Origin of the sequence: Bradyrhizobium ottawaense, assembly GCF_900099825.1 — a bacterium.
Lineage (GTDB): Bacteria > Pseudomonadota > Alphaproteobacteria > Rhizobiales > Xanthobacteraceae > Bradyrhizobium > Bradyrhizobium ottawaense_A.
On record NZ_LT629693.1, the window covers coordinates 6,625,907 to 6,734,372 of the forward strand.

Below are 108,466 nucleotides of genomic sequence, written 5' to 3' on the forward strand. Positions count from 1 at the left end.
GGGCCGTTAGGTTTTCGTTAACCACGCTTATTTACTGTTAGTTGAGGATTGCGGCGTGCGTCCGCCGCTCGGAGCCGTTGATGACCGATCAAGTTCACCTGGTGGTAGCCACGCCCTGCTTCGGCGGACAGGTTTCCAGCATCTATGCCAGTTCGATCTTCCAGTTGCAGCGGGTGCTGCGTTCGAAAACCAACATCGATCTCAAGGTCCTGCTGCGCGATGGCGATGCGCTGATCACGCGCGCGCGGGCCAACCTGATGACGATGTTCCTCGACGACCCCGCCGCCACCCATTTCCTGTTCGTGGATGCTGATATCGGGTTTACGCCCGACCAGGTGTTCCGGCTGATCGAATCCGGCGCCGACGTGGTGGCCGGCCTCTACCCCATCAAGCGCATCAACTGGGACAAAGCGAAGCGCATGCTGGAGTCGAACCGGCCGAACGTGGCTTCGTCGGCGCTCGACTATGTGCTGGAGATCGACGATCCCGAACAGGTCGTCGTCGTCAACGGCTTCACGCGCGTGCGTTACGCCGGGACGGGCTTCCTGATGATCAGGCGCCATGTGTTCGAAAGGATGTGCGAGCATCCGGCCTACGCGCCGCTGCAGTTCTTCCGCGAACACTCGGTCGATGCGCTGGCGGGAAGTCCCAACCGCTTCGCGCTGTTCGAATGCATGATAGATCCGGCGACCGGGACATACCTCAGCGAGGATTTCGCCTTCTGCAAACGCTGGACCGACATCGGCGGCGAGATCTGGGCAGATCTGGAGAGCCGCCTCGATCACGTCGGTCCATCGGTATTCCGCGGCGATGTCTCCTCGCAATTTGCCGAGCCCGCGAGCGAGGCGGATGCGGCGTGAAAACATGTCGACGCTGAGCGCCTCGCTTCGGTTGCAGGCGGTCGAGGCGCCGATCTCTCAGGATCGATCCCGTTCGGCTGCCGCTATGGCCGAGCTGTTCGGGCCGCTGGACGGTCTGCTTCGCGGCGGCGGCGATCCGCGGCTCGACATCGACCCGACGAGCGGCGCCAACGAATATGGCTGCCAGCCGTTTCCTTGTCCGGGCACGCTGAGCTTTGCCTCAAGCACGGCGACTTCGATATCGGCGCGAGCCTATGCGCGTGCGGCGGACGCGCGGGACTCCCTGATGCGGTCGGCGATCGCCATCGGTATCGACGGAGCATTCGAAGCCCGCATCGAAGCCATGCGCGACGAATTGAAAGCTCATCTCGGAATATCCGGAACGCGGGCCGACGTCATTTTCGCGCCCTCGGGCACCGACGCCCAGCTTCATGCGCTGTTTCTGACCCGGGCGCTGCGCGGTCCTGCGCTAACGACCGTCATCGTGGCTGCCGATCAAACCGGAAGCGGAACCGCAGACACCGCGCGCGGCCATCATTTCAGGACCGCGACTGCGAACGGAGTTCGGGTTCGAAAGGGAGAGCCCATTGCCGGATTGGCTCATTCGGTCGCAAGCGTCGCACTGCCGCTGTTCGATGATGGCGGTGATTTCCGCCCGCAGACCGAGACCGATTCACGCGTTCTCTCTGCGATCGAAAAGTTGGTTGCGAGCGGCAGCAACGTTCTTTTTCAAGTCATGGATTCATCGAAGCTGGGCTGGCGCGCTCCAAGCGAGGCGTGCCTCGAGGAGATATCGGTACGCTGGCCCCAACAGGTCCAGGTCGTCGTCGATGCCTGCCAAATGCGTCTCGGTCGTCCGCGGCTGCGAAAATATCTCGATCGTGGTTATCTGGTGATCGTTACCGGCTCAAAGTTTTTCGCCGGCCCTCCCTTTAGCGGTGCACTGCTGGTACCTGCGGTCCTCTCGAAAGCGCTCGATGCGGTTCCCGCGATTGCATCGGGGCTCCGTGAATATAGCAGCCGCAGCGACTGGCCGATGCAGTGGTCGGCCCTGCGCGCGCGCTTTCCGGTCCGTATCAATTTCGGCCAATGGCTTCGCTGGGAGGCGGCACTCGAGGAAATCCGCGCATACTACAGCGTGCCCGACGAATTTCGCCTGCTGGCTCTCACGACGTTTCGCACAGGCGTGGAGCGGATCATCGCGTCGTCGCCATTGCTTCGCCCGTTGCCGCCGCAGCAAAAGCCGGAAGGCGCCGGCGCTGACGACGAGGAACTGGCTCAGACGACGATCTTTCCGTTTGCGATCAGGCGTGGCGATCGGCTTTTGTCGCCGTCTGATTGCAGGAAGATATATCGTGGGCTTGCACGCGATGCGCTGGATGCGGTCTCGGCGAGCGGGCGCGGATGTGCGCCGGAAATCGCAGCGAAGCCTTGTCTTATCGGCCAACCCGTCGCCTTGAACGAGGTCGAGCAGGGTCCGGTCGCGGCGCTTCGCATCTCGGCAAGCGCACGCCTCGTCACCGAGACGTGGTCGCTCGACCTGGATACGGCTCATGACAATTTGCAGCGCGAACTCGGCCATGTCGGCGCAATCGTTTCAAAGATCGAGTGGCTGCTTGCGCATCTGGACGGCTTGAACGTGATGGAGACTCCGCATGCATCCTGATTTTTACGAACCGCTCGCCGTCGCCGAACCGGAATGCGCGGACAGGATCGGCATGGCCAGGCTGGCCAAGCTGGCATTCGACGGCGGGGACTTGCGCCCGATGTGGCGCGACCTGATCGCCAGGCTCATTGACGGCACGGCCGATGCGGGCGAGGGGCTTGACCTGTCGCTGATCGCGCAACTGCTCGGCGACAAGCAGACGGGCCTTGCGATCCAGCAGGACGTGCTCAAGTCCCAACGGCTGTTTCGCTCGCCGTGCGTGGCAAAGCAGCCCCGATTGAGGGTTCTTGCGCTCGCTGCAGCCACCGACATGGGCAGCAACACGCCGATCGAATTCCTGCTTGAACAGTCCGGCATCGATCTCATGATCCTGTATGTGATCCCGGAATTCGAACTGCCGGTACCGTTGCCCGATCATGACGTCGCGATTGTGATCGCCTCGGACTCGGAGGATTGCCGGGCCGCGCTCGACCAGATCGATCGGGCCGCGGTGCGCTGGCCGCGGCCGTTGCTCAATATCCCGCGGCAGGTCTGCAATCTGGACCGGGACAAGCTTTACCGTCTGCTTGCCGATATCGAAGGGCTGGTCATCCCGGCAACGATCGCCGTCGCTCGTGGGCAGCTGCAGGAGGTGTCGCGCTCGGCCGGGGTGCTCGCGGGGATCGCAACCGAACTCGCCTTTCCGATCGTCGTCAGGCCGCGTGGCTCGCATGCCGGGGTCGGGCTTGCCAAGATCGACGATGGCGCCGCGTTGGAACGCTACCTTTCGGAGAGGCAGGAGCAGGAATTCTTCATCTCGCGCTTTGTCGATTACTCCGACGAGGATGGCCTGTTTCGGAAATACCGGGTCGTGTTCGTCGATGGTCGCGCTTACGCCTGCCACATGGCGATCGCCGAGCGATGGGACATCTGGTATCTCAACGCGGGAATGACCGCGAGTGCAAGCAAGCGTCTCGAGGAAGAGACATTCATGCACACGTTCGATATCGGATTCGCCCGTCGTCACCAGACGGTACTTGCAGCGCTCGTCGAACGCGTCGGTCTCGAATATTTTATGATCGATTGTGCGGAGACCGCCGATGGATCGCTGCTGATCTTCGAAGCCGACAACACGGCCGTCGTGCACAACATGGATCCGCCAAGCGTCTTTCCGTACAAGTCGCCTCAGATGCACAAGATATTCGATGCATTCGCGGCGATGCTGGAGCGCCGCGCGCGATGTGGCCGGGAGCGGGCGGCGTGACCAAGACGTTGCGCGGTCGCAGCCTGCAGTCCGAATCGAGCGAGACGCTCGATCCGAAAAATTGGGACGAGATCCGCGCGCAGGGTCATCGCATGCTCGATGACATGATCGACTATGCCGCCAATATTCGCGCGCGGCCGGTCTGGCAGCCGATACCGGATGAGGCTCGCGCTCGGTTTCGCGCCGAGCTTCCGCGCGAATCTTCCGATCTCGGTGACGTCTATCGGGAGTTTGTCGATTTCGTACTTCCCTACACGACGGGCAACGTCCATCCGGGCTTCATGGGGTGGGTGCATGGCGGCGGATCGGCAGTCGGAATGCTGGCGGAGATGCTGGCGGCCGGCTTGAATGCCAATCTTGGCGGGCGCGATCACATCCCGATTGCCGTGGAGCGCCAGATTGTCGAGTGGACGCGGGAGATGTTCGGTTTTCCGGCGGAGGCGAGCGGAGTCTTTGTAACCGGCACGTCGATGGCGAATTTGATGGCGGTGCTGGTGGCGCGAACGGCGACGTTGGGTTCGTCCGTGCGGCAACGGGGGATCGAGGATGACGGCGCGTCGCTGGTTGCCTATACGTCCGTGGCCGCGCACGGCTGCATCAGTCAGGCGATGGATCTGGCGGGATTTGGCACTGACGCGTTGCGATGTGTTGAAGTCGACAGCGCGCACCGCATCGATGTGGCCGCGTTGCGCATCCGGATCGCGTCGGATCGCGCGGCCGGCCTGAAACCCTTTCTCGTCGTCGGCTCTGCCGGCACGGTCGATATCGGCGCGATCGACGATTTGGCCGCGCTCAGCGCGTTGTGCCGCGAGGAGGGGCTTTGGTTTCACGTGGATGGCGCCTATGGCGCGCTCGGGATTCTCTCATCGACGCTGGCGCCGCGGCTGGCCGGGCTCGAATGCGCCGATTCGATCGCGTTTGATTTCCACAAATGGGGACAGGTGCCCTATGACGCGGGCTTCCTGATTGTGCGCGACGGCGAGCAGCATCGGCAGACGTTCGCCGCTCCGGCGGCGTATCTGCGGCGCGAGACGCGCGGGCTCGCGGCCAACTCGATCTGGCCTTGCGACCTTGGCCCGGATCTGTCGCGGGGCTTCAGGGCCCTCAAGACATGGTTCACCCTGAAGACCTACGGCACGGAGAAACTTGGAGCCGTCATCACCCGGACCTGCGCGCTTGCGGGGTATCTGGAAACCCGAATCCTGGCGGAGCCGCGGCTCGAGTTGCTTGCCCCGGTGCAGCTCAATATCGTCTGCTTCCGCTATCGATGTGCCGACGCCAGTCGCGTCAATGGCGATATCGTCATGGACATTCAGGAGTCCGGCATCGCGGCTCCGTCGACGACGCTGCTGAACGGAGAGCTCGCAATACGTGCGGCGATCGTCAACCATCGCACCGATACCTGCGACATCGACGCCCTGATCCAGGCCGTACTCGAATATGGCGCGAGGCGAACGTCTGGCGGAGACGAGCCGGTGCTCGACATCGTGCCGTCGCCGCCGTTGGCGCTATAGGCGATCGGGAGCCTGGACGGTTGCGCTAGAGCCCCGTTCCAATAGAATTGGAACGGCGCTCTAGATTTTGATTTGACGCGTTTTCTTGACGCGAACCGGTTCCCACTTCGCTGGAAAACGCTCTCTTCTGTCAGACGGGCGCGTTAGGCGGCGTCGCCAGCCTGCAGGCGCTTCGCACGGTCGATGAGTGCCTCTTCGTGGACTATCAGTTTCTTCGCTTCTTTCAGCGCGTGATAGAGATCGCCGTTGAGAATGTAATTATTGATGCCCTCGATGAAGGGCCATGCACTCGGCATTGCGGTCAGGATGTCGCGCACCAGGCTGAAATAGGTCGGGTGGTGGTTCATCGGGTCAGGCGACAGATACATCAACTGCACGGCGAGATAGACCAGCTTGGCCGGGGTGTCGGCGGTTTCCGGCGTCAGGATATCCTTTTCGCGCAAAATCGGAATCCGGTCGCCGTCGATCAGGAGCCTGGCCCGCTGGTCGGTGTTGGTGACCACGCAGGCGCCGATAATGATTCGCTCATGCGGCTTGAGCTCGACTTTCAAGGCCATGCCTGTTCTCCGTTTGAGGGCTTTTCGCGCGATTGGTCGATGCCCGCCGGCAGAATCGCATCCTTTATGATGATGGTTAACCAATGGTGAATGCACGATTAGTGCTTGTACGGCGCGGCTTGGTCGCATTGGCACCGTAGGAATACGGAGGATGCGGCCGTTCCGCGCATTAATTGCAAATTCATTCTCTTTCTGAGCGGCTTAATCGCTCGCATTCATTTTTTCTTAGAGACTTGGTTCCAGAGTTAGGCGTCGCCCGATCGAGAGATTGGGATAGTGGCTCGTCCTTAATTTCACACCAGAAAGGTATGAAACATGTCTGGTATTGTTCTCTCGGCTTCGGTTCGTCAGAACCTTCTCTCTCTACAGTCGACCGCCGACTTGTTGGCGACCACGCAGAACCGTCTCTCCACCGGCAAGAAGGTCAACACGGCTCTCGATAACCCGACCAACTTCTTCACCGCGGCGAAGCTCGATAGCCGCGCCAGCGACATCAACAACCTGCTCGATGGTATCGGCAACGGCGTGCAGGTGCTGCAGGCCGCCAACACCGGCATCACCTCGCTGCAGAAGCTGGTCGACAGCGCCAAGTCCGTCGCCAACCAGGCATTGCAGACGCAGGTCGGCTATTCGAGCAAGTCGAGCTTCTCGGTTTCGCTCGGCGCGGGTGCAACCGCCACCAACCTGTTCGGCGGCAACTCCTACACCTCCGCGACCCTGACCGGCGTGGCAGCGACCGACGCGAACGCCGCCGCTTTGGCCTCTACCGGCTCGCTGACCTTCACCGCTGCCTCTACCTCGATTTCAGCGACGATCGCCAACGGCGACACGTTGACGGTCGATGGCCACACCATCACCTTCAAGACCGGTGCGCCTCCGCTCCCTGCCGGTGTCACCGCTGGCTCCGGCGTCAGCGGCAACGTCGTCACCGACGGTTTCGGCAACTCGTCGGTCTATCTCAATGCGGGTGCGGGCAAGGTCAGCGACCTCCTTACCGCGGTTGACCTTGCCACCGGCGTGCAGACGGCTACGATCTCGGCGGGCTCGGCCACCATCGCCGCCTCCGTCCCCGCCACCGGCACCGCCGCCACGGTCACCGCCGGCAAGCTCGTGATCTCGACCGGTACCGCCGCCGACCTTGCGATCAGCTCGAGCAATGCGAACCTGCTGGCGTCGCTCGGCATCGGCACCGGCGGCGCGACCACGACCCTGGCGCGCACGCCGTCGTCGAATTCGAACCTCGCCATCGGAGCGGTTCTCGACATCGCGGCTGTCGGCACCGGCACGGCAACGTCGATCACGTTCGGCACCGGCGCCGGCCAGGTCAAGGACCTCAACGGTCTGAACGCCGTACTGGCCACCAACAACCTGCAGGCCACGGTGGATGCCGCCGGTACGCTGACGATCCAGGCGAACAACGACAACGCTTCGCTTCAGATTGGCTCTCTCACCGGCAGCACCGGTCTGTTTGCCGGCAAGTCGGCCTCGGCTCCCGTGCAAGATCCGGCTGCTCAAGCCACCCGCGCCAATCTGGTTGGTCAGTTCAATAATATCCTGTCGCAGATCACCACGACCTCGAAGGATGCGTCGTTCAATGGCGTCAACCTCCTGAATGGCGACTCGCTCAAGCTGGTGTTCAACGAGACCGGCAAGTCGACGCTGAACATCACGGGCACGACCTTTGACGCGGCGGGTCTTGGCCTTGCCAACCTGACGGTCGGTACAGATTTCATTGACAGCAACGTCACGAACAAGATTTTGAGCCAGCTCAGCAGCGCTTCGGACACGCTCCGATCCGAAGCGTCCTCGCTGGGTTCGAACCTGTCGATCGTGCAGATCCGTCAGGACTTCTCGAAGAACCTGATCAACGTGCTGCAGACCGGCTCGTCGAACCTGACGCTGGCCGACACCAACGAGGAAGCGGCGAACAGCCAGGCGCTGTCGACCCGTCAGTCGATCGCGGTGTCCGCGCTGGCGCTGGCCAACCAGTCGCAGCAGAGCGTACTGCAGCTGCTCCGCTGAGCCCGGCTACGACTTCATCGATCACGGCGGTGGGGGAACCCCCGCCGTTTTTCTTTTCACGCGCGGAATGAAGCCCTCCGCGTGAAGAAACCGCATCATGCGAAGAATTTGCGTCGCGATCTTAATTCCCCGAGAACCGATGGCGGGCATGGTGATTGAAATATGGATTTCTGCCGGCTTGTCGACACAATTGGTAACCGGCGCTAACCATATTTAAAGGCACGATCTGTATGAAAGTTGAGCAGCTTCAACGCCCATGGTCCGCGGACCGTCCCATCGAGGTTAGTGAATGTCCAACGCAGCCCAAGCCTACGCGCGTACGTCCCAGACGACGTCGTCTCCCCGAGAAATCGAAGCGCAGGCGTTGCTGAAGGCCGCACGACAGCTCCAGGAAGTCCAAACCAACTGGGCCGGTCCCGGCAAGGCTCTCGACACCGCGCTGCTGTTCAATCGCCGCCTGTGGTCGATTTTCATGAGCGCGGCGCAGACCGACGAGAATCCGCAGCCGATCGAGGTGCGCCAGAACATCGCCAATATCGGCGTGTTCGTGATGAAGCAGACGGTCGATATGCAAATGAATCCGGACCCGGCAAAATTGAAGCCGCTGATCGCCATCAACTGCAATCTCGCGGCAGGCCTTTCCGGCCGCGGCTGATGGCTAGTTGGCGGTGAAGGAGCAATAGCTCATGGCCGATCTGTTCGCCACCATCGCGGCCAACTACAAGACGGTCGGACTGACCGTACCGTCCAAGACCGCCTATGTGGCGGTCGATCCGGCGCTTTATTCGGGCGGCTGGACCGGAACATACGCCAACAAAAAGACGTTCAAGATCACGGTCTCGAACGTCACGGGCTTTCGCGCCAAGGTGCACTATCAGAGCGAGGGCACCAGCAAATATCAGGACGTGCTGATCAAGGACGGTGGGTTCCGCGTCGGCGATACCAAGTTTACACTCACGGGAAGCAAGAAGGCGCTGATCAAGAACGTCGTCACCGACCCGTCCAGCGGACAGACCTTTCTCGACCAGGCCTACGCAGCGCTTACGTCCTGAGCGGATCGTCGGGCGAACTCGCCCGCGCGCGCCTGGCAACGTTTCTATTTGGATTTTCAGTTCGAAGACCGGCCGGCTCAGGCCCTGCGGTCAGTCGCGCGAAGCCGCGTCGGCGCGTCCTTGGTCAGGTCGAGCGTGTGGAAATAGGCGCGGCGGCGCAGCACCGCTTCGTCGGGAAACTGCTCTACCACTTGACTCGTCCTGACATCGACGACCTGGTAGACGACGGTAGCGGCATCGCGATCGATCACCACCTGGTTCGTCACCGAAGCAGCCGCAGCATTCGACGCCGCAGCGTTCGAAATCGATACCTGCACGGCATCGGATTCGTTGCCCGTGCGCGAGCTGGCGTCGACCGCCGCGACGCTCTGGCTCGCCGGCAGTACGGTCGCAACCGCATTTTGCGCCGCACCGCTCACGGGCTGAGCGATCGGCGCTGCAACCGGTGCCCCCACCGGTCTGATGTTGAAATCTGTACTCATGGCAGCCTCCTGGCTTGCTGCGAGTCAAATCCCAACCCCTCGTCATCCGCAATATATCTCGTCACCTCTCAACATGGAGTTAGGGAACGCGCTGAATGAGGTTCTGATGCGAATGCGCTGATTTATTGAAAAATTGATGCATTCCCGGCGCGTTGCGCCGGGGCCGCGCGCGCCCGCAACGTTCAGAGCGAGCGGCTGACCGAGAGCGGCGTGTGGTTGCGCGGGCCCGGCGAGGTGCGCTGTCCGGAAGCCGTATAGGTGTTCGGCATGCTGCGGCGCTGAATCTCGGTGCTGACGCCGCGCACGATTCCTTCGGAAACCGCATGCGCGGTCGCGAGCACGGTGAGATTGATCTGCAGCATCGCGCGGAAGGTGTCGTGATGGCGCCGCAGCGTGGTCAGCAATTCCGGCGATACCTGCGACAGATAGGCCTGCGAGTTCTTCAGGTGCTCGACCGCGAGCGTATAACGGCGAGACTGCTCGTTCTTCTGCGCTTCGAGCTGCATGGCTTCGTGCAGCTTGCCGGCGCGGACCAGTTCGGTCTCGCGCTCGATGACGCCGAGCAGCGCGCTCATCACTTCCATCAGGTTTTCAGCGAGCTTGCGGGCTTCGACCGGAGTGGAAATCGCCGCGGCCTGCGCGGGTCTTGCCTGAGGACGCTGATTCATGTCGGGTTCCCCGTTGGGTTAGGCGGCGCGATTGGCTTGCTGCATGATCAGCGTGCGATAGACGTCATCCGATATTCCGACGCCGCCGGCCTTGGCGAAGGATTTCGAATATTGTTCGGTCAGCATCGAGCGCCAGACTCCGGTGCCGGGCGTATCGCCGAACGGGCCGTCGCCTTTGACGCCGGTGGTCATCTGCGAGAACATCGAGTTGAGGAACATCGCTTCGAAGTCGGTTGCCGTCGCCTTGGCCTTGGCCTGCGCCTGCGGCGACACTTTCGCCAGCGCCTCGGTGAACGCCGGATCCGGGCGGCCCTTGAAGAGAGGCATCATCGCCCTGGTGGGGATGCTGCCGGTGGTGCTGTTGATCAGGCTCTGCTGCATCACATCACCTCGATGTCGGCCTGGATCGCGCCGGCGGCCTTGATCGCCTGCAGGATGCCGATCAGGTCGCGCGGGCCGATGCCGAGACCGTTGAGGCCGTCGACCAGCTGCTGCAGCGAGACGCCGTCTTTCACGACCGCGAATTTCTTGCCGTCCTCGGTGACGCTGACGCCGGTGCGCGGCGTCACCACCGTCCGGCCGCGTGATAGCGGATTGGGCTGACTGACCTGCGGGCTTTCCGAAATCGTCACGGTGAGGTTGCCCTGCGCCACCGCCACGGTGGCGACGCGGACGTCGCGGCCCATCACGATGATGCCGGAGCGTTCGTCGATCACGATCTTGGCGGCGAGATCCGGCTCGACCTGCAACTGCTCGATCTCGGTCAGGAAGGCGACGACGTTGCCCTTGAATTCGGCGGGGATCGACAACTGCACGGTGGAGGGATCGATCGGCTCGGCGGTCTTGACGCCGACGAAGTCGTTGACCGCGGCCGCGATGCGCTTGGCGGTGGTGAAGTCGGCGTTGCGCAGCGCCAGCCGGACGTTGGGCAGACGGTTGAGCGCGAACTCGATCTCGCGTTCGATGATGGCGCCGTTGGCGATGCGGCCGACGGTCGGCACGCCGCGGGTGACGCTGGCGGCGGCGCCTTCGGCCGCGAATCCGGAGATCGCGAGCGAACCCTGCGCCACCGCATAGACGTTGCCGTCGGCGCCGAGCAGGGGCGTGACCAGCAGCGTGCCGCCGGTCAGGTTCTTGGCGTCGCCGAGCGCGGAGACGGTAACGTCCATCCGCGTGCCCTGGGTGCCGAACGCCGGCAGATTGCCGGTGACCATCACGGCGGCGACGTTGCCGGTGCGGATGGTGGCGCCGCGGATGTTGACGCCCATGCGTTCGAGCATCGCCTGCAGCGATTGCTTGGTGAAGGGGATGTTGTTCAGCGTGTCGCCGGTGCCGTTGAGGCCGACGACGAGGCCGTAACCGATCAACTGGTTCTGTCGCACGCCTTCGATGTTGGCGAGATCCTTGATCCGCGAGGTCGCGCCCGCGGATACGGGCGACAGCACCAGCGCCAGTAGCGCGGCGCAGGCCACCCAGATTACTCTTGCCGAACGGATGCCGGGCATCCTGTGCTCCCCTCGAGGTCTTCAACCGGACCGCAGCGCCACTCCCATGACGGTGATCCGCCATTAACTATGCGAGATCGGTGCCACGCGGCGCGATGCACTTAATGCGTTGATAACAATAGGAATTGTTTGAGCGCGCCGGGCGGGAGCGGTGCCCGAGCGATGGCGAAACTGCCGCCGGCGGCAGATTTTGCCGGGTCGTTTACGCATCGTTAACCATGGCGGGGCGATGCTGCGCTCACTTCTCCCGGGCGAGATCACGACGATGCGCATCTACGGACCGAACGGCACCACGCTTGGAGCGCCCGCGAGCCAGACGCGGCGAACCAGCTCGACCGGCTTTTCGCTGCCGGAGACGCCGGCCGCACCGGAGGAGCCGCGCTCCGCCTCGGCACCGAAGGCCGCCGGCAGCATCGATGCGCTGCTCGCGATGCAGGGCGTCGAGGATCCGACCGAGCGCCGCAAGCGTTCGGTGGCGCGGGGCAGGGGTGCGCTCGACGTGCTCGACGACCTCAAGCTCGGGCTGCTCTCCGGCAATCTCGATGCCTCGACCGTCAACCGGCTGCGCGATGCCGCCGCCAACCTGAAGTCTTCCTCCGGCGATCCCGGTCTCGATTCGGTGTTGTCCGAAATCGAGCTCCGCGTCGAAGTCGAACTGGCCAAGGCTGGTCAGTTCTAAGCTCCTCCCTATGTCATTGCCCGGCATAGTAGTCTGCCTTGCGCAGACTACGTAAACTTGTCTGCGCTCCGGGCAATCCAGTATTCCAGCGACGTCCGCGTTTTACCGATAGGTCGCGGCGTACTGGATGCCCCGCTTGAAGCGGGGCATGACAGCGGTGCACTAAGCCGCGATCGGCTTGCGCTGTGCGTCGTAGCGGCGCTGCGCACTCAGCACCTCCTTCAGATTTTGTTCGGCCCAGTCGCGCAAGGGATCGACGGCATTGGCGAGCGTCGCGCCGAGCGGCGTGATCGAATACTCCACCGTGACAGGCACGGTGGCGATGGCGCGGCGCTTGATCAGCCCGTCGCGCTCCAGCGACTTCAACACCTGGCTGAGCATCTTCTGCGAGATGCCTTCAATAGTGCGGCGTAACGCATTGAAACGCATCGGCTCGTGCCGCACGAGAAGCAGGATGAGGACCGCCCATTTGTCGCCGACGCGATCCAGTATCTGGCGCGTCGGGCAATCGGCCGAATAGGCGTTGGCGGCCCGGGCGGTGATGGTTTTCACGGTTGCAGCTTTCACGGCGGTTACTCCGGCGTAATCAGGTGACCCCAAAGTGCTCTCTTAACACCTACATACTTTTCGCTATCTAGTTACCATAGGATACCACATCCGCCACGCCAATGGAGACCCCCGTGAAAATCGCCGTCATCGGCGCATCCGGCAACGCCGGTTCGCGCATATCAGCCGAACTCGCCCGCCGCGGCCACGCCGTCACCGCCATCGCCCGCAACCCAGGCAGGATCGCGGCCCAGGCCAATGTCACCGCCGTCGAGGGCGATGTGCTGGACCAGGCCGGGCTCGCGCGCCTGATCGCCGGCCATGACGCCGCGATCAGCTCGGTCCATTTTACGGCCAGCGACCCGGTGAGGCTGATCGGGGCGGCCAAGGCTTCGAAAGTCGGCCGCTACCTCGTGGTCGGCGGCGCCGGCAGCCTTGAGGTGGCGCCCGGCGTCCGGTTGGTGACAACCCCCCGTTTTCCCGCGGCCTACAAGGCCGAGGCCGAGAAGGGGGGCGCCTTCCTCGACCTGCTCCGGGGCGAAAAGGAACTGAACTGGACCTTTCTGTCGCCCTCGGCCCTGTTCACGGCCGGCCAGCGGACCGGCAAGTTCCGCCTCGGAACGGACCAGCTTTTGACCGCGGAAGACGGGAAAAGCTGGATTTCCTTCGAGGACTTCGCAGTTGCACTCGCCGACGAAATCGAGCGCCCGGCCCATATCCGGCGGCGTTTCACGGTTGGCTATTAAATGGGCTGGCCGCCCCGGTAGTTTTGCCTGTGCAATGCCTTGGGGGCGGGCTCTCCCCGGGGATGGACGATATTGTCTGTCACAACCCGCCGCTATATAAGGCGCGCGCGGACGGATACTTTTCCGTCCCGCCTTGCACGTGAAGATGGGCTGGCCTTGGAAAAGTTGAAGAACTATCGACCTACCGAAAAAGAGCCTTTCATGAACGACCGCCAGCGCGATTACTTTCGCGCGAAGCTGCTGGCGTGGAAGGATGAGATCCTGAGGGAATCGAAGGTCACCCTGCAAACCCTCCAGGAAGAGAACGTCAATCATCCCGATCTGGCTGATCGCGCCTCTTCCGAAACCGACCGCGCCATCGAACTGCGCGCCCGCGACCGCCAGCGCAAGCTGATCTCCAAGATCGACGCGGCGCTGCAGCGCATCGAGGACAACAGCTACGGCTATTGCGAGGAGACCGGCGAACCGATTTCGCTGAAGCGGCTCGAAGCCCGCCCGATCGCAACGCTGTCGGTGGAAGCGCAGGAACGCCACGAGAAGCGCGAGAAGGTTTATCGCGACGAATAGGGTTTTGACTGCCGCACGCTCCTCATGGTGAGGAGCGCGGCACGCGCGTCTCGAACCATGAGGCAGCGCCGCCACAGCATCCTTCGAGACGCGGCCAAGCGGCCGCTCCTCAGGATGAGGCCGGTTGGTGATGCCGGCCTGTTCGGGAAACAGAGAAAGCCGCCGCCGATGGACAAAATTCTCGCGGCCGCAAAGATCATCGCCACCGCCCGCCGCAGCCGCGCGCCGCTGGCGGCGCTTCCGCCTGATATCGCGCCCGGCGACGAGGCCGAAGGCTACCGGGTTCAGCGCGCGCTGCACGCCCTGCTGCTGCCGCAGGTCGGAGCCCTGGTCGGTTACAAGATCGGCTGCACCAGCCCGGTGATGCAGCGATATCTCGACATCCCTTATCCCTGCAGCGGCGGCGTGTTCGCCAAGGGTGTGCACAACAACGGCGCGTCGTTGCGCTTTCGCGATTACGTGCGCGTCGGTGTCGAATGCGAGATTGCGGTAAGGCTCGCGCGCAACGTGCTGCCGACCGAAGCGCCGTTCACGGCCGAATGGGTGATGGAGGCGATCGAGGCCTATTACCCCGCGATCGAGATCGTCGACGACCGCTACGTCAAATGGGAGACGGCGGGAGCGCCGACGCTGGTCGCGGACGATTTCTTCGCCGCCGGCTGCGTGCTCGGCGCGCCGGTTTCGCGTTTCGACGCGCCCGACCTGCTCAAGGTCACCGGCCGCGCCATGATCAACGGCAAGGAAGTTGGCCGTGGCACCGGCGCCGACGTGCTCGGGCACCCGCACAACGCGCTGGCCTGGCTCGCCAATCATCTCGCCGCCGCGGGCAAGGGATTGCACGCGGGCCAGATCGTGCTGACCGGCAGTCTGGTCAAGACCGTGTGGCTCAATGCCGGCGATGCCGTGGTGATGGAGCTGGACGGACTGGGCAAGGTGGAAGCAAGTTTCAATTAGGTTTCGTAGGGTGGGCAAAGCGGCTTGTCCGCCGTAGCTCAACAAGCGAAGGCGGAAGCGTGCCCACCATTCCCCGCCACAATGTCGATAGATGGTGGGCACGGCGCCAAGTGCGCCTTTGCCCACCCTGCAATTTCCAACCAAGTGAGTGTGATGGCCGAGAGCGTTCCATCGATCCTTGAGACCGACGCCAAAGGCGAGACGGCCGAAATCTATGCCGATATCCGCAAGGTGCTCGGCACCAGCGTGGTCAACCTGATTTGGCGCAATCTCGCGACCATGCCGGGCGCGCTGTCATGGACGTGGTCGACGGTGCGCCCGCTTTATCTCGGCGCCGCGCCGCTTCATGCCGAAGCTGTCAGGCGCAGCATCGCGCTGCCGGACTGGCCGGATTTTTCCGCCGACACGCTGCTCGCCGCCGGCATCGATGAATCCGACCAGGGCATCATTCGCAACGTGCTCGACAGCTATCAGTATACCAACGCGCTGGCGCTCGTGGTGCTCTCCGCGCTGCTGGCGCATTACGAGCCGCGGCCGGCCGATGCCGTGACGCCGGCGGCCATGGCGCCGAAACCATCGGGCATCAAAATTCCCGAGCTGCCGCCGATGGACGCGCTGGATCCCGAAGCGGCTGTTCTGGTCGAGGAGTTGAACGGTTTTGGCGAGGACACCGAACCGCAACTGATTGCAAGCATGTACCGGCATCTGGCGTATTGGCCATCCTATCTGGCGCTGGTGCGCACCATGCTGGCGCCGCTGCAACAAGACGGGCGGCTGAACGCGCTGACGCTTTCGACCCGCACGCTCGGCCACGCCCATGGCGCGGTGCTCGCGTCGCACCTGAAACCCGCGACGCCGCCGGACACGCTCAAGGGTGCGCTGGCATCCTGCCGCCTGTTCGTCGAACATCCGATCGCCCGCATGACCGGGCTCTGCGCGTTGATCCGGCGCGGGACGCCGGAATAATTCAGCGCGCGGCCGTCCTTGTAGCCCGGATGTCGCTTCGCTCATCCGGGCTACGAAGCTCTAGCCAACCATCTCGACCTTGCCGTCGCCGAGGCGGTAGACACCGCCGACGATTTTCAGCGTTCCCTTGTCAACCGCGGCGCTCAGGATCGGCGTCGCCGCCTTCAGTTTTGCAATCGTGTCGATCACGTTCCGACGCGTCGCGTTGGCGAGCTTGTCGCCGGGCTGGTCCGCGACCGCCTTCACCGCCGGCGCCAGCGCCGCGACCAGCGAAGGCAGATGGCCGGGCAGGGTGGTATTGTCCTTGAGCGACTTGATCGTTGCATCGACCGCGCCGCAGCTTTCATGGCCGAGCACCAGAACGAGCGGTGAGTTGAGCACCGCGACCGAATATTCCAGGCTCGCCACCGTGTCGTCATTGGCGAAATTGCCGGCGACGCGGCAGACGAACAGGTCGCCGCGGCTGCTGTCGAAGGCGTATTCGGGCGCGATGCGGGAATCCGCGCAGCTCAGAATGCTGGCAAAGGGATTTTGGCCGCCGACCAGTGCCTCGCGCTCGTGCTTGAAATCGTGCCGGCGCGAGACACCGTCGACATAGCGGGCTTTGCCCTTCATCAACCGCTCCAGCGCCGCGTCCGGCGAGATCGCGTTCTGCGGCTTTGGCGGCGGCTTTGTATCCTTGGCGAAGGCATTGGGCGCAAACGCCAGACCGGCGGCGACGCCGCCCGCGAGCGTCAGGAAGCGCCGGCGCGTTGGTTGCCTCGAGTGAATGGCTTCACCGGTATCGCAGAGGTGGCACATCGCAATTCTCCTGGAAGAAGAAAAATCACCGCACAGCAAGTTCAAGTTTATGTCACCGGGCGCTGCGTGAAGCAATCCGGGCTGTCATTCCGGGGCGATGCGCAGCATCGAACTACGATGCGCAATTGCGCATCTGAGGTCTGGTCCTTCGGACCATCCCGGCATGACGATGGATAGATACAACTTCGCATTCTCGCGGCGCGATGCGCCCGGAGTTTTGCAAGAAAACCGTGCCCTCGAAAGACAGAGGGCGCGGGGAAGACCGGGTGCGTGCTGCACCCGCGGTCTCGCGTGCATGTGCATCAAAAAATGCGCACAGGAGTTAAACCCCTGATTTGGCCAACGGCAAAAGCAGAATATTTTTACACCGAGGGCTTGACCAATATCTGGGGTGATTTGCCCCGTCGGGCATCTCAGATCACGCGATCACCTAACAGTGAGGCCCGCGATGTGAACTAGCTCACCCTGTAATGCCTGCACCGGACCTACCAACAGAGCGGGAGGCTTCAACGCAGGAGGGAAAAATGCGTACCGTATTTCTTGCTCTCGCGACTTCCGTGACGATTTTCGTCATTGGCCTGGCGCCTGCCGCAGCGCAGGATTATCAATATTGCATCCAGGGTGATGAATTCGCCGGCGGGGCCGGCGAGTGCACCTTCTCAAGTTACGCCCAGTGCCAAGCGAGTGCTTCGGGCCGAACGGCCACTTGTGCACCCAATCGTTACCTCAATGTCTACGCTCAGATCGTCGATCGAAACCACCCGCGTCACCGTTCGCACTGACATCGCCGCCGCGACGCGCCAAACCTAAAACGACCGCGGCCCTCGTCAGGGGAGCTGACGAGGGCCGCGTTGGAACACTTCGTCGCGCCTAGGTTCGCAACGAGGTGTGGGAGTTCTTAGGGGCTTGATCGGAACGGCAGCGTGTACGGCGGGGTAGCCGAAGGCGTAACCCGCCGCTTTGCCGTCGAAGGGGCGGCGGATTACGCTTCGCTAATCCGCCCGGCTGATTTTCCCGTCGGCAATTGGATAAATTGCTATAGACCGGTTTATAGCAATACTGCTATATTGCCGGTAATGATCGCACAGAAGCCCGCGATTTGGATTGGATCCTCCCGGCACGACCTGCGGGCTTTCCCGGATGAAGTTCGTCGCGTCATGGGCTGCGATCAACGACGCGCAGAACGGCGATGAGCATCCGCGGGCCAACGCCTTGAAGGGGTTTGGCGGTCGAAGTGTGCTCGAAGTGGTCGATGACGAAGACGGCGATACCTACCGTGCCGTCTACACCGTTCGCTTTGCCGCCGTGGTCTATGTCCTTCATGCCTTCCAGAAGAAGTCGAAGAAGGGGATCGAAACGCCAAGGCGCGAGATCGAGGTAATCAAGGCGCGGCTCAAAACGGCCGAGGCCCATTACCGGGAGAACTATGGAAAAGGAAGCAAGACATGAGCACCGCGAAGAAAGTGACCGCGAGTAGCGGCAACGTCTTTGCCGATTTGGGTTTTGCCAATCCGGAAGAAGAGCTTCTCAAGGCGAAGCTGGTTCGCGAGATCCGCGCCATCATCAAGCGCCGGAAGCTAACCCAGACCAAGGCGGCCGCCGTGCTGGGGCTCAAGCAGCCCGATGTTTCCGCCCTTGTCACCGGCCGTGTCGGCAAATTCTCGATCGATCGTCTGGTCCGCTGTCTGGATCGGTTGGACTACAAGGTGGACGTCGTCGTGCGTCAAAAGCCGCGGCGCGCGTCTTCGCGTGCGATTGCGGCGTAGTAGGGGAGGCCAAAGGCGTTGTCCCTAGAATCCTCAAATATGACTAGTCTGCGCTTCTAGGTGCCTAATTCGATCCGCTATCCCTCAAAACGACCGCGGCCTCCGTCAGGGGAGCTGACGGAGGCCGCGTTGGAACACTTCGTCGCGCCTAGGTTCGCAACGAGGTGTGGGAGCTCTTGAAACGGAATTCTCAGAACGGCAGCAACACGTCCATCACCTGCTGGCCGTAGCGGGGTTGCTGGATGTCGCTGATCTGGCCGCGGCCGCCATAGGCGATGCGGGCCTGTGCGATCTTCGAGGAGTCGATGGTGTTGTCGCTCTGGATGTCTTCCGGGCGCACGATGCCGGCGACGATCAGTTCGCGGATTTCGAAGTTGACGCGGATCTCCTGCTTGCCTTCGACCACCAGGTTGCCGTTCGGCAGCACCTGCGTCACCACGGCGGCGACGTTGGTCTGCAACGCTTCCTGGCGGTTGACCGAACCCTTGCCGTCGCTGGAAGCCGTCGAGTCCGCGGTCAGGATGCGGCCCGGCAGGATCTTATTCGCCTGCGTGATGGTCTGGGCGCCGATGAAGTTGGTGACGCCCGAATCTTCTTTGTTGGTGCGGCTGCGCTGGGTCTCGTTGGAGAGGGTGGCCTTGTCAGTGATGTTGACGGTCACGGTCAGGAGATCGCCGATGCGCGCGGCGCGCTGGTCCTTGAAGAAGGCGCGCGAGCCGTTCCGCCACAGCGAGTTGGCATTGTAGGAAGCCTGCTCCGGTTTTGGCATCGGCATCTGCACCGGCTTGTAGCCGGGCTGCGTGGTCGGATTTTCGATCTCCGTCAGCTTCGGCTTTTCGCCGATCTGGGAGAGGCGGTCGATCGAGGAACAACCGCTGGCAGCGGCGGCCAGCGAGAGAAGCGCGCCGGTCAGGATGAGGCGGTTGATACGGGAAACAGACATTTACATTACTCGGTTTTGGCAGCGACTGAACTGACGTTGGCGACGGCGACGGCGACGGGAGCGGTGGACTGAGGTGCTTCGAGCGACGAGGTGGCATCGCTGACCGGCCCGGGGGCGAGCCGCGGCGTTGCGACCGAAATCGAAACCTGGCCGCGGCCAGTGACGACGCCGGACACCGTGCGCTTCGATTGCAGATTCATGACATTGACGACGTCGCCTTCGGTGCCGCCCTCGATCGCCTTGCCGCGAACGGTGAGGTAAAGCCCCGGCGACTCGTAGATCAGCGTGACGTTCTGGTCGCGCTGCACCAGATCGGGCTTGGCGAGATCGGCGACCTTGACGGCCTGGCCGGCGCGGAGCTGGCGGCGGGCCTGCATGCCGACCGCGCGGTCGCGGGTGGCGGCCTCGCCGCCCACTTCGGCCTTCGGGCGGCGCTCGACCATCACGTCGGAGGATTTCAAGACTTCGTTGCGCTCGACATTGCGCGCCAGCACCGCGGCCTCGACGGTCTCGACCGCCGTGCCGGTGAAGCGCAGCTTGGTCGCGCCAAGGCCGTTGTCATTGGCAATCTCGAAGGTGACGTCGAAGCGGCCGTTGCGGTTGTCGTAGCGTACCGACGTGGGCTGCATGGCGCCGGTGAAGCCGGCATCCAGCCTGATATCGCCGGGATCGCGGTCGAAGGTGAGGCTGAGATTGGCAGCGTCGCCGAGACCGTTCCTGCGCTCCAGCGCACGGCCGACCTGCGCCTCGATATCCTTGCCCTCGATCGAGCGGGCCAGCCGCGTCACCGAAATTTCCTTGAGATCGCGGGTGTCGACGCCGATCACCTGGTGCGCGCGCAGCGCATTGATCACCAGCGGCACGGACAGCGAGCCGGTGGTGCCGAGATCCGGCGCGCGGTAGATCGCGATCTGGGAGGCCGAGCCGGCATTGTCGACGAGGTCGCCGATCCGCACGATGTCGCTGGAGACCTGGACATTGGCGCGCAGCGCGGGGGCGGCGATGATGTCGGCCTGTTCCAGACGGCTTTGCGCGACCGCAACGGAAGCGGAGGCTGCGAGCAGGGCAGTGGCGAGGATGAGCGAGCGGGCGATCATGGCCAATCCTTAGCGGAACATATTGGAGGTGGACTGCAGCATCTGGTCGGCCGCGCTGACCACCTTGGCGTTCATCTCGTAGGCGCGCTGCGCGGCGATCAGGTCGGAGATTTCCGAGACTACCTCGACGTTGGCCTGTTCGAGGTTGGACTGCTGCATGTCGCCGAAACCGTCGGTGTTGGCGATGCCGTCCTGCGGCGTGCCGGAAGCCGGCGTATCCGTGAACAGGTTGTCGCCGATCGGATTGAGGCCGGCCTTGTTGATGAAGCGGGTCAGGCCGATCTGGCCGACCGTGGTCGGCGTGGTCGAGCCCGGCAGGGTGACCGAGAGCTGGCCCTGCGCATTGATGGTGATGCCGGAGGCGTTCTGCGGGATCGTGATCGTCGGCTGCACCGGATTGCCCTGCGCGGTGACGACGCGGCCCTGCGCGTCCATCTGGAACGAGCCGTCGCGGGTATAGGTGTAGGTGCCGTCGGGCATCTGGATCTTGAAGAAGCCTTCGCCGCGGATCGCGATGTCGAGATCGTTGCCGGTCTGCGACAGCGTGCCCTGGCTCATCAGGCGCGGCGTGCCGACGGTTTTGACGCCGCCGCCGATATCGACGCCGACGGGCAGGATGGTGCCCTGGTCGGATGCCTGGGCGCCGACGCGGCGCACATGGTCGTAGATCAGGTCCTGGAACGCCGCGCGCTGCTTCTTGTAGCCGGTGGTGCGCAGGTTCGCGATGTTGTTGGAGATCACCTGAACGTTGAGTTCCTGTGCCGCCATGCCGGTCGCTGCTGTGTATAGGGCGCGCATCGATCAATGCCTTGCGGTTATGCCGGAACGTCGGCGAGTTTCTCGATTGCGGATTTGTGCAGGTCGCTCTGCTGCGACAACAGCGCCGAGATCTGGGTGTAGGTCCGCGTGATCTCGATCATGCGGCTCATCTCGGTCACGGAATTGACGTTCGACTTCTCGACGAAGCCCTGACGCACCCTCGAGACGCTGTCGGGCTGGGCGGCGGCGCCAGGACCGGCCGCAAACAAATTGCTGCCGTCCTTGATGAGCTTCTGGGCGTCGGCGAACGAGGCCACCCGCAGCTTGCCGCGAACCGAGTCGATACGGCCGGTGCCTTCGACCACGGTGATGTTGCCGTCGGCGGCGATAGAGATGTCATGGTCGGTCGGCTGAAACACGATCGGGCCCGAAGTGCCGAGCACCGGGTTGCCGCCCGCGGTCACGAGCTGGCCCTGATTGTTGATCTGCAGGCTGCCGTCCTTGGTGTAGCGCTCGCCGGCCGGGGTCTGCACCGTGAGGAAGCCGCCGCCGTCGATCGCGACGTCGAGCGGGTTCTTGGTCAGTTCGGTGTTGCCGGCTGCAAAATCGTGGAAGGTGCCGCGGTCCTGCACGAAGGAGACCCTGCGGTCGGAGCGCGTGAAATTGTCTTCGTGCGCACCCGAATTGAGAAATTCCTCGAACAGCGAGCGGTCGGCCTTGAAACCGTTCGTGTTGATGTTGGCGACGTTGTTGGCGACGACATCCATCTGCCGTTCCAGCGTCATCTGCCGTGATAGTCCGACGAGAAGCGTATTCTCCATCGGTGGTCTCCCCTTTTGCTCGATCCGTAAGCCTGCTCTCCCAAGCCGCTGTCCGGATCCCGTAAACCTTTGGACTCTCCCAAGCCCGCCGGTTCGTGATCACCTCAGCGAAAGCCGTGCCAACTCGGAAAAGAGTTATTCTGGAAGGGGTTAGGTGTTTTGTCGGGTCTGCCGCGGGCGGCAGAAAGGTCTTGTTGACCATGTTTGCCCGGCAGTTTTTTCCTAGCTGGGGCCAGCCGGAAAGGTTCCGTTAACCATTATTACCGTAGCGTTGCGTTTATAGAGAGCGCGCGTGCGCTGGCGGCTTTTGTTTCGCGTAGTGGGGCCTTTGCTGGCCCCGGTCGGTGGCAACCGTGTTCGCATCCAGATGGATCGGGCGGGGCAATGGCTGATAACGAACCGGCGGAAGGCGCAGATGGCGCCGACGCCATTCCGGCCAAAAAGGGCAAGCTGAAGTTGTTCATTGCGCTGGTCGGATTCGTCGCCATCCTCGGCGGCGGCGCCGGCTGGTTCTTCTTCATGCGCGGCCACGGCGAGGAGGCGCATGCCGAAGCGCCGCCGCCGAAGCCGCCGTCCTTTGTCGAAGTGCCCGACATGATGGTCAACCTGGTCGGCGCGCCCGGCGAGCGCGTGCAATATCTCCGCGTCAAGGTCGTGCTCGAGGTCAAGGAAGAGAAGCAGGTCGAGGCGATCAAGCCGAACCTGCCGCGCGTCACCGATCTGTTCCAGACCTATTTGCGCGAACTGCGCCCCTCCGACATCAACGGCTCGGCGGGCCTGTTCCGGCTCAAGGAAGAGCTGACCAAGCGCGTCAACAACGCGGTGGCGCCGCAGGTGGTCTCAGCCGTGTTGTTCAAGGAAATTGTGGTCCAGTGATGGAACAGGTCTAGCGCCATGGCCGCCAACAACGACCAGATGGACCAGGACGCCATTGCGGCCCAATGGGAAGCCTCGCTCGACTCCGAGGATCCCGCGGCGGCAGCGGAAGAGGCTGCCGCCAACGAACTCTCCGAAAGCATGGCGCTGCAATGGGCCGCCATGGTCGAGGACGGCGGCCGTGAGTTCGGCAACAAGAATTCCGGCGAACGGGTGCTGTCGCAGGAGGAAATCGACAATCTGCTCGGTTTCACTGTCGGCGACGTCAATCTCGACGACCATTCCGGCATTCGCGCCATCATCGACTCCGCGATGGTGTCCTACGAGCGTCTGCCGATGCTCGAAATCGTGTTCGACCGCCTGGTGCGGTTGATGACGACGTCCTTGCGCAATTTCACCTCCGACAACGTCGAAGTCTCGCTCGACCGCATCACCTCGGTGCGCTTCGGCGACTACATGAACTCGATCCCGCTGCCGGCAGTGCTCTCGGTGTTCAAGGCCGAGGAGTGGGAAAACTTCGGCCTCGCCACGGTGGATTCCAGCCTGATCTACTCGATCATCGACGTGCTGCTCGGCGGCCGCCGCGGCCAGACCTCGCTGCGCATCGAAGGCCGGCCCTACACCACGATCGAAACCAACCTGGTCAAGCGCCTGGTCGAGGTCGTGCTGGCCGACGCCGAGCAGGCGTTCCGGCCGCTGTCGCCGGTGACGTTCTCGATCGACCGGCTGGAAACCAACCCGCGCTTTGCCGCGATTTCGAGGCCTGCCAACGCCGCGATCCTGGTGCGGCTGCGCATCGACATGGAAGACCGCGGCGGCAATATCGAATTGCTGCTGCCCTACGCCACCATCGAGCCGATCCGCCCGGTTCTGCTCCAGATGTTCATGGGCGAAAAGTTCGGCCGTGATCCGATCTGGGAAGGTCATTTCGCGACGGAAGTGGCGCAGGCCGAGATCTCCGTCGATGCCGTGCTGTACGAGGCCGACATTCCGCTCAAGCACCTGATGAAGCTGAAGGTCGGCGACACGCTGCCGCTGGAGATGCGCGCCGACGCGCTGGTGTCGGTCCGCTGCGGCAACGTCATCCTGACCGAAGGGCGGATGGGCCGGGTCGGCGACCGCGTCGCCATTCGCGTCACCAAACCGCTGCGCAAGCCCAATACCACCTTCGCAATGTTCGAGAAGGCCGACGAGCAAACCAAATTGATGGAGGCACAATGAATCATTCCCTCGGAATCATAATCGAGAGTCTGGTAGCGGTGCTGCTGATGCTCACGATTGGTTACTGCATGGTGCTCAACAGCCGCCTCAAGCGGCTGAAGGCGGACGAACATTCGCTCAAGGCCACGATCGGCGAACTGATCACCGCGACCGAAATCGCCGAGCGCGCGATCGGCGGCCTCAAGCACACCGTGCGCGACGTCAACGAACATCTCGGCAGCCAGATCACCGCCGCAACCCAGATGTCGATGCATCTGAAGAGCCAGCTTGCGGAAGGTGATGGCGTGATCCGCCGCCTGTCCAAGATCGCGGCGGCAGCCCGGCCGGCGACGCAGGAAGCCGCACCGGCTCCGGCAGCGCCGAAGGTTTCGCCGGCGAAAGCGGTGGCCGCGGCGGCACAGGCGTTCTCCGAGCGTCGAAGGACGGATGGCCTCGCTGCATGAAATCGTTCCGCGACATCAGAGTCCTGCCCGTCGTTCTGGTTGCGATCTTCGGCCTTGCGGTGCTGAAGATCGCGGGCCTCGTGCTCGATGGCGGCTACGTGTTCGACTATCAGCCGAACAAGCCGGCCAAGATGTCGTGGGCGCAGGAAAACCTCGGCTTCCCCGGCGGCGCGAAAATCGATCCGGATGACATTACCGGCTCGACCCACGGCGCGCCCAAGGAAGAGAAGAAGGAAGAGGCGCCGAAGCCGGCGGCCCCCGGCACCGAACCGCCGAAGCCCGATGGCACCGTGTTGTTTCCCGATCAGAGCCCGCAGTCGGTGTCGCCGTCGGAGCGCGCCATTCTCGAGCGGCTGCAGACGCGCCGCCAGGAATTGGAACAGCGCGCGCGCGAGGTCGAAATTCGCGAAAGCCTGCTGAAGGCGGCCGAGAAGCGCATCGACGGTCGCGTCGAGGAGATGAAGGCGACCGAAGCACGGATTTCCGGCGCTGCCGGGCAAAAGGCCGAACAGGACGTCGCGCGCTTCAAGGGCATCATCACGATGTATGAGGGCATGAAGCCAAAGGACGCCGCCAAGGTGTTCGACCGGCTGGAGATGTCCGTGCTCTACGAAATCGCGTCCCAGATCGCGCCGCGGAAAATGTCCGACATCCTGGGCCTGATGCAGCCGGAAGCCGCCGAACGGCTGACGGTCGAACTGGCCCGCCGCGCCGGCAGCGACAAATCGACCTCCACGGCCGAACTGCCCAAGATCGAGGGCAAGATGATGCAGCAAAAGCCCAATTGAAACGGCATATTTAACAAAACCTTAAGCCGGCCAATTCAAGATTCAAACGAGCGGGCGAGGGCGCTTCGCCGCTGAATTTGTCGAGGCCAAGAGATTTCCCGGATGGGGCGAAGGGCTGCCGCTGGAGTTTCGTTGCTGGGCCGCGCATTGGCGCGGACGGCCCGGCATTGCCTTGTCCTGGTGCCGCTATGGGCCGGCCTGACTTTCCCGCAAGCGGCCCTGGCCGACGACCCGGTCAAGGGCGAGGCGACATTTTCGGCTTCCGGCGGCTATGCGCGGCTGATGCTCAAGCTCGCCGAGGACGTCGATTCCGACGTCACCACCGCGGGCTCGATCATCGTGATCCGCTTCAAGCGCCCGGTGGACGTGCCCGTCGACAAGCTATCGGACGCCGTGCCCGATTATGTCGGCTCGGCGCGCCGCGACCCCGACGGCATGGCGATCCGGCTGTCGCTGGCGCGGCGGGCCACCGTCAACACCATGACGGCGGGGGAGCGGATCTTCGTCGACTTCCTGCCCGATAGCTGGACCGGTCCGCCGCCGTCGCTGCCCGCCGAAGTCATTCGCGAACTGTCCGAGCGGGCGCGCCTTGCCGAGCGTGCGCTGCGGGCGCAGCTCGCGGTCAATGCCGCCAAGAAGAAACCGCCGGTTCGCGTCCGCGCCTCGGTGCAGCCGACCTTCGTGCGCTTCGTGTTCGAGATGCCCGACGGCATCAACGTGTCGTCGGTGCTCAACGACCAGAAGCTGACGCTGCAGTTCAACAATGTGCTGAGCTTCGACCTTGCCGACGCCAAGGTGGCGGCGCCGCCGAATGTCGCCTCGATCACCCAGCGCACCGACGTCGATTCCTCCGCCGTCGATATCCTCTTGATCGGCGAGGTCGACGTTCACTCGTTCCGCGAGGAAAAGAACTACATCGTCGACGTCGCGTTCCAGCAGGCGGAAAAGCCTGCGGTGGCGGACGCGCTCGCGCCGTCGGCCGCTGCCGCGCGTGCCCCGGCTGCCGCGCATGCCCCGGCCGGCAAGCATGGTCCGGCGCAGGTCAAGCCGGTGGCGCAGCTTCCCCGCGAAGCGCCGGCCAAGGAGACGATGCCGCAGCAACAGCCCGCGCCACTGGCGCCGGTGACGTCCGAGGCGATTGCCGAGCAGGCCAATATCGAAATCAGGCCCGGCCAGCCCATGGCCGAGACGCCGGCGCCCGCCTCGGAGCACGCAGCGCCCGCCGCAGAGATGGCGTCAGTTGCGCCCGAGAAAACGGCGCAGCCTCCGGAGCCTGCGAAGGAGACGGCCAAGGAGAAGGCAAAGGAGCCGATGAACGTTGCGGCGGCCGAGGCTCCGAAGAAGATGGCGCCCGCCGCCTCCGGGCCGAAGGCGGCCACCGTCGACGCACGGCGCGACAGCGACGGCCTGCGCGTGACCTTCACCTTTGCCACGCCGACGCCGGCGGCGATGTTCCGCCGTGCCGACACCGTGTGGCTGGTGTTCGACAAGACCGGATCGATCGATGTCGAGCAGATCCGCGCCAAGGGCGGCGCCATCATCGGCGACGTCAGCCCGATGCCGCTGGACAACGGCCTCGCCATCCGCATTCGCCTGAACCGGCCGCAGATGCCGTCGCTGGAAAGCGACCCGCGCGGCGGCGGTATCGAGTGGACGCTGGCCTTTGCCGATCGCGTGCAGGCGCCGCCGCTGCCGCTGATGGTGTTGCGCAACATCACCGATCCCGCGCTCGCCAATGTCAGCGTGCCGCTGGCGAATCCCGGCCAGTTGTACAAATTGGTCGATCCCGACGCCGGCGATACGCTGCTGGTGGTCACCGCGCCGCCGCCGGTCCGCGGCTTCATCAAGCGGCAGGATTTTGTCGAATTGTCGCTGCTGGAATCCGGTCACGGCGTGGTGGTGCGCCCGAATTCGGACGACGTCTCCGCCGAGGTCGGCTCCGACAAGGTGATGCTCGGCCGGCCGGGCGGGCTGACGCTGTCATCGGCCGACGTCGCCGCCGAACGCGCAACGGCTGCAGTGCGGCCTCTGTTCGACGCCGCCGAGTGGCGCAGGAACCAGGAAGAAAACTTCCTGCCGCGGCTGGATGCGCTGATCAAGGCCGCCGCCATCGCCGAGCCCGAGCTGAAGACCCAGGCCCGGCTCGATCTCGCCAATTTCTACATGGCGCGCGCGATGTATCAGGAAGCGCGCGGGGTCACCAACCTGATTTATTCCGAGACCAAGCAGGGCAGCGAAGAGGCTGCCGTGATGATGGTGCATGCGGTGGCCTCTATCCTGATCGGCCATCCCGAGCGCGCGCTGAAGGACCTCGCCAATCCCGCGATCGGCAACGGCTACGATTCCCAGTTGTGGAAGGGCTTCGCCTTTGCCCGCCAGGAAAAATGGGCGGATGCCCGCGAGAAATTCAAGAACGCCGAATTCGCGATCGCCTCGCTGCCGCTGGATCTGCAGCGCATCGTGACGGCCGACGCCATGCGGGCCTCGCTCGAGGTCAAGGACTACGCCGGCGCCTCGCGCCGGCGCAGCGAACTCGACGTGATCGGTGTGCCCGACGAGATGAAGCCCGAGATCGCGGTGCTGCGAGGGCGGCTCGCCGAGGCGCTCGGCTACGACAAGGATGCGCTCGACGCCTACAAATTTGCCGCCAACACCAGCAACCGGCTGGCGGCGGCGGAAGGGCGGCAGTTGTGGGTGCTGTTGCGCCAGAAGCGCGGCGAGATGGGCCAGGCCGAAGTCTTGCGCGAACTTGAGACGCTGTCGGCGATCTGGCGTGGCGACGCCATCGAGGTCAAGACGCTGCAGCGGATGGCGCAGCTCTATGCCGATACCGCCCGCTACTCGGATTCCTTTGCTGCGGTCAAGACCGCGACGAAACTGCAGCCCAATGCGGAACTGTCGCGGCAGGCCCAGGATGCCGCGTCCGCGCTGTTCGCGCAGCTCTATCTCAGCCCCAAGGGCGAAGATATGAAGCCGATCGATGCGCTCGGCATGTTCTACGAGTACCGCGAATTGACGCCGATCGGCCGTCGTGGCGACGAGATGATCCGGCGTCTCGCCGAACGGCTGGTCGCGGTCGACCTGCTCGACCAGGCGGCGGAGCTTTTGCAATACCAGGTCGACAAGCGGCTGGAGGGGGCGGCGCGGGCGCAGGTAGCGGCGCGGCTTGCGATGGTCTACCTCACCAACCGCAAGCCGGACCGCGCCATCGCGGCGCTGCGCTCGACGCGCATCGCCGATCTCTCGGGCGAACTGCGGCAGCAGCGGCTGCTGCTGGAATCGCGCGCGCAAAGCGACGTCGGACGGCACGACCTCGCGCTCGACATCATCTCCAACATCACCGGCCGCGAGGCGATAAGGCTGCGCTCCGACATCTACTGGGCGTCGCGGCGGTGGCGCGAGGCCTCCGAACAGATCGAGCTGTACTATGCCGACCGCTGGCGCGACTTCAAACCGCTGAACGCGGCCGAGAAGGCCGACGTGATCCGTGCGGTGGTCGGCTACGCACTGGCCGAGGACGCGATCGGGCTGGCGCGCTTCCGCGAGAAATATGCGCCGCTGATGTCCGGCGATGCCGACCGGCAGGCGTTCGACATGGCCAGCAAGCCGGCGGCCTCCAACAGCACCGAATTCGCCCTGATTGCCAAAATGGCCGCCAGCGTCGATACGCTGGACGGCTTCATCCGCGAAATGAAGATCCGCTTCCCCGACGCCACCGCGCGCGTGATGCTGCCGCCGGAAGCCAGGGGCGAGCCGAAGAGCGAGCCGGCCCACACCGGCTCGTTACCCGCCATCGTCGGCACCAAGCGGGCGGAGGCGTCAAGGTAGCGGCGCGGCCCACGGCAGCCTGCAACTACTCGCCGTATCGTCCCGAAGTCGTGGAGCTTCCGGGTATCATTGCCTGTCGGTCCCACGATTGGAGCGCAAATCAGCAGGCCGGCCAGACATGACGTTCAGCAGTTGAAACAGCGCGCGGTCGGCCTGATATTTCGCGGCAGGACGATCACGCTGGCGACCGCGCGCCATCAGTTTGCCGGCGGCGTCACGAACCTCCCAATCCCAGCCTCTGCGAGCGCGATCGATCAGCCTTACTTCAAGCATTGCGAGCTACCCAGCAGATGCCGGCGCGCTCCACGGTGAAGTCGGCAGCTTGAAAGTGAGCGGAAAAGTTGACGCCACTATCGCTTCCAGCTTCGACTGCTCCTCGGCCAGGCGCCTTTCGATGAACTGTCGCTCCAGGTCCGAGAGGCTGGTTTTGAGCAACTTGTGATAGCGGTCGATATTGTTACGGTGCGACCGCATAAGCGCAAAATTTTCGTCGATCATGCTCTCCTCCCTAGGCTGCAAGCAATCGTGCCGTCGAATGGACGCGATTCGGCTTTCCGCCCGGCGGATCGCGAGGATCGTCGTCCCGAAGACGCAGGGCCTCCAGGATCTCATCGATGGTGATCGGTGCTTTGACCCCTTGAGGTGCCCTCAGCGAGGGAGACGATGCTACCGCCGCAGCATCCGATGCCCAGGATGCGAGAATGGCTCGCTTCTCGGCAACAGACAGAGAGTCGCTCGCCACAACGTCCTTCGGATGGTCGAAAGCCATTCCGGGGTGAAGCAGCAGGTTGATGTCGAAAACATTATCGTCGAACGCGGTCGTCGGCCGCATGGTCTCCTCCATTTCCAAGACGAACAAAGAAAGCCGCGCGTCTGGTCGACGCGCAGCACTTGCCTGAAGATGCTCTATGCCGCTTTGGCCTCGAGCTGATGGACGGGATCGGCCGACGAACCGTTGATGGCGATCCGCCGGGGCTTCATGGCCTCCGGGATCTCCCGGACCAACTCGACTTTCAGCAAGCCATTGTCGAAGGATGCATCTGTGACCTGGACGTAATCGGCCAGGCTGAATTGCCGCTTGAATTGCCTGGTCGAGATGCCACGATACAGGAACTCGCGTTCGGCCTTCTCAACCTTCGTCCCCTCGACGGTGACGACGTTTTGTTCGGCCGTTATCGAAATTTCATCGGGAGAAAAACCCGCAACCGCCAGGGTGATCTGGTAACGGTCGTCCGCAATTCGTTCGATATTGTAAGGCGGGTAGTTGTCCTCGGCGGCACGTTGGGCCGTTTCCACGAGGTTGAAAAGACGATCGAAACCGATGGTCGACCGGAAAAGCGGAGATAGGTCGTAAGTGCGCATAGCCAAATCCTCCATAGAGCAAGATGGGTATGAGGCACCGGACACAACCGGTGCCCGTCTCGCCCGGGCCCAAAGGCACCCGGACGCCACCGTCCGGTGGCGACGAAGAAAATAAAAAAAACGAAATTTGGTTTCAAGGGGGGATGAAAATTTTTTTCGATTCCGCCAGGAGGCAAGGTTACCAAAATCGAAAATCCGGCCTTCAGACCGGCGGCGCCGCGACGGACGAACTGCAGGCCAAAAGGACGGAACATATCGCAAGGCAGGCGTTCGACATGGCCAGCAAGCCGGCGTCCTCCAGCAGCACCGAATTTGCCCTGATCGCCAAAATGGCCGCCAGCGTCGATACGCTCGACGGCTTCATCCGCGAAATGAAGATCCGTTTCCCGGACGCCACCGCGCGGGCGATGCTGCCGCCGGAAGCCAGGGGCGGCCAAGAGCGAGCCCGACCACACCGGCTCGTTGCCCGCGATCGTCGGCACCAAGCGGGCCGAGGCGTCAAGGTAGGGCGTCGTCCGGCGGCCTGGCGGGTTTGCGCCTTGGAGCAGACGACATAACGTCCCACAATTGACCCGCCGCTCAGAGTCGCGAAGCGTTTGTGACGCAAGCAAGACGTGGCCGAGTCAGGATTGCGGCCGCTTTGGCCGTCCCTGCAAAGATAAAGCACTACCAAGGCCGGCGATTTGCTAGGCTGACCGCACCCGATCCGCAAGTTTGCATGGCGCTCTACCCACGCATTCAACGTAAAGAGCACCATGCCAGCACAGGCTTTGCCGTTCTTCATTCCTCACCGCGTGTTAGCCGGCCGCGAAATTGCGCAAATTGCCGGTCTGACCTGTCCGAATATCGACTTTATGATTTCGGCGGTGGCTCCTCTGGAATCGGCTTCCGCTGTCGATCTCTGCTATATGGACAACCGCAAATATCTCGATGACCTCAAGAACACCAAGGCCCGGGCATGCCTTGTGTCGCCGCGGTTCAGCGAGTTTGTCCCGGTCAGTACCTTTCAATTCGTCACGTCGGATCCATACCGGATCTACTGTCAGGTGCTGGCGTTGCTTTATCCCAGTGCGGCAAGTCCAAGGTCCACCTTTGGAATGAAGGGCGTCTCTGAACGAGCGACGGTCCATGAGTCATCTACCCTTGGTGATGGCGTCACCATCGATCCCGGCGCCATGATAGGGCCTGACGCACACATCGGCGAATTCACCTGTATCGGACCGAACGCGGTGATCGGTCCGGGCGTTGTCATTGGGCGTTCGTGCTCGATCGGCGCCGGTTGCGTGATCACGCACGCTTCGGTCGGCGATCACGTCATCATTCACCCTGGCGTCGCGATCGGACAGGATGGCTTCGGCTTTTCGCCAGGCCTTGAAGGCCATTTGAAGGTTGCGCAAATCGGGGCTGTCATCGTTCACGACCTGGTCGAGATTGGCGCAAACACGACCATTGATCGCGGCTCGATACGCAACACGGTGATCGGGCAGGGCTCCAAGATCGATAATCTGGTTCAGATTGCCCACAACGTTGTCATCGGCCGAAATTGCGTCATCGCCGCGCAGGCCGGGATTGCAGGTTCAACCACGCTGGGAAATTTTGTTGCCGTCGGAGGACAAAGCGGCATCGCGCCGCACCTGACGATCGGGGACCGTGCGCAAATCGCGGGCGCCAGCGGGGTGACGCGGGATATTCCCGCCGGAGAGCGCTGGGCGGGATTTCCGGCTCGACCGACCAAGAAGTTTTTCAGGCAGCACAGGATGGTCGAGTTGCTCGCCGAGCAGCGGCTCCACATCAATGATGAGCCATCTTCCTGATTGCTGATCAGAAATGGCCGCCAGCGTCGATACGCCCGACGGCATCATCCGCGAAATGAAGATCCGATTCCCGGCCCGCCCACACCGGCTCGTTGCCTGCGATTGCCGGCGTTAAGCGGGTCGACACGTTGCGGTAGGGCGCTGTCCGGCGTCTCCGGCGGATTTGCGCCTGGGCCGCACCTTTGTGCTATATCGGAGCCGACGCGACTGATTTTTCCAGCCGCATGAGAGCTTGCCGAACCGATGCCGCTGATCCGGAACAAAATCGTGGGATACGATGACGAGCGGCTGGCGTTCAAGTTCACGATGCAGAACGAGAACAACGGCGAGACGGTCGAGTGCCAGATCAGCGACGCTGCGATGGACGAACTGGCCGGCGTCAAGGGCACCGAGAGCATTGCCAGGCAGGCGCAGTTCCTGGCCCTGAGGGATGCCGTCGAGGGTATCGCGTCCGATATATTCGACGAGGCGCCGCGCGTGAAGGGATACACCGTTCGGATCTTCACCAAGCATATCCGCAAATAGCTGCAAGAGACCGCCCGGCGCGACGAACTGGCGCTGCTTTTGTCCCCTCGACAGACGTCCGCCGAAACGGCAACCTAGGCAAAGCCAGAGAAATCCCCGGGGAACCGTCATCATGAGCAAGCCCGTCAAGTCTGAGGCCGAATTGATCGCGATGGCGCGGGCCGAACTCAAGGTCCATGCCGACTGTCCCGACGGCATCGAAATCTCCGTGGTGCGCGACGGCGATATCTGGGAATTCCGCGCCAGCGCCGATGCCGCCACCGTGGCAAAACCCGGCTATCCCGAATGCGTCGCCATGCTGGTTCAGGTCGGCGACCACCTTGGCAAACAGTATGCTGTGGGGTGAGGGGCGTGCAGGCGGACTCTCGCGAGCCCGCCCGACATCCACGCGGCTTGCCGGAAGCCGCGCAACTGGGCAGCTCCGGAAACGAGGAGGCGATCGCCTGTTGCGCGCCGCCTCCTGTCCGGCTCTGTAAAGTCTCGGTCAGGGCTTCCTGGTCCAGAACGAACCGTTGGACCACCTGATCTTGTTCGGCGACTGAAGCTGGCCGGTATAGGTCTTGTCGTCGGGGAAGGTGATCTTGATGTCGGAGGCGTCGACGATCGACCCGTGGGCGTCGGGGCGATCGTAATCGGACATGTCGATCCTGATCGATGAGGGGCCTTCGTAGATCACCGCCGACCGGGCGCTGCCGTCGGTCCAACTGCCATTCAGATCGAACACCGTGTTGATGATCTTGGTCCAGGCCGAACCGTTGGACCAGATGATCTTGTTCGGCGCCTGAAGCTGGCCGGTATAGGTCTTGTCGTCCGGAAAGGTCACCTTGATCGAGGAGCCGTTGACGATGGTGCCGTGCGCGGTCGGACGGTTGAAGGCGGACATATCAAGCGTGAGGTTTGAAAAATCCACCGCGATCACCGCGCTGCGCGGACTGCCGTCGGTCCAGTTGCCGTTCAGGTTGACGACGGTGTGGATCGCATTCCAGTCCGGCGGGAATCCGGTCGGCCACTGATCGTTCTTGAAGTTGGTGCAGCCGTCTCCCGCCGTGACGAGGTCGGCAAACCGGGCGTTGTGCCACTGTGCCCGGCACAGCATGGCGACCCGTTCCGGCTGCTGCGAATTCCAGCCCCATTCGTACTGGTCGACATAAGTATCGTGAGTGTCGGAGTCGTGGCCGACCTTGACGATCTGGCACGGCGTGTTCACCGTCATGTAATAGTTGGAGACGATGTCGGCGGCGTCGAACCTGGCATCGGTGTCGTAGACGCTGATCTCCCCGCCCATCGACCAGTACTGATAAAACGTGCTCTTCTTCCAGGCGTGGAAGTTCAGTCGTCCGTTGCCGATGCGGTACTCCACCATGGCGCCATCGTCCGACGCCCATCGCTCGGCGCCGTTCACGACGCCGGTAAACTTCAGGTATGGCGCGTCGAAGGCGACCAGACCGCCGCCGGTGCCGTTCGGGCCCTGCGGCGACGTCCGGCCCTCGCGAAGGTCGATGGTGTTGCCGCCGATGACGAGCGAGCCGGTGGCCGACGAAATGGTGTCGAGCACGGGATCGCCGAACGTGACAGGCTGGAGGCTGTTGCCGGCATTGCGAGAGTACATGCCTTTGCGGGATATCGAGCCGCGCATGCCTTTACCGTCCGGATGCGCGCCGAGAGTCTTGCCGAGATAGGCGTTGAACTCGTCATGGTTGGCGAACGTGTTCCGCCCGGGCTGGATCGAGGCGTTGTGGGTCACGAATTCCACGCTGCCGTCCTTGCGGACGGTCATGGCCTGATTGGCGTTAAGGAGATCCTGACTGGACATCTGTCTTCCTCCAAGCATCACACAAGGCGTTGCGCGATATTTCGCGATGGACAGCCAATCCGTCCACACACGCCACGCTAGTCCGATGATGGAGATGCATCCGTGAGGTAGATAACACTGGGCGAATAAATGCCGCCACGGAACCAACGCATTCGTGCGCAGGTTCCACTCTCGCCGGTTGGCGGATTTCGCTTTAGTGGGGTGCGGTCTCGATATTCTTGATCGGCGTCGTCAGGCGACAACGCAGTCCCGCCGGCTCATAGGATAGTTCAACGGTGCCATTGAAATCGTCCTTCAACACCCGGGTGATCAGCCGCGATCCGAACCCGGTGACTGAGGGGGGCGACACCGCAGGACCGCCGGTCTCCTGCCAGGTGAAAACGAAATGGGGCTCGGCATCGAGCATCATATTTTCCCATGTGATCAATATACGTCCGGTGGGACCGCTCAGCGCGCCGTATTTGATCGCATTGGTCGCAAGTTCGTGGATTGCCAGCGACAGCGAAAGCGCTTGCCGGGATCTGACGATGGTCGGAGCCCCGGAGACCTCGAAGCGACCTTCGCCGGTCCGGTACGGCGCAAGGGCGGTCTGGATCACGTCGGTAAGCGGCGCTTCAACCCAGTTGGATGCGGTCAGCAGGTCGTGCGCGCGTCCGAACGCCGCAAGCCTTCCCTGATAGATTTCCAGCGCGGATTTGCTCGATGGATCGCGAAAGGTCTGCGCCGCCACGGCGCTGAGAACCGCAAGCGTGTTTTTGACACGGTGCTGCAGTTCGTGGTTGACGAGGTTGAGCGCTTCCTTTGCCCGATGCTCCGAGGTGACGTCGTTGCAGACAACGAGCACGCCGCCGACCTTGCCGTCGAGATCGATCGGTCCGTAGCTGTACGTCCACCACACATCCTCACGGCGACCGTGACGCGTGATCGGTACCAATTGGTCGACATGCCAGGTCGATCCCTTGCCCGTCATGACGTACTCGATCTGAGGGCCAATAATATCCCAGATCTCGTCCCAGCACGCACGTCCGCGTGCGCCCAGCGCGCTCGGATGCCGTTCGGGACCCATGGTCTCGCGATAGGCGTCGTTGTAGAACTGGATCAGTTTCGGCCCCCACCAGATGAACATCGGGTGGCGCGAATTGAGGACGATGCGAATCGTCACACGAAGGCTCTGCGGCCATGTCTCCGGGGGACCAAGGCAGGTCTTCGACCAGTCGAATGCCCGCGTCAACGCGCCCATTTCGCCGCCGCCGGCCAGAAAGTCGTTCACCGGTTCGACACTGTCCATAGCCCACGCCCTTAACATGCTACGGCATCATCGTACTACAGATGACCGTGTCGGGTAGGCCGGGGACTTGACCGCTGCGAATGGCGTTTTTTGAGCGCCGAGCGCTCTCATACCGCGGAAATTGGCCCCGGGTTCAGACCGGAGCCGTTCCTTCCGGCCGTTCCGGTTCGACCGACATGATCTGGTTGCAGGCTTTGCACTTGTAGACGTGGATGAGAGGGCGCAACCCGATCCGGGGCAGCTTTCCCAATCGGGCCGTGACGCGTCCGCAGGTTTCGCAGCGCGGCGACGGGCCTTTTTCTGTGAGCAGTCGGGGCATGATGCGGGGTCACTGACGCTGACAGCGGAACATACCGCGAAGATGCTGACCGATTGCATCTTAATCATGGAAAAATAGTCCGTAGGACTACGAGGGCCGCCGCTGCGCCGCTCATATTGCGCCATGGCCTGCGCCATTTTTTGCCACCAAATCGGCCAGCCGCGGGCACTCTCGCAACACACTGTGCAGGCGAAAGTCACGACGCCAGCGCGCGACCACAGGACGGCCGATAGAATTCAGATCCAGGCCGGATCCGCAATTTGTGAGACGTGCGAAGATGGTTTCTACCGACGGTCGTGATAATTCGGGGCGTGCTGCGTTGACGGTTGCCAAGGAAACTAACAACGGAACGAACAAGGAAGCGAAGAAGGCCGCGGCGTCCCGTCCTTCACCTGCCGAAAAATTCGATGTCGACCACGACGAGCCCGCGATCCGCGTCAAAAGGCTCCGGGCGCAGCAGCAGCGATCGCAGAAGCTGCACGAATATTACGACGAGGCCCTGGCTGAAATCCGCGCGTCGCTCGAACGGGCGCCGCAGCGTTAGAGATCGATCAGCGGCATTGATGACTGAGGCCCGGACCTTGACAGGATCCGGGCCTCGTTCGTTTCTCTACCGAAGATATAGGCGGCGATCCTCGCCAATCGGCGTCATTGCCGCTCGAGCTTGGTGATGGTTTTGCTCCCACCGGTGCTGGTTGCGGAAAAGTTGACCCTGTCGCCGGCGTGCACGGCGTCCAGCGATGCGCCGTTCTGGACCTTGAATTCTTCCGCCGCGCCGCCGCCCCCCGCACCGACGGTGCCGCTTTGGGCCTGCTGAATTGCGACAGTGCCGTTGACGCGATCGATCCTGGTCACGGTCCCCGTCAGCGTCTGCTGCGCAAGCGCCATTGAGCTGATGATGGTGAGGGCCGCGGTACCGGCGATCATGATTTTTGCAAGTTTCATCGCACACTCCCGGCGTTGAGGTATCGACGATAACTCGGGACGCGCCAAATTGGTTCCCGCGGAATCCGCGATCTTCAGGCGCGCTTTGTCGGGGATTTGGTCCTGGACGCCGGCTTTGGCGTGGAGGAGGGCGCGGCCGATGGCGCTGATGCGATCAGCGCTTTCAGGAACGTCATGATGATCTGTCCGCTGCGCCGCGCCTCGACGTCGGCCGACAGCAGCGCCAGGCCGCGGCCGAGCGCGATGAAGCTCGCGGCGATTTCCGCAGGCTCTCCCGGCACCGCCTTGCCGAACAGCCCGAACAGTGCGGTGACGAAGGCGCCCAAAGCGCGGCGGTGCGTGCGGTTCAGCTCATTATAGGTTGCCGCAAAGCCCGGACTGCGCAGCGCCTGGAGCTGCAGCTCGATGGCGAGCACGGCAAAGCCGGGATCGGCATTGACGGTGGTCGACCATTTTTCGATGCCCGCCATGGCGGATGCGGCGTCGCCTTCCGCGCCCTTCAGCGCCGCTTCGATCCTGGCGCGCTCCTCGGTTTGGTGCTGCTGCACCAGTTCGAGCAGGATCGCCTCCTTGTCGGGAAAGTTCGAGTAGAAGGCGCCTTGCGAAAACCCCGCGGCGTCGGCGATGTCGCGCACCGAGGCGAGGGCAAAACCCTTTTTGACGATCTCGCTGCGCGCGGCCGCGATCAGCAGCTCCCGGGTACGGGCCTGACTTTCCTCGCGATTCAACCTCGGCATAAGCAGACGTCCCTGAATTTTAAGATAACAATTGATATTCAGATATCATATGATATCTGTAACGGGAGAGCAGCAGGAAAAGGACACATATCATGGAGACCCGCGCGCTGGACCGGACCCTGGCCCTCCTGGCGGCGCTTGCCGCGCTGACGGTCGCCTTCATGGTGGCCGGCATCGTCACCACGCGCAGCTCGCAGGACTTCTTCCAGTCGGCGCGCACGGTCGGCGATCCTGTTCTTTTCGCTAGCCAACAAGGCAGCGCCAGCCGGGAAGTAGAGCTCTATCGCGAACCGGGGTCCACTTCGCTCGAAAACGCTTCGGGACCCGATCATCAGGGGAGAACGATCTATGAGTGCCACCATCGTGACCATTGCCGGGCGCAGCCTGCTGGCGCTGCTGTTCATTCTTGCAGGTGCGGCGAAGATCGCCGGCCCGCAGCCGTTTCTCGACCATATGGCCGAGCACCACATTCCGGGGCTGCTGCTGCCGCTGGTGATTCTGCTGGAACTGGGCGCCGGCGTGGCGCTTCTGCTTGGCTGGCGGTTACCGTTCTCGGCCGGGGCGCTGGCGTTGTTTTGCCTCGCCACCGCGTTCGGGTTTCACCTCAACCTGGCCGACAAGGCCGAGCGAACGCTGTTCATCAAGGACCTCGCGATATCAGGCGCGCTGATGGTGATTGCGGCTCACGCCTCGGTGGTGCCAAAGGCACCCGCTCTCGGCTCCATCGCTACGTTCGCCGGCAGGTGAGGCGGGTGAAGGGAAAGGCTACTTCGCCGTCTCGATCGGTAGTCTTACGGGGACATGCGGCGAGGTGCTTACGACCCTCGGACTTCCGTCCGCATAGCGACTGCGCTTGAGCGCCTCCAGCATTAAGAAGAATTTCTCGGCCAGCATGATCGAACTCCATCGTTGATCATTTTCAACAAGGTGCCAGATCATGATTTCCGGTTGTCTTCGTGGACCGGCAAAACTGGTTTCTTCGTTCGCCTGGTCGGTTTCTTCGCCGCGGGGCGACGAAACCAGCTCACACGGCCGTGACAAGCGTGCCGGCGAGCGCAGTGCGGCGAGATGCCCGCGCCGGCCGTCGTAGGCAGGCAGGCCAGGTTTTCGAATTTTACGCTTTGCTAACCGGTTATTCTAACGTGACTTCCATTTGTCCCCTCTTACGTTCGTACCGGGAAGTGAAACGCGCGACGGCAAGAGAGCTCGCCAAGAGCCGGGTCCATCGCCGATGTCACGAGCAAAGGGGCCTGCCGTGCGACGGACCACGAAACCTTCCGAGGTGGCACAATCATATGCCGTCCGGCTGATGCAGCATCTCGTTGTGCCGACCTTCGTGCTCAATCCGCAGCGCGAGGTCGTGGTCTGGAACCGGGCGTGCGAGCGCCTGACCGGCGTTGCCGCCGCCGAGGTGATCGGCACCAAAAAGCACTGGCGTGCCTTCTACAAGGAGAAGCGGTTTTGCCTCGCCGATCTGGTGGCGAACGAACGGGCGGATCTGCTCGGCAGCCTTTATCCGGAGTTCACGGTCTCCACGCATGGCCTCGGCTTCAGCGCCGAAAACTGGTGTGTGATGCCAAAACTCGGCAATCAGCTTTATCTCGCGATCGACGCCGGTCCCATCCACGATGAAGACGGAAGGCTGATCGCGGTTGTCGAAACGCTGCGCGACATGACCGATCAGAAGCGGGCCGAGCAGGCGCTGAAGGCGCTGGCCAGCAGCGACGGACTGACCGGCCTCGCCAACCGGCGGTCGTTCGACCAGGCACTCGCGATCGAATGGGCGCGGGCGCAACGGACGCGGTCGCCGCTATCACTGCTGCTGGTCGATGTCGACCATTTCAAGCTCTACAATGACCTGCACGGCCACCAGAAAGGCGACGACTGCCTGCGCGGGGTTGGCGCGGCGATGGCCGCCGGCCTGCGGCCGGCCGATGTCGCCGCCCGCTATGGCGGTGAGGAATTTGCCGTGCTGATGCCCGACAGCGCGCACGGCGTCGCGCTCGATGTGGCAGAGCGGCTGCGTGAGGCGATCTGCCGCTTGCGGCTGGCGCATGGTGCTGCTGCCGCGGGCTCCCATGTGACGCTCAGCATCGGTGTGGCCACCGAAGTGCCCGCGGAAGACATGAGTTCCGATCTTCTGGTGGCAAGGGCCGACCAGGCGCTCTACGCGGCGAAGCATTCGGGGCGCGACCGGGTGCTCTCGGCGGATAAAGCCCTCTCGGTGTTCGGCCGCGCCCAAGGTGTTGCACCTTGCGGGGCACGCAAGACGCGTTTGCGCTAAGTACCAAGCCGCCGGGTCAAGGCGGCGATGAAGCGCTCGGTGTCGGCTTCGTCGTTGAAGACGTGCGGCGAGACCCGCAGGCGGCCAAGGCGCGCCGCGACGTAGACGCCGTCATTGGCAAGTCCTTCGACCAGCCCTTTCGGCATCCCGTTCGCAAAGCCGAGGCACAAAATGTGCGGCGCCCGCAATTGGCGCTCGAGGACACGGGCGCCGAGGCTGCGCACGCTGTCCGCGATTCCTTCGGTCAGCATGGCAAGGCGCTCCGTAATGGCCGGCGCGCCCCATTCGGCGACCATCTCCATGCCGATCGCGGCCATCTCCAGCGAAATGAAATGATCGCGCTCGCCCATATCGAAACGCCTGGCGTCGCCGACATAGGCAAGGTCGGTGAAATAGACCTCATTCTCGGCGCGTACGTTGCGGCGGGCGGCCGCCGTCTGCTCCAGCGGGATGCCGTCCTGATGGCGTTTGGCGACGTAGAGAAAGGCGCGGCCGTAGGGGCCGATCAGCCATTTATAGGTCGGGAAAAGCACGAAATCCGGGTCGAGGCGTTTGACGTCCATCGGCAGCACGCCGGCGCTCTGTGTCGCATCGATCAGGAACAGGGCGCCGTGCCGACGCAGCGCCGCGGTGACTTGTTCGAGGTCGATCAGCCCGCCGTCCGACCAGTGCACCGACGAGATCGATGCAAGGCCAACCGGTGGCGCTCCGGCTCGTTCGATCACGGCGAGAACCGCCGCGGTCCAGTCGCCGTCGTTGGGCTGGCGCACCGTCTCGACGGCGAAGCCCTGCGCTTCGGCCCGATGATGCCATTCCAGCACCGGCGAGGAATGATCGTTTTCCAGCACGATGACGCGGCTGCCACGGGCGATCGTCAGCATTTTGGCTGCGGTGGCGACGCCGTAGCTGATCGAGGGGATCAAGGCGATGTCGGCGGGATCAGCATTGATCAGGCGGGCGGCGGCGGTGCGGGCGCGCTCATGCTGGCGGCGGGCGAAATCGGGATCAAGCGTCCAGGGCCTGCCCTTGCGGCCGACCGCGGCGCGGCCGGCCTCCAGGGTTCGCCGCGGCAGCGGGCTGTAGGAGGCCGAGTTGAGGTAGCAGATCTCGCGCGGCACATCGAACCATTCGCGTTGCGACGCCAGCATACCGACCTCTATCCGCCGCCGTAACTCTGCACCAGACTCCCCGCCACCAGCGACCAGCCGTCGACCAGCACGAAGAAGATCAATTTGAACGGCAGCGACACCACGACCGGCGGCAGCATCATCATGCCCATCGACATCAGGACGGAGGCGACCACGAGGTCGATGATCAGGAAGGGGAGGAACAGCAGGAAGCCGATTTCAAACGCGCGCTTCAGCTCCGAGATCATGAAGGCGGGGACGAGAATGCGCAGCGACATATCTTCCGGCGTCGCCGGCGGCGGCTCGCCGGAGAGGTCCATGAACAGTTTCAGGTCCTTCTCGCGAACGTTCTTCTGCATGAAGCCGCGCAGCGGCACCGAGGCCTTCTGCAGCGCTTCCTCGACGCCGATCTGGTTGGCTACCAGGGGCTTGATGCCGTCGTCATAGGATTTCTGCAGCACCGGGCCCATCACGAAGGCAGTCAGGAACATCGCCAGCGCGATGATCACGGAGTTCGGCGGCGCGGTCGCGGTGCCCAATGCTGTCCTTAGCAGCGACAGCACGACGACGATGCGCGTGAACGATGTCATCATGATCAGGATCGACGGCGCGATCGAGAGCACCGTCAACAGCGCGATCAACTGGATCGCGCGCTCGGTGACCCCGCCATTGCCCTGGCCGAGATTGATGCTGATATCCTGCGCCATCGCCGGATCGGCGAGCGATCCGGCGGCTATCAGGCTTACAAGAAATAAAAATACTCTACGCGGGAAAGTCGCCGATCTCACGAAGGGGACTTTGGACGGCCCAGCAATGACGCCATCTCGTCTTCCAGATTCTCAAAGCCGCTCTTCTGCGGAGCGGGGGCGGGCGCGGCCCGGACCGGCGGCGGCTCGGGGGCGACCGGCGGTGCCACGGGCTCGGCCGGCCGGCGCAAGGCAGCTTCAAGCCGCTGCGCCATCTCGGCGAGATTCTGGTCGGCGCTCGACTGCGCGGGCGCAGGGGCGGGCGGAGGCGATGGCGGTGCTACGGCGCGCTCGGGCGCGCGGACCGGCGGCGGCGCCTTCGGCGGTTCGCTCGGGCGTTGCGGGCGGGGCATCAACGGATCGGTGCGGGTCAGGCGCGGCGGCGGGGGCTCGGGCCGCGGTTCGGCGCGGCTGCCCATCGACTCGGGCGCAAAACCAGCCAGCGGATCGTTGCGGCGCTCCGGCATCGGCGGCGGCGCCGGGCGGCGGACTTCGTCGGCGAAGGGGGGGCGAGAGGGGCGCGGCGGTGGCTCCGGCATTTGCGGTTCGGCATGATGCTCATAGGCATCGGCAGATCTCAGGTCGGATCTGGCGGCTTCGTCGTTCCAGTTGGCATCGGGCAGCGGCGCAATCCGCGGCGGCGCTTCGCCGGCGACCGCGGGGCGGGCCGCCATCTGATCCCGGCCGGGTATCGCCCGCACGATATTGGATTCGACCACGATGTCGCTCGGACCGCCGATCATCAGGAGATGTTCGACATTGTCGCGCCGCACCAGCACCATGCGGCGGCGGCCGTCCACGGCGGCGGCGTCGATCACGGCCAGCCGCGGCATCCGTCCGCGATTGGTGTTGGCGCCGAGGCGGTTGGTGGCGAAGCGCCGGACCAGCCATGCGGCCACGCCAATCAGCGCCAGGACGGCGATGAACGCGAAGAGGAATGTCAGTGTCTGCATACTTTGGTCCCCAGCCACGCGTCATTCTCACCATATGAGCATGACGCCTGGAAATTTCCCGCTCGTCGGGATCGTGCCCGAAGCGATCCATCCCGGCGAATCACGCCCGAGATCAGCCTTATTTCTTAATTCCCCACGGCAAACGCTGCCGCTCGTTAATTAATAGACCAAGAATCGCTTGATCCAAAACGACTTCTGACCGCCCCGGGCAGCGTTGGCTTCTGCTGGTTAACGCAGATTTCGTGGCGAAAATGCGCTCGTTTTGTTGCTTGCAGCGGGCATTAAGCACTGTCCATGCCGGGAATCGGCGATTTTAACCAACCGTTAACCATACACCGGGCAAATTCTGCCTACCTCGCGGCACTAGCCAGAGGTTAACGGAGAGCCATCAGCCATGGCCATCAACGATCTTCCGATCCTGTCGGCGTTGCGCACCAAGATGCAGTGGCATCAGGAGCGCCAGCGGGTGCTCGCCGAGAACATTTCCAATGCCAATACCCCGAACTTCAAGCCGAGCGACCTGGTCGAGCCGAAATTCGACAAGGCCGGGTCTAGCGTCGGCGCGGGATTCGGATCGCTGGCGATGATGCGCACCAGCGCCAGCCATATCGGCGTCTCCGGCAGCGCGCAGAGTTTCAACGGCGACGGCGGCAAGAGCGGCTTTTTGACCAAGCCCGCCGGCAATGCCGTCAATCTCGAAGACCAGATGCTGAAGGTCTCCGCCAACCAGATGGATTACGCGGCCGCCACCTCGCTCTACACGCGCAGCCTCGGAATGCTCAAGACCGCCATCGGAAAGCGCTGACGCGCGCGACGTTTAGGGGAACCGGATCATGGCAGATGATGCAAGTGACTTCGCCCGCTCGATGAGCATCGCGACGTCTGGCCTGCGCGCGCAGGCGGGACGCATGCGGGTGATCTCGGAAAACATCGCGAACGCGGATTCCACGGCGCAAACGGCTTCGGGCGATCCCTATCGCCGCAAGGTGCCGACCTTCTCGTCCGCGCTCGATCGCACGCTGGACGCCAAGGTCGTGACGCTCGGCAAGGTGCGCCCGGACCAGTCGGCGTTTCGCGTCAAATACGAACCGAGCAATCCGGCCGCCGACGCCCAGGGCAACGTCAAATATCCCAACGTCAATCCGCTGATCGAAATGACCGACATGCGCGAGGCGCAGCGGTCCTACGAGGCCAACCTCAACGTCATCAGCGCCACGCGCCGCATGATCCAACGCACGCTCGACATCCTCAAGGCCTGAACAGGAACCATAGAAAATGGCTTCACCGACCGTTGCTGCAAACGCCTACGCCGCGCTTTCCCGCATGATGGAATCCGGCGGCGCCGAGAAGGGTGCCCAGACGGGTGGCGGCAGCGCGCCGTCCTTCTCCGCGCTGCTCAAGGATGCGGTCGGCAGCGTGCTGGAGTCCGGCAAGAAGTCCGACGCCCAGACCATGGCGATGACGTCGGGCAAGGCCAACGTCATGGACGTGGTGACGGCAGTCGCCGAAACCGACGTCGCGGTCTCCACCCTGGTCTCGGTGCGCGACCGCGTGATCCAGTCCTACGAAGACATCATGAAGATGCCGATCTGAGAGATGGCGAATGGCGAATAGCGAGGAGCGAATAGGGGCGGGACCGGTCTGAAACCCATTCGCCACTCGCTATTCGCCATTCGCGAGCTCCAAGCAACACAAACCAGAACGAGAAAGTAACAATGACCGGTGCTGAAACCCTCGACGTGGCGCGCGATGCAATCTGGACCATCGTCGTGGTGTCGTCGCCGCTGATGGTGGTCGGCCTCGTGGTCGGCGTCGTGGTGTCGCTGTTCCAGGCGCTGACGCAGATCCAGGAGCAGACGCTGATCTTCGTGCCGAAGATTCTGGCGATCTTCGTCACATTACTGCTGGCGCTGCCGTTCATGGCGGACTCGCTGCACAGTCACATGATGCGGATATCGTCGCGAATCATAGGCGGTTGATGCATTGTCCTGTTCATGCGCATCGATATTTCCCTGCTGCCGGCCCTCGCCGCCACCTTCATGCTGGTGTTTGCCCGGGTCGGGGCGATGGTGATGCTGATGCCGGGATTCGGCGAGACCAATATCCCGGTTCGCGTCAAGCTCTCGATCGCGCTCTTGCTGACGCTGATCATCCTGCCGCTGCACCGCGCCGCCTATCACGTCGACATGACGTCGATGGCCGCGCTGCTGGTCTTGATGCTGCATGAGATCGTCATCGGCATCGTGCTCGGCGCCACCGCGCGCGTAACGCTGTCGGCGCTGTCGGTTGCGGGTTCGGTGATCGCCCAGCAACTCGGCCTCGGCTTCGTCACAGCTGTCGATCCGACCCAGGGACAGCAGGGTCTTCTGATCGGCAACTTCCTCACCATTCTCGGTTTGACGCTGCTGTTTGCGACCGACAGTCATCATCTCGTCATCGCGGCGCTGAACGAGAGCTACCGGATCTTCTCGCCTGGCGAGGTGATGTCGAGCGGTGATGTCGCCGCCCTTGCCACCCGCGCGTTTGCCGCCGCCTTCAAGATCGGCATGCAGCTTTCGGCGCCGTTCCTGGTGTTCGGCCTCGTCTTCAACATCGGTCTTGGCGTGCTGGCGCGGCTGATGCCGCAGATGCAGGTCTATTTCGTCGGCGTGCCACTCTCGATCATGGTCGGCTTCCTGATTTTCGCGCTCGTCATCACCGCGATGATGGGAACCTACCTGAATTACTTCGTCGGCGTCATGCACGAGCTGACGCCGCTGAACTAGAACTCAAATAACAAAGCTAGAGCGCCGCGATGGCCGACGACAGCGACGATAAAACAGAAGACCCTACACAAAAACGTCTCGACGACGCGCATGCGCGCGGAGACGTTGCCAAAAGCCAGGAGGTCAATACCTGGTTCGTGATCGCGGGCGGCACGCTGGTGCTGTCGACCTTTTCGGGCTCGATGGGCGGCGGCATCCTGACGCCGCTGCGCAACGTCATCGCCAATGCCGGCCAGATCCATGCCGACGGGGCGGCGCTGCTCTCGCTCGCCAACTTGCTTGGCACGGCGGTACTCGGCGCCGTCGGCGTGCCGTTCCTGATGCTGATGATTGCGGCGGTCGCGGGCAACATGATCCAGCACCGGCTGGTGTGGTCGGCGGAATCGCTGTCGCCCAAGTTCAGCAAAGTGTCGCCGGGGGCCGGATTCAAGCGCATCTTCGGCAAGCAGGCGGCGGCGAATTTCGTCAAGGGTATTTTCAAGCTGATCGCGCTCGGCGCCGTCATGATGGCCGTGCTGTGGCCGGAGCGCCTTCGGCTGGAGTCGTTCCTGCGGTTCGACCCGGACGTTATCCTGAACGTTACCACCAACCTGACGCTGCAGGTGTTGGGCGCTGTCGTGGCGATGCTGGCCGCGGTCGCGATCGCGGACTATTTCTTCCAGTACCGGCAGTGGTACGAGCGGCAGAAGATGTCGCTGCAGGAGGTCAAGGACGAGTACAAGCAGTCCGAAGGCGACCCCCATATCAAGGGCCGGATCCGGCAGTTGCGGATGCAAAAGGCCAAGAAGCGCATGATGGCCGCGGTTCCCAAGGCCAGCGTCATCATCACCAACCCGACCCACTATTCGATCGCGTTGTCCTACGACCGCGGCATGGCAGCGCCGATCTGCGTTGCCAAGGGCGTCGACAACATCGCGTTCAAGATCCGAGAAGTCGCCAAGGCGCACGACATTCCGATCGTGGAAAACGTGCCCCTGGCGCGCGCACTCTATGCCACGGTGGAGATCGACGACGAAATCCCGGTCGAACACTACCATGCGGTCGCCGAGATCATCGGCTACGTCATGGGCCTGAAGCGCGGGTTTTCCGGCCGTCGGTGAGGGACAATGACTGGAATCCCCCTGAAATGCCCCCAACCTGCGAAAATTGGCGCCTGATGGACTTGCGCTTGCCGGGCCGATTCAGGCACTCAGGAGGGGCGTGCCGGGAGGATGCGGGTTTGCCCGCGTCCGGCCGATCCGATGTGCGCGCCACCTTCATGCCGACGGGCTGCGTTTCCTGATATGACCGCCGAAACCGACAGCAATCCGTCACCCGAGCCCCTCGCGGCCCATGAGCCGGCGCGGCGGGGCGGCAGCATCGTGCTGGTGCTGCTGGTAGCCGCCGGCATTGTCGCGATCGCGGTGGCGATGATGACCATCGGCCGGGCCCAGGCCCAGCCCTACATCCTCGGCGTGCTGGCGCTGCTGGCGATGGTCGGCCTGTTCAACCTGTTCGCCTTTGCCGCCGGCATTATCCGCTTTACCGACCGCACCGCCGACGACCCGGTGATGGGACGCATCGCCGATCAGGCCTATGACGGGCTGGCGGTGACCGACCCGCGCGGCCACGTCGTCTATTCCAACGCCGCCTATCTGGCGATCACCGGGGCCGCGTCCGCGCAGGACGTGCGGCCGGTCGAGCGCGTCTTCATCGGCAATCCCGACGTCTCGGAAGCGGTATTCCGCCTGCTCAAGGCCGCGCGCGAAGGCAAGCGCCAGCAGGAGGAAGTCCGGATCGCGGGGCAGGACGGCGCGCAGGGCCGCTGGCTGCGGATGCGGGTTCGCCCGCTCGGCCAGAGCAAGCGCGAGGCCAGATACGCGGTGTGGTCGGTCGCCGACATCACGCGGGACCGCGAGCGCCAGGAAGACGTGTTCAAGGAACTGCAGCATGCGATCGAATATCTCGATCACGCGCCGTGCGGCTTCTTCTCGGTCAATCCGGCGGGCGACGTCATCTATGTCAACGCCACGCTGGCGAACTGGCTCGATCATGATCTCGCCGAAATCGGCTCCGGCGGGCTGAAGCTGACCGATATCGTTTCGGGCGACGGCGCCTCGCTGTTGACCTCGATCGTGGCGGTGCCGGGCGAAGTCAAAACCGAAGTGTTCGACATCGACCTGCGCATGCGCGGCGGCAAGACCATGCCGGTGCGGCTCTATCACAAGCTCGCTTTCGGCGCCGACGGTGTGCCCGGCGCGTCCCGCACGCTGGTGATCAGCCGCACGCGCGACGAGCATTCCGATCCCGAACGCGCCGCTGAAGTCCGTTTCATGCGGTTCTTCGACCATACCCCGATGGCGATCGCGACCGTGGACCGCGGCGGCGCCGTGGTGCGCGCCAATGCCCGCTTCGCCAAGCTGGCGCAAAGCCTGAGCCCTGACGGGGCGGCCAACAAGTCGATCTTCCGCACCGTGAACGCGCGCGACCGCGGCTTGCTGATCGCGGCGATCAACCAGGCGGCCGAAGGCCAGGGCGATATCGCCCCGGTCGAGGCCATGCTCGACGGCGCCAAGGAGCGCTGGGGCCAGTTCTTCGTGACCTCGGTCGAGGAAAACGAGCGCGAGACCGAGGCCGGCATCGTCTATCTCTTGGAGACCACCGAGCGGCGCGCGCTGGAGAACCAGATCAACCAGTCGCAGAAGATGGACATGGTCGGCCAGCTCGCCGGCGGCATCGCGCACGACTTCAACAACGTGCTCTCGGCCATCATGATGGCGAACGACTTCCTGCTGAACGCCCACAAGCCGACCGATCCGTCGTTCCAGGACATCATGCAGATCAAGCAGAACGCGACCCGCGCGGCGACGCTGGTGCGGCAACTGCTCGCGTTCTCGCGCCGCCAGACCCTGCGGCCGCAGGTGCTCGACCTCGGCGATGCGCTGTCCGATCTCACCATGCTGCTGCGGCGTCTGATCGGCGAGAAGGTCAAGCTCGACCTCGTGCATGGCCGCGATCTCTGGCCGATCAAGGTCGACGTCTCGCAGTTCGAGCAGGTGATCGTCAATCTCGCCGTCAACGCCCGCGACGCGATGCCCGATGGCGGCAAGCTGACGGTGAAGACCGCCAACATGACGACGGAGGAGGCCGCGCAGCTATCCTACAAGGGCATGCCGGCGGCGGATTACGTGCGCATCGACATTTCGGATACCGGCACCGGCATCCCGGCCGAGATCGTCGACAAGATCTTCGAGCCGTTCTTCTCGACCAAGGAAGTCGGCAAGGGCACCGGGCTCGGCCTCTCGACCGTCTACGGCATCGTCAAGCAGACCGGCGGTTTCGTCTATGTCGACTCCGAGGCCGGCAAGGGTACTTCGTTCCACATCTTCCTGCCGCGTCACCGCCCCGAACTGGAAGTGCAGCCGGAACCGCAGGCGGCGAACGGCTCAGCCAAGGACGCCGCCGCCGAGCCGCCGAAGCCGCGGACGGATCTCACGGGGCAGGGCACGATCCTGCTGGTGGAAGACGAGGATGGCTTGCGCTCACTCAACGCGCGTGGACTTCGTTCGCGCGGCTACAGCGTGATCGAGGCGGCGAACGGCATCGAGGCGATGGAAGCGCTGGAGGAAAAGGACGGCGCGGTCGATCTCGTCGTCTCCGACGTGGTGATGCCCGAAATGGACGGGCCGACGCTGCTGCGCGAGATGCGCAAGCGCAATCCCAATCTAAAGATCATCTTCGTCTCCGGCTATGCCGAAGAGGCCTTCGACAAGAGCCTGCCCGAAAACGAGCAGTTCGCCTTCCTGCCAAAGCCCTTTGCGCTCTCGGCGCTGGTCGAGAAGGTCAAGGAGACGATGACGTCGTGAGGGCCCGTAGGGCGCTCCCGGTCGGATGGTGAACAGGGCTGCACCTCGATCCCGGCCTTCCGGACGGAGTTGCGGCGACTCACGGTTTGTTGTTTGACGGGCGGACCGTTGGCCGCTCTCGCCCTTGAACCGGAACATCCGCGCGATCATACATTTGCCGTTCTGAGCGAAATATGGTGTGCGGGCACTAGACGTGCCCGGCCGACGTGCCGGCCGCGTGCGGCGACGGATGATGAGAAGGCAAGCGTGACAACGGATCCCGCCATCGACACCGAGACGCCCAACGCCGCCGAGGCTGCGCATTTTCTGCGCCGTTTCGCCGACTTGATGTCCAACGGGCACAACGCGAAATACCTGCTTCGGGCAGCCGAACTCCTTGAAACCCTAACCGCCCAGGCTTCCGCCGCCTCCGATGAGGAGAAGCTGTGGCGCTACAAGTACGAAACCCTGACCCAGCATACCGACCAGCTGGAAGCGGAATGCGGGCGCCTCAAGGACGACATCGAAGGACACGTGAACGTCGCCGGTTTCATCCTGGCGGAACGCGATTCGCTCAGGACCGCGCTGGAAAAGCGGGAAGCGGAACTGCTCGAAGTCAGTGAAGTATTGCAGCGCGAACTGGATCAGTCGGCGACGTCATCGCAGGCCCACGAAAGCGCCGTAACCGACCTTCGTACGGCATTCGACCAGGACCGCCTGGGGCTGATGGCAGCCGCGGACGTCAGTGCCAAGGAAGTCGAACAACAGCGCCGCGTGTTCGAACGCGAACGGGCGGAGATTGCGGCCGAGCTGAAACGGCGTGAAGATGAAGTGGCCGAACTGCGGCTTGCCTTTGACCGTGAACGTGAAGAACTGCAGTCCCGGTTCAAGTCCCGTGAGGATGCGCTGCTGGCGTCTCGCGCCGATTCCGAACGTGAATCCGCAACACTCCGGGAACAGATCGAAGCGCTCGAGGTGAAGCGGGCCGAGCTGCGATTGAGCTTCGAGCGGATCAGCCAGTTGCGCGTCGAACCCGAACGACACGATGTCGATCTGGCTCCCGTTCTCGCTGGTGAAGCGAATTCGCCGGTCGACGAAGCGAGCGCCACCGTGCCGAAGGAAACGTTGCGCCAGGCCCGCGCCCAGTTCGAATTCCTGGCCAAGGAATGTCTCCGCCGCGGCGACGTCGCCACCCAGGCGATGTGCGAACTCGGGGCCCATGCAATGCAACTCGCCTTGACGGGAGACGAAAGCGCCGAAGCGTCGCCGATCGGCCGGATGGCGTTGAACATTCTCTCGCTGTCCGACCCCAATTCACCCGTATGGGAAGAATCCGAGCGGTCCGCCGGCTAATCGGGCGGCTTGCGGGTATCCCCCCGGTCCGATCCGTGGCACAGCGTGGCGCCGGTTCCGGCAAAGTGGCGCCGGTTCCGGCAAAATCGTCACATCCCCGCGACTGAGGGCCGCAGCCGCGCCCACCGATAGTGGCTTCACTTTTAGGCATCTCTGCCCATCTTAGGGGCGCTTCCCCATGCCGGGGATTGAGGAAACAGACATGAATTTCACGCATATGCGCGGAATTGTTCGGGCCATCGCCGTTGTCCTGTCACTGGCGGTTCCGCTGGTAATCGCGATCTCGTCGGCTGACGCCCGCATCGGCGGTGGCGGCAGTTCCGGTTCGCGGGGATCGCGGACCTTTGCGGCGCCCCCCAGCACGACCACCGCGCCGGGCACGGCGCAGCCGTTCAACCGCACCTTTACCCAGCCGGGTAGCCCCGGAATGGGTGCACCGGCCACGGCAGGCGCTGCCAAAGGCGGGTTCTTCAATCGGCCCGGGCTGCTCGGCGGTCTGGCCGCGGGCTTCCTGGGCGCCGGCCTGCTCGGCATGCTGTTCGGGGGCGGGATGTTCTCCGGCCTCGGCGGCCTGTCGTCGATCTTCGGCCTGATATTGCAGATCGGCCTAATCATCATCGTGGTGCGGCTGGCAATGTCGTGGTGGCAGCGCCGCCATACCCCGGCGGCGGCCTATGCCGGCGCTAGCGGGCCTGCTCCGAGCCCTGCCGCTGCGCAGAACAGCTTCCGCTCCGGAATGGGCTTTGGGCTCGGTTCGGGCAGCGCACCGCTGGAGATCCTGCCGGCCGACTATGAAGCCTTCGAGCGGCTGCTCGGTGAGATCCAGGGCGCGTGGTCGGACGAGGATATCGCCAAGCTGAATACGCTGGCGACGCCCGAGATGGTGTCCTACTTCTCCAAGGATCTCGAGGAGAACAAGGCCCGGAACGACGTCAACAAGACCTCGAACGTCAAGCTGCTGCAGGGCGACCTCGCGGAAGCGTGGCGCGAAGGCGAAACCGACTATGCGAGCGTCGCGATGCGCTTCTCGCTGGTCGACAAGACGCTGGAGCGCGGCACCGGCCGGCTGGTCGCCGGCAGCGACACGCCGATCGAAGCCACCGAAGTCTGGACCTTCGCACGCCGGCGCGGCGCCAACTGGGAACTCTCGGCGATCCAGCAGACCAACTGACGGATTGCCTGACGGCAATGACGAAGGCGCTGCGGTTCGTTCCGCGGCGCCTTTTTCTTTTGACGTACAGTACGTATCGCGCCGGCCTTTATTGAATTCCCGCTTTGCTCATTTCGCCGTTGCGCGTCCGGAATAATGGCTGCCGTGGCGGGTTGAACGACAGCGAACAAAAACAAACCGGAGGAACCAGATGAAGAATTTTGCCAGGATCATGGCGCCGGCCGCAGCCCTTGCCGCGATCTCGTTTGTCGCCGCGCAGCCGGCGCAGGCGCAATCGGCCGCCACCAGCTTTTTCGTGACCAGCAATGGTATCGGCAATGGCGGCAATCTCGGCGGTCTCGCCGGCGCCGACAATCAATGCCAGACCCTGGCGCAGGCCGCCGGAGCGGGCGCCAAAACCTGGCGCGCCTATCTTTCAACCCAGGAGGCCTCCGGCACGCCTGCCGTGAACGCGCGCGACCGCATCGGCAAGGGGCCGTGGCAGAATGCCAAGGGCGTCGTGATCGCCAAGGACGTCGCCGAATTGCACGGCGCCAACGGCCTGACCAAGCAGACCGCACTCAACGAGAAGGGTGAAGTCGTCAACGGCCGCGGCGATACGCCGAACCGCCACGACGCGCTGACAGGCTCACAGCCCGACGGCACGGCGTTTGCGGCCGGCGAGGATCGCACCTGCAAGAACTGGACGAGCTCGACGCAAGGTGCGGCCATGCTCGGGCATATCGACCGCATCGGCCTGCGTGACGACGACGCCTCGAAATCCTGGAACTCGTCGCACCCCTCGCGCGGAGCCGACGGCGGCTGCTCGCAGGCCGATTTCAAAAGCACCGGCGGCGACGGCCTGATGTACTGCTTCGCGGCGAATTGACGCTCGTTGTTGCCGAAATCGTCATTGCGAGGAGCCAACGGGTCGCGCGAAGGCGCGCCAGATGAAAGGCTCCGCGACGAAGCAATCCATTCATTCTTTACGCTGCTGGATGGATTGCTTCGCTGCGCTCGCAATGACGGCGGCGTGAGTGCGGGCGCTTGTCCGCGTGCGCTACGCCCCCCGCCGCGTTTACGAGGCGTTAGTGATCTTCATCAAGGTAAATTTCCATCTCAAGTTGACGTTAGGTGCTGCCCGGCTAGATCATTCGGCGAAACGGGGTTGTGCGCAACTTCGCCTATGAATTTTCTCAAGCCAGCAGGTATAATTATGTCCCGCGTTATTGCCGCCGCTTTTGCCACCGCGCTCGTTGCCGTCGCACTGCCGACCGCCGCGTCGGCCGGCTGCTACTCGTGCTATGCGCCGCCGCAGCCCTGCTGCGTCCAGCTGCAGTATCAGCAGCAGGTCGCGCCGGCGCAGTACCGGACCGTGCAGGAGACCGTGATGGTGTCGCCAGGCCGCGTCATTGCCCATCGCACGCCGGCGCAGTACCGCACCGTGATGGTGCCGCAGACGGTGATGGTTGCTCCCGAGGGCCTCGCCTACGAGCGGACCGCCCCGGAATACGCGACCCAGGAGCGCGTCGAAATGGTGGCGCCGGCCCGCACCTACTACGTTCCGGTCGCGCCGCGCTGCAATAGCTGCGGATATTAGTTTTTGTTTGACGCGTTTTCTTCACGTGAACCGGTACCCACTTCACTTGAAAACGCTATGAAGTAGCACGGTACAGCCGTCGTCGCTTAAGCCGTCGCCCTGGTCGACGACGTGCGAAAGCGAGCGGCGCCGAAGCCTGCCGAGAAAGGCCGCCTTGTCAGGCGGCCTTTTTCTTTTTGCGCTTCTTCGCGGCCTTCTTTGCAGTTTTCTTGGCGGCTTTCTTGGCCGTTTTCTTCACAGCCTTCTTGGCGGCCTTCTTCTTGTTCGCCTTCTTGCCAGTGAGATATTCGCCGACCTTCTTCGAGGAATGTCCGACGGCGCCGACCGCAGCCTTCAGTTTGGCCGGCGTGACCTTGAATTTCTTCGACCAGTAGCGGACTTCATAGGGCTGGCTCAACGCGATCAGCGCCCGGTCGGCGGCCTTGTGCTTTTGCAGCTTGATATAGGCTTCCACTTTTTTCGCGGACTGCCCTACCTTCTTGACGGCGGCCTTCAGTTTGGCCGGCGTGATCTTCAGCTTCTTCGACCAGTAAGCGACTTCATAAGCTTCGCTCAGCGCGATCAGCGCGCGATCCATACCGCCGCGCTTTTTCTTGTCGTCCGCCATCCCGTTCTCCTGTCGTGATGAGAAATTCGATGCTCAAGAACGGGCAGCCTAACAGGCGCGCGCGTCTTCGGACAGATTGAGGCCTGTGCAGATTTTTTGGCGGGGCGAGCCGCAGTCCGGCGTGCGATGTGTTCTACGCCGCCGCCGTGGCGCGGACGGTCTCCGGCATCGACGGCTCGTCGCGAACGAACCGCGCGGCAGCGTCGATCGCCGCCGGCAACAGCGCCAGGCTGACCGGTTTTGCGAACAGATAGCCCTGGCCCTTGGCGCAGCCTGCCTCGCTAAGGAATTGCCACTGTGCGTCGGTTTCGATGCCCTCGGCCAGCACCGGCATGCCGAGGCTGTCGCCAAGCGCCAGCACGGTGCGGACGATCGCGGCCGCCGCGGCGTCGCCCGGCAGGCGCTTCACGAAGGACTGGTCGAGCTTGAGCTTGTCGAACGGGAACGCGTGCAGCGTCGCCAGCGACGAATAGCCGGTGCCGAAATCGTCCATCGCGATCGAGATGCCCATCGCCTTCAGCTTGCGCAGGATGTGCAGGCCGTGGGTCTGGTCCGACATGATGGTCGATTCCGTGACCTCCACCTCAAGCCGCCGCGGCGACAGGCCGGTCTCGATCAGGATCGCGTGAATGGTCTCGGCCAGATTGTCGTTCTTGAACTGCACCGGCGAAAGGTTGACGGCGATGGTGCCAGGAATCTTGCCGGCGGCGGCATCGCGGCAGGCCGTCCGTAGCGCCCATTCGCCCATCTCGATAATGGCTTCGGTTTCCTCAGCCAGCGGGATGAATTCGGCCGGCGAGATCATGCCGCGCTTGGGATGCCGCCAGCGCATCAGCGCCTCGGCGCCGCAGATTTTCCCGTCGGCGAGCGTGGTCTGAAGTTGATAATGCAGTTCGAGCTCGCCGCGTTCGGCAGCATGCTGCAGATCGCGCGCCATCGCGCGGCGGCTGCGCGCGCTATCGTCCATCTCGCGGTGATACTGGCAGATCAGGCCGCGCTGCTTGCTCTTGCCGCGGTGCATCGCCAGCTTGGCGTTGCTGAGCACCTGGTCGCGCTCCGGCGTATCGGTCGGGAAGATCGAGTAGCCGATCGAGGCGGTGAGGGTGACCGGCTGGCCGTGGACCTGGAAGGCTTGCGCAAATATCCGGGCGATGCGTTCGGCAAAGGCCTGCGCGTCCTGGGGATGGTTACCGGACATCTGCAGGCCCAGGAACTCGTCGCCGCTCTGACGTGCCAGGAACTCGCCGGGGCCCATGATCCGGCGCATGCGGTCGGCGACCTCGATCAGCAGCAGGTCGCCGGCAGAGTGGCCGAACACGTCGTTGACGTCCTTGAAACCGTCAATGTCGATCGAGAATGCCGCGAGCTTGTGGGCCTTCTCATGGGCGTCGGCCGCGTCGAAGGCCAGCCGCTCGTTGAAGGCGATCCGGTTTGGCAAGCCCGTCATGGTGTCGTTGAAGGAGAGCTGATGGATCCGGTCGGCCGATTCCGTACGCAGCTTCAGGTCGATGATGTAGGTCGAGAAGCCCGATCCCATCACCAGCAGTACCGCGCCGACCACGGCGAGGCCAAGGATGTGCGCGGGGATCAGGTAGGACGGCAGGACGACCGAGGCGTCGGCAACGGCCGACGTCGAGGCCGTCATCGCGTAATGCATGACGCAGATCATGAAGGCCAGCACGATCGCGGCGCCATGGCGGCACCAGCGCGTCACCGGCCGGTTGGCGCGGTTGACGGCGAGCGCCGAGAGCGAAAGGCCGAGCAGCAGCGTCAGCGTCACGCCGTAGATATTCCATTCGACATGGCCGGCGATATGCCAGCCCTTGAAGGCGATGAAGTGCATCGCGAGAATGCCGACACCCATGACGAGGCCGCCGGCTTCGGGCGCCAGCGTGAAGTGGCGGCTGCCGATCTCGAATCCGACGAGACAGGCGGTGATGGCGATGACGAGAACCGCGCCGGTCGCGACCGGCTCGAAACCCGAGTTCAGGGACGGGTCGAGCGCGAGGATCGAGATGAAGGTCGAGGCCCACAGTGCCGCGCCGGTGCCGACGGAGGCCATGAACAGCCAGCCGATCCGCGTCATTCCCTCGGTCGCGCGGGCGCGGGCGAAATGGCGCATGCCGACCCAGGTGCCGAACAGGCATACCGAGCCCGCGACCGCCACCAGCATCTGGTGGTACGCAAAAGCATATGTGGCGGCTTCCGGCATGACGTCGCTTTCCCCTCTGCGGACAAGCTACGGGGACGCGGTTAACCGGTTGTTGGAACGCGCATATGTCGAGCCGGAAAGGGGCGTCTGTTGCGAAACAATGTTGAGGAACCGTAAGCCGCCGACGCAGGTTCGGCACACCTTCGGCGAACGGGCGTGACGAACCAACGGCGGAATGATTTGTTAAGCCTGTCAAAACCGGCACGGAGGCGTCGTCGATGCACTATCAGCTCTACTACTGGCCGACCATTCAAGGCCGCGGCGAATATGTCCGCCTGACGCTGGAGGAGGCTGGCTGCGGATACACCGACGTGGCGCGCAGTGGCAACGGTACCGGCGCGATGATGAAGCTGATGGCGGTTGGGAAAGGAACCCCGCCGTTCGCGCCGCCGTTCCTGAAGGCCGGCAAGCGCGTGATCGGGCAGACCGCCAATATCCTGCTCTATCTCGGTTCGCGCCATGGGCTGGCGCCGAAGGCGGAGGCCGGCAAATTGTGGCTACATCAGTTGCAGCTCACGATATCGGATCTGGTGCAGGAAGTTCACGACACCCATCACCCGCTAGGCTCCTCGCTCTACTACGAGGAGCAGAAGGCTGCGGCAAAGAAACGCTCCGACGAGTTCTGGAAGGAGCGGGTGCCGAAATATCTCGGCTATTTCGAGGAGCTGCTGGCAGCCAATGGCGGCATTTATGTAACGGGCCGCCGGCTCACTTACGTCGATCTGTCGCTGTTCCAGATCGTGGAGGGGCTGCGCTACGCATTTCCAAAACGCATGAAGGCGTTTGAATCGGAAATCCCCGGCCTGGTCGGCCTGCACGACCGCGTCGCAGCGCGGCCGAACATCAAGGCCTATCTCGCCAGCGACCGGCGGATCGCGTTCAACGAGGACGGGATTTTCAGAAGGTACAAGGCCCTGGATGGATAGGGTTCTTGTCATTCGGGGGCGCGACGAAGTCGCGAACTACGATGGCGTCGCCCCGGAATGGCGAAACGTCACCTGTTCCTTCCGTCGATCGGCGTCATCGTCAGCTTCGCGAGATCAATGCCGTCGATGCAGGCGACGTTCAGCGCCACCACTTCGGTGCCATCGGGCTTCTTGCCGCGGGCGAAGACGTCGACGCCGCAATCGAGGCAGAGCTGATGGCGGATGGCGTGCTTGTTGAACAGATATTCCCGTAGATTGTCCTCGCCGGCGCGGAGTTGAAAACTCTGCGGCGCCAGAAAGGTGAAGTGCAGGCCTTTCTTGGTGCAGATCGAGCAGTTGCAGGCGGTCACCATCGCCATGTCGGTGGTGCATTCGAAGCGCACCTGACCGCAATGGCAGCCGCCGGTATAGGTCTTGCTATCAGGCATATGTAACCCCATGAGGCATGTGTAACCGCCATGTTGCTCTCACCACACTCCGGGCAGCAGACGATAGCGCACGCGCACGGCGTAGTCAGCATAATCGGGCAGGTCGGCGGCCAGGGCGCGTTCCTCGATCCCGGTGCGAACGGCAAACAGCACGGCAAAAAGCGGTGCGATCAGAAAACCCCACCACGAGCCCAGCAGCAGCGGCACGCCAAAGAAGAACAGCATGATGCTGCCGTACATGGGATGGCGGACAATCGCGTAGGGCCCGGTGGAGATGACATGGTGGCCGCGCTCGGCCTGCACCTTGACGATGGGGGCGGCGAAGGAGTTTTCCCGGAATACCCACATGACGAAAACCGTCGAAAGCAGGTACATCACGAAGCCGATCACCTGCAGGGCTTGCGGCACATTCGAGGCGTGCGCGCGCCGGTCCAGCCCGATGGCGATGAGCCAGACCAGCGTCACGGCGACGAATATCAGCATGAATTTCTTGTCGGCGGCGGGCTGGCCGGCCTGAAAGGTCGGGCGCATGCGCTCGGCGAGCAGCGCGGGATCGGTCCAGGCAAGCCACAGTCCGCAGGCCGGACCGATGATCGCGCTGGTCATCAGGAACACCCAGGCCGCCGGCCAGTGCAGCGAACCCGACGTCGCAAACAGCAGCGCGGCCATGGCGACGACGAAGAGAGTGTTCTGCAGCAGCAGTTTTGCGATCATGCGCGATCCCGTTTGCTCACGGGCGGCATGATGACGCGGTTTTCCGGCAAACTTGCGGCGTTGGATTCCCGGCCGCGAGGCCGGAAGATCGGTCGTTATGCCAGCTGGTCGACCCGCGTGCCCTGTCCGGGCGGCAGGGGCGCCACCAGCGTCGGCTGCGGCGAGCGGGTGCCGTCGGCCGCGGCGCCGTTCTGCACGTCAGGGGTCTTCGCGGGCGCCTGGGGCGGCGCGCTGGCGACGGGCGGGGTGATCGCCACCGGTGCGGCGACTGCGGAGAAACTCATCGGAAACATCCTTTTCGTTGCTTCCGACACTGGCCGGTTGAAGCGAACGAGTGGTGAATCCGCTCCGTCAATCCCGAAGCATCGCCGCCAATCCCGTTCCATGGTGAACGGGAGGCGCGCGATTTCATTACAAGTGTCCGGATGGCTGGATGCAGGCCGGGCGCGGATTACTCGTCCTTGCCGCGGGTCACGACGATCGAGGCTTCGGTCTTGGTGCGCGAGCATTCCATGTTGAGCCGGCGAAAGCGCATGGAGACCTTGTCGCCGCGCAAAATGCCCATGCGCTTGATGCAGCGCGAGGTGCCCGTCGCGGTATCGTCCTTCGGCACCGTAAAGATGACGGCGGCCGCGGACGCGACGAGGTTGAAAAACTCCGGCTTGGGCTTCCGGTCGGTCTTGGCATAGAGCTCGATCGAGAAGTTCTGGCCGCGGCAGCCGAGCGACAACTCCTTGGCCGCCGGATGCGACAGGTAGATGTAGTTGGCGGCGGTGATGCCGATCTTGAGGCCGTCGATCGCGCCGGCCAATTGCTTGGCGGTATCGTCGCAGCGGTCGGCCCGCGCCGGCGAGGCGGCGAGGGCGGCAAGCACCATCAGCGCGACCGCGAGGCCCGCGGTTCGCAGGCCCGACACGGCGTGGTTGCGCAGTCTTTTTGTCATGAAACCCCCACAGCATTGAAACGCGCGCGGGAGGTTTCATGCAGGGTCTGCGCGAGCACGTCAATACGCAGCGGGCTGTGACTACGGGCGGCGGCTACCTGACGAGGAAGGCCGCGGTGCATCGTGTCGGGGTGCGCGCGGCCGGTGACGTTCTTCATGCCTATGCGGAGAAGCAGAGCGGGAAGGGATGGGGCGAGCCGCGTGATCGCGGGCCTGCCGCCCACGCCGGGCATGACGGACCGGCTTTGGGCGCCCCCGCCAAAACCTTCCATTTGTCCCAAAAGTGCTTAGAACGGGTCTATTACGCGTAGCGTCCTGTGGACGCTGCCGGCTCCAACCCGAGATCACGCCATGAACGCCCCCACCGCCTTTCCCGACCAGAAGCCCGTTCCGCCCTACAAGCACACACCGCTGTTTCCGCTGGGAGCGGACACCACGCCCTACAAGAAGGTCACGGCCGAGGGCGTGCGGGTCGAGAAGGTCTTGGGCAGGGACATGCTGGTGGTGTCGCGCGAGGCGTTGCGGGCGCTTTCGGAGGCCGCCTTCGGCGACATCAATCACTATCTGCGGCCCGGGCATCTGAAGCAGTTGCGCAACATCCTCGAAGACAAGGAAGCCTCTGACAACGACAAGTTCGTCGCCTTCGACTTCCTGAAGAACGCCAACATCGCCGCCGGCGGCGTGTTGCCGATGTGCCAGGACACCGGCACTGCGATCATCATGGGCAAGAAGGGCTGCAACGTCATCACCGATGGCGACGACGAGGCGGCGCTGTCGGAAGGCGCGCGCGACGCCTATCTGCGCCGTAACCTGCGCTATTCGCAGGTGGCGCCGCTGTCGATGTATGAGGAAAAGAACACCGCCAACAACATGCCGGCGCAGTGCGAGATCTACGCCGAAGGGGATGACGCCTACAAGTTCATGTTCATGGCCAAGGGCGGCGGTTCGGCCAACAAGAGTTTTCTGTTCCAGGCGACGCCCTCGGTGCTGACCAAGGATCGCCTGCTGGCGTTCCTGAAGGAGAAGGTGCTGACGCTCGGCACCGCGGCGTGCCCGCCCTATCACCTCGCCATCGTGATCGGCGGCACCTCGGCCGAACTCTGCATGAAAACCGTGAAGCTCGCCTCCGCGCGCTATCTTGATGCGTTGCCGACCCACGGCTCGCCCGACGGCAACGCCTTCCGCGATCTGGAGATGGAGCAGGAAATCCTGAAGATGACGCAATCGCTCGGCGTCGGCGCGCAGTTCGGCGGCAAGTATTTCTGCCACGACGTGCGCGTGATCCGGATGCCGCGCCATGGCGCCTCGCTGCCGATCGGGCTCGGCGTGTCCTGTTCGGCCGATCGTCAAGTGCTCGGCAAGATCACCAAGGACGGCGTCTATCTCGAGGAGCTCGAGCACAACCCGGCGCAGTATCTGCCGGCGGTCGAACAGTCGCTGGGCGGCGAAGTCGTCAAGATCGACCTCAACCAGCCGATGAAGGACATTCTGGCGGCGCTCGCCAAACATCCGATCAAGACCCGGGTATCGATGACGGGCACCATGATCGTGGCGCGCGATTCCGCGCATGCCAAGCTGCGTGAGCGGCTGGAGAAGGGCGAGCCGCTGCCGGACTATTTCAAGAACCATCCGGTGTACTATGCGGGTCCGGCCAAGACCCCGGACGGCTACGCGTCAGGCGCGTTCGGCCCGACCACCGCGGGACGGATGGATTCCTTTGTCGACCAGTTCCAGGCGGCGGGTGGTTCGATGGTGATGGTGGCCAAGGGCAACCGCGCGGTCGCGGTGCGCGAGGCCTGCAAGAAGCACGGCGGCTTCTATCTCGGCTCGATCGGCGGTGCCGCGGCGAACCTTGCCGAGCACTGCATCAAGAAGGTCGAGGTGCTGGAATATCCCGAACTCGGCATGGAAGCGATCTGGCGCATCGAGGTCGAGGATTTTCCGGCCTTCATCATCATCGACGACAAGGGCAACGACTTCTTCAAGGAATTGAATCTGGGGTGAGGGGGATTAGCCGCCTCATCATGCTCAGTTGTCATACGCAGGCTTGACCCGCGTATCCACCTTTCTTCGAAGAGTGATGGATGGCCGGGTCATCCAGCGCGAAGACGCGCTTCGCGTTTCTGCCCGGCCATGACGCGCGGGGAAAATTACGCCCGCGTTCCCGTAAACGGGAAGCTGCCCATCGGGCCGATGCCCATTTCGCCGGACATGCTGTCGCCGGCAACCTTGCCGGAGAAGGCAAGCGTCAGCGGCATCGGGTTGGTGATGGAGATCTTCCAGGAGACGTCGTCGCCGGCAACGCTGCCGTCAAAAATTTCGCCGGAATTGCCGTCGGCGCCCTGCGTGCCGGTCAGCGTGCCGCCCGCGCTCGTCACGTTAAGCGTCGCCTTGCGCTCGCCCATCGGCGTGCTCATCGTGATATTCCAGTTTCCGTCCACGGCCATTTCAGGTCTCCCCCACATGTCCCAGCCAACCGGTATGGTTCTGAGATTTGGCTCGGGCGGCGGTATAACCTATCTCGCCGCCCAAGCCCAATAACGTTGTTTGTGACATTCAGGCGCGGGCGGCGGCGCGAATCCGGCTGCCGATCAGCAGGCGAAATGCGACATACTGGATGGCGAAGGCGGCGATCTTGGCGCCGACCAGCACGACCGTGACATAAAACGTCCACAGCTTCATGTCGCCGGTCATCGCGACGCCAATGGTGCCGGCACCGAGCACGAACATCAGCGCGGCCCAGGCATAGCCGGCCACCGTGACGTATTCCGGAATGGTTTCGGTCACGATCGCGGGCAGGTAGCGCAGCAGCCAGCCGCGCTTGAGCATGATGGCACCGATGGCAAAATGCCCGATCGCAGGTTTCGCCAGCACGAAGCGCGGGTCGTGGGTCAAAAGCGTCGCACTGCCGAGCACGATCACCAGCGCCAGGCTGGCATAGGTCATGTAGCCGAGCGGCTTGCCCTTGACGCGCGAATAGATCACCTGGGCGATGGCGCCCGCGATCGCCACGCCGGTCGCGAGCAGGACGTTGTCGGTTGCGAGGTAGATCGCGACAAACAAGATGGTGGAGAAAAAATCGGCGCCCAGTTTGGCGAATACATCCTTCATCGTTCGGCTCTCTGCTCGCTGAGTGTGTGGGTTGAAGTGGCTAGTTGGTGCCGGGCAGGGCGTTGGCCGGCGGCGTTCCGTACTTCACCTTGCGATATTCCGGATACCATTTGGTGAAATAGACCGCACTGGTGCGGGCGGCAAACGCAATCAGGAGGCTGGACCACAGCGGCAGGCCAGGCACATAGATCAGCGCAATATTGCCGACCATCATCAACAGCGCCGCGCCGGTCCAGGCCCAGGTGATGATGTAGTTCGCGCGCAGGAAACCGGGCAGCTTTGCCGTCTCGGCGTCGACCACTTCGCGGGCGTATTGAAGCGTGAATGGCACGCGCATCACGATCGAGCCCAGCGAGACCAGAAAGATGCCGACATCGACCGCGAACTTGATGGCGGAATTGCTGAAGGCGGGATCGACCAGAGCGAGGTAGCCGCCGACTGCGGTGAACACGATCACCGAGCCGGCGCCGAGGATCTTGATCGAGCGTCCGCGCACGATGTCGAACGCGATCACGGCCAGGCAGATCGCCGCCGCGGCAAACAGGCTCGTGGTCGCCGACGTCACCAGCATCAACATGGCGAAGGCGCCGTAGGGGGCAAGGATCAGAAAGATCGTCATGGTAGCCTCTCGGGCTAATCTTTACATCGTAAAGATAAACTAGGGACGAGAGCAGGAGTCGTCAAGCGAAATCTTTACAGTGTCAAAATATCCTGATCAAAACAAAAATAGTTAATATTTTCAATGATATACATGAAATAACAGGAGACCAAAGAGGAAAATGCGGGCCAGGCCGCTACTCCGCTCGATCCGCGAAACGCCGCACCCGCCTGCAACCCTGCCGCAATGTTCCCGCAGTAGCGTCAGCTCGCGAGAGCGTGACCTTGAGGTGAGACATTGCGCGTGTTGCTGGTGGAAGACGAACCTGAAATGGCATCCGCGCTCGCGGCCGCCTTGAAGAACTACGATATGGTGGTGGACCATATCTCGACGCTGGCTGATGCCGAGGAAGCCGTTTCCGTCAATACCTACGCGGCCATCCTGCTCGACCGCCAGCTGCCGGATGGTGACGGACTGACGCTCATTCCCAAACTGCGAACCGTCGGCATCGCTGTTCCCGTTATCGTGTTGACGGCGCGGGGAGATCTGGTCGATCGCGTTGCAGGCCTGAACACCGGCGCGGATGATTATCTCGGCAAGCCCTTTGCCGTCGAGGAGTTGCTGGCACGGCTGCGCGCGGTGCTGCGCCGGCCGGCCGATCTGCCGTCGGAAATCATCCGCCTCGGCCAGCTTTCGTTCGACACCGGCCATCGCGAAGCCAGCGTCGCCGGCCGGCCGCTCGATCTGCCACGCCGTGAACTTCTTGTTCTGGAGACCTTGCTGCGACGCATGGGCCGCACCGTCGCCCGCGCGTCCCTGGACGAGGCAGTCTACAGCATCGACGACGAGATCCAGTCGAATGCCCTCGATACCCATATATCCCGGCTGCGCCGCAAATTGTCTGAAGCCAAGGCCGGGATCGAGATCCACGCCATTCGCGGCGTCGGCTATCTGCTGAAGTCCGCGTCATGACGGACGTGCGGCCGCGGTCACTCCGGTGGCGCCTGGTGCGCCGGCTGGCGGTGTTGCAAGCCACGATGCTGGCGCTGTTCGTCCTGATTGTGATCGCGGTGCTGTGGGGCACCGGATCTCTGGTTACGCTGGAGCCGGAGGACGACACGATCGATGCGCTGCGCGAGGCCATCGGCCACGATGCCAACGGCGGGATATCGGTGCGCGAGACCCCGGCCGTCTCGGAGCGGCGGGAGAAGTCGCCCAATTTCTGGTTCGTGATCAGGGACCGGGAAGGACATTCGGTTTCACAGGGCAGGGTGCCGCGGGAATATGCGGATATCGGCGCCGCGCTCGATGGCATCGGCCAGGCCCGGCTCGGCTGGAATCTTGGCGATGGACCGCGTCCGACCGCGCGGATGAAGTGGATCGAAACGCCGGCCGGCGACGTTCAGATCCTGACCGGTCCGGGTGGCACGGTATCCTGGCGACGGGTCGTACTGGCGACCTCGACATTGTTCCTGTGCGTGGTGTTGCCGATCATCGTTCTGATGAGCCTGGCAACGCTGATCGCAACGCCGATCGTGATTCGCCGCACCCTTGCCGGTCTGGCGCGTGCGGCCGCGCAAGCGGAAGAAATCGACATTGACCGGCGCGGGGCGCGGCTTGCGCTGCAAGGCGTGCCATCGGAAATCGTTCCGTTGGTATCGGCCGTCAACGATGCGCTGCGGCGCCTCGATGAGGGATATGAACGAGACAAGCGGTTCCTTGTCGATGCGGCCCATGAGCTACGGACGCCGATCGCCATTCTGCAGACCCGGCTTGAATCGATCCCGCTCGGACCTCACGCGCCGCGCGTCCTTGAGGATGTCGCGCGCCTGTCCACCCTGGCCGATCAGCTCTTGGACATCCAGCGCGTCGATCATGGCAGCGACGGGCTGACCGATGTCGATATCGTCGCCATGGGCAGAGCGGTGGTGGCCGACCTTGCGCCGCTGGCGATTGCCGCCAATTACGAGCTGTCGTTTGAGGCCGCCGCGGAGCACCTCCATGTGCACGGCGATCGGGGTTCGCTGGAACGGGCGCTGACCAATCTCGTTCAGAACGCGATCGAGTATGGCGGCCGCAAGGGAATGATTGCGGTAAGGGTAGATCGTCCGGCCAGGATTTCGGTCACGGATGACGGCCCAGGCATTCCGCCACCGCATCGCGAGCGCGTGTTCGAACCGTTTTACCGGCTGAACGGCCGTAACCGGGGCGCCGGGCTTGGTCTCAATCTCGTCCAGGAGATTGTCCGGCGGCATGATGGCGTCGTCGTCATTCGCGACGGCAGCTCCGGCGGCGCCTGCGTCGAGATGACGTTCCGGCCGGCCGGGATTTGATCCGCAAACGCCTGCATTGCCGTTCGCCGCGCATCCGCGCCTCAACCGGTCGAATTGTTCTCTGCGCGGCGCGCCGCGTAATGCTCACACAACGTCCGTCCTTCATATCGCATCGATCCCGACATCAGTCGGTGATGCGATTTGACTGGATGGGTGACTCATTCTCATGGCAACACAAAATGTCCTGCTGTTCTTTCGCGCGCTTGCACTCAACCCCTTCAGGGTCGGAGCGATCGCGCCGTCGGGAGCCGACCTGGCAAGCCTGATAACGAGCGAAATCAGCCAGGCCTCCTGCCCGGTTCTCGAACTCGGTCCGGGCACCGGGGTCTTCACCGAAGCATTGCTGGCGCGCGGCGTCAGCGAGCGCGATCTCACGCTGATCGAATATGGTTCGGATTTCATGCGATTGCTGCAGTCGCGCTTCCCCAGGGCGCGCGTGCTCTGGATGGATGCGGCCTGGATGGCTTCCTACGATCTGTTCGAGGAGAGGTTGGGCGCCGTGGTGAGCGGTCTGCCATTGCTCAACTTTCCGCCCGGAAAAGTCAGCGCCATTCTCGCCGCCGCCTTCGGTGCTCTTCGCGAGGGCGGGGCGTTCTATCAATTCACCTACGGCACCAAGTGCCCGGTTTCGAAGTCCTTGCTGGACCAGCTCGGACTGCAGGCGGCCTGCATGGGACGCGTGCTTCTCAACATTCCGCCGGCCTCGGTGTATCGCATCACGCGAAGCGATTCATGCAAGCTGGATCAAACCTGATGTCGGCCGGTCTGAATGTGCCGGCCTGCATCGCCTTGCTCGCCGAATTGGGCCCCATCGGAATTGCGGGCGTCGCGCTTGCCGAAAAGCTGTTTCCGGTGCTGCCCTCGTATTTCGTTTTCGTGCTGCTGGGCACCGCGGCGTCGGGCCGAAGCGATCTGGCCGTCACCTTCGCCGCGGCCGCGGCCCGCTCCACGTTGGGCGCGCTTGGCTGGTACTGCGTCGGCCTCCGTCTGGGGCCAACGCGGGTCGAGTCGCTGGTTGAACGGTTCGGGCGATACATATTCCTGAAGCCCGCGCTCTATTCCCGTTCGATGCTACGCATCGCTCCGGAATGACGGTGGGACTAACTTACTCCGCGCCCACCCAGTTGCCGTGAAAGCCATCGGGCACGCGATGGCCGAGATGCACCAGCGCCACCGGGCCGGATTCGACATCCCCGGCGTTGAACACCGCAAGGTCGCTGCGGTTTTCCCGCGCGCGCCAGACCGCCGACAACAGCCAGCCGTCGCCCTCGGCGGCATCAGGACCGCGCTCGACGAACACCGGCTCCGAAATGGTGTCGCCGGCGGGCAAGAGATAGTTGCCGTGCCGCTTGCCGTTGCCGTCGACATGCACGAGGCCGGAGAGCGCGCCGAACATCGGCAGGTCAGGGTTGGCGCAGGCGTACCAGCCATGATTGCTCTTGAGGCCGGCGCGGCGATCATCGATGCGCGGGAATTCGCCGGTCAGGTCGTCGTCCAGATAAGTCTGGGTGAAACGGTCGGTATTGCCGGCGAGGTCGAAGGTCCAGCGGCAGTAGCGTGCGCGCGACTTTTCCGGATCCGTCTTCGAGCCGTCGGGATGGGTGAACAGCGGCGCTTCCTCGAACTGCATCACGTCGGCGATGATGAGGTTGCCTTCTTCCCAGGCATTCATGACGTGGAACACGTAACAGCTCTCGGCGCGGAACCAGACGAGGTCGTTGGCGGACCCGTTGCGTTTCATGACGCCGACATAGGCGCCTTTCTCCGGCTCCCAGGCGTAAGGCGGCCGGCCGCGCATCGCCCGGTCCATGCTGCCGGTAATGGGCAGGATCGGAAACAACAGATGGTTTTCGGTGACGATGAAGTCGTGCACCATGCTGGCATAGGGCGACTCAAAGCGATCGAACCGCGTCACCACGCCTGACGCGCTGACGGTTCCGAAGGAGAGGGCAGGGGTCAACGGTCCTGCGGCGTTGTAGCCGAAGAACGCCATCTCGCCGGTGACCGGATCGATCTTGGGATGTGCGGTGAAGGGACCCTTGATGGCGCCCTTGTAGTCGCAATAGCCGAGGCGGTTCAGCGTGCCCGGCTCGATCTCGGTCGGCAGATGGCCTTCCTCCAGCGCCAGCAGGCGGCCGCCGTGAAAGATGATGTTGGTGTTGGCGACGCCGCCATCGTCGATGGTCGCGGGCGGGGCATCCGGCAGCTTGCGGCCGAAACCGCCGAACAGCGCGCGGCCGGCGTCGTGCTCGGCCTGCCATTTCGGGGTGCGGACCCAGCGGTTGCGATAGCTGGCACGGCCGTTCTCCAGGTGGAAGGCGTGCAGCATGCCGTCGCCGACAAACCAGTGCGCGCCCGGCGCATCGAATTGCGGGTTGGGACCGTTGCGATAGAGCGTGCCGTTGAGTTCGCGCGGCAATTCGCCGGTCACCTTGAGAAACGGCGCATCGCATTCCATCGGGATCGGCGCGAGGTTGGTGCGGGCCGCGTTGTCAGCCACCTGGTCGAGCATCTCACGTTCCTCCGGTTCTATCTTTACATCGTAAAGATGTCAGTAACGATGCCGGGGCCTAGCGTCAAGCAAAATCTTTACAGTGTAAAAATTGTGACTATAAGGATTCGGATGGCAAGAGTATCGAGAGAAACCCGGGCGATTCGTCCTGCCGCGAAAGCGCGCAGATCGGTCAAGGCGGTGGCTGAGCGGCCGGCCGCCCGGCGGCGCCGGGCATCGGGCGACACGCCCTATCATCATGGCGACCTGCATGAGGCGCTGCTGCAGGCGGCCGAACGGGTGCTGGAGCGCGACGGGATCGCCGGGTTGACGCTGCGCGCGGTGGCGCGCGAAGCCGGCGTGTCGCATGCCGCACCAACCCACCATTTCGGCGACCTCACGGGTCTCCTGAGCGAACTCGCCGCGATCGGCTTCCGGATGTTCAACACAGCCATGATCGCCGCGCGCGCCAGCGAAGCCCATCCGTTGATGAAGGCGATGGCCAACGCCAAGGCCTATGTCGCGTACGCACAGGCGCATCCCGGCATGTATAGCCTGATGTTCCGCAACGAGCGGCTCGACATGACGCGGCCGTCGCTGCACGAGGCCGCGTCCGCCTCCTTCGAGGGATTGGCGAACTCGGTCGGCGTCGGCGGAAGCCAGCGGCTGACCGGGGAGGCGCTGGAGACGCTGTCGCTCGACCAGGCCGCGGCCATCGCGCGTAGCTGGTCGCTGGTGCACGGCTTCACGATGCTGCTGCTCGACGGCCGGCTGAAGGACATCCTGCACCGGCTGCCCGAAGGCACCGGTCCCGACCAATTGCTGGAGGCGATGCTGCGTTCGACGGTGGCCCGCTCGCCGGGGTCATAGAAGGCTAGCGCTTCGCGAGGCCCACGGCCTTGCCGGTTTCGCCGATCACCTTCACCTCGTCCTTGCCGCATTTGAAATCGCGTGCCAGGTCGTCAGCCGCCTTGCGGGCGAGTTCGTTCGGGTTGGGATTGGCCTGCGCATCGATATAGGCGACGTGACAGACCTGTCCCGGCGGCAGCCGGGTAACGGCCAGCATCGGCTTGGCGATCGGCCGTCCGTTCTTGTCCTCGTCGGCATTGTCGGCAATGTGCCAGCGCTGGATGATCGCGAACGGCTTGCCGTTCATCGTTCGCCACTCGACCATGTGCTCGGTCGAATTGAATGGGCCGAACCAGACCCCTGCTGCGGGCTCCCTGGCGGCGGCCGCGCGGTTGCGGCCGACCGAGACGGTTTCGCGCAGATCGTCCTCGCTGATCAAGACCACGAGACCGGCCTTGCCGGGGCAGGTCCGGAGGGTGCTGTCGTCGACCTCGGTGCCGGCGCTGGTGACGCGGCAATCCTTCGGCGCCGTTGACGTATAGCTACTGCCGAATGTTTGGGCGCTGGCCGGTGAAATCAGGCCCAATGCGGCGCCGAACAGCGCCGCGACGGCCAATCCGGTGGGCTGCGAGCAGGGCGCGCGTTTCATCTGCCAGTCTTCACTTGGGGGGCTCCCGGGAACATTGGCGATGTGACGTGTGCAATCTGGGGAAGGTTCAAGACAAACTCGCGAAATACCTGACAGGACCACGGAATCGTCCTAGAAGAGCGGCTTCGCCATTCCTCGTCTCCCGAGCGTGTAGTCGTCAATCCCATGCCTGCCATTCCCCAGAACAAGCCCTATCGCGTCGGCCGCTCCTCCACTGGCCTCGGCCTCTTCGCCACCAAGCCGATCAAGAAGGGCAGCAAAATCATTCGCTATTTTGGCCCGCTCTTGGATTCGAAGAAGAAAAAAGACGACGCGATCGAGAACAAGTACCTGTTCGAGCTCAACAACCGCTGGACCATCGACGGCTCGGTGCGCAAGAACATCGCCCGCTACATCAACCATGCCTGCAAGCCGAACGCCGAATCCGACGTCAAGCCGCGCAAGCGCAAGGTGATCATCCGCGCCATCAAGGACATCGAGCCGGGCGAGGAGATCAACTACGATTACGGCACCGATTATTTCAAAGCCTACCTGAAGCCGATCGGCTGCAAATGCGAATCTTGCGAAAAGAAGCGCAAGAAGAAGCGCGCCGAGGCACGGGCCGAGAAATTGCGCCTGAAGGCGAAGGCCGAGCGGAAGGCGCTGAAAGAGGCCGAGAAGCAGGCGGCAAAGGTGAAGAAGGCCAGGGAAAACCTGAAGCAAAAGCTGAAGCGAAAGCGGGAGCTGAACGGTCATTCGAAGGTCGCCAAGGCAAACGGCAATAGCCGCGTCCGGGTGGCCAGCAAAAGGTCATCGGCTCCGAAGCCGCAGGTTGCTGTGGCCAGTCCAGCACCGGCGCTGCAGGCCTGAGCGCGTCGCGGTTTCATCCGCCGGGCTTGCGCGCCGATTTCGGCAGCGATGCATCGCCAAAGTCGAGCGCCGAACGCTGAATGATGGCGCCTGACGCGTCGACCACGACACGAAACCGCCGATGCTCCGAGAAGAAGGTCAAGCGGTGGCGGCCGAGATCCGCATCGATCCCGCGCTCGGCAAGGCTCGTGATACTGCCCGCGCGCATTCCTTCCTGGAGCAGGGGCAGCGTCACGCCGAGCCCGTCGGCGACGATGGCTGCATCGATCTGGACCTCCCCATTTTCGAATTCGATCGGTTTCATGGTGAGCACCTGAAGTTGGCCATTTGTGGCGCTCAAGCGGGCACCGGGCTTCGTCTGGGCTTTGCAGGATAGGCGCATTCCTCGAGCGTTGTCGCATCGAGCTCGCGCATAAAAGCCTCGCGCGCGGCGGCGAGCCTGGCTTTCAGGCGACAGCGCGGCGTCAGCACGCACGAGCCGCCATCGTCGCGAAAACATTCGACCAGCGCGTGCGGCCCTTCCAGCGCCCGCACCACCTCGCCAAGCGTGATCGACTGGGCGGGGCGAGCGAGCGAGAACCCGCCGCCGGCGCCGCGCTGGGTGGCGATGAAGCCGCCGTCGGCGAGGTCGCGCACCACCTTGGCCAGATGATTGCGCGAAATGCCGAACTCGGCCGCGATTTCGTTGGTCGCAAACGAGCGCGTCGGCTCGCCCGCCAGCCGCATCAGGGCGCGCAACGCAAAATCCGTGAACGATGTCAGGCGCATGGGATTCCCTCGCAAGTTTTTGCTTGCAAATCCTCTATAGCGGTCTAAATAGGTATTTGAAATACCTATTTAAGCGAGACATGAGCAAATGATCGTGACGGGAGCCGAGCGGCGCGAACAGATCACGGCCGAGATCAGCGAACGGACAGGGATTACCGAGGCCATGATCGAGCGTCTGGTGCACGCGTTCTACGATAAGGTGCGCTCGGACGCGGTGCTGGCTCCGGTCTTCGACACCCGTATTGCGGACTGGGAACCGCATCTCGCCCAGATGTGCGCGTTCTGGTCGTCGGTCGCGCTGATGACCGGCCGCTATCACGGTACGCCGATGGTCAAGCACCTGCCGCTGCCGGTCGATGCCGCGCATTTCGACCGCTGGCTCGATCTGTTCGAGGCGACCGCGCGCGAAATCTGCCCGCCCGAGGCGGCAGCACATTTCGTCGAGCGGGCGCGGCGGATTGCGGCAAGCCTCGAACTCGGCATCGCCAACGGGCAGGGCGTCCTGCTCGGTATCGGAGAACGATTTCGGCGCAACCAAGCAGGAGCCGGCCAATGAGCTTTCGGGCACATCTCGTGACCGCCAGGAAGGCGGCCAATCCCTATTCCGGCAGCAGCCTGGTGCCGATGCTGATTATCGGGCTGGTGCTGACCCTCGCGGGAATGATCGCTGCCCTGGTATTGAGCTGAGACGCTTTCGCTCGTCATTGCGAGCGAAGCGAAGCAATCCATCTGACCTCGTAAAGGAAGAGTGCTTCGTCGCGGAGCCTGTCATCGGGCGCGCATTCGCGCGACCCGTTGGCTCCTCGCAATGACGGCTACGCGGCCACCGCGCCGCCGCTCCTGCGCAGCCCGATATATTGCAGCTCGGCGAACACGCCGGTAGCAATCGCCTGCGCCACGACGACGATTTCACCGAGTAGATTCGGCGATACCGCGCCTGAGAACAGCAGCGCGATGCTGGCGAGCGTCCACGCCGCGTTGCCCGCGACCACGATCAACACCAGCACCTTCGGCACCGATGATCGGGTGCCGAGCCAGCCGACCAGGGCGGTATAGGCAATCAGGAACAGGCCGGTCTCGCGCAGCAAGGCTTCCGGCAAATTGAGGAACGGCGCGAGCAGGCCGGCGCCCAGCGTGAGGCCTGCGGCCGATATCCCGCTGAAGACGGCATCGGCCAGCAAGGCACGGCTGAGGAACGTGGAGGGGTAGATCATGACGGTTGTCTCCTTTGGTTGCTTGGGTGGTTGGACAGGAAGTTGCGCCAGTGGTTGCGTCAGGAACGGAGCCGCGCGCGGAGCCGGCGCAGCAGCCCGAGCGGGCAGAGCGATTGGCCGACCTTGTTCTCGAAGGTCTGCACCTGCGCGAATACGAACAGGCCGGTGTCGTGGACCACGGGTTCGGGCATGCTGAGAGATCGCGCCAGCGCCCAGGTGCCGAGCTTGAGCGCCCACGGGATCACGGCGGCGACGGAGCGGATAAGGGAAAGCATCAACATGGTCATCTCCTGTGATGCCCAGGATGACCCGGCCGGCGACCCAATTCGATTACCTCCGACGTAATGGAAGCCACGAAATTCGCGTGGTAGGTTTTCCACCATGAACGCACATGCTTCCACGGCCCGAGCCGAACGAACCCAACCCGTCCATATCGGCGATCACCTGCGCGATTGGCGGCAGCGCCGTCATCTGAGCCAGCTCGACCTGGCCGGCGATGCCGAGATATCCGCGCGTCACCTGAGCTTTGTGGAAACCGGCCGCGCCGCGCCGTCACGCGAAATGGTGCTGAAGCTGGCCGAACGGCTGGAGGTTCCCTTGCGCGAACGCAACGTCCTGCTGGTGGCTGCGGGTTTTGCGCCGGCGTTTCCGCAGCGCTCGCTCGACGATCCCGCGCTCAAATCGGCGCGGGCCGCGATCGACCTGGTGCTGAAGGCGCATGAGCCCAATCCGGCGCTGGCCTATGACCGGCACTGGAATCTCGTCACCGCCAACCGGATGGTGGCGCCGTTGCTCGACGGCGTTGCGCCGCATCTGCTCGGACAACCCCTGAATATTCTCAGGCTCGCCTTTCATCCGGAGGCGCTGGCGCCGCGTACCGTCAATCTCGCCGAATGGTCCAGCCATCTCCTGGAGCGGCTGCACCGCCAGTGCGAGGCCACCGCCGATCCGGAACTGCTCAAGCTCTATCAGGAACTGAAGGCCTATCCGATCCCGGCGCGCTCCGGGCCGCTTTCATCCGACAATGTCGCGATCCCGTTCAAGCTGCGGCGCGGCGGCGATGTGCTCAGCTTCATCTCCACCACCATGATTTTCGGGACGCCGGTCGATATCACGCTGTCGGAACTGGCCTTGGAGACTTTCTTTCCCGCCGACGATCTGACCGCCCGGCGGATGCGCGAGATGGCAGACAGTCTCAAATAGCGCCTTGTCTGGCGGTGGTTTCGGCTTATTTTGCGGGCATCATTTTGCCCGAGGAAACGCCGATGAGCACCCTGAAGCCGCTGAAGATCGACATCGTCTCCGACGTGGTCTGCCCATGGTGCTACATCGGCAAGCGCCGGATCGAGAACGCGCTGGCGCTGGTGCCTGACGTGCCCGTTGAAGTGCGCTGGCGGCCGTTTTTCCTCAATAACTGGGTGCCGCGCGAGGGCATCAGCCGCGATGAATATCTCACCGCCAAGTTCGGTTCGGTCGAGGCCTACAAGGGCATTGCCGGCCGCGTCGTGACAGCCGCGGGCGAGGAGGGGCTGACCTATCGTCCCGAACTGGTGAAGCGCCAACCCAACACCATCGATTGCCATCGCCTGATCCATTGGGCGGAAGCGCAGGGCACATCCGCCGAGATGAAGCAGCGCCTGATGGAGCTGTACTTCCGCGATGGCGGCGATCTGACCGACGTCAACGTGCTGGTGCAGGCCGCGGCCGATGTCGGGCTCGATGCCGACGAGGTGCGCAAGCGTCTGGCGACCGACGAGGACGTCGCGCTGATCTCCGGACAGGCGCAGGAAGCCGCCGACAAGGGCATCTCCGGCGTGCCGACATTCGTGTTCGCGCAGAAATACGCGGTGTCCGGCGCGCAACCGGCCGACCAGCTCGCCCGCGCCATCCGTCAGGTGTCCGGCGAAATCAACGCGCAGGCGGCGGAATAGGGCGGATTGCCTGGCCGGGACTTGAATTTTACGTCTGTCCGCGCGAAGTTCGGTGATCGGAGATCGGTGATGAAGATCAAAATCGTTGTGCATGAGGCTGAAGAGGGAGGCTTTTGGGCCGAAGTCCCCGCTATCCCCGGCTGTGCTACGCAAGGCGACAGCATGGAAGAGCTGATGCAAAATCTGCACGAGGCGATTGAAGGGTGTCTTTCCATCGAAGTCGCTCCGCCCGAGCCGGGCGGTACTGAACGGATGCTGGAATTGCCTGCATGAAATCTGTATCTGGCCGCGAGTTCGCTCGGATCATTGAGCGACGCGGTTGGACATTGCTGCGCGTCAGTGGCAGTCACCATATTTACGGCAAAAGCGGTAGCGTTGTCAGGCTTTCAATTCCGATTCTGGCAGCAAGCCTTTGAAGACCGGGTTGTTGCGACATTTGGCGAAGCTCGCGGATATTTCGGACAGCGATCTCTAACGCTCTCCAAATAATCCCTCACCCGTTCCGAGCGCGGTCCGGTGCATCGCGTAGCCGACGCTCATACCCGCCCGCGCATCACCCTGCCTTCCCAGCGTTGGCGGCGCCTGCTAGGGCTACGAAACCAACAACAAGAAATGCAGGGAGGCGTCATGCTCTATGAACTGCGAACCTACACCGTAAAGCCCGGCACGCTTGGCGACATCGTCAAGGCGGCCAGCACCGTGTCGCGCCATGTTCGCGGCGACAATTACGGCAAGCTTGAAGGCTACTGGTTCACCGAAATCGGGCCGCTCAATCAGGTCATGCATATGTGGAGTTACGCAAGCTATGACGAGCGTACCCGGCTGCGCGGCGAGCTGGCCAAGAACCCGCGCTGGAATAACGAGTATATTCCGCTGATCCGCCCCATCGTGGTGCGCCAGGATATCCGCCTGCTCAACGCGATCAGGCCACCGGTGGCGCCTGCGACCTCAGGCAACATCTACGAACTGCGCAACTATCGCGCCAGGGCCGTCGGTCCCGTCAGGCAATGGCTGGAGGCATTCACCGCGGTGCTGCCGGAACGCGAAAAGTATTCCAAGATCGTCGGGCTCTGGCAGACCGAAGCGGGGCAGCCGAACGAGGTCTCCCACATCTGGGCCTATCCCGACTTGAACGCCCGCGCCAAGGCCCGCGGTGACGCGATGAAGGATCCGGCCTGGCAGGACTTCCTTACCAAGGGCCCGGGATTCCTCGAGGAGATGCACTCGACGATCATGCTGCCGGCGCCGCACTCGCCGTTGAAGTGAGGCTGTCGGGAGCTCAGGTCTCCTTCAGATAGTAGTTCGCCCGTTTCCCCAGCGCGATCCGCCGCAACACGCGGCGCATCGCCATGGAGGCGCGCAAGGGGCGGATCGCCGCGGTCACCGCGCGATAGAAGGCGAGCTTGAGCGCGTCGCGCACCGGCTGCAGGCCGGGCGGCTGCTGCGGCAGGCCGATGCCGCGCAGCATCGAATTGAAGAAATGCAGGTCGTTGAGACGGCGCACTTCGCGCGTCTTCCAGGTGATCGCCATCGAAATTGAGAAACTGTCGGCGGTGCGAACCCAATGCGGCCACTGATACGGTACGTAGCAGCCGTCGCCCGCGAACAGATGGAATTCTTTGCCCTTCGACGCAAAGCTCTCGTCGTATGTCAGATTACGGTGCTTGGTCATCGAGCGTTCGATCTCGTCGTTGGAGACGATGGAGCGGTCGGTATTGTCGAAAATCGTGAAGAACTTTTCGCCGTGGACATGGACGAAGAAATTGTCCTCGCTGTCGAGATGGAACGGCGTGGTTGAATTCGGCGACGACACGAACAGGAAACCTTCCAGCTGCTCGAAACCGGCGTCAGCCATGCTGTTGAAGCCGCGTGCGCGGGCGACGGACAACAGCGTGTCTTCCAGCAGGGCGCGGTATTGCGGCGAGGTCTCCACGCGCTTGAGCACCATCCAGGCGCCGGCGGTCTCGATCCTTCTCACGATCTCGACGGGATCGAGATCGACGGAGGGAATGGAATCCGGGTCCTGGCTGATCGCGACCTTGCCGGAATTGTATTCGATCAGGTCACGCGGCAGTTCGGCGGCGAGCTGCGCGATGCGCGGCAGCATCAATAGCGGATGCCCGGCCAGTTTGTGACGGATCGCGAACGGCTGGTGCGGAAAGTCGCGCCGGAGCGCGTCACGATCGGCCGAAATCACGGGCGCGACTGAGCTAACGGTGTTCATGAGGATTTCTCCCGATGTTTCCGGATGAGCTGGACGAGGTGGCGGGCCAGCTCGCGGAGCGCCTTGCGCAAGCCGAGTGCGGCATGAATCAGTGCGACGACCGGATCGCGCCGCCGCAATGGGATCAGCACGTCACCGATCGCCAGGCGCCCGCGCCAGATCGGGTTGATCATGGGATGGTCGGGGTTTGCGGTGGAATCGACCAGACCAATGGATGGGTCGGCGCAGAGCTGCCGGGTCAGATCCAGCGTCAGTTGCACACCCGGCGAAAGCTTCGCGAAACGCTCGTCGACGCCGAGTTTGAAGTAGAAAGCGCGATCTTGATGGCGCAGCACGATCGCGGATGCCACCGGCGTGTCACCGGCACGCAGCGTCACGATCTGGCACTGGCCCGTTTCTGCCAGGCCTTCGGTGGCGCGACGGATAAAGGCCGCATCGCCCGCGTGCTGCCCGAGCGCGGTGCCGCGCTGGCCCTTCCAGCCGCTGGCTTCCAGTTTCAGGAAGGTCTCGAGCGCCGCCGCGACGTCCTTGCACTCGCGGGCGACGTCGAACCTGATGGCGCCGTGCTCGGCGAGGCGGTTGCGCTGGCGACGCAACTCCTTCAATTTCTTGCTGCCGAGCGCTTCCTGAAGCAGTTCATCGGCATCGCGGGTGGCGTCGAGGCAGGCGCGGACATGCGACTGCAGCACAAGCGGCTGCAGGCCGTCGCGCCGCAGGATGTCTGCGAAGACCTTCATGGCGGCGCCATCGAGCGACATGTCGCGCAGGATCAGCGCATGGGCGCCGGATCGCCGCGCCTGTTGCAGCAGGCCGGCGGCCGCCTCTGCCCCGAGGTCGCGATCAAGTAGTGGCGTTGACAGCGAGCCATAGGGATCGGCGCTGACCAGCGCGGGCAGGGGAATCTTGCAGGCGCGCCACAGTGAGACCACCGGCATCAGCCCGATCAGTTGCGACGTATCGCCCCATGCGCTGAGCGCCGCGGCGCTGCCGCGACCGCGCGCGGAGGCATTCACCGCCAATTCCCATTCGGGCAAGTAATAACCGTTCGGTTCGACGGCGCGTTCGGAAAGCGCCCGCCATGCGGGCGCGGCAACATCCACAAGCGGCGTCAGCGCGCCGGCGGCGGTTGCGGCCGGCCCAAATATGCGGTCGCCATCCCCGATCGATGCGCGGCGAACCCCGGCTGATTCCGCAATCTCGGTCACTTCCCCAAATCCCCGTTCGCGATTGTCGCGCAGGCCGCACCGGGAGTGCCGCTTGCTTGCATCGCGTTCACGGGCAACATTAGCCGTGAGAAATGGAAAATGCCGTTGAGACGATGCTCGGATTTGAGCGGTAGTGTTAACGGATCATTCAGTATCCGGCCGTGGCCTGCGGTCCGAACGGGCATTGCCCGATCGCGCGATGCTAGATCGGCTCGTAACTCTCCGTCACGCAGGTGTCATCGGCCTCGATCTGCCGGCGATCTGAAACCACACCGTCAGCGATCGTGATCCGGTAGGTCTGCGTCCCCAGCGGCTTGCCGATCACCGATGTCAGCTCCGCTCTGACGCATGCCGTCCAGCCCGGGCCGCGCAGATTGTGTCGCGGCTCGGAGACGCGAACATGCTCCGGATGCGACGCCGACGTAAAAACCGAGTCCAGCTTTTCACTCAGCATCCGCCTGACGTCGGGTGGCGCCTCAAGCGGGGCAGGTTCGGGGGCCTTGGCGCGCATGAATTCCGGCACTGGCGAGCGAATATCGGCCATGCCGCACCCCGCAAGCCACAATGCCCCACCCGCCATCAGCGCTATGTGAACGATATCCCGCCGCATCCGGGGCTTTTTACCCCGGACAGGGGGTGATGGAACAGGCTATGTTGGATCACAAAGTCCTCCCGGGATTGCCATGATCCCGCGGCAGGGTAGATGGTCGAGCGAGCGGGATGCCGGAGAGTAGCGCCATGAGGACCTTCACCATTGCGGCTGTCATGCTGGCGATGCTGACGACGGCTGTACACGCCCAGACGAGGCGGCCGGCAGGCGATGACAAGAAGAAGACGGAGCAAAAGCCGCAGGTAGACGAGAAGGCCTACAAGGCCGCGCTGGAAAGAATTCCCGAGCCCAAGGAGAAATACGATCCCTGGGGCGTCGCGCGCCCGGCTGAACCCGCCAAGAAGCCGAAATAACGTCCCGAAATTGCAGCACCTTGCCGCTGCGCAATATAGCCGTCGAATTGAGGGCGACTGCCGCCTCACATGGCGCGGCTTGCTTGAACCTTTCGCTTTCAGCGCTTGACCTATCTCAAGCCTGCATGGCCGGGAGTGGTCTCATGTTCCGTCACACGTTTTTCAAGCTGATGATATCGGCGTCGATGGTTCTGGCAGCGGGTTCGGCATTTGCCGAAAACCGCCTCGCGCTGGTGATCGGCCAGTCCGCCTACCGCTCGGTTCCGGCGCTGCCAAATCCCGCCAACGACGCCAAGGCGGTCACGCAAATGCTGACCGATTCCGGCTTTGAGGTTTCGACGGCTGCCGATCTTTCGCAGAACGAGATGCGGCAACAGGTCAGCGCGTTTGCCGAAAAGGTCGTGGCCAAGGGGGCCGACACCGTCGCGCTGGTATTTTATGCCGGCCATGGCCTGCAGATCGATGGCGAGAATTATCTGGTTCCGGTCGATGTCGATCCGAAGCGGGAAGCCGACATTCCGCTCCAGGCGGTGCGCCTCAACGACATCCTGAATACGCTGACGTCGGTGCCGAGCAAGATGCGCATTCTGATGCTCGATGCGTGCCGCAACAATCCGTTCCCCGACCTCAGCAAGACCTCGGGCGGCGGCCTGGCCATCGTCGACGCCAAGATCGGCGCGCCCGGAACGTTCCTGTCGTTCTCGACATCGCCGGGCGCCGTCGCCGAGGACGGCAGCGGCGCCAATAGCCCGTATACCAGCGCGCTGCTCAGCGCCGGCAAGGAGTCCGGGATTCCGATCGAGGAAACATTCAAGCGGGTGCGGTTGGCGGTGAACAAGGCCACCGATGGCCGGCAGACCCCCTGGGACAGTTCTTCGCTGACCGAGGATTTCCGGTTCTTGGGCCCGGCGGTTGCCGGTCCGAAGCTGGCCGCAACCAAGAAGACCGTTGCGGAGTGGACGCGCGACCTCAAGGGCAAGCCGGTTGAGGCCGCCAACGAGTTGATCGTGGCCGATGGTACCGACGAGGCCTATGAGGCCTTCGCCGGCCTGTACGCGCAGACGCCGCTCGGCGTGCTGGCGCGCGACTGGCTCAATCGTCACGTACGCATGGTGGCCTGGAACAACGCCGTCATCATCAACACGGCGGCCGGCTATCGTGGCTTCCTCGCCAAATTCCCCGACAGCGATCTCACCGCGACGGCGCGCAAGCTGGAAGAGCGGCTGCGCAACCGCCCCGACATCGCGGCCGTCGTTGCCGGTGCAAGCGCGGCACCGCAAAGCGTTGCGCTGACCTGTCCCTGCAACATTCAGCCGGCCCCGCAGCCGCAGTTGAAGAAAGTCGAGACGCCCAAAAACGCCGATCCTGCCCCGCCCAAGCGGGTCGCTCGCAAGCCGCCGCGGCGGCTGCAGGAGCCGGATGACGAGGTCGTGGTCTATCGCCGTCCGCCGCCGGTGTATGAGCCCGGACCGCCGGTCGGCATCGGTATCGGCATCGGCATCGGTGGTGGTCACTACGGCGGAGGCAATTATGGTGGTGGCGGCCGCGGCAGGGGTGGATACTGAGGCGGTAATCGCGTAATCGGTTTCGCAGGCGCTTGCTTGGCTGGCGGAGACACCATGCGAAAACCGGTTCGGCTGCTCGCTGCTTTTGTCGGGCTTTGCTGTCTCTGCCTTTCGTCGCTCGCACTTGCCTGGGAGCATTGGGGCGGCGACCGCGGCGGATCGCGGTTCTCTCCGCTCACCCAGATCACACCGGGCAATGTCGGCAATCTCGTCCGCGCCTGGGAATTTCGTACCGGCGACCTCGACAGCCGGGCGCCCGAGGTGATGAAGCGGACCAAGTTTCAGGCCACCCCGCTGCTTGTCGAAGACAGCCTGATCTTCTGCTCGCCGTTCAACGAAGTCATCGCGCTCGATCCCGGCAGCGGTGCGCAGAAGTGGCGATACGATCCGAAGATCTCAACCAGTCAGCGCCCGGCCAATCGCTACAATTGCCGCGGCGTCGCCTATTGGGTCGACGATAGAGCGGGCGCAAATGCCGCCTGCCGCGCGCGGATCTTCATGGGTACCAACGACGTCCGCGTGATCGCGCTCGATGCCAGGACCGGCATTCCCTGCGAAGACTTCGGCAGCCATGGCGAAGTCAGACTGGCGACGCCGCCGCTGGAGTGGCCCGGCGAATTCCAGATCACCTCGGCGCCCGTGATTATCCGCGGCGTCGCCATTGTCGGGTCTTCGATCGCGGACAACCGCCGCGTCGAGGCGCCGGCCGGTACGGTGCGGGCCTTCGATGCGCGCACCGGGGTCGCGCGCTGGAATTTCGATCCGCTGGTGCACAGCGGCGTCATCGCCGGCCACGCCAATGTCTGGGCGCCGATGTCGATGGACGAGGATCGCGGCCTGGTATTTCTGCCGACGTCCTCGCCGAGCCCGGACTTCTGGGGCGGCAAGCGGCCGGGCAACAACGATCACGCCAATTCGGTCGTCGCCCTTCGCGCCGAGACCGGCGAACTGGTCTGGTCGTTTCAGACCGTGCATCACGATGTCTGGGACTACGATCTGCCGGCGCAGCCGACGCTGGCGCGCATCGATACCGGTGAGGGCATGCGCGACGTCGTGATCCAGCCGACCAAGCAGGGTTTTGTGTTCGTGCTCGACCGCGACACCGGCAAGCCGGTATGGCCGGTGGAGGAGCGCAGCGTTCCGCAAAGCGGGGCGGAGGGCGAACAGCTGTCGCCGACGCAGCCGTTTCCGACCCATGTGCCTGCGCTGGTACCGCAGCGGATTTCGGCCGACGATGTGTTCGGCCTCATTCCCTTCCGCGACCGTTCGTTGTGCCGCGAGCAGATCGCGGCGGCGCGCAATGATGGGCTCTACACGCCACCCTCGACGCAGGGGACGGTGGTGTATCCGATGACCGGCGGTGGCGTGAACTGGGGCGGTGCCGCGTTCGATCCGGTCAACCAGATCCTCTATGCCAATACCAGCCGCGCCGTGCACATCGTGAAATTGATTCCGCGCGCCACAGCGCAAGGGTTTAATCCGCCGCCCGGCCATGATTTCGGACAACAAATCGGCGCGCCGTTCGCGATGACGCGCGCGGTCGCGATGTCGCCGCTCGGCCTGTTGTGCAACAAGCCGCCATGGGGCGAGATGGTCGCCGTCGATCTGAAGGCCGGGAAAGTTCTGTGGCGGTCGCGGGTCGGCACCACCGAGGACCGTGCGCCGCTCGGCATCGCCTTCGGCTGGGGCACACCGCTGGTCAACGGCGTCGCGATCACCGCGGGCGGTCTTGCCTTTACCGGCGCGATGGATGCGTACCTGCGCGCTTTCGACGCCAGGTCGGGCGAGGAGCTCTGGCAGGGCCGGTTGCCGGTGCCAGGCGTCGCCAACCCCATGACCTATCTGTGGCAAGGCGAGCAGTATGTCGCGATCGGGGCCGGCGGGCATTCCGAGTCGGGCACGACGATCGGCGACAGCGTGGTGGCCTTTCGTCTGGCGCGGCCGGGCGAGGCGCCGTCGCTGTGGTCGCGCACCGTCGACCGGCCCGGCGGGCGGTTTATGGCCAAGGCGATTGCGTTTGCCTTCGTGGTGGTGCTGTTGGCGATCGCAGCGTGGCGCTGGCGGCGGCGCGCCAAAAGATTCGCCTAGTCGAACGCGACGCCGATCCGCCGGTCGGCGCTCCAGACCGCATGGCAATGCCGCAGGAAGTGATCGGCTGCGATCACCAGCGTGAAGGCATCCGGCAGGCCGACCGGGCTCGCGATCTCGATCCGTGCACCGCTTTCGGAGATGTTGCGAACCGTGCAATCGGTGCCGCCGCCGCCGTTGAACGCCAGCATGCCTTGTTTGAGAACCCGGTGCCGTTGGGCTGTGCGTCGCTCGATCATGTCGCAAATCCGAAACAATGTGGATGGCTGTTCATAGCGCGGCGAAATTACCGACAATTAAATTCAAACCTCGCCGTACTTGCGCAGACATTCAGATTTCGTTTACGACAATGGCTGGGGGAACTTGCTGGCGCGGGTTTCCGGCACGCCTGCCTTGCGAGTGTCATGCGCCAATGGAGATCATCATGAAGACGACCGTTTCGATCCTGTTCGCCGCAGCGCTCATGCTCTCGTCCGCGCCGGCGAATGCCGTCAAGCTCGACCTCTCGACCATGACCTGCAAGCAATTTATCGAAGGCGGCGAGGACACCATCAAGCTGGTGCTGACCTGGATGGACGGCTGGTACAAGGGCGATTCCGACCAAGCGATCATCGATACCGATGTGTTCGTCGACAACGCCAAGAAGTTCGGCACCTACTGCGCGAAAAATCCGACCATCAGCATCGTCAATGCGGCGGAAGAAATTCTCGGCAAGTAAGATCTCCAGGCAGTACGATCTTCCAGGATTGACGCGTTTATTTGACGCGTTTTCTACCGCAGATAAGTCTACGCAAACTGCGTAAACTTGATTGCTGTGCGAACCGGTATCCACTTCGCTTGAAAACGCTATTCAGGCGTTCAACATCGCGAACGCGCTCGAGACCATCGCCACCGGCTTGTTGTCGGTGGCGCTCAACAGCGTGACACGGCCGAAGCTCATGGTACGCCCGAGGCGAACCACGCGCGCGTCGGCCAGCACGTCACCGGTGACCGCGCGCATGAAATGCGTGGTCTGGTCGACCGTCGTCATCGGACGATAGCCGCGGTTGGCGGCGAGGTTGGCAATCACCATCGAGGTGTCGGCGAACGCCATCAGCGCCTGGCCGCAGACCACGCCGCCGTTGCGGCACAGCCGTTCCGAGAACGGCATGCGCAGGATCGCGCCCGGTTGCCAGTCGGTTGCCGCGCCGGGCGGCGGGGTAAAGTCGAAACCCTCGATCGACAGGTTGAGATCGAGCACCCACGGCGCAAAGACCTCGCCGAGCACGCGCCTTGCTTCGCCGATGCCGAATTCCGTGGCTTGCTGTTGCATGAACCGGTGTTCCCCGCCCGATAGGATCGTTGGCGCATTGTAGGGGCCATTCGGCCGAAAGGAACACCCGGTCAGGCTTGAAAACGCCGGACTTGCGGCCCATGATCTGGCCCTTGGGGAGTAGGCCGTTATGTTGCGCCGCCTGATCTTGCTCGTCAGCGTACTCGCCGCGGGCTTTGCGCTTTCAGGCTGCACCAAATGCGGTCCGATCTGGGACGACTGGACGCAATCGCCGAAATCCTGCAAGTCCGACCGCCTTTAGGTGCAGGCCCCGTGCTTGGCGGCGCGGTTCGGGCGGTGGTATATTCCATCGAAAAGGCGAGGCCGAACGTCCCAAAGGAGAGCGTGATGAGAATGCTGAGCGCGGCTGCGATGTTGGTGCTGTTGGTGGCACCCGCTTACGCGCAAACACCCAATATCAACCTGATCCCCGAGTTGCAGTCCAAGAGCCCGGAAGAGAAGGACGCGGAAGCGGCTAGGGACAAGGCCTACAAGGACTCCCTGAGGAAGATCCCCGAAGCCAAGACTTCTTCCGATCCGTGGGGCGCGGTGCGGAGCACCGATGCGCCGAAGGCTGCGGCGCCGGCCAAGCCGAAAACCAAGACCGGAAGCAGCGCGCAGCGCAGCCAGTAGCCGCGGCAGCCGGCAGGATTCATTCACCTTCAGGCTGTCATCCTTTGGTCTGAAGTTACGACTTCTGGAGCTGAGATTTGGGCTTTCGTCCGCGCGATCTAGCGAGTCGGATGGCTGGCCGGCGCAAGCCGGACGACGGCTACTTGCGCGAGACCTTCACATTGCCGCGCGACAAGGCGCGGACGCGGGCGCGCGACTTTCTGAACCGCTATCCCAAGGCGGCCTATATGAGTTCGGTCGAAAGCTGGCGCGAACTCCCCGGCGGCGACATCGAATTTACGATGCGCCGGCTCGCCAGCGCCGACTAGTTCCCGGCCGGGAACTGCGCTGCTATTGCGAAAGGACCAACCCCGCCAGCCGGTTCAGATTTCCCAGCTGCCGTGCCGGTTCCGCCGCACAGTCGATTTCCGCAAGCGACCGAAGCAGCCGCTGGTAAGCGCGATCGGCTGTCGCCGTCGGCAGCGGCGCCTCGTCGAACTCCTCGACATAGCTGTTGACGATGCCGTTAAGCAGCCGGCACATCGCCCGCTGTTCGGGATGATCCACGGCGAGCAGGGCAAGCTTGTGCTGGAGGATTTTGAAGGTCCGAAGACCCGGATGCTGGCCTGAAAGCCAGCAATGCAGTTCGGCGTATGGCTCAGAATGCAGTTCGTTCACGAAAAAGCTCCTTTCCGAATTCTGGAAGAAGCTGCGAACTTGTACAGCAACACGGCTTGCGTGAACAGTCGCGGGATTGCAGGGCGTGGTTGCGAATTGGGAATGCGCGGGGGGCGCGCGCTAAGGCTTCCATCGCGCGCTTCGAAAAGCGTTGCGCCGCTCAAGCGGAGTATGGTCGCTTGGCGGCGCAGGCCTATTCCCCGAGTGATGCAATGTCCCAGGCAGGAATATGTCTGGGCGAAACCAAAAAGGTTCAACGCCGCTCTCGGGGAATTTGGCAGGCTTCCGACCCGGTCGCTGAAACGGGGACGGGCGGCTTGCGTAGCTGTTCGGAGGCGGGGTGGTCCTCCAGATTGTTCCCCGCCATCGGCGACCTCGTCGCGTGTCCCCGTGCGGCGGGGTCGTTCGGGCCGGGTCGCCTGCCTGCGGCGGCCCTTTGGATCGCTACATCCTCGCCATGCCGGCGAACTGCCTGCCGCTATAGGGCCCGACGTGAACGCCGGTCTGCAGGCACCGGCCTTATTCCGGGCGCGGCGGGTGGGGTTGGCGCGGCGGCACCAGCGTTCTGGGCGGCGCCAGGGGCCGCACCGGTTCGGGCAGCCGTGCCGGCTCCGGCGCCCGATTGAGCCGCAGCAGCCAGGCGGCCAGATAGGCGTAACGCCGCCGCAGCGTCTGCAGCACGGTCGCCTCGGTGGCATCGGTGAATTCTGGCTCCATGACGGCAAGATATAGCGCCGCCCCGTTGACGGAGGGTTCAGGTCGAACCGCGACAATACTTCAAATGATCAACGAGCTGTTCACCATGCCGGATCCATCGGCCATGGTTCTGCTATTAAGACGGTCGCGGAGCATTGCGATCCGCGACTATACGCTCAAGGAGAAGGCCCGGATTACCGTAGGCGCCGTCGCGGCGCTGGTGATTGTCGGCTGGCTCGCAGTTATCGCGGTGGCGCTGATGTCGGCTGGATGAGCCGGGCTACGTGCGGCGCGAATGACAGGGCGGCTCACTTTTTGCGGAGGCCGGCCTGGGCGTGCCGGTTCCGTGCTATGGTCCGCGCAGGATTAAGGGCGGTGACGATGATTTCGATCTTTTTCAAAATCGCGCTGTTGGCTGTTCTGGCGATACTCACCTTCGGCGTTTTTCCCGACCGGCGATCGGGCGGGGTGATTGCCATTGGCACCTGCATCGCTGGTGCCGTTATCCTTCATTTCGTGGCGCCCTGAGGAATCAAGATCGAAGCGGGTCCGCACCTCCGGTACTGGCCGAAATAGGCCACTCGCTGAATCAAACCAGGCCGCTGAAAAGCGCGCGCCGCTCAAGCGGAATATGATCGCTTGGGCGGCGCGGTTAGTTACCGAGATTTCTGAAATCCCCTCGGCCAGACTGGATGAGCCATACGGTGTTTTGGAAGTCGTCCCCCAAACGGGGGACGATTTACCTGCTCCAGTCGGCCGCTTGCAGATTCAAGGCAGGCCCCTGGAACGATTGGGCTCCCACGCCATTTGACCTGCACTGATCCGGCGTTCAGCCCCCAAGGCCGCCGGGTTGGGCAAATGAGATGGCCCCGGCTTCCTTCCCGAAGCTGGGGCCGTTTTTCTTCCAGGAACCTGCAAACAAAAAGCCCGCCGGTTAGGGCGGGCTCCGTTTCTCAGTTCAGCTTTTCCGGCTTGTTGGCCGCGATCAGCTTCGGCACTTCCGTCGCCAAGCGATCCCTTCAAGCCACTCCACTAAAGAAAGAGGCCTCCAACTGAGGCCGCCTTACTTCATCTGGCGGGTACGGTCCCATGCGTCCTTAATCTCGAAGACGACAATCGTCACGATTGTCGTCACCACGATAGGTCCGGCCAATATCGTCACTAACGTAAGCATTTTTCAGCGGGGCAGGCCGGGTGATCGCAGCCATTCGCTCAGGTGCAATCCGGTTTCGGTCTGTCGCGCCTTGCGGATTGCGGCCTCTCGAACCGCCCCAGGTGGAAGCAGTTTAGCTTGCTCACGCAGTCGGTGCGCCTCATCTGCAAGGCGCTGTTCCAGAGGTTGAGATAGTTTGAATTGGTGTCGCTGCTGCACCGCCACTTCGGTGCTGTCCTGATTAGGACACCCGGGAAGGCAGATTAGGACACTCGTGGTTCCGGTAATGGAACACCGAACTTTTACGGACTCCACAAAATCCGTGGAAAATTCTATCTTGCTCTTGCCGGGGCTGGTTTCATTTCGAATAAATTTTTCAATTCTTCCGGCAGGGGGTCGCTGACGTGAGCGGCCCCTTTTGATTGAGGTGCGCTGCTGAGGCGGCCTAATTCCACACCCTGTGCGTCGTGAACCAGCATTCCTGAGTTGAGGCGCAGATCACGCCGGTGAACCGGTTGCGATGATAGTAGGGCTTAGCGCTGCGGGTTTCATATCGGAACATCCGAGCCGCCACGACCGTGGCGCTCGGGGTCAAATACGGACCAGCACCCGCCACTCCGGTGCTGTCCCAATTAGGAAACCCGTGATTTGAAATTAGGACAGCAGGGAAGACGCGTATTTATTTCTGTCGATGTCCAATTTTGAACATCACTAATCAGAGCAACATGCTGGATTTGCCGATGGATGATGTTGGAGCGCCGCCGCTCCTGCATCGTCTCCTCCCAGACAGCCCCAGCGCGCGCTGGGGTCGTTTCTTTGACACCCGCGCTTGCGCGGCCTTCCTTACAGCGCGGAATCCGTTAAGCGCCCCGCAGTATTTCGGCACGCTTACTAATGACATCGTTTGGAAGCGGATCGCGCCGGGTGTGCTGACCGAACTGAAGCGCGTAATCCCGAAAGATGCAAAAGGCCGAGGTCAGGCTACCTTAGCTCAGGCGCTGTAGCGATGTGGAACCGTTCTTAGATTACGCGGGTCCGCCCGGCAATCACGGTCTGAATATCGTGCGCTATGGCGCGCAGATCAGCGGCCAGCTTCTTGAACAGCTCACGCTTCCTGGGATCGGTCGCGAGCCTGCCAATCAGGTCGCAATCCTCCGCCTCAATGAGTAGCTTTTCCAGCTTCGCCCGTAGGTCTTCCATTCCTGGGACTACGCGCCTTCGAGGCCGGGAAGTCCATGAAATTAGATCACTCCCAAAATCAACTTAGGACACGCGGGGTCAAATACGGACAGCACCCGCCACCCCGGTACCGGCCGAAATAGGCCACTCGCAGATTCAAAATAGGCCAGTGCTGGATACGGTTTTGTAAGTTCCATCCGTCATTGTGCGATCTGGATTTGACGGAGATGACAGTGGAATCCCCGCCGAAAGTTGTTGCAGGGCTCGCGATGAAGCTCGCTGGCTTCGTTACATTGCTGATTGGGGGGATGCTGCTGCCCGGTAAGGCAGGACGGTCCTGCACCGTGGAGCGCGTGGCTGCGCACCTATGCTCTCCAAGCGAGGATCAAGCCGAGAACTACGGCTTGGTGCTGCTATTCATTGGCGCGCATTTCGATAGAACGGGCCGTCAAGCCTAGTGCTCGGCGCGGTCCCCACGCTCGGGGCGGCCATTGAAAGGCAAGTGACGGAATTGGGCGTCTCCCCGAAGCAAAAGGAGCGCGCGCGCGTCAGACGTTTATGAAATCCGCCCAATATCCAATATGCAGGCTTCATCGATGCATCAACTGGGCGCTTTGTTAAGCCCGGCGCTGCTCAGGCGGATACCGCGCGGGAAGAAAAACCGCCGCGCGAAAAGCGCAGTGGGGATGGGGGCAGCCCTGACGATTTAAACCTTGATCCGCTTTTGGTCGCGCTTCTAAAGAAGATCGCGGAAGCAGCAAAGGGCTGGCCTGCGTCACAGCGAGTGCGTTGGTTTCGAACGTTCGCTATGAACGTTTTGCAATCTATGACGGGAAATGAAGATTGAACTAGAGAAAAAGGCCGCTAACTGAGGCGGCCTTACTTCTTGCCTGTCATGCGACCTAATAGCGCGCGCAGCCGAGCAATGAACCTGTCTGTCCACTCGTCTGGTTCGGGCCGGGGTTGAGGCGTCTGTTCAAATTGATCGCGGCACGATGGACGCTTTTTCACGGAATCCATTACATTGGTCCTCCGGCAAGGTGTGTTGCCTTGGGGGATTAACTCAATGGTTGTGAGTATGGTTCCGTATCAACTATTGCGAGTTTCAAAACAGACCACTGCAAAAATCAAACTAAGCCACTAGGGGTCGAAACAGGCCAGTACCCACGACGAATGAAAGAGGCCGCCTCAGTTGGCGGCCTTACTCGGGCTTTGGGTGCAGGGCGGCTTTGTCCGCCTCTAGCTCGGCAATCAATTCCTTGGCGCGGTCAACAAACGCTTGATCAAGGATTCTCTCCTTGATCCTGCGATACCGCTCAATCGTCTTGTCTATCTCGTCGCACTTCTCGCACATACCCGTTCCCCGCCCTCAGGCGGAAGCCAACCGGGCCACCTGTGCGGGATATTACGAAGATAGGACGATTTAGTTGCGTGCCCTGAGATAACTACTATTCCGGCGGCCTAAGCTCCGGCGACTTCAGCCAATCGCTCATATGGCTGGCGGTCTCTAGCTGCCTGATCTTCTTTACCAGGGCGTCCCGTTCGGGGCCGTGGGGAGCTCTTGCTAGTTGCTCCTCGCAACGGGCTTTCTCGGCTGCGATGTTCTCTTCAAATGTGTGGGGAGCGGATCGGCGACGCTGCATGACACACCTCGTTTTCTTACGGCTTCCTAGACCGTTGGTTTGAGGAACTGCCGATCCTAATATGCCGCCGCCCGGGGAACAGTTCCAAAGTGAACACAACTCAAATTAGGCGGCCTCCCGGAAATTGGAATTTTTAGCCCTCTATCGGAACCGCTAAGCGGGCGATCAGAGCGACGATTTCATCAAGGTTTCTGTTGTCTCGGTGCTCAATGAGTAGCGCTAGTTTCTGAACACACTCGTCATCGCTAAGGCTAAAGGCGATGGGCGGAGCATCGTTTAGAACCGGAGTTCGGTCGCGTCGCATATTGTCAGCCCCCAAGCTGTGGTTGATTCGCGGAACCATCTTATTTGATTGGGTTCCAATGAATATGACTGCCACCGTCCGTATTGCACCGGGGTCAAACTAGGCCACTGCAAAATTCAAATTAGGCCACCAATTTCAAAAGGGACCGCTACAGAATTGCCCCCTTGGGCGGCGGGACATTGGGCCAGCGCTCTGCGATCGTCTGGCAAGCTGCCTTCATATTGGCGAACATTGTAATGGCGCTGCCGGGAGCGGGGTAAAGTGTGCCGCTGAATGCATCCAAGGTCACACAGATGCTTTTGTCAGCTTCAGCCCCTTCCTCAGCAAGATAATCCTTCAAGAGCCCGAACGCTGCGGCGGATTGGTATCCGCCGATGTTAGGATTGAGGGCTTTCCCCTTTGCATATCGGAGCATGAAAGCCCCGCTTCTCTGCTTGTTGGTCTTATCGGTTCTTCGATAGCCATCAAAGATGATCGTCTCGAACTAGCCGCGCTGCTTTACGATCAGGCTGGCGTGCAGAAGGTGATTGAGCGCCTAACAGCAATGAAGGTGCTTCTACCTGAGCAGTCTGCGAAAACCGGGCCGTCGGAAAATCCGCTGGTTATTAAATGAAAGAGGCCGCCAACTGAGGCGGCCTTACAAAAAAGCCCCGCTCGGACCGCGAGCGGGGTTGATGAAGTCGCCGCGACGAGTTTCCAAAGCGCCGCGACGTTATCCAGCTAGCAACCGCATGTGACAGTTTGATTGCGCTTTACCGAAAGGGACCACTCCAAAATTCAAAAGGGACCACCCCGTAAACGACGGGATGGAAAGGGGCCAGCACCCCGCCACCAAAAAGAACATATTGCGAACATAGAACAAACGTGGTACAAGGTTCCCATCAGCCGCCGATTTCCCGAGATTTCGTCGCCCGTTTGTCCCGCTAGCGAATCCCCGCCATAAGGAGCACGACCTATGTCCGCCACTGCCCTGCGTATCGTCGAAGGATCGTCCATGGATAAGACCAAGGCGCTGTCTGCCGCGCTTTCCCAGATCGAGCGCCAGTTCGGCAAGGGCTCGGTGATGAAGCTGGGCAAGAACGACCGCTCGATGGACATCGAGACGATTTCGTCGGGATCACTCGGACTGGACATCGCGCTCGGCGTCGGCGGGCTGCCGAAGGGACGCGTGGTCGAAATCTACGGGCCGGAATCCTCGGGCAAGACCACGCTGGCGCTGCACACGGTGGCGGAAGCCCAGAAGAAGGGCGGTATCTGCGCCTTCATCGACGCCGAACACGCGCTCGACCCGGTCTATGCGCGCAAGCTCGGCGTCAACATCGACGAACTCCTGATCTCGCAGCCCGACACCGGCGAACAGGCGCTGGAAATCTGCGACACGCTGGTGCGTTCCGGCGCGGTCGACGTGCTGGTGATCGACTCGGTCGCTGCGCTGGTGCCGAAGGCCGAACTCGAAGGCGAGATGGGCGATGCGCTGCCCGGCCTGCAGGCGCGGCTGATGAGCCAGGCGCTGCGCAAGCTCACCGCCTCGATCAACAAGTCCCACACCATGGTGATCTTCATCAACCAGATCCGCATGAAGATCGGCGTGATGTACGGCTCGCCGGAAACCACCACCGGCGGCAACGCGCTGAAGTTTTACGCCTCCGTCCGCCTCGACATCCGCCGCATCGGCGCCATCAAGGAACGCGACGAAGTGGTCGGCAACCAGACCCGCGTCAAGGTGGTGAAGAACAAGCTGGCGCCGCCGTTCAAGCAGGTCGAGTTCGACATCATGTATGGCGAGGGCGTCTCCAAGATGGGCGAAATCCTCGACCTCGGCGTCAAGGCCGGCATCGTCGAGAAATCCGGCGCCTGGTTCTCTTATGACAGCCAGCGGCTGGGGCAGGGCCGCGAAAACTCAAAAGCCTTCCTCAAGGCCAATCCCGACATGACCGCCAAGATCGAGATGGCGATCCGCCAGAACTCCGGCCTGATCGCCGAGCAGATCCTGGCCGGCTCGCCCGAGCGTGACGCCGACGGTGAGGATCCCGAGACCGAAGAGTGAGGTTTTCCGAAACCTGGTTCGCGTAACCGGAGTTTCGACATAACGGGTGCTGCGGACGTTGAGTTGCCGACGTTCTCAGTGCCCGTTTTTGTTTTGTCCAATCGTCATTGCCGGGCTCGACCAGGCTCGACCCGGCAATCCATCGCCCTGGAATGATTCTCTTAAGACGGATGCCCGGGTCATCCAACGCGAAGACGTGCTTCGCACTTCTGCCCGGCATGACGAATTCGCTACTCCGCCGCCTGCGCGTAGTCCGTGATTGGCGGGCACGAGCACACCAGGTTGCGGTCGCCGTAAACATTGTCGACGCGCCCGACCGGGCACCAGTACTTGTCGGTCCGCGCGGAGCCTGCCGGAAAGCAGCCCTCGACGCGGCTATAGGCGCGCTGCCAGCTGTCGTCGGCGATGTCGTGCACGGTGTGCGGGGCATGGCGCAGCGGCGAGGCCTCGACCTTCCAGCGGCCCTTTTCGATTTCGGCGATCTCGTTGCGGATCGCGATCATGGCATCGCAAAATCGGTCCAGCTCCGCCTTCGATTCCGATTCGGTCGGCTCGATCATCAGCGTGCCCGGCACCGGAAAGCTCATGGTCGGGGCGTGGAAGCCGTAATCGATCAGCCGCTTGGCGATATCGTCGACGGTGACGCCGCTCGAGATCTTCAGCGCGCGGGGATCGACGATGCATTCATGCGCGACCCGTCCCTTGGCGTTCTTGTAGAGCACCGGGAAATGCGGATCGAGTTTTGTCGCGATGTAGTTGGCGTTGAGGATCGCAAGCTCGGTGGCGCGCGTCAGGCCTTCGCCGCCCATCATCAAAATGTAGATGTAGGAAATCGTCAGGATCGACGCCGAGCCGAACGGCGCCGCCGATACCGGGCCGACCGGATGCGGCACGGCGCCGTTGGTCGCCGGATGCCCCGGCAGATAGGGCGCCAGATGCGCCTTGACGCCGATCGGTCCCATGCCCGGGCCGCCGCCGCCATGCGGAATGCAGAACGTCTTGTGCAAATTGAGATGGCTGACATCGGCGCCGTAATCGCCGGGCCTGGACAAGCCGACCTGCGCGTTCATGTTGGCGCCGTCGAGATAGACCTGTCCGCCATGGCCGTGCACGATGTCGCAGATCTCGCTGATGTGCTCCTCGAACACGCCGTGCGTAGACGGATAGGTGATCATGATCGCGGCGAGGTCGTTGGCGTGCTGGTCCGCCTTGGCGCGCAAATCATTGACGTCGACGTCGCCTCTGATGTCACACGCCACCACCACCACGTCCATGCCGACCATGCTGGCGGAAGCCGGATTGGTGCCGTGCGCGGAGGAGGGGATCAGGCACACCTTGCGATGCGGTTCTCCGCGCGCGGCATGATAGCCGCGGATCGCGAGCAAGCCGGCATATTCGCCCTGCGCGCCGGAATTCGGCTGCAGCGAGATCGCGTCATAACCGGTGATGTCGCACAGCCACTGCTCCAGCCGCGCAAACAGCGCGTGATAGCCCTTGGCCTGCTCCGGTGGCGCGAACGGATGCAGGTTGGAAAACTCCGGCCAGGTCAGCGGAATCATCTCCGAGGTCGCGTTCAGCTTCATGGTGCAGGAGCCGAGCGGGATCATCGCGCGGTCGAGCGCGAGGTCGCGATCGCTGAGCTTGCGCATGTAGCGCAGCAGCTCGGTCTCGGAACGATGGGCGTGGAACACCGGGTGGGTTAGGAACGCGCTGGTTCGTTTCAGCTCGCCGGGCAGCGCGTCGCGCGCGCTTAACTCGACGTCCGCGTAAGCAAGCTTGCCGCCGAACGCGCGCCACACCGCTTCGATTACCTCAGGCGTCGTGGTCTCGTCGACGGCAATGCCCAGTACATTCTCGCCGATCCGCAGATTGATCCGCTCAGTTAGCGCCCGCGCCACGATCGCATCGCGCTTCGGGCCGGCGTCCACCGTGATGGTGTCGAAGAAGTCTTGCGACTTCGGCGCGTGGCCGAGTTTGGCCAGTCCCGCCGCAAGCACGGAGGCACGCCGGTGCACGCTGCGGGCGATGTGTGTCAATCCCTCGGGGCCGTGATAGACCGCGTACATCGAGGCGATCACCGCCAGCAGCACCTGCGCGGTGCAGATGTTGGAGGTGGCCTTTTCGCGGCGGATATGCTGCTCGCGGGTCTGCAGCGCCAGCCGATAGGCTGGTGCGCCGCGCGAATCCACGGAGAGACCGACGATGCGGCCGGGCAGCGACCGCTTCAGCGCGTCGCGCACCGCCATATAGGCTGCGTGCGGCCCGCCATAGCCCATCGGCACGCCAAAACGCTGCGCCGATCCGATCGCGATATCGGCGCCGAGTTCACCGGGCGAGCTGAGCAATGTCAGCGCCAACAGGTCCGCCGCGACGATCGCCAGCGCGCCCTTCGCGCGCAACGATGCGATGGCGGGCCGCAGGTCGCGAACCGCGCCTGACGTGCCGGGATATTGCAGCAGGGCACCAAGCACGTCGGTCTTGTCGAGATCAGTCAGGGGATCGCCGACCACGAGAGTCCAGCCCAAGGGCTCGGCACGGGTGCGCATCACCGCGAGCGTCTGGGGATGCACCTCCTTGTCGACGAAAAACGCCTTCGCCTTCACCTGCGAGTGGCGCTCGGCGAGCGCCATCGCCTCGGCCGCGGCGGTCGCTTCGTCGAGCAGCGAGGCGTTGGCGATGTCGAGCCCGGTGAGGTCGCAGATCATGGTCTGGAAGTTAAACAGCGCCTCCAGCCGGCCCTGGCTGATCTCCGGCTGATACGGCGTGTACGCGGTGTACCAAGCCGGGTTCTCCAGAATGTTGCGCTGGATCACCGCCGGCAGGATGGTGCCGGAATAGCCGGTGCCGATCAGCGAGGTGAACACCTGATTTTGCGCGGCGAGTTGGCGCATATGCGACAGCGCCTCGGTTTCGCTCAAGGCGCGCCCGAGATCGAGCGGCGCCTTCTGCCGGATCGACGACGGCAGCGTCTGGCCCATCAGCTCCGCGAGGCTCTTGGCGCCCGTCGTCTCCAGCATCGCCGCGATGTCGCGAGGCGAGGGGCCGATGTGACGGCGCACGAAATCGGTGGCGGCTTCGGTGGCGATCGTCTTGAGCGGCGCGTTCATGGGTTCTTCCTCAGGCCGTGTGCTTGGCGTAGGCGGCTTCGTCCATCAGGCCGCCGAGTTCGCTCTTGTCTGCGATCTTCAACTTGAAGAACCAGGCCTTGCCGCCGGCGTCGGAATTGACCAGCGCGGGCTCGGCGGCGAGTGCCTCGTTGACCTCGAGCACCTCGCCCGAGATCGGCGCGTAGACGTCGGATGCCGCCTTGACGGATTCGACCACCGCGGCGGCTTCCGCCTTTTTCAGGGTGCGGCCGACCTTGGGCAGCTCGACGAACACGACGTCGCCGAGCTGCGATTGCGCATAATCAGTGACCCCGATGGTGGCGACATCGCCCTCGATGTGGAGCCATTCGTGGTCGGAGGTGAACAGCGTCGTCATGAAAAGTCCTTTTGCTCAGCGTTTATAGGTGTTGGGAACGAACGGCATCGGCGCGACCTGCAGCGGCAGGCGTTGGCCGCGCACTTCGGCGAAAACCTGGGTGCCGTTGGCGGCAAGCGATGTCGGCAGATAGCCCATTGCGACCGGCGCATTGAGGCTCGGGCCGAAGCCGCCGGATGTCACCTTGCCGATCGGCTCGCCGGCGACGGCATCCGCAAACAGCAGGGCGCCTTCGCGCACCGGCGCGCGTCCCTCGGGGCGCAATCCGACGCGGCGGCGCGCCGCGCCGTTTTCGAACTGCGCGAGAATTTTTTCCGCGCCGGGAAAACCGCCCGCACGGGCGCCGCCGTTGCGGCGGCTTTTCTGCACCGACCATTCCAGCGCGCCCTCGACTGGCGTCGTCGCGGTGTCGATGTCGTGGCCGTAGAGGCAAAGGCCGGCTTCCAGCCGCAGGCTGTCGCGCGCGCCAAGGCCGATCGGCAGCACGTCGGCGTTCTCCAACAGCGCCGTCACCAGCGCCTCGGCGCGGTCCGCCGGAACTGAAATCTCGAACCCGTCCTCGCCGGTATAGCCGGAGCGCGAGACGAAGGCGTCGATCCCGGCGACCTTGCGGGGACCGGCATCCATGAAGCGCATCGCGGTCACGTCTGCACAAAGTTTCGCCAGCGCCGATTCGGCCTTGGGGCCCTGCAGCGCGACCAGCGCGCGGTCGCCAAGCGAATCAATCACGCAGGCATCCGACAGATGCGCGCGCAGATGCGCCTCGTCCTCGGCCTTGCAGGCGGCGTTGACCACCAGAAAGAGATGGTCGCCGAAATTCGCCACCATCAGATCGTCGAGAATGCCGCCATCGCCGCTGGTGAACTGCGCGTAGCGCTGCCGTCCCGGCGCCACCGCTGCGATGTCCTGCGGCACCAGCCGTTCCAGCGCCAGCGCGGCATCCGCGACCTTGCCGGACTTCGGGCGCAAAGCGAGCTGGCCCATGTGGGAGACGTCGAACAGGCCTGCGCTGGAGCGGGTATGCAGGTGTTCCCTGAGTACGCCGGCCGGGTATTGCACCGGCATTTCATAGCCGGCGAAGGGAACCAGCTTGCCGCCGCGCGCCACGTGGAGCGCGTGCAAGGGGGTACGTTGCAAGGCTGTACTTTGTAAGGGAGATTCGTCGCGTGCAAGCATCCAGAGGCCCTCAAGGGGTCGTGGGGACCAGTCCCCAAAACCCGAAAGAAAGCCCCATCTGTCGCTGTGCCTGAGAGTATTATCCCGTCGGCGGACGCGTCGGGGCCAAAACCCTTCGGCGTCTCTTTCCAGATGCTAGTCAGTCACGTGGTTCGTTTGCCTGAGAGTTTCCGGGGCGGTTGCTCCTTCGGCGCCGGCGCTTAAGCCGATCTCTCCCGACGTGACGTCTTCAATAGATAGGAGGGAAACACGGCCGGGCCAAGTCTGTCAACGCGGCGGAGCCTTAATCAACCACTCTTGTGTGCTGCGGCAAGCCTATGATCCGCCTGCACAGTTTCTGGACAGCGCGATTGGCCTTGTCTAAAAGCGTTTTGCCGGAGGAACGGGCTATTTGGGGCCTGAACCGGGCCCTTTTTCCGATTGGATGAACATGAGCGGCGTTAACGATATCAGGTCGAAATTTCTGGATTTCTTTGCGGCGAACGGCCACGAGATCGTGCCGTCCTCGCCGCTGGTGCCGCGCAACGACCCGACCTTGATGTTCACCAATGCCGGCATGGTGCAGTTCAAGAACGTCTTCACCGGCGTCGAGAAGCGGCCCTATCAGCGCGCCACCACGTCGCAGAAATGCGTGCGCGCCGGCGGCAAGCACAACGACCTCGACAATGTCGGCTACACCGCGCGGCATCTCACATTCTTCGAAATGCTCGGCAATTTTTCCTTTGGTGATTACTTCAAGGAGCGTGCGATCGAGCTCGCCTGGAATCTGATCACCAAGGAATTCGGGCTCAAGAAGGACAAGCTGCTCGTCACCGTCTATCACACCGACGACGAGGCGGCCTTACTCTGGAAGAAGATTGCGGGCTTTACCGACGATCGCATCATCCGGATCGCGACCTCGGATAATTTCTGGGCGATGGGCGATACCGGACCCTGCGGGCCCTGTTCGGAGATTTTCATCGACCGTGGCGAGCACATCTGGGGCGGTCCGCCGGGCAGCCCGGAGGAGGACGGCGATCGCTTCCTCGAATTCTGGAATCTCGTCTTCATGCAATTCGAGCAGGTGACGAAGGAGGAGCGCCTGCCGCTGCCGCGTCCCTCGATCGACACCGGCTTGGGGCTGGAGCGTATGGCTTGCGTCCTGCAGGGCGTCGATAGCGTCTTCGAGACCGATCTTTTCCGTAACTTGATCGATGCAATTGCTTCCGCCCTCGGGCACGCACCGCAGGAGCAGACCGTCGCCTCGTTCCGGGTCATTGCCGACCATCTGCGCTCCTCGGCCTTCCTGATTTCGGACGGCGTGCTGCCGTCGAACGAGGGCCGCGGCTATGTGCTGCGCCGGATCATGCGCCGCGCCATGCGCCATGCGCAGTTGTTGGGTGCGCGTGATCCGCTGATGCATCGCCTGGTCTGGGCGCTGGTGCGCGAAATGGGCCAAGCCTATCCGGAACTGGTCCGCGCCGAAAAGCTGATCGAGGAGACGCTGCGGCTGGAAGAGGCGCGCTTCCGCAAGACGCTGGAGCGCGGCCTTACCATCCTCGACGAGAAGAGCGCAGGCCTGAAGAAAGGCGACATGTTCGACGGCGATACTGCGTTCACGCTGTACGACACCTATGGTTTCCCGCTCGATCTGACCCAGGACGCGCTGAAGTCGCGCGGCATCAGCGTCGATCAGGTCTCGTTCACCGATGCGATGGACCGCCAGCGCACCAAGGCGCGCGCGTCCTGGTCCGGAAGCGGCGACACCGCCAGCGAGAACGTCTGGTTCCCGCTGCGCGAGAAGCTCGGCGCCACGGAATTTCTTGGCTACGACACCGAGACCGCCGAGGGCGTCGTGACCGCGCTGGTGAAGGACGGCAAGGATGCCGACAGTCTCAAGACTGGCGAGAGCGGCGCGATCGTATTGAACCAGACGCCGTTTTACGCGGAGTCCGGCGGTCAGGTCGGCGATACCGGCCTGATGACGGGCGAGGGCGTCAAGTTCCGTGTCACCGAAACTCAGAAGAAGGCCGGCGATCTGTTCGTGCATATCGGCACGGTGGAGCAGGGTACCGTGAAGCTGGGCACCGCTTTGCAGCTCGACGTCGATCATGGGCGCCGCTCATCGATCCGGGCGCATCACTCGGCGACACATCTGTTGCATGAGGCGCTGCGGCAGGTGCTCGGCGATCACATCGCCCAGCGCGGCTCGCTGGTGGCGCCGGATCGCCTGCGTTTCGATTTCGTGCATCCGAAACCAATCACGGCGGAGGAGCTCGCCCGGGTCGAGGACATCGCCAACGAGGTGGTGCTCGAAAACGACGAGGTCACCACGCGGCTGATGGCGGTCGACGACGCCCGCGAAGCCGGCGCGCGCGCGCTGTTCGGCGAAAAATACGGCGACGAAGTGCGCGTGGTGTCGATGGGCAAGCAGTCCCGCGAGCACGGCCAGAACGCGCTCGGCTGGTCGGTCGAACTGTGCGGCGGCACGCATGTCCGGCGTACCGGCGATATCGGTCTGATCTCCGTGACCGGCGAAAGCGCGGTGTCTTCGGGCGTGCGGCGTATCGAGGCGCTGACCGGACGTCATGCGCGCAAGCACGCCAACGACACGATGTCGATTGCGAAGACCGCGGCCTCCGAGCTGCGCACCACCGTCGACGACATGCCGGCGCGTATCGCCGCGCTGATGGAAGAGCGCAAGAAGCTCGAGCGCGATCTGACGGATGCGCGCAAGAAGCTCGCGATGGGTGGCGGCGGTGCCGGCAACGGCGCTGCGGTGGCCAGCGGCGTGCGCGAAGTCGGCAACGTCAAGCTGCTCGCCCGTGCGGTCGAGGGCGTCGAGACCAAGGATCTCAAGAGCCTGGTCGACGACGGCAAGAAGCAGATCGGCTCCGGTGTGGTCGCCATCGTCGGCGTCACCGAGGACGGCAAGGCCGGCGTCGTGGTTGGCGTTACCGCGGATCTCACCTCGCGCTTCAGCGCGGTTGAACTCGTCAAGATCGCTTCCGCGGCGCTCGGCGGCAAGGGCGGCGGCGGACGGCCCGACATGGCGCAGGCCGGCGGGCCCGACGGCGCCAAGGCGGATGCGGCGCTGGCGGCGATCGAACAGGCCATGACTAAACAAGAATCGGCCGGCGCCTGAACAGGGACGTAACAGACATTGGCAACCATTCCGGGCAGACGCGCGATCAGCGACCCGGATTTGCGGGATCGCCTGTACGAACTGCTCGAACACGATCATCTGCCGCATTCGGTTGGCTCGCGCTTCGTCCGGCTGATCGTCACCGTCATCGTCATCGACGTGCTGGCGATGATCCTGGCCTCGGTGCCGGAACTGGACGCACGGTTTGGCCCATTGTTCACCGTGCTCGAGGTCGGCGCAGTGGTGGCGTTTGCGCTCGAGTATCTGGCCCGGCTCTGGACCGTGGTCGGACATTCCCTGCGCGATATGACGCCGATGCGCGCGCGTGTCGACTATGCGCTGTCGGCGCTGGGTATCATCGATTTGCTGTCGTTCCTGCCGGCGGCGATTGCGTTGATCATCGGCGACCGCTGGGTGCTGGTGCTGTTCGGCATGCTGCCGTTTCTCAAGCTGATCCGCTATTCGCCGGCGCTGCGCTCGCTGCTGGCCGCACTTCATGCCGAGCGACGCACGCTGTTCGGCTGCATCGTGATCCTGACGGGGGCGGTGCTGCTGTTCGCCTCGCTGCTTTACGCGATCGAGCACAACGTGCAGCCGGAGAAATTCGGCACGATTCCGCAGGCGATGTGGTGGGCGATCGTGACCCTTGGCACGGTCGGCTACGGCGACGTGGTGCCGGTGACGCCGCTCGGCAAAATCGTGTCGGTATTCACCATCGTGGTCGGCTTCGCGATGATCGCGCTGCCGGTGGCGATCATCTCGACGGCGTTTGCCGAGGAGGTGCGGCGGCGCGATTTCGTAGTCACCTGGGGCATGCTGGCGCGGGTGCCGCTGTTCTCGCATCTCGGCGCTTCTGAAATCGCCGACATAATGCGGCTGTTGCGCGCGCAGACCATCGAGTCCGGCGAGATCCTGGTGCGGCGCGGCGATCCGGCCTCGTCGATGTATTTCATCACCGCGGGCGAGGTCGAGATCGAGCTGCCGAGCCAGCGGGTGCAGTTGTCGGACGGCACCTTCTTCGGGGAGATCGCGCTGTTGCACCGGACCAGCCGCAGCGGGACGGTGACCGCGACGCGCAAGACCAAGCTGCTGGTGCTCGACGCGGACGATTTTCACGCGCTGATCGCGCGGGTCCCGGCGCTCGCCGCGCATGTCAAGGAAACCGCCGAAGCCCGCATGGCCGATACCGCGCAGGCGCCGAAGGGCGATATCGCGGCTAGTGAGATCGAACAGGCGGAGCGGGACTAGCTGGAGCGGACTTCTTCCGCACACTGCAACTTGGCACCTTCCTGCAAGCGGTGGACTCGACGCGAGCGCCAAGCAGCTTCGGGGCCACGAACGGAGCTTTACACGTTTCGGACATGGCTCCTATTCCGGCGCTGCATCCGAATTTGCCAATGGCCAAATCGGCGGCAGGTTCTATCATCGGGGAATGCTTCGCCAGCAAACGCATGATGGTCAGGGGTTGCCAGGGTGCTGCGTCCCGATCTGTCGAGAAGGGCAGGACTGAATGAGAGATAGTGTTGGTTACCCCGACTCGGGCCTCGACCTCACGGACGGCTTCAAGCCGCACACCTCGCACTGGGGCGTGTTCTCGGCGCGTCAAAGCGAGGATGGGCTGCAAGTGCGGCCATATGCCGGCGATCCCGATCCGAACGGCATCATCGACAATTTCCCCGGCGCGTTGCGCCACCAGGTCCGCATTGCCCAACCGGCGATTCGTCGTGGCTGGCTCGAGCGTGGCCCCGGTCCCGACGATCGCCGGGGGCGCGACGAGTATGTGTCGGTGAGCTGGGAAAAAGCGCTCGACCTGCTGAGCGGTGAGTTGATGCGCATCCGCGATACGCGCGGTCCCGGTGCGGTCTTTGGCGGCTCGTACGGCTGGTCCAGCGCGGGCCGCTTTCATCACGCCCAAAGCCAGGTTCACCGCTTCCTGAACATCGCGTTGGGCGGCTACGTGCGTTCGGTCAACAGCTATTCGTCGGGCGCTTCTTCGGTGCTGCTCCCGCAGATCCTGGCAGGCTATGAAGACATCACGAAGCACAATGTGACGTGGGAGCAGATCGCGGCTGAGAGTCAGGTCGTGCTGGCATTCGGCGGCATGGCGCTGAAGAACTCGATGGTGGCGGGTGGCTCGATCAGCAAGCATGTCGAGCGCGGCGCGATGACTGATGCGCGCCGGCGCGGCTGCGAGTTCATCCTCGTCAGCCCGCTGCGCGACGATCTGCCGGCGGAGGCCGGCGCGGAATGGATGACGTGCGTGCCCGGTACCGACACCGCGCTGATGCTTGGCATCGTCCACACGCTGGTCACCGAGGGTCTGCATGATCAGGCCTTCCTCGATCGCTATACGGAAGGCTGGCCGGTCTTCCTGCGCTATTTGACCGGCGAGAGCGATGGGCAACCCAAGCGCGCCGAATGGGCTGCGGCGATCTGTGGTGTCGATGGTCTCACGATACGAAAGCTGGCGCGTCGCCTTGCCGGGCGAAGGGCGCTCATCACCGTCTCCCATTCGTTGCAGCGTGCCGAACATGGCGAGCAGCCGGTGTGGATGGGGATGGTGCTGGCGGCGGCGCTTGGCCAGATCGGCCTGCCCGGAGGCGGCTATGCCTATTCGCTCGGCGCGATCGGCTATTACGGCCGGCGCGTCAACGACGTGCCCGGCCCGACGCTAATACAGGGCCGTAACGGCGTTTCGGATTTCATTCCGGTGGCGCGCATCGCCGACATGCTGCTCCATCCCGGGACCACCTATCGTTACAACGGCGAGACGCGCCAATATCCGGATATCCGTCTCGTCTACTGGGCAGGCGGCAATCCCTTCCATCACCACCAGGATATCAACCGGCTGCGCAAGGCCTTCGCTCAAGTCGATACGCTGGTGGTGCATGAACTGGCTTGGACTGCCACGGCCCGGCACGCCGACATCGTGCTGCCCGCGACGATGACGCTGGAGCGCGAGGACATCGGTTATTCCACCAACGATCCGCTGATGGTCGCCATGCACCGGATCGCCGAACCGTTCGGGCTGGCGCGCGACGACTATGACATCTTTGCCGATCTTGCCGATCGGCTCGGCGCTCACGAACCCTTCACGGAAGGCCGCACGTCGCGGCAATGGCTGGAACATCTGTATGAGCCGACCCGCGCCTCACTCGAGGCGCGCGGCCTCGAAGCCCCGAACTTCCTGACCTTCTGGGAGCGTGGCAGCCTGATCGTACCGCAGCGGCCGGATGATGGGGGCAAGTTGCGCCGCTTCCGCGAGGATCCGATCGCCCACGCTCTGCCGACACCGAGCGGACGCATCGAGATTTTCTCGTCGAAGATCGCGGGCCATGGCGATGCCGATTGTCCCGGCCATCCCGTGTGGCTCGAAAAGACCGACGTGCCAAAGCCGGGCGTGCCGTGTTTCCTCGTCGCCAACCAGCCGGTGACGCGCTTGCACAGCCAGCTTGATTTTGGCGGACATTCGACGGCGGCCAAACATCGCGGCCGCGAGGTTGCGCGCATAAATCCGCGCGACGCGAGCGCCCGCGGCATTGCGGACGGCGACATCATGCGCCTGTTCAACGAGCGCGGAGCCTGCCTCGCCGCGGCGCACGTCACGGACGCGATTGCTCCGGGGATTGTCCAGCTGCCGACGGGTGCCTGGTACGACCCTATGGATCCAGAAGAAGACAGATCACTCTGCGTTCACGGCAATCCGAATGTGCTCACGCGCGACATCGGCACTTCGTCCTTCGCGCAAGGATGCACCGGCCAATTGACGACTGTCCAGGTCGAACGCTTCAACGGCAATCTCCCGCCGATCCGCGCGTTCGATCCCATGTAGCTCAAGCGAAGGGCTCACGCCCTGGCTGTTCGTCAGCCCTTGCGCAGAAACACGTAATCGGCGGAGTAGGGTGCGCTACGGGTGGCGCCGGGCTTGTCGCAGGCGCCGTCGAGCTTGCCGCCCTGCGTGTTGATCCGCTGCACCGTCGTGATGCCCGAGAGAACGCCGTTGCCGCGTTGGGAAACCACCGCGAGCCTCAGCCAGGGAATATCATTCGGCGTCGCGCCCGGAGTGTTACCGGCGGCCTTGCCGACCACGGCGCTGCCGTCGCTGTATTCCCAGTTCGGGCCGGCATAGTGCCGGCCGACGGTCTTGCCGTCGGCCATCAAGGTGGCGATCGGTTCGCGAAAGGCCCAGGCCGGCTTGCCGTCGGCGCCGGGCTTGCAGTCATAGACCTGCGCGCCTTCGGCATGCAGGGTTAGGATAACAGCCTCTCCCGGCGCCGCGATGGCGTCGGGAAGGGGTGTCTCGGCGGCGGCGCTCGCGAGCGAGCCTGACAGCAACAGAACCGCGAGCGCAGCGGGCTTATACAGCGACATGGTCACACTTTCCTGAGTTGGGCCCAAGAACTTTCCTGAGTTAAACCCCAAGAACCGGTAACCCCGCCACCGGTCGTTTAAGCCATCGCCTTGGTCAGGTTTTCCGCGACCTTGTCGAGGAAGCCGGTGGTCGACAGCCAGCGCTGGTCGGCGCCGACCAGCAAAGCCAGATCCTTGGTCATGTAGCCGGCCTCGACGGTGTCGACGCAGACCTTCTCCAGCGTCTTGGCAAACTTCGCCAGTTCCTCGTTGTTGTCGAGCTTGGCGCGATGCGACAGGCCCTGCGTCCAGGCGAAGATCGAGGCGATCGAGTTGGTCGAGGTCTCCTTGCCCTTCTGGTGCTCGCGGTAGTGGCGGGTCACGGTGCCGTGGGCGGCTTCGGCTTCGACGGTCTTGCCGTCCGGCGTCATCAGCACCGAGGTCATCAGGCCGAGCGAGCCGTAACCCTGCGCCACGGTGTCGGACTGCACGTCGCCGTCGTAGTTTTTGCAGGCCCAGACATAACCGCCGGACCATTTCAACGCAGAGGCCACCATGTCGTCGATCAGCCGGTGTTCATAGGTGAGGCGCTTGGCTTCGAAATCCTTCTTGAATTCCTTCTCGTAGATTTCCTCGAAGATGTCCTTGAAGCGGCCGTCATAGACTTTCATGATGGTGTTCTTGGTCGACAGATAGACCGGATAGCCGCGGTTGAGGCCGTAAGTGAGCGAGGCCCGGGCGAAGTCGCGGATCGAATCGTCGAGGTTGTACATGCTCATGGCGACGCCGCTGCCGGGCGACTTGAACACTTCGCGTTCGATCACGGTGCCGTCCTCGCCGACGAACTTCATCGTCAGCGTGCCCTTGCCCGGGAACCTGATGTCGGTCGCGCGGTACTGGTCGCCATAGGCGTGGCGGCCGATGATGATCGGCTTGGTCCAGCCGGGGACGAGGCGCGGCACGTTCTTGCAGATGATCGGTTCGCGGAAGATCACGCCGCCGAGGATGTTGCGGATGGTGCCGTTCGGCGACTTCCACATTTCCTTCAGGCCGAATTCCTTCACCCGCGCTTCGTCCGGGGTGATGGTGGCGCATTTGACGCCGACGCCGACCTTCTTGATGGCGTTGGCGGCGTCGATCGTGACCTGGTCATTGGTCTTGTCGCGGTATTCCATCCCCAGGTCGAAATACATCAGGTTGATATCGAGGAACGGGAGGATCAATTTGTCCTTGATGTACTGCCAGATGATCCGGGTCATCTCGTCGCCATCGAGTTCGACGACGGGGTTGGTCACCTTGATTTTTGCCATGACGGAGGGGGCCTTTTTCTGGAAAAACGCGCATTTCGGGCGTCAGTGGAGGATTATAGTCGGGCTATAGCACCGCAAACGGGGCTGCGGAAGCCAAGCCGTTATGCACTTTCAGCCCATCCTTGGGGTTAGAACGCCTTGGGGTTAGAACGCCGCCTGGGTCGCGGTACCGGCCACCACGTACCAGGTGACGAACAGCCCGCAGATCAGCGCGCCCGGCAGGCTGGAGCCGGTCCGCCGCCAGGTGAAGGTCGCGATCACGGCGCATATCGCCAGCAGCGGCACGAACTGGATCGCCACGATGGTGGAGAGCGGGACGAAGCCCGGATCGGGCAGCGGGTTGAACAGTTTTCCCGTCAACCAGAGCGTGCCGTATTGTGCGCCTAAGAGCACGATGAAGCCCAGTGTCAGCGCGAAGATGTTGGTCAAATAGAGCGTGCCGCGGCCGGCTGCCATGGTCGAGAAATTCCGGTGCAGCACGTGCAGCGCGACCACGAAGAACGCCGTGAACGGCACGAGGTAGATCAGGAAGACCAGGAACTGTTTGGCGCTCATCAATTTCAGCGCCACGATCCAGAACCGGAAGTCGATCTTGAAGGCGAGATCGGCCAGCCACAGCGCGGCATAGCCGATCGCGACGGTCGCGACCGCGATCACGACCGACTGGCCGACAAGGCCGCTCCGGCTGGTGCGCTTGGGCGCGAACCGCATCAATGCCAGCGTGATCAGGCCATTGATGACGGCCCAGACCACGATCTGGTTGGTGATGCCCTGCGGCAGCCAGGCGGAAGGTTTGACGAAGGTGCCCGCCAACGCGAACGCCGGGTAATAGGTCAGCGCCGGAATGAAGGCCGACAGGATCAAGGCCAAGGTCCAGCGGTTGCCGCTCGCGGCCGAATGGGCCGGCATGGTGCCGTCGGTGCTCTCGGGCAGTCGCAACGCTTTCGAATACATCGAAGCTTCCAAGAGGCCGTCGAAGACGCCGATCAGGAGCGCGACGAAGCCGAGCAGCGCCAGCCCTGTGCCGATCTCCTTGCGGAACCAGATCTGGTCGTCGGCCGGGCGCGGCGTGCCGCCCTGCAGGGTTTTGGCGAACCAGTCGAGGCTGTAGCCGATCGCTTCATGGGAGATGTGCTCGGCCGGGTGGGTGATATCAGGCGTGTAGAGCACCCGCGCCGTGCCTTGCGCGATGTCGCCATAGACCTTGCCCGGTTCGACCGCGCCCTGGCTGCCGAAAAAGGCCCACAGCTTCGGGCTCTGGGTGACGTCGCGGGCCTTTTCCTCGCCCCACATCAGCGCGGAGAATTCCTCGTACCGGGCGAACACCAGCGCCACGTTTCGCGGCCAGCTCGGGGTGCCGTCGGCGGCGAACGGCTTGCCGGTGGAGGAGCCCTCCAGCACCATCGACCGGTAGTCGTTGGGCATGGCGGTGGCGGCGGCGAGCACGGTCCAGCCGCCCATCGAGTGGCCTTCGAGGCCGATATTGTTCTTGTCGACGATATCGAGGCTGCGGAGATAAGTGAGGCCATCCGGGCCGCCGAAACCGTTGGCGAAGGCGGGCGGGTCGCTATAGCCATGGCCGGTCTGGTCGAGGGCGAGCACCACGTAGCCGCGGCGGGCAAACTCGATGGCAAAGCCATCCTGGGTTTCGCGCGAATTGATGTAGCCGTGAACCGCGAGAATGCCGGGGGCCGGCGTCTGCGCCGTGGCGTTCGGGGGGATGTAGAGCAGGGCGCTCATGGTGTTGCCCTTGGCTCCCTTGAAACGCACATCCTGGATCTTGATGCCGCCCGAGGTCTGGGTCAGATGAGCGAGCAAGCCGCCGGCCAGGATCAGGATCACGCCCAGGATTGCCAGTGACCATCGACCGCGCATGGACGTCTCCCCCGTGACCTCAGCCGTTGAACCGGCTTTCAAGGTTCGTTTGCAGCTTCGCTTTGGTTGTGTTTGTTAGCCTATCCGAAAGCGGTGCGTCCACAAGCGGCGCTTCGAGCGAAGCTTTATCCACGCTTTGATCGCGGGTTCGGAAACGCTACTAACCCTGCTAACTGACTTGAGAATTCCGCACGGTCTTGCGAAAGCGGCGGGATCGTCAGGTTTTGAATCGCGCGCCTCGCGCGTTGAGTCAAAATCCTTGCTCGTTGAATCAGAAAGTGAAGTGAGAATGTCCGGTTCGGGCACCGATAAAACCAAGTCTGGTTTGGACTTAGCCGGACCTGTTGTGATTCTTGTCGAGCCGCAGCTCGGCGAGAATATCGGCATGGCCGCGCGGGCGATGGGCAACTTCGCACTCTCGCGTTTAAGAATCGTCAATCCGCGCGACGGCTGGCCGAACATCGCGGCGCAACGCGCGGCGGCCGGCGCCGACCAGATTCTGGAGCAGGCGCAATTGTTCGACACGGTCGAGCAGGCGGTCGCCGATCTGACGCTGCTGTTTGCGACCACCGCGCGTGCCCACGACCAGGCCAAGCCGGTGGTCGCGCCGGCGGAAGCCGCCGGCGAGATCGCGACGCATGCGGCCAGCGGAGGTGGGGTCGGCATCCTGTTCGGCCGCGAGCGTTACGGACTCCAGAACGAGGAGGTCGCGCTCGCCAACCGGATCATCACCTTTCCGGTCAACCCGGGTTTTGCGTCGCTCAACCTGGCGCAGGCGGTGCTGCTGATCGGCTATGAATGGTTCAAGCTCTCGACCGGCGGCGCGTTGCCGTTCGCGATGCCCGAACATTCCGAGCGCGCCTCCCAGCACCAGATGCAGG

120 protein-coding genes and 1 riboswitch (1 of these 121 only partly in view) are annotated in these 108,466 nt (G+C 63.3%); of the genes, 69 read left to right on the forward strand and 51 right to left on the reverse strand.

The features are described from left to right. Positions 1 to 80 precede the first annotated feature (80 nt). The 4 genes from BLR13_RS30980 to BLR13_RS30995 are packed head-to-tail and all read left to right on the forward strand — an operon-like array spanning position 81 to position 5,283. Entirely contained in the window at positions 81 to 860 is a 780-nt protein-coding gene (locus tag BLR13_RS30980; RefSeq protein ID WP_074815815.1) for a hypothetical protein, read from the forward strand. A gap of 4 nt (positions 861 to 864) precedes the next feature. Further along, positions 865 to 2,526: a hypothetical protein gene (locus BLR13_RS30985; protein ID WP_091977651.1), complete on the forward strand. Its 1,662-nt coding sequence runs from the start codon at positions 865 to 867 to the stop codon at positions 2,524 to 2,526. Positions 2,527 to 2,578: 52 nt separating this feature from the next. After that, a complete protein-coding gene (locus BLR13_RS30990; protein ID WP_074830908.1) occupies positions 2,579 to 3,769 on the forward strand; it encodes an ATP-grasp domain-containing protein in 1,191 nt (396 codons plus the stop codon). After that, on the forward strand, positions 3,745 to 5,283 hold the full coding sequence (locus tag BLR13_RS30995) for a pyridoxal phosphate-dependent decarboxylase family protein (RefSeq protein WP_079587555.1): 1,539 nt from the start codon (positions 3,745 to 3,747) through the stop codon (positions 5,281 to 5,283). The genes BLR13_RS30990 and BLR13_RS30995 overlap by 25 nt, the downstream gene beginning before the upstream one ends. 143 nt (positions 5,284 to 5,426) lie before the next feature. On the opposite strand, the gene flbT is transcribed toward BLR13_RS30995, so the two are convergent. Then, on the reverse strand, positions 5,427 to 5,840 hold the full coding sequence (flbT, locus tag BLR13_RS31000) for a flagellar biosynthesis repressor FlbT (RefSeq protein ID WP_074815810.1): 414 nt from the start codon (positions 5,838 to 5,840) through the stop codon (positions 5,427 to 5,429). A 315-nt stretch (positions 5,841 to 6,155) separates the two neighbouring features. On the opposite strand from flbT, the gene BLR13_RS31005 reads away from it, so the two are divergent. From BLR13_RS31005 to BLR13_RS31015, 3 genes are all read left to right on the forward strand, one after another. Further along, on the forward strand, positions 6,156 to 7,862 hold the full coding sequence (locus BLR13_RS31005; RefSeq protein ID WP_074815807.1) for a DUF1522 domain-containing protein: 1,707 nt from the start codon (positions 6,156 to 6,158) through the stop codon (positions 7,860 to 7,862). A gap of 289 nt (positions 7,863 to 8,151) precedes the next feature. Then, the gene (gene flaF, locus BLR13_RS31010) at positions 8,152 to 8,517 is read left to right on the forward strand and encodes a flagellar biosynthesis regulator FlaF (protein WP_074815804.1); all 366 of its coding nucleotides are present in this window, start codon (positions 8,152 to 8,154) and stop codon (positions 8,515 to 8,517) included. A 31-nt stretch (positions 8,518 to 8,548) separates the two neighbouring features. Next, positions 8,549 to 8,914, forward strand: coding sequence for a hypothetical protein (locus tag BLR13_RS31015; RefSeq protein ID WP_074815801.1), 366 nt, complete (start codon positions 8,549 to 8,551; stop codon positions 8,912 to 8,914). Between the two features lie 77 nt (positions 8,915 to 8,991). On the opposite strand, the gene BLR13_RS31020 is transcribed toward BLR13_RS31015, so the two are convergent. The 4 genes from BLR13_RS31020 to BLR13_RS31035 all read right to left on the reverse strand — a co-directional run bounded on the left by BLR13_RS31020 (position 8,992) and on the right by BLR13_RS31035 (position 11,569). Further along, positions 8,992 to 9,396 carry a hypothetical protein gene (locus BLR13_RS31020; protein ID WP_074815797.1) on the reverse strand — a complete coding sequence of 135 codons (405 nt, stop codon included), beginning with the start codon at positions 9,394 to 9,396 and terminating at the stop codon, positions 8,992 to 8,994. Between the two features lie 182 nt (positions 9,397 to 9,578). Beyond that, positions 9,579 to 10,064: a hypothetical protein gene (locus BLR13_RS31025; protein ID WP_074815792.1), complete on the reverse strand. Its 486-nt coding sequence runs from the start codon at positions 10,062 to 10,064 to the stop codon at positions 9,579 to 9,581. A gap of 18 nt (positions 10,065 to 10,082) precedes the next feature. Further along, the gene (gene flgJ, locus BLR13_RS31030) at positions 10,083 to 10,394 is read right to left on the reverse strand and encodes a flagellar assembly peptidoglycan hydrolase FlgJ (protein ID WP_074830905.1); all 312 of its coding nucleotides are present in this window, start codon (positions 10,392 to 10,394) and stop codon (positions 10,083 to 10,085) included. 50 nt (positions 10,395 to 10,444) lie between these two features. Further along, positions 10,445 to 11,569: a flagellar basal body P-ring protein FlgI gene (locus tag BLR13_RS31035; protein WP_074815788.1), complete on the reverse strand. Its 1,125-nt coding sequence runs from the start codon at positions 11,567 to 11,569 to the stop codon at positions 10,445 to 10,447. A 265-nt stretch (positions 11,570 to 11,834) separates the two neighbouring features. On the opposite strand from BLR13_RS31035, the gene BLR13_RS31040 reads away from it, so the two are divergent. Continuing rightward, positions 11,835 to 12,248 (forward strand): flagellar assembly protein FliX, encoded by a 414-nt coding sequence (locus tag BLR13_RS31040; RefSeq protein ID WP_074830904.1) that lies wholly within the window; start codon positions 11,835 to 11,837, stop codon positions 12,246 to 12,248. Between the two features lie 162 nt (positions 12,249 to 12,410). Here the strand turns inward: BLR13_RS31040 and BLR13_RS31045 are convergent, their stop codons facing one another. After that, complete coding sequence (locus tag BLR13_RS31045) at positions 12,411 to 12,815, reverse strand: winged helix-turn-helix transcriptional regulator (RefSeq protein ID WP_074815785.1); 405 nt, start codon at positions 12,813 to 12,815, stop codon at positions 12,411 to 12,413. 113 nt (positions 12,816 to 12,928) lie between these two features. Here BLR13_RS31045 and BLR13_RS31050 point away from each other — a divergent pair, with 113 nt between their 5' ends. The 4 genes from BLR13_RS31050 (at position 12,929) to BLR13_RS31065 (ending at position 16,027) form a co-directional block, all read left to right on the forward strand. After that, on the forward strand, positions 12,929 to 13,540 hold the full coding sequence (locus tag BLR13_RS31050; protein ID WP_074830902.1) for an NAD(P)-dependent oxidoreductase: 612 nt from the start codon (positions 12,929 to 12,931) through the stop codon (positions 13,538 to 13,540). 201 nt (positions 13,541 to 13,741) lie between these two features. Further along, entirely contained in the window at positions 13,742 to 14,107 is a 366-nt protein-coding gene (gene dksA / locus BLR13_RS31055) for an RNA polymerase-binding protein DksA (RefSeq protein ID WP_171944916.1), read from the forward strand. A 168-nt stretch (positions 14,108 to 14,275) separates the two neighbouring features. Further along, positions 14,276 to 15,061 carry a 2-keto-4-pentenoate hydratase gene (locus BLR13_RS31060; RefSeq protein WP_074830901.1) on the forward strand — a complete coding sequence of 262 codons (786 nt, stop codon included), beginning with the start codon at positions 14,276 to 14,278 and terminating at the stop codon, positions 15,059 to 15,061. 153 nt (positions 15,062 to 15,214) lie between these two features. Continuing rightward, on the forward strand, positions 15,215 to 16,027 hold the full coding sequence (locus BLR13_RS31065; RefSeq protein ID WP_074815780.1) for a hypothetical protein: 813 nt from the start codon (positions 15,215 to 15,217) through the stop codon (positions 16,025 to 16,027). A gap of 60 nt (positions 16,028 to 16,087) precedes the next feature. Here BLR13_RS31065 and BLR13_RS31070 read toward each other — a convergent pair whose 3' ends face one another. After that, positions 16,088 to 16,828, reverse strand: coding sequence for a carbonic anhydrase (locus BLR13_RS31070; RefSeq protein WP_074815777.1), 741 nt, complete (start codon positions 16,826 to 16,828; stop codon positions 16,088 to 16,090). A 524-nt stretch (positions 16,829 to 17,352) separates the two neighbouring features. On the opposite strand from BLR13_RS31070, the gene BLR13_RS31075 reads away from it, so the two are divergent. From BLR13_RS31075 to BLR13_RS31085, 3 genes are all read left to right on the forward strand, one after another. Further along, positions 17,353 to 17,610, forward strand: a complete 258-nt coding sequence (locus BLR13_RS31075; protein WP_074830899.1) for a DUF3551 domain-containing protein — start codon at positions 17,353 to 17,355, stop codon at positions 17,608 to 17,610. Between the two features lie 358 nt (positions 17,611 to 17,968). Beyond that, entirely contained in the window at positions 17,969 to 18,277 is a 309-nt protein-coding gene (locus tag BLR13_RS31080) for a type II toxin-antitoxin system RelE/ParE family toxin (protein ID WP_349517337.1), read from the forward strand. Then, positions 18,274 to 18,594: a helix-turn-helix domain-containing protein gene (locus BLR13_RS31085; RefSeq protein WP_074815775.1), complete on the forward strand. Its 321-nt coding sequence runs from the start codon at positions 18,274 to 18,276 to the stop codon at positions 18,592 to 18,594. The genes BLR13_RS31080 and BLR13_RS31085 overlap by 4 nt, the downstream gene beginning before the upstream one ends. Positions 18,595 to 18,784: 190 nt before the next feature. Here BLR13_RS31085 and flgH read toward each other — a convergent pair whose 3' ends face one another. The 4 genes from flgH to flgF are packed head-to-tail and all read right to left on the reverse strand — an operon-like array spanning position 18,785 to position 22,214. Continuing rightward, positions 18,785 to 19,537 (reverse strand): flagellar basal body L-ring protein FlgH, encoded by a 753-nt coding sequence (gene flgH / locus BLR13_RS31090; RefSeq protein ID WP_074815772.1) that lies wholly within the window; start codon positions 19,535 to 19,537, stop codon positions 18,785 to 18,787. Positions 19,538 to 19,542: 5 nt separating this feature from the next. Beyond that, a complete protein-coding gene (gene flgA / locus BLR13_RS31095) occupies positions 19,543 to 20,634 on the reverse strand; it encodes a flagellar basal body P-ring formation chaperone FlgA (RefSeq protein ID WP_074815768.1) in 1,092 nt (363 codons plus the stop codon). Between the two features lie 9 nt (positions 20,635 to 20,643). Beyond that, positions 20,644 to 21,432: a flagellar basal-body rod protein FlgG gene (flgG, locus tag BLR13_RS31100; protein ID WP_074815765.1), complete on the reverse strand. Its 789-nt coding sequence runs from the start codon at positions 21,430 to 21,432 to the stop codon at positions 20,644 to 20,646. Between the two features lie 17 nt (positions 21,433 to 21,449). Next, the gene (gene flgF, locus BLR13_RS31105) at positions 21,450 to 22,214 is read right to left on the reverse strand and encodes a flagellar basal-body rod protein FlgF (protein WP_074815762.1); all 765 of its coding nucleotides are present in this window, start codon (positions 22,212 to 22,214) and stop codon (positions 21,450 to 21,452) included. A 384-nt stretch (positions 22,215 to 22,598) separates the two neighbouring features. Between flgF and fliL the strand changes: the two genes are divergently transcribed. From fliL to BLR13_RS41190, 5 genes are all read left to right on the forward strand, one after another. Next, positions 22,599 to 23,090, forward strand: coding sequence for a flagellar basal body-associated protein FliL (fliL, locus tag BLR13_RS31110; protein WP_074815759.1), 492 nt, complete (start codon positions 22,599 to 22,601; stop codon positions 23,088 to 23,090). 18 nt (positions 23,091 to 23,108) lie between these two features. Further along, positions 23,109 to 24,311 (forward strand): flagellar motor switch protein FliM, encoded by a 1,203-nt coding sequence (gene fliM, locus BLR13_RS31115; RefSeq protein WP_074815756.1) that lies wholly within the window; start codon positions 23,109 to 23,111, stop codon positions 24,309 to 24,311. Further along, positions 24,308 to 24,754 (forward strand): DUF6468 domain-containing protein, encoded by a 447-nt coding sequence (locus BLR13_RS31120; protein ID WP_074815752.1) that lies wholly within the window; start codon positions 24,308 to 24,310, stop codon positions 24,752 to 24,754. Before fliM ends, BLR13_RS31120 begins: the two co-directional genes overlap by 4 nt. Further along, on the forward strand, positions 24,751 to 25,542 hold the full coding sequence (locus BLR13_RS31125) for a MotE family protein (RefSeq protein ID WP_074815749.1): 792 nt from the start codon (positions 24,751 to 24,753) through the stop codon (positions 25,540 to 25,542). Before BLR13_RS31120 ends, BLR13_RS31125 begins: the two co-directional genes overlap by 4 nt. Before the next feature lie 102 nt (positions 25,543 to 25,644). Then, positions 25,645 to 29,370: a hypothetical protein gene (locus BLR13_RS41190; RefSeq protein WP_074815746.1), complete on the forward strand. Its 3,726-nt coding sequence runs from the start codon at positions 25,645 to 25,647 to the stop codon at positions 29,368 to 29,370. 279 nt (positions 29,371 to 29,649) lie between these two features. Here the strand turns inward: BLR13_RS41190 and BLR13_RS31140 are convergent, their stop codons facing one another. The 3 genes from BLR13_RS31140 to hspD all read right to left on the reverse strand — a co-directional run bounded on the left by BLR13_RS31140 (position 29,650) and on the right by hspD (position 30,732). Beyond that, positions 29,650 to 29,868 (reverse strand): hypothetical protein, encoded by a 219-nt coding sequence (locus BLR13_RS31140; RefSeq protein ID WP_074815737.1) that lies wholly within the window; start codon positions 29,866 to 29,868, stop codon positions 29,650 to 29,652. A gap of 10 nt (positions 29,869 to 29,878) precedes the next feature. Then, a complete protein-coding gene (locus tag BLR13_RS31145) occupies positions 29,879 to 30,202 on the reverse strand; it encodes a hypothetical protein (protein WP_074830897.1) in 324 nt (107 codons plus the stop codon). Positions 30,203 to 30,276: 74 nt separating this feature from the next. Beyond that, a complete protein-coding gene (hspD, locus tag BLR13_RS31150) occupies positions 30,277 to 30,732 on the reverse strand; it encodes a small heat shock protein HspD (RefSeq protein WP_074815735.1) in 456 nt (151 codons plus the stop codon). Between the two features lie 50 nt (positions 30,733 to 30,782). Between hspD and BLR13_RS31155 the strand changes: the two genes are divergently transcribed. The 4 genes from BLR13_RS31155 to BLR13_RS31170 all read left to right on the forward strand — a co-directional run bounded on the left by BLR13_RS31155 (position 30,783) and on the right by BLR13_RS31170 (position 33,417). Further along, complete coding sequence (locus BLR13_RS31155) at positions 30,783 to 31,289, forward strand: hypothetical protein (protein ID WP_143039590.1); 507 nt, start codon at positions 30,783 to 30,785, stop codon at positions 31,287 to 31,289. Between the two features lie 213 nt (positions 31,290 to 31,502). Continuing rightward, entirely contained in the window at positions 31,503 to 32,546 is a 1,044-nt protein-coding gene (gene lpxD, locus BLR13_RS31160; protein WP_244524973.1) for a UDP-3-O-(3-hydroxymyristoyl)glucosamine N-acyltransferase, read from the forward strand. 267 nt (positions 32,547 to 32,813) lie between these two features. Beyond that, a complete protein-coding gene (locus BLR13_RS31165; RefSeq protein WP_244524974.1) occupies positions 32,814 to 33,071 on the forward strand; it encodes a DUF1488 family protein in 258 nt (85 codons plus the stop codon). A 112-nt stretch (positions 33,072 to 33,183) separates the two neighbouring features. Further along, on the forward strand, positions 33,184 to 33,417 hold the full coding sequence (locus BLR13_RS31170) for a hypothetical protein (RefSeq protein ID WP_074815723.1): 234 nt from the start codon (positions 33,184 to 33,186) through the stop codon (positions 33,415 to 33,417). A 138-nt stretch (positions 33,418 to 33,555) separates the two neighbouring features. Here the strand turns inward: BLR13_RS31170 and BLR13_RS31175 are convergent, their stop codons facing one another. Continuing rightward, entirely contained in the window at positions 33,556 to 34,884 is a 1,329-nt protein-coding gene (locus BLR13_RS31175) for a hypothetical protein (protein ID WP_143039589.1), read from the reverse strand. Positions 34,885 to 35,077: 193 nt separating this feature from the next. Continuing rightward, positions 35,078 to 36,172, reverse strand: a complete 1,095-nt coding sequence (locus BLR13_RS31180; protein WP_079587543.1) for a sensor histidine kinase — start codon at positions 36,170 to 36,172, stop codon at positions 35,078 to 35,080. A 596-nt stretch (positions 36,173 to 36,768) separates the two neighbouring features. On the opposite strand from BLR13_RS31180, the gene BLR13_RS31185 reads away from it, so the two are divergent. Beyond that, on the forward strand, positions 36,769 to 37,035 hold the full coding sequence (locus BLR13_RS31185; RefSeq protein WP_074815716.1) for a hypothetical protein: 267 nt from the start codon (positions 36,769 to 36,771) through the stop codon (positions 37,033 to 37,035). Between the two features lie 104 nt (positions 37,036 to 37,139). Here the strand turns inward: BLR13_RS31185 and BLR13_RS31190 are convergent, their stop codons facing one another. Together BLR13_RS31190 and BLR13_RS31195 are read right to left on the reverse strand one after the other, a co-directional pair. After that, entirely contained in the window at positions 37,140 to 37,436 is a 297-nt protein-coding gene (locus tag BLR13_RS31190; protein WP_074815712.1) for a copper-binding protein, read from the reverse strand. Between the two features lie 74 nt (positions 37,437 to 37,510). Beyond that, positions 37,511 to 38,173, reverse strand: coding sequence for a TetR/AcrR family transcriptional regulator (locus BLR13_RS31195; protein ID WP_074815710.1), 663 nt, complete (start codon positions 38,171 to 38,173; stop codon positions 37,511 to 37,513). Between the two features lie 348 nt (positions 38,174 to 38,521). Between BLR13_RS31195 and BLR13_RS31205 the strand changes: the two genes are divergently transcribed. Together BLR13_RS31205 and BLR13_RS31210 are read left to right on the forward strand one after the other, a co-directional pair. Further along, on the forward strand, positions 38,522 to 38,920 hold the full coding sequence (locus tag BLR13_RS31205; RefSeq protein ID WP_074815704.1) for a DoxX family membrane protein: 399 nt from the start codon (positions 38,522 to 38,524) through the stop codon (positions 38,918 to 38,920). Positions 38,921 to 39,428: 508 nt separating this feature from the next. Further along, positions 39,429 to 40,457: a sensor domain-containing diguanylate cyclase gene (locus BLR13_RS31210; protein WP_349517329.1), complete on the forward strand. Its 1,029-nt coding sequence runs from the start codon at positions 39,429 to 39,431 to the stop codon at positions 40,455 to 40,457. On the opposite strand, the gene BLR13_RS31215 is transcribed toward BLR13_RS31210, so the two are convergent. The 3 genes from BLR13_RS31215 to BLR13_RS31225 are packed head-to-tail and all read right to left on the reverse strand — an operon-like array spanning position 40,454 to position 43,283. Next, the gene (locus BLR13_RS31215; protein WP_074815700.1) at positions 40,454 to 41,605 is read right to left on the reverse strand and encodes an aminotransferase class V-fold PLP-dependent enzyme; all 1,152 of its coding nucleotides are present in this window, start codon (positions 41,603 to 41,605) and stop codon (positions 40,454 to 40,456) included. The two genes, BLR13_RS31210 and BLR13_RS31215, sit on opposite strands and share 4 nt — an antisense overlap. An 8-nt stretch (positions 41,606 to 41,613) precedes the next feature. Next, positions 41,614 to 42,372: a flagellar type III secretion system pore protein FliP gene (fliP, locus tag BLR13_RS31220; protein ID WP_074815698.1), complete on the reverse strand. Its 759-nt coding sequence runs from the start codon at positions 42,370 to 42,372 to the stop codon at positions 41,614 to 41,616. Beyond that, complete coding sequence (locus BLR13_RS31225) at positions 42,369 to 43,283, reverse strand: flagellar biosynthetic protein FliO (RefSeq protein WP_074815695.1); 915 nt, start codon at positions 43,281 to 43,283, stop codon at positions 42,369 to 42,371. Before BLR13_RS31225 ends, fliP begins: the two co-directional genes overlap by 4 nt. Positions 43,284 to 43,677: 394 nt before the next feature. On the opposite strand from BLR13_RS31225, the gene flgB reads away from it, so the two are divergent. The 11 genes from flgB (at position 43,678) to BLR13_RS31280 (ending at position 53,975) form a co-directional block, all read left to right on the forward strand. Then, positions 43,678 to 44,088, forward strand: coding sequence for a flagellar basal body rod protein FlgB (flgB, locus tag BLR13_RS31230; RefSeq protein WP_074815692.1), 411 nt, complete (start codon positions 43,678 to 43,680; stop codon positions 44,086 to 44,088). 28 nt (positions 44,089 to 44,116) lie between these two features. Then, positions 44,117 to 44,542 (forward strand): flagellar basal body rod protein FlgC, encoded by a 426-nt coding sequence (gene flgC, locus BLR13_RS31235; protein ID WP_074815689.1) that lies wholly within the window; start codon positions 44,117 to 44,119, stop codon positions 44,540 to 44,542. Between the two features lie 16 nt (positions 44,543 to 44,558). Further along, on the forward strand, positions 44,559 to 44,876 hold the full coding sequence (fliE, locus tag BLR13_RS31240) for a flagellar hook-basal body complex protein FliE (RefSeq protein ID WP_074815686.1): 318 nt from the start codon (positions 44,559 to 44,561) through the stop codon (positions 44,874 to 44,876). 122 nt (positions 44,877 to 44,998) lie between these two features. Next, positions 44,999 to 45,262: a flagellar biosynthesis protein FliQ gene (gene fliQ / locus BLR13_RS31245; protein ID WP_027540419.1), complete on the forward strand. Its 264-nt coding sequence runs from the start codon at positions 44,999 to 45,001 to the stop codon at positions 45,260 to 45,262. Between the two features lie 15 nt (positions 45,263 to 45,277). Then, positions 45,278 to 46,048 (forward strand): flagellar biosynthetic protein FliR, encoded by a 771-nt coding sequence (fliR, locus tag BLR13_RS31250; protein ID WP_074815683.1) that lies wholly within the window; start codon positions 45,278 to 45,280, stop codon positions 46,046 to 46,048. A 29-nt stretch (positions 46,049 to 46,077) separates the two neighbouring features. Then, positions 46,078 to 47,148 carry a flagellar biosynthesis protein FlhB gene (gene flhB / locus BLR13_RS31255; RefSeq protein ID WP_074815682.1) on the forward strand — a complete coding sequence of 357 codons (1,071 nt, stop codon included), beginning with the start codon at positions 46,078 to 46,080 and terminating at the stop codon, positions 47,146 to 47,148. A 183-nt stretch (positions 47,149 to 47,331) separates the two neighbouring features. Beyond that, positions 47,332 to 49,893, forward strand: a complete 2,562-nt coding sequence (gene cckA, locus BLR13_RS31260) for a cell cycle histidine kinase CckA (protein ID WP_074815679.1) — start codon at positions 47,332 to 47,334, stop codon at positions 49,891 to 49,893. A 108-nt stretch (positions 49,894 to 50,001) separates the two neighbouring features. Beyond that, on the forward strand, positions 50,002 to 51,225 hold the full coding sequence (locus tag BLR13_RS31265; RefSeq protein WP_157793746.1) for a hypothetical protein: 1,224 nt from the start codon (positions 50,002 to 50,004) through the stop codon (positions 51,223 to 51,225). Between the two features lie 202 nt (positions 51,226 to 51,427). Then, positions 51,428 to 52,396, forward strand: coding sequence for a Tim44 domain-containing protein (locus BLR13_RS31270; RefSeq protein ID WP_091976852.1), 969 nt, complete (start codon positions 51,428 to 51,430; stop codon positions 52,394 to 52,396). Between the two features lie 190 nt (positions 52,397 to 52,586). Continuing rightward, positions 52,587 to 53,264 (forward strand): lectin, encoded by a 678-nt coding sequence (locus BLR13_RS31275; RefSeq protein ID WP_074815670.1) that lies wholly within the window; start codon positions 52,587 to 52,589, stop codon positions 53,262 to 53,264. 327 nt (positions 53,265 to 53,591) lie between these two features. Further along, entirely contained in the window at positions 53,592 to 53,975 is a 384-nt protein-coding gene (locus BLR13_RS31280; protein ID WP_074815667.1) for a hypothetical protein, read from the forward strand. A gap of 157 nt (positions 53,976 to 54,132) precedes the next feature. On the opposite strand, the gene BLR13_RS31285 is transcribed toward BLR13_RS31280, so the two are convergent. Both BLR13_RS31285 and BLR13_RS31290 read right to left on the reverse strand, forming a co-directional pair. After that, on the reverse strand, positions 54,133 to 54,582 hold the full coding sequence (locus tag BLR13_RS31285; protein ID WP_074815665.1) for a DUF3606 domain-containing protein: 450 nt from the start codon (positions 54,580 to 54,582) through the stop codon (positions 54,133 to 54,135). A gap of 133 nt (positions 54,583 to 54,715) precedes the next feature. Then, positions 54,716 to 56,794, reverse strand: coding sequence for a putative bifunctional diguanylate cyclase/phosphodiesterase (locus BLR13_RS31290; RefSeq protein WP_079587541.1), 2,079 nt, complete (start codon positions 56,792 to 56,794; stop codon positions 54,716 to 54,718). A gap of 218 nt (positions 56,795 to 57,012) precedes the next feature. On the opposite strand from BLR13_RS31290, the gene BLR13_RS31295 reads away from it, so the two are divergent. Further along, complete coding sequence (locus BLR13_RS31295; RefSeq protein ID WP_074815663.1) at positions 57,013 to 57,720, forward strand: glutathione S-transferase; 708 nt, start codon at positions 57,013 to 57,015, stop codon at positions 57,718 to 57,720. A gap of 68 nt (positions 57,721 to 57,788) precedes the next feature. On the opposite strand, the gene BLR13_RS31300 is transcribed toward BLR13_RS31295, so the two are convergent. The 4 genes from BLR13_RS31300 to BLR13_RS31315 all read right to left on the reverse strand — a co-directional run bounded on the left by BLR13_RS31300 (position 57,789) and on the right by BLR13_RS31315 (position 59,739). After that, entirely contained in the window at positions 57,789 to 58,148 is a 360-nt protein-coding gene (locus BLR13_RS31300; RefSeq protein ID WP_074815660.1) for a GFA family protein, read from the reverse strand. A gap of 39 nt (positions 58,149 to 58,187) precedes the next feature. Continuing rightward, complete coding sequence (locus BLR13_RS31305; RefSeq protein ID WP_074815658.1) at positions 58,188 to 58,862, reverse strand: methyltransferase family protein; 675 nt, start codon at positions 58,860 to 58,862, stop codon at positions 58,188 to 58,190. Between the two features lie 95 nt (positions 58,863 to 58,957). Next, on the reverse strand, positions 58,958 to 59,146 hold the full coding sequence (locus BLR13_RS31310; protein WP_143039588.1) for a hypothetical protein: 189 nt from the start codon (positions 59,144 to 59,146) through the stop codon (positions 58,958 to 58,960). Between the two features lie 167 nt (positions 59,147 to 59,313). Then, entirely contained in the window at positions 59,314 to 59,739 is a 426-nt protein-coding gene (locus BLR13_RS31315) for a hypothetical protein (RefSeq protein WP_074830896.1), read from the reverse strand. A 104-nt stretch (positions 59,740 to 59,843) separates the two neighbouring features. Between BLR13_RS31315 and BLR13_RS31320 the strand changes: the two genes are divergently transcribed. Then, positions 59,844 to 60,116, forward strand: coding sequence for a hypothetical protein (locus BLR13_RS31320; protein WP_074815652.1), 273 nt, complete (start codon positions 59,844 to 59,846; stop codon positions 60,114 to 60,116). 40 nt (positions 60,117 to 60,156) lie between these two features. Further along, positions 60,157 to 61,809 (forward strand): fumarate hydratase, encoded by a 1,653-nt coding sequence (locus tag BLR13_RS31325; RefSeq protein ID WP_074815649.1) that lies wholly within the window; start codon positions 60,157 to 60,159, stop codon positions 61,807 to 61,809. 146 nt (positions 61,810 to 61,955) lie between these two features. Here BLR13_RS31325 and BLR13_RS31330 read toward each other — a convergent pair whose 3' ends face one another. The 3 genes from BLR13_RS31330 to BLR13_RS31340 form a co-directional block, all read right to left on the reverse strand. Then, the gene (locus tag BLR13_RS31330; protein WP_074815646.1) at positions 61,956 to 62,252 is read right to left on the reverse strand and encodes a hypothetical protein; all 297 of its coding nucleotides are present in this window, start codon (positions 62,250 to 62,252) and stop codon (positions 61,956 to 61,958) included. Between the two features lie 109 nt (positions 62,253 to 62,361). After that, entirely contained in the window at positions 62,362 to 62,916 is a 555-nt protein-coding gene (locus BLR13_RS31335) for an inner membrane-spanning protein YciB (protein WP_074815643.1), read from the reverse strand. 40 nt (positions 62,917 to 62,956) lie between these two features. Further along, positions 62,957 to 63,535, reverse strand: a complete 579-nt coding sequence (locus BLR13_RS31340; RefSeq protein WP_074815640.1) for a hypothetical protein — start codon at positions 63,533 to 63,535, stop codon at positions 62,957 to 62,959. A gap of 276 nt (positions 63,536 to 63,811) precedes the next feature. Between BLR13_RS31340 and BLR13_RS31345 the strand changes: the two genes are divergently transcribed. From BLR13_RS31345 to BLR13_RS31360, 4 genes are all read left to right on the forward strand, one after another. Next, positions 63,812 to 64,486: a response regulator transcription factor gene (locus tag BLR13_RS31345; protein ID WP_074815637.1), complete on the forward strand. Its 675-nt coding sequence runs from the start codon at positions 63,812 to 63,814 to the stop codon at positions 64,484 to 64,486. After that, positions 64,483 to 65,847 (forward strand): sensor histidine kinase, encoded by a 1,365-nt coding sequence (locus BLR13_RS31350; protein WP_074815634.1) that lies wholly within the window; start codon positions 64,483 to 64,485, stop codon positions 65,845 to 65,847. The genes BLR13_RS31345 and BLR13_RS31350 overlap by 4 nt, the downstream gene beginning before the upstream one ends. Positions 65,848 to 66,013: 166 nt before the next feature. After that, the gene (locus tag BLR13_RS31355; RefSeq protein WP_074815631.1) at positions 66,014 to 66,601 is read left to right on the forward strand and encodes a class I SAM-dependent methyltransferase; all 588 of its coding nucleotides are present in this window, start codon (positions 66,014 to 66,016) and stop codon (positions 66,599 to 66,601) included. Then, positions 66,601 to 66,939, forward strand: a complete 339-nt coding sequence (locus tag BLR13_RS31360) for a hypothetical protein (RefSeq protein WP_074815628.1) — start codon at positions 66,601 to 66,603, stop codon at positions 66,937 to 66,939. The genes BLR13_RS31355 and BLR13_RS31360 overlap by 1 nt, the downstream gene beginning before the upstream one ends. Positions 66,940 to 66,952: 13 nt before the next feature. Here BLR13_RS31360 and BLR13_RS31365 read toward each other — a convergent pair whose 3' ends face one another. Next, positions 66,953 to 68,359 carry a carotenoid oxygenase family protein gene (locus tag BLR13_RS31365; RefSeq protein ID WP_074815625.1) on the reverse strand — a complete coding sequence of 469 codons (1,407 nt, stop codon included), beginning with the start codon at positions 68,357 to 68,359 and terminating at the stop codon, positions 66,953 to 66,955. Between the two features lie 111 nt (positions 68,360 to 68,470). Between BLR13_RS31365 and BLR13_RS31370 the strand changes: the two genes are divergently transcribed. Then, complete coding sequence (locus BLR13_RS31370; protein WP_074815622.1) at positions 68,471 to 69,208, forward strand: TetR/AcrR family transcriptional regulator; 738 nt, start codon at positions 68,471 to 68,473, stop codon at positions 69,206 to 69,208. A 4-nt stretch (positions 69,209 to 69,212) separates the two neighbouring features. Here the strand turns inward: BLR13_RS31370 and BLR13_RS31375 are convergent, their stop codons facing one another. Next, a complete protein-coding gene (locus BLR13_RS31375) occupies positions 69,213 to 69,836 on the reverse strand; it encodes a hypothetical protein (protein ID WP_074815619.1) in 624 nt (207 codons plus the stop codon). 165 nt (positions 69,837 to 70,001) lie between these two features. Here BLR13_RS31375 and BLR13_RS31380 point away from each other — a divergent pair, with 165 nt between their 5' ends. Next, on the forward strand, positions 70,002 to 70,685 hold the full coding sequence (locus BLR13_RS31380; RefSeq protein ID WP_074815616.1) for an SET domain-containing protein: 684 nt from the start codon (positions 70,002 to 70,004) through the stop codon (positions 70,683 to 70,685). A gap of 13 nt (positions 70,686 to 70,698) precedes the next feature. Here BLR13_RS31380 and BLR13_RS31385 read toward each other — a convergent pair whose 3' ends face one another. Together BLR13_RS31385 and BLR13_RS31390 are read right to left on the reverse strand one after the other, a co-directional pair. Continuing rightward, the gene (locus BLR13_RS31385) at positions 70,699 to 70,989 is read right to left on the reverse strand and encodes a DUF6522 family protein (RefSeq protein WP_074815613.1); all 291 of its coding nucleotides are present in this window, start codon (positions 70,987 to 70,989) and stop codon (positions 70,699 to 70,701) included. Between the two features lie 32 nt (positions 70,990 to 71,021). Beyond that, entirely contained in the window at positions 71,022 to 71,453 is a 432-nt protein-coding gene (locus BLR13_RS31390) for an RrF2 family transcriptional regulator (RefSeq protein ID WP_074815610.1), read from the reverse strand. 88 nt (positions 71,454 to 71,541) lie between these two features. Here BLR13_RS31390 and BLR13_RS31395 point away from each other — a divergent pair, with 88 nt between their 5' ends. Both BLR13_RS31395 and BLR13_RS42330 read left to right on the forward strand, forming a co-directional pair. Then, positions 71,542 to 72,009: a group III truncated hemoglobin gene (locus tag BLR13_RS31395; RefSeq protein ID WP_074815607.1), complete on the forward strand. Its 468-nt coding sequence runs from the start codon at positions 71,542 to 71,544 to the stop codon at positions 72,007 to 72,009. Beyond that, positions 72,006 to 72,140 carry a hypothetical protein gene (locus BLR13_RS42330; protein WP_283808259.1) on the forward strand — a complete coding sequence of 45 codons (135 nt, stop codon included), beginning with the start codon at positions 72,006 to 72,008 and terminating at the stop codon, positions 72,138 to 72,140. The genes BLR13_RS31395 and BLR13_RS42330 overlap by 4 nt, the downstream gene beginning before the upstream one ends. 128 nt (positions 72,141 to 72,268) lie before the next feature. Here the strand turns inward: BLR13_RS42330 and BLR13_RS31400 are convergent, their stop codons facing one another. Together BLR13_RS31400 and BLR13_RS31405 are read right to left on the reverse strand one after the other, a co-directional pair. Continuing rightward, entirely contained in the window at positions 72,269 to 72,667 is a 399-nt protein-coding gene (locus BLR13_RS31400; RefSeq protein ID WP_074815603.1) for a hypothetical protein, read from the reverse strand. A 59-nt stretch (positions 72,668 to 72,726) separates the two neighbouring features. Continuing rightward, positions 72,727 to 72,948, reverse strand: a complete 222-nt coding sequence (locus tag BLR13_RS31405) for a hypothetical protein (RefSeq protein WP_349532605.1) — start codon at positions 72,946 to 72,948, stop codon at positions 72,727 to 72,729. A gap of 100 nt (positions 72,949 to 73,048) precedes the next feature. Here BLR13_RS31405 and BLR13_RS31410 point away from each other — a divergent pair, with 100 nt between their 5' ends. The 5 genes from BLR13_RS31410 (at position 73,049) to BLR13_RS31430 (ending at position 75,864) form a co-directional block, all read left to right on the forward strand. Further along, positions 73,049 to 73,870 (forward strand): helix-turn-helix domain-containing protein, encoded by an 822-nt coding sequence (locus BLR13_RS31410; protein WP_074815598.1) that lies wholly within the window; start codon positions 73,049 to 73,051, stop codon positions 73,868 to 73,870. A gap of 62 nt (positions 73,871 to 73,932) precedes the next feature. Further along, positions 73,933 to 74,598, forward strand: coding sequence for a DsbA family oxidoreductase (locus BLR13_RS31415; RefSeq protein WP_074830894.1), 666 nt, complete (start codon positions 73,933 to 73,935; stop codon positions 74,596 to 74,598). A gap of 69 nt (positions 74,599 to 74,667) precedes the next feature. After that, positions 74,668 to 74,871, forward strand: a complete 204-nt coding sequence (locus tag BLR13_RS31420; protein ID WP_065750393.1) for a type II toxin-antitoxin system HicB family antitoxin — start codon at positions 74,668 to 74,670, stop codon at positions 74,869 to 74,871. Continuing rightward, positions 74,868 to 75,014: a type II toxin-antitoxin system HicA family toxin gene (locus BLR13_RS42760; RefSeq protein WP_197679491.1), complete on the forward strand. Its 147-nt coding sequence runs from the start codon at positions 74,868 to 74,870 to the stop codon at positions 75,012 to 75,014. The genes BLR13_RS31420 and BLR13_RS42760 overlap by 4 nt, the downstream gene beginning before the upstream one ends. A gap of 211 nt (positions 75,015 to 75,225) precedes the next feature. Then, complete coding sequence (locus BLR13_RS31430) at positions 75,226 to 75,864, forward strand: NIPSNAP family protein (RefSeq protein ID WP_074815594.1); 639 nt, start codon at positions 75,226 to 75,228, stop codon at positions 75,862 to 75,864. 13 nt (positions 75,865 to 75,877) lie between these two features. Here the strand turns inward: BLR13_RS31430 and BLR13_RS31435 are convergent, their stop codons facing one another. The 3 genes from BLR13_RS31435 to BLR13_RS31445 form a co-directional block, all read right to left on the reverse strand. Continuing rightward, positions 75,878 to 76,822, reverse strand: coding sequence for a lysine-specific demethylase (locus BLR13_RS31435; RefSeq protein WP_074815592.1), 945 nt, complete (start codon positions 76,820 to 76,822; stop codon positions 75,878 to 75,880). Next, positions 76,819 to 78,027 (reverse strand): GNAT family N-acetyltransferase, encoded by a 1,209-nt coding sequence (locus BLR13_RS31440; RefSeq protein WP_074815590.1) that lies wholly within the window; start codon positions 78,025 to 78,027, stop codon positions 76,819 to 76,821. The genes BLR13_RS31435 and BLR13_RS31440 overlap by 4 nt, the downstream gene beginning before the upstream one ends. Before the next feature lie 202 nt (positions 78,028 to 78,229). Further along, the gene (locus BLR13_RS31445) at positions 78,230 to 78,571 is read right to left on the reverse strand and encodes a hypothetical protein (protein WP_244524975.1); all 342 of its coding nucleotides are present in this window, start codon (positions 78,569 to 78,571) and stop codon (positions 78,230 to 78,232) included. Between the two features lie 194 nt (positions 78,572 to 78,765). Here BLR13_RS31445 and BLR13_RS31450 point away from each other — a divergent pair, with 194 nt between their 5' ends. From BLR13_RS31450 to BLR13_RS31460, 3 genes are all read left to right on the forward strand, one after another. Continuing rightward, on the forward strand, positions 78,766 to 78,990 hold the full coding sequence (locus tag BLR13_RS31450; protein WP_074815584.1) for a hypothetical protein: 225 nt from the start codon (positions 78,766 to 78,768) through the stop codon (positions 78,988 to 78,990). 143 nt (positions 78,991 to 79,133) lie between these two features. Next, positions 79,134 to 80,555 carry a caspase family protein gene (locus BLR13_RS31455; RefSeq protein ID WP_074815578.1) on the forward strand — a complete coding sequence of 474 codons (1,422 nt, stop codon included), beginning with the start codon at positions 79,134 to 79,136 and terminating at the stop codon, positions 80,553 to 80,555. Between the two features lie 54 nt (positions 80,556 to 80,609). Continuing rightward, on the forward strand, positions 80,610 to 82,643 hold the full coding sequence (locus tag BLR13_RS31460) for a pyrroloquinoline quinone-dependent dehydrogenase (protein WP_074815576.1): 2,034 nt from the start codon (positions 80,610 to 80,612) through the stop codon (positions 82,641 to 82,643). On the opposite strand, the gene BLR13_RS31465 is transcribed toward BLR13_RS31460, so the two are convergent. Continuing rightward, entirely contained in the window at positions 82,640 to 82,882 is a 243-nt protein-coding gene (locus BLR13_RS31465; RefSeq protein ID WP_074815573.1) for a PilZ domain-containing protein, read from the reverse strand. The genes BLR13_RS31460 and BLR13_RS31465 overlap by 4 nt on opposite strands. A gap of 185 nt (positions 82,883 to 83,067) precedes the next feature. On the opposite strand from BLR13_RS31465, the gene BLR13_RS31470 reads away from it, so the two are divergent. Further along, complete coding sequence (locus tag BLR13_RS31470) at positions 83,068 to 83,361, forward strand: HdeA/HdeB family chaperone (RefSeq protein WP_074830893.1); 294 nt, start codon at positions 83,068 to 83,070, stop codon at positions 83,359 to 83,361. Positions 83,362 to 83,493: 132 nt separating this feature from the next. Here BLR13_RS31470 and BLR13_RS31475 read toward each other — a convergent pair whose 3' ends face one another. Further along, a complete protein-coding gene (locus tag BLR13_RS31475) occupies positions 83,494 to 83,955 on the reverse strand; it encodes a PaaI family thioesterase (RefSeq protein WP_074815570.1) in 462 nt (153 codons plus the stop codon). Positions 83,956 to 84,085: 130 nt separating this feature from the next. Here BLR13_RS31475 and BLR13_RS31480 point away from each other — a divergent pair, with 130 nt between their 5' ends. From BLR13_RS31480 to BLR13_RS31490, 3 genes are all read left to right on the forward strand, one after another. Further along, on the forward strand, positions 84,086 to 84,217 hold the full coding sequence (locus tag BLR13_RS31480) for a peptidylprolyl isomerase (protein WP_074815566.1): 132 nt from the start codon (positions 84,086 to 84,088) through the stop codon (positions 84,215 to 84,217). Between the two features lie 86 nt (positions 84,218 to 84,303). Continuing rightward, positions 84,304 to 84,588, forward strand: coding sequence for a hypothetical protein (locus BLR13_RS31485; protein ID WP_074830891.1), 285 nt, complete (start codon positions 84,304 to 84,306; stop codon positions 84,586 to 84,588). A 77-nt stretch (positions 84,589 to 84,665) separates the two neighbouring features. Further along, positions 84,666 to 84,896 carry a hypothetical protein gene (locus tag BLR13_RS31490; RefSeq protein WP_091976859.1) on the forward strand — a complete coding sequence of 77 codons (231 nt, stop codon included), beginning with the start codon at positions 84,666 to 84,668 and terminating at the stop codon, positions 84,894 to 84,896. Positions 84,897 to 84,918: 22 nt separating this feature from the next. Here BLR13_RS31490 and BLR13_RS31495 read toward each other — a convergent pair whose 3' ends face one another. Continuing rightward, on the reverse strand, positions 84,919 to 85,245 hold the full coding sequence (locus BLR13_RS31495; RefSeq protein ID WP_244524976.1) for a hypothetical protein: 327 nt from the start codon (positions 85,243 to 85,245) through the stop codon (positions 84,919 to 84,921). Between the two features lie 519 nt (positions 85,246 to 85,764). Continuing rightward, the gene (locus tag BLR13_RS31500; protein ID WP_074815560.1) at positions 85,765 to 85,962 is read right to left on the reverse strand and encodes a hypothetical protein; all 198 of its coding nucleotides are present in this window, start codon (positions 85,960 to 85,962) and stop codon (positions 85,765 to 85,767) included. A gap of 64 nt (positions 85,963 to 86,026) precedes the next feature. On the opposite strand from BLR13_RS31500, the gene BLR13_RS31505 reads away from it, so the two are divergent. From BLR13_RS31505 to BLR13_RS31515, 3 genes are all read left to right on the forward strand, one after another. Beyond that, complete coding sequence (locus BLR13_RS31505; RefSeq protein ID WP_074815557.1) at positions 86,027 to 86,215, forward strand: hypothetical protein; 189 nt, start codon at positions 86,027 to 86,029, stop codon at positions 86,213 to 86,215. A 101-nt stretch (positions 86,216 to 86,316) separates the two neighbouring features. Next, on the forward strand, positions 86,317 to 86,469 hold the full coding sequence (locus BLR13_RS40715) for a hypothetical protein (RefSeq protein WP_154070958.1): 153 nt from the start codon (positions 86,317 to 86,319) through the stop codon (positions 86,467 to 86,469). A 1,326-nt stretch (positions 86,470 to 87,795) separates the two neighbouring features. After that, positions 87,796 to 88,098, forward strand: a complete 303-nt coding sequence (locus tag BLR13_RS31515) for a P63C domain-containing protein (protein WP_197679493.1) — start codon at positions 87,796 to 87,798, stop codon at positions 88,096 to 88,098. A 16-nt stretch (positions 88,099 to 88,114) separates the two neighbouring features. Here BLR13_RS31515 and BLR13_RS31520 read toward each other — a convergent pair whose 3' ends face one another. Together BLR13_RS31520 and BLR13_RS31540 are read right to left on the reverse strand one after the other, a co-directional pair. Beyond that, on the reverse strand, positions 88,115 to 88,294 hold the full coding sequence (locus tag BLR13_RS31520) for a hypothetical protein (protein ID WP_074815551.1): 180 nt from the start codon (positions 88,292 to 88,294) through the stop codon (positions 88,115 to 88,117). 2,074 nt (positions 88,295 to 90,368) lie between these two features. Continuing rightward, a complete protein-coding gene (locus BLR13_RS31540) occupies positions 90,369 to 90,635 on the reverse strand; it encodes a hypothetical protein (protein WP_074815539.1) in 267 nt (88 codons plus the stop codon). 540 nt (positions 90,636 to 91,175) lie between these two features. Here BLR13_RS31540 and recA point away from each other — a divergent pair. Further along, a complete protein-coding gene (gene recA, locus BLR13_RS31545; protein WP_074815536.1) occupies positions 91,176 to 92,267 on the forward strand; it encodes a recombinase RecA in 1,092 nt (363 codons plus the stop codon). A 230-nt stretch (positions 92,268 to 92,497) separates the two neighbouring features. On the opposite strand, the gene gcvP is transcribed toward recA, so the two are convergent. Genes gcvP through gcvT form a run of 3 tightly spaced genes read right to left on the reverse strand, consistent with a single transcriptional unit; the run spans position 92,498 to position 96,926 of the window. Next, positions 92,498 to 95,374, reverse strand: coding sequence for an aminomethyl-transferring glycine dehydrogenase (gcvP, locus tag BLR13_RS31550; protein WP_074815532.1), 2,877 nt, complete (start codon positions 95,372 to 95,374; stop codon positions 92,498 to 92,500). 10 nt (positions 95,375 to 95,384) lie between these two features. Further along, positions 95,385 to 95,750: a glycine cleavage system protein GcvH gene (gcvH, locus tag BLR13_RS31555; RefSeq protein ID WP_074815527.1), complete on the reverse strand. Its 366-nt coding sequence runs from the start codon at positions 95,748 to 95,750 to the stop codon at positions 95,385 to 95,387. 15 nt (positions 95,751 to 95,765) lie between these two features. After that, positions 95,766 to 96,926 carry a glycine cleavage system aminomethyltransferase GcvT gene (gcvT, locus tag BLR13_RS31560; protein ID WP_074815525.1) on the reverse strand — a complete coding sequence of 387 codons (1,161 nt, stop codon included), beginning with the start codon at positions 96,924 to 96,926 and terminating at the stop codon, positions 95,766 to 95,768. A 138-nt stretch (positions 96,927 to 97,064) separates the two neighbouring features. Next, positions 97,065 to 97,155: riboswitch (glycine riboswitch) on the reverse strand. A 201-nt stretch (positions 97,156 to 97,356) separates the two neighbouring features. Here gcvT and alaS point away from each other — a divergent pair. The 3 genes from alaS to BLR13_RS31575 all read left to right on the forward strand — a co-directional run bounded on the left by alaS (position 97,357) and on the right by BLR13_RS31575 (position 103,882). Then, positions 97,357 to 100,050 carry an alanine--tRNA ligase gene (alaS, locus tag BLR13_RS31565; protein WP_074830887.1) on the forward strand — a complete coding sequence of 898 codons (2,694 nt, stop codon included), beginning with the start codon at positions 97,357 to 97,359 and terminating at the stop codon, positions 100,048 to 100,050. 18 nt (positions 100,051 to 100,068) lie between these two features. Then, the gene (locus tag BLR13_RS31570; RefSeq protein WP_074815522.1) at positions 100,069 to 101,298 is read left to right on the forward strand and encodes a cyclic nucleotide-gated ion channel; all 1,230 of its coding nucleotides are present in this window, start codon (positions 100,069 to 100,071) and stop codon (positions 101,296 to 101,298) included. A 262-nt stretch (positions 101,299 to 101,560) separates the two neighbouring features. Continuing rightward, a complete protein-coding gene (locus BLR13_RS31575) occupies positions 101,561 to 103,882 on the forward strand; it encodes a molybdopterin guanine dinucleotide-containing S/N-oxide reductase (protein WP_074815519.1) in 2,322 nt (773 codons plus the stop codon). Positions 103,883 to 103,914: 32 nt separating this feature from the next. Here the strand turns inward: BLR13_RS31575 and BLR13_RS31580 are convergent, their stop codons facing one another. The 3 genes from BLR13_RS31580 to BLR13_RS31590 form a co-directional block, all read right to left on the reverse strand. Next, positions 103,915 to 104,421: a DUF3455 domain-containing protein gene (locus BLR13_RS31580; RefSeq protein ID WP_074815516.1), complete on the reverse strand. Its 507-nt coding sequence runs from the start codon at positions 104,419 to 104,421 to the stop codon at positions 103,915 to 103,917. A gap of 77 nt (positions 104,422 to 104,498) precedes the next feature. Further along, entirely contained in the window at positions 104,499 to 105,710 is a 1,212-nt protein-coding gene (locus tag BLR13_RS31585) for an NADP-dependent isocitrate dehydrogenase (RefSeq protein WP_074815514.1), read from the reverse strand. Between the two features lie 144 nt (positions 105,711 to 105,854). Then, entirely contained in the window at positions 105,855 to 107,585 is a 1,731-nt protein-coding gene (locus BLR13_RS31590; RefSeq protein WP_074815511.1) for an alpha/beta hydrolase family protein, read from the reverse strand. A 289-nt stretch (positions 107,586 to 107,874) separates the two neighbouring features. Here BLR13_RS31590 and BLR13_RS31595 point away from each other — a divergent pair, with 289 nt between their 5' ends. Next, on the forward strand, positions 107,875 to 108,466 hold the start of the coding sequence (locus tag BLR13_RS31595; protein WP_074815507.1) for a TrmJ/YjtD family RNA methyltransferase. The gene runs 614 nt beyond the window's last position; 592 of the gene's 1,206 nt are visible here — the first part of the coding sequence; it begins with the start codon at positions 107,875 to 107,877; the stop codon falls past the right edge of the window.

Bases quoted from the DNA above. Each gene is read 5' to 3' on its own strand.
- BLR13_RS31520 (WP_074815551.1), bottom strand. From the start codon at position 88,294: ATGGAAGACCTACGGGCGAAGCTGGAAAAGCTACTCATTGAGGCGGAG.
- BLR13_RS31390 (WP_074815610.1), bottom strand. From the start codon at position 71,453: ATGCGCCTGACATCGTTCACGGATTTTGCGTTGCGCGCCCTGATGCGG.
- BLR13_RS41190 (WP_074815746.1), top strand. From the start codon at position 25,645: ATGGGGCGAAGGGCTGCCGCTGGAGTTTCGTTGCTGGGCCGCGCATTG.
- flgC (WP_074815689.1), top strand. From the start codon at position 44,117: ATGGCAGATGATGCAAGTGACTTCGCCCGCTCGATGAGCATCGCGACG.
- BLR13_RS31310 (WP_143039588.1), bottom strand. From the start codon at position 59,146: ATGAGTTTCTCCGCAGTCGCCGCACCGGTGGCGATCACCCCGCCCGTC.
- BLR13_RS31585 (WP_074815514.1), bottom strand. From the start codon at position 105,710: ATGGCAAAAATCAAGGTGACCAACCCCGTCGTCGAACTCGATGGCGAC.
- BLR13_RS31500 (WP_074815560.1), bottom strand. From the start codon at position 85,962: ATGGAGCCAGAATTCACCGATGCCACCGAGGCGACCGTGCTGCAGACG.
- BLR13_RS31320 (WP_074815652.1), top strand. From the start codon at position 59,844: ATGCAGGGTCTGCGCGAGCACGTCAATACGCAGCGGGCTGTGACTACG.
- BLR13_RS31185 (WP_074815716.1), top strand. From the start codon at position 36,769: ATGGTTTCTACCGACGGTCGTGATAATTCGGGGCGTGCTGCGTTGACG.
- BLR13_RS31285 (WP_074815665.1), bottom strand. From the start codon at position 54,582: ATGGCGGACGACAAGAAAAAGCGCGGCGGTATGGATCGCGCGCTGATC.
- BLR13_RS31465 (WP_074815573.1), bottom strand. From the start codon at position 82,882: ATGATCGAGCGACGCACAGCCCAACGGCACCGGGTTCTCAAACAAGGC.
- BLR13_RS31140 (WP_074815737.1), bottom strand. From the start codon at position 29,868: ATGATCGACGAAAATTTTGCGCTTATGCGGTCGCACCGTAACAATATC.
- flgF (WP_074815762.1), bottom strand. From the start codon at position 22,214: ATGGAGAATACGCTTCTCGTCGGACTATCACGGCAGATGACGCTGGAA.
- BLR13_RS31270 (WP_091976852.1), top strand. From the start codon at position 51,428: ATGAATTTCACGCATATGCGCGGAATTGTTCGGGCCATCGCCGTTGTC.
- BLR13_RS31280 (WP_074815667.1), top strand. From the start codon at position 53,592: ATGTCCCGCGTTATTGCCGCCGCTTTTGCCACCGCGCTCGTTGCCGTC.
- BLR13_RS31360 (WP_074815628.1), top strand. From the start codon at position 66,601: ATGTCGGCCGGTCTGAATGTGCCGGCCTGCATCGCCTTGCTCGCCGAA.
- BLR13_RS31395 (WP_074815607.1), top strand. From the start codon at position 71,542: ATGATCGTGACGGGAGCCGAGCGGCGCGAACAGATCACGGCCGAGATC.
- BLR13_RS31175 (WP_143039589.1), bottom strand. From the start codon at position 34,884: ATGTCCAGTCAGGATCTCCTTAACGCCAATCAGGCCATGACCGTCCGC.
- BLR13_RS31405 (WP_349532605.1), bottom strand. From the start codon at position 72,948: ATGTTGATGCTTTCCCTTATCCGCTCCGTCGCCGCCGTGATCCCGTGG.
- BLR13_RS42760 (WP_197679491.1), top strand. From the start codon at position 74,868: ATGAAATCTGTATCTGGCCGCGAGTTCGCTCGGATCATTGAGCGACGC.
- BLR13_RS31380 (WP_074815616.1), top strand. From the start codon at position 70,002: ATGCCTGCCATTCCCCAGAACAAGCCCTATCGCGTCGGCCGCTCCTCC.
- BLR13_RS31325 (WP_074815649.1), top strand. From the start codon at position 60,157: ATGAACGCCCCCACCGCCTTTCCCGACCAGAAGCCCGTTCCGCCCTAC.
- BLR13_RS31180 (WP_079587543.1), bottom strand. From the start codon at position 36,172: ATGGACAGTGTCGAACCGGTGAACGACTTTCTGGCCGGCGGCGGCGAA.
- BLR13_RS31400 (WP_074815603.1), bottom strand. From the start codon at position 72,667: ATGATCTACCCCTCCACGTTCCTCAGCCGTGCCTTGCTGGCCGATGCC.
- flgA (WP_074815768.1), bottom strand. From the start codon at position 20,634: ATGATCGCCCGCTCGCTCATCCTCGCCACTGCCCTGCTCGCAGCCTCC.
- BLR13_RS31385 (WP_074815613.1), bottom strand. From the start codon at position 70,989: ATGAAACCGATCGAATTCGAAAATGGGGAGGTCCAGATCGATGCAGCC.
- BLR13_RS31145 (WP_074830897.1), bottom strand. From the start codon at position 30,202: ATGCGGCCGACGACCGCGTTCGACGATAATGTTTTCGACATCAACCTG.
- BLR13_RS31015 (WP_074815801.1), top strand. From the start codon at position 8,549: ATGGCCGATCTGTTCGCCACCATCGCGGCCAACTACAAGACGGTCGGA.
- fliQ (WP_027540419.1), top strand. From the start codon at position 44,999: ATGACCGGTGCTGAAACCCTCGACGTGGCGCGCGATGCAATCTGGACC.
- BLR13_RS31315 (WP_074830896.1), bottom strand. From the start codon at position 59,739: ATGGTGCTTGCCGCCCTCGCCGCCTCGCCGGCGCGGGCCGACCGCTGC.
- BLR13_RS31290 (WP_079587541.1), bottom strand. From the start codon at position 56,794: ATGCCGGAAGCCGCCACATATGCTTTTGCGTACCACCAGATGCTGGTG.
- BLR13_RS31460 (WP_074815576.1), top strand. From the start codon at position 80,610: ATGCGAAAACCGGTTCGGCTGCTCGCTGCTTTTGTCGGGCTTTGCTGT.
- flhB (WP_074815682.1), top strand. From the start codon at position 46,078: ATGGCCGACGACAGCGACGATAAAACAGAAGACCCTACACAAAAACGT.
- flgH (WP_074815772.1), bottom strand. From the start codon at position 19,537: ATGTCTGTTTCCCGTATCAACCGCCTCATCCTGACCGGCGCGCTTCTC.
- BLR13_RS31305 (WP_074815658.1), bottom strand. From the start codon at position 58,862: ATGATCGCAAAACTGCTGCTGCAGAACACTCTCTTCGTCGTCGCCATG.
- BLR13_RS31060 (WP_074830901.1), top strand. From the start codon at position 14,276: ATGGACAAAATTCTCGCGGCCGCAAAGATCATCGCCACCGCCCGCCGC.
- BLR13_RS31190 (WP_074815712.1), bottom strand. From the start codon at position 37,436: ATGAAACTTGCAAAAATCATGATCGCCGGTACCGCGGCCCTCACCATC.
- BLR13_RS31085 (WP_074815775.1), top strand. From the start codon at position 18,274: ATGAGCACCGCGAAGAAAGTGACCGCGAGTAGCGGCAACGTCTTTGCC.
- BLR13_RS31075 (WP_074830899.1), top strand. From the start codon at position 17,353: ATGCGTACCGTATTTCTTGCTCTCGCGACTTCCGTGACGATTTTCGTC.
- BLR13_RS31170 (WP_074815723.1), top strand. From the start codon at position 33,184: ATGAGCAAGCCCGTCAAGTCTGAGGCCGAATTGATCGCGATGGCGCGG.
- BLR13_RS31005 (WP_074815807.1), top strand. From the start codon at position 6,156: ATGTCTGGTATTGTTCTCTCGGCTTCGGTTCGTCAGAACCTTCTCTCT.
- BLR13_RS31195 (WP_074815710.1), bottom strand. From the start codon at position 38,173: ATGCCGAGGTTGAATCGCGAGGAAAGTCAGGCCCGTACCCGGGAGCTG.
- BLR13_RS31450 (WP_074815584.1), top strand. From the start codon at position 78,766: ATGAGGACCTTCACCATTGCGGCTGTCATGCTGGCGATGCTGACGACG.
- BLR13_RS31330 (WP_074815646.1), bottom strand. From the start codon at position 62,252: ATGGCCGTGGACGGAAACTGGAATATCACGATGAGCACGCCGATGGGC.
- BLR13_RS31370 (WP_074815622.1), top strand. From the start codon at position 68,471: ATGGCAAGAGTATCGAGAGAAACCCGGGCGATTCGTCCTGCCGCGAAA.
- BLR13_RS31120 (WP_074815752.1), top strand. From the start codon at position 24,308: ATGAATCATTCCCTCGGAATCATAATCGAGAGTCTGGTAGCGGTGCTG.
- BLR13_RS31335 (WP_074815643.1), bottom strand. From the start codon at position 62,916: ATGAAGGATGTATTCGCCAAACTGGGCGCCGATTTTTTCTCCACCATC.
- gcvP (WP_074815532.1), bottom strand. From the start codon at position 95,374: ATGAACGCGCCGCTCAAGACGATCGCCACCGAAGCCGCCACCGATTTC.
- BLR13_RS31430 (WP_074815594.1), top strand. From the start codon at position 75,226: ATGCTCTATGAACTGCGAACCTACACCGTAAAGCCCGGCACGCTTGGC.
- recA (WP_074815536.1), top strand. From the start codon at position 91,176: ATGTCCGCCACTGCCCTGCGTATCGTCGAAGGATCGTCCATGGATAAG.
- BLR13_RS31580 (WP_074815516.1), bottom strand. From the start codon at position 104,421: ATGTCGCTGTATAAGCCCGCTGCGCTCGCGGTTCTGTTGCTGTCAGGC.
- BLR13_RS31340 (WP_074815640.1), bottom strand. From the start codon at position 63,535: ATGACGATCTTTCTGATCCTTGCCCCCTACGGCGCCTTCGCCATGTTG.
- BLR13_RS31040 (WP_074830904.1), top strand. From the start codon at position 11,835: ATGCGCATCTACGGACCGAACGGCACCACGCTTGGAGCGCCCGCGAGC.
- BLR13_RS31355 (WP_074815631.1), top strand. From the start codon at position 66,014: ATGGCAACACAAAATGTCCTGCTGTTCTTTCGCGCGCTTGCACTCAAC.
- BLR13_RS31420 (WP_065750393.1), top strand. From the start codon at position 74,668: ATGAAGATCAAAATCGTTGTGCATGAGGCTGAAGAGGGAGGCTTTTGG.
- BLR13_RS31300 (WP_074815660.1), bottom strand. From the start codon at position 58,148: ATGCCTGATAGCAAGACCTATACCGGCGGCTGCCATTGCGGTCAGGTG.
- BLR13_RS31410 (WP_074815598.1), top strand. From the start codon at position 73,049: ATGAACGCACATGCTTCCACGGCCCGAGCCGAACGAACCCAACCCGTC.
- BLR13_RS31480 (WP_074815566.1), top strand. From the start codon at position 84,086: ATGTTGCGCCGCCTGATCTTGCTCGTCAGCGTACTCGCCGCGGGCTTT.
- BLR13_RS31540 (WP_074815539.1), bottom strand. From the start codon at position 90,635: ATGCTCCGATATGCAAAGGGGAAAGCCCTCAATCCTAACATCGGCGGA.
- BLR13_RS30995 (WP_079587555.1), top strand. From the start codon at position 3,745: ATGTGGCCGGGAGCGGGCGGCGTGACCAAGACGTTGCGCGGTCGCAGC.
- BLR13_RS31070 (WP_074815777.1), bottom strand. From the start codon at position 16,828: ATGTGCCACCTCTGCGATACCGGTGAAGCCATTCACTCGAGGCAACCA.
- flgJ (WP_074830905.1), bottom strand. From the start codon at position 10,394: ATGATGCCTCTCTTCAAGGGCCGCCCGGATCCGGCGTTCACCGAGGCG.
- fliM (WP_074815756.1), top strand. From the start codon at position 23,109: ATGGCCGCCAACAACGACCAGATGGACCAGGACGCCATTGCGGCCCAA.
- BLR13_RS31415 (WP_074830894.1), top strand. From the start codon at position 73,933: ATGAGCACCCTGAAGCCGCTGAAGATCGACATCGTCTCCGACGTGGTC.
- flbT (WP_074815810.1), bottom strand. From the start codon at position 5,840: ATGGCCTTGAAAGTCGAGCTCAAGCCGCATGAGCGAATCATTATCGGC.
- BLR13_RS31455 (WP_074815578.1), top strand. From the start codon at position 79,134: ATGTTCCGTCACACGTTTTTCAAGCTGATGATATCGGCGTCGATGGTT.
- BLR13_RS31590 (WP_074815511.1), bottom strand. From the start codon at position 107,585: ATGCGCGGTCGATGGTCACTGGCAATCCTGGGCGTGATCCTGATCCTG.
- BLR13_RS31470 (WP_074830893.1), top strand. From the start codon at position 83,068: ATGAAGACGACCGTTTCGATCCTGTTCGCCGCAGCGCTCATGCTCTCG.
- BLR13_RS31215 (WP_074815700.1), bottom strand. From the start codon at position 41,605: ATGCTGGCGTCGCAACGCGAATGGTTCGATGTGCCGCGCGAGATCTGC.
- gcvH (WP_074815527.1), bottom strand. From the start codon at position 95,750: ATGACGACGCTGTTCACCTCCGACCACGAATGGCTCCACATCGAGGGC.
- fliR (WP_074815683.1), top strand. From the start codon at position 45,278: ATGCGCATCGATATTTCCCTGCTGCCGGCCCTCGCCGCCACCTTCATG.
- flaF (WP_074815804.1), top strand. From the start codon at position 8,152: ATGTCCAACGCAGCCCAAGCCTACGCGCGTACGTCCCAGACGACGTCG.
- BLR13_RS31445 (WP_244524975.1), bottom strand. From the start codon at position 78,571: ATGGCCGATATTCGCTCGCCAGTGCCGGAATTCATGCGCGCCAAGGCC.
- BLR13_RS31225 (WP_074815695.1), bottom strand. From the start codon at position 43,283: ATGCAGACACTGACATTCCTCTTCGCGTTCATCGCCGTCCTGGCGCTG.
- BLR13_RS31365 (WP_074815625.1), bottom strand. From the start codon at position 68,359: ATGCTCGACCAGGTGGCTGACAACGCGGCCCGCACCAACCTCGCGCCG.
- BLR13_RS42330 (WP_283808259.1), top strand. From the start codon at position 72,006: ATGAGCTTTCGGGCACATCTCGTGACCGCCAGGAAGGCGGCCAATCCC.
- BLR13_RS31035 (WP_074815788.1), bottom strand. From the start codon at position 11,569: ATGCCCGGCATCCGTTCGGCAAGAGTAATCTGGGTGGCCTGCGCCGCG.
- BLR13_RS31020 (WP_074815797.1), bottom strand. From the start codon at position 9,396: ATGAGTACAGATTTCAACATCAGACCGGTGGGGGCACCGGTTGCAGCG.
- BLR13_RS31575 (WP_074815519.1), top strand. From the start codon at position 101,561: ATGAGAGATAGTGTTGGTTACCCCGACTCGGGCCTCGACCTCACGGAC.
- gcvT (WP_074815525.1), bottom strand. From the start codon at position 96,926: ATGCTTGCACGCGACGAATCTCCCTTACAAAGTACAGCCTTGCAACGT.
- BLR13_RS30980 (WP_074815815.1), top strand. From the start codon at position 81: ATGACCGATCAAGTTCACCTGGTGGTAGCCACGCCCTGCTTCGGCGGA.
- BLR13_RS31295 (WP_074815663.1), top strand. From the start codon at position 57,013: ATGCACTATCAGCTCTACTACTGGCCGACCATTCAAGGCCGCGGCGAA.
- cckA (WP_074815679.1), top strand. From the start codon at position 47,332: ATGACCGCCGAAACCGACAGCAATCCGTCACCCGAGCCCCTCGCGGCC.
- alaS (WP_074830887.1), top strand. From the start codon at position 97,357: ATGAGCGGCGTTAACGATATCAGGTCGAAATTTCTGGATTTCTTTGCG.
- BLR13_RS31065 (WP_074815780.1), top strand. From the start codon at position 15,215: ATGGCCGAGAGCGTTCCATCGATCCTTGAGACCGACGCCAAAGGCGAG.
- BLR13_RS31125 (WP_074815749.1), top strand. From the start codon at position 24,751: ATGAAATCGTTCCGCGACATCAGAGTCCTGCCCGTCGTTCTGGTTGCG.
- dksA (WP_171944916.1), top strand. From the start codon at position 13,742: ATGAACGACCGCCAGCGCGATTACTTTCGCGCGAAGCTGCTGGCGTGG.
- BLR13_RS31475 (WP_074815570.1), bottom strand. From the start codon at position 83,955: ATGCAACAGCAAGCCACGGAATTCGGCATCGGCGAAGCAAGGCGCGTG.
- BLR13_RS30985 (WP_091977651.1), top strand. From the start codon at position 865: ATGTCGACGCTGAGCGCCTCGCTTCGGTTGCAGGCGGTCGAGGCGCCG.
- BLR13_RS31375 (WP_074815619.1), bottom strand. From the start codon at position 69,836: ATGAAACGCGCGCCCTGCTCGCAGCCCACCGGATTGGCCGTCGCGGCG.
- fliE (WP_074815686.1), top strand. From the start codon at position 44,559: ATGGCTTCACCGACCGTTGCTGCAAACGCCTACGCCGCGCTTTCCCGC.
- BLR13_RS31025 (WP_074815792.1), bottom strand. From the start codon at position 10,064: ATGAATCAGCGTCCTCAGGCAAGACCCGCGCAGGCCGCGGCGATTTCC.
- BLR13_RS31080 (WP_349517337.1), top strand. From the start codon at position 17,969: ATGAAGTTCGTCGCGTCATGGGCTGCGATCAACGACGCGCAGAACGGC.
- hspD (WP_074815735.1), bottom strand. From the start codon at position 30,732: ATGCGCACTTACGACCTATCTCCGCTTTTCCGGTCGACCATCGGTTTC.
- BLR13_RS31435 (WP_074815592.1), bottom strand. From the start codon at position 76,822: ATGAACACCGTTAGCTCAGTCGCGCCCGTGATTTCGGCCGATCGTGAC.
- flgB (WP_074815692.1), top strand. From the start codon at position 43,678: ATGGCCATCAACGATCTTCCGATCCTGTCGGCGTTGCGCACCAAGATG.
- BLR13_RS31350 (WP_074815634.1), top strand. From the start codon at position 64,483: ATGACGGACGTGCGGCCGCGGTCACTCCGGTGGCGCCTGGTGCGCCGG.
- fliL (WP_074815759.1), top strand. From the start codon at position 22,599: ATGGCTGATAACGAACCGGCGGAAGGCGCAGATGGCGCCGACGCCATT.
- BLR13_RS31205 (WP_074815704.1), top strand. From the start codon at position 38,522: ATGAGTGCCACCATCGTGACCATTGCCGGGCGCAGCCTGCTGGCGCTG.
- BLR13_RS31485 (WP_074830891.1), top strand. From the start codon at position 84,304: ATGAGAATGCTGAGCGCGGCTGCGATGTTGGTGCTGTTGGTGGCACCC.
- flgG (WP_074815765.1), bottom strand. From the start codon at position 21,432: ATGCGCGCCCTATACACAGCAGCGACCGGCATGGCGGCACAGGAACTC.
- BLR13_RS31275 (WP_074815670.1), top strand. From the start codon at position 52,587: ATGAAGAATTTTGCCAGGATCATGGCGCCGGCCGCAGCCCTTGCCGCG.
- BLR13_RS31505 (WP_074815557.1), top strand. From the start codon at position 86,027: ATGATCAACGAGCTGTTCACCATGCCGGATCCATCGGCCATGGTTCTG.
- BLR13_RS30990 (WP_074830908.1), top strand. From the start codon at position 2,579: ATGGCCAGGCTGGCCAAGCTGGCATTCGACGGCGGGGACTTGCGCCCG.